Origin of the sequence: Methylobacillus glycogenes JCM 2850 (assembly GCF_000617925.1) — a bacterium.
GTDB classification, from domain to species: Bacteria; Pseudomonadota; Gammaproteobacteria; order Burkholderiales; family Methylophilaceae; genus Methylobacillus; species Methylobacillus glycogenes.
Genome location: NZ_BAMT01000002.1, coordinates 1 through 115,343, shown reverse-complemented (window position 1 = coordinate 115,343; position 115,343 = coordinate 1). Strand labels below are relative to the sequence as shown.

104 protein-coding genes and 18 pseudogenes (1 of these 122 running past the window's edge) are annotated in these 115,343 nt (G+C 54.3%); 52 read left to right on the top strand and 70 right to left on the bottom strand.

Annotated elements, in window-relative coordinates; all coding sequences use genetic code 11:
* From mtgA to JCM2850_RS04380, 3 genes are all read right to left on the bottom strand, one after another.
* Positions 1-288: the beginning of a monofunctional biosynthetic peptidoglycan transglycosylase gene (gene mtgA, locus JCM2850_RS04390; RefSeq protein ID WP_025870026.1), read on the bottom strand. 405 nt of this gene lie to the left of the window's left edge; the window shows 288 of its 693 coding nt (coding positions 1-288); its start codon is at positions 286-288; the stop codon falls past the left edge of the window.
* Positions 285-1,112 (bottom strand): shikimate dehydrogenase, encoded by an 828-nt coding sequence (aroE, locus tag JCM2850_RS04385; RefSeq protein ID WP_025870025.1) that lies wholly within the window; start codon positions 1,110-1,112, stop codon positions 285-287. Before aroE ends, mtgA begins: the two co-directional genes overlap by 4 nt.
* Positions 1,113-1,222: 110 nt before the next feature.
* Positions 1,223-1,678: a rhodanese-like domain-containing protein gene (locus JCM2850_RS04380; RefSeq protein WP_025870023.1), complete on the bottom strand. Its 456-nt coding sequence runs from the start codon at positions 1,676-1,678 to the stop codon at positions 1,223-1,225.
* Between the two features lie 284 nt (positions 1,679-1,962).
* Between JCM2850_RS04380 and glnA the strand changes: the two genes are divergently transcribed.
* The 4 genes and pseudogenes from glnA to ntrC all read left to right on the top strand — a co-directional run bounded on the left by glnA (position 1,963) and on the right by ntrC (position 6,580).
* A complete protein-coding gene (gene glnA / locus JCM2850_RS04375; RefSeq protein ID WP_025870021.1) occupies positions 1,963-3,372 on the top strand; it encodes a type I glutamate--ammonia ligase in 1,410 nt (469 codons plus the stop codon).
* A gap of 126 nt (positions 3,373-3,498) precedes the next feature.
* Positions 3,499-4,008 (top strand): DUF4124 domain-containing protein, encoded by a 510-nt coding sequence (locus tag JCM2850_RS04370; protein ID WP_051525261.1) that lies wholly within the window; start codon positions 3,499-3,501, stop codon positions 4,006-4,008.
* Positions 4,009-4,047: 39 nt separating this feature from the next.
* Complete coding sequence (glnL, locus tag JCM2850_RS04365) at positions 4,048-5,145, top strand: nitrogen regulation protein NR(II) (RefSeq protein ID WP_025870018.1); 1,098 nt, start codon at positions 4,048-4,050, stop codon at positions 5,143-5,145.
* Positions 5,146-5,194: 49 nt separating this feature from the next.
* Positions 5,195-6,580 (top strand): annotated as a pseudogene (gene ntrC / locus JCM2850_RS17050) (nitrogen regulation protein NR(I)).
* 145 nt (positions 6,581-6,725) lie between these two features.
* On the opposite strand, the gene JCM2850_RS04355 reads toward ntrC, so the two are convergent.
* The 9 genes and pseudogenes from JCM2850_RS04355 to JCM2850_RS17040 form a co-directional block, all read right to left on the bottom strand.
* Positions 6,726-7,934 carry a porin gene (locus JCM2850_RS04355; RefSeq protein WP_025870017.1) on the bottom strand — a complete coding sequence of 403 codons (1,209 nt, stop codon included), beginning with the start codon at positions 7,932-7,934 and terminating at the stop codon, positions 6,726-6,728.
* Between the two features lie 246 nt (positions 7,935-8,180).
* A pseudogene (locus tag JCM2850_RS17045) lies at positions 8,181-9,307 on the bottom strand (deoxyguanosinetriphosphate triphosphohydrolase).
* Positions 9,210-10,382 carry a 3-dehydroquinate synthase gene (gene aroB, locus JCM2850_RS04345; protein ID WP_025870015.1) on the bottom strand — a complete coding sequence of 391 codons (1,173 nt, stop codon included), beginning with the start codon at positions 10,380-10,382 and terminating at the stop codon, positions 9,210-9,212. Before aroB ends, JCM2850_RS17045 begins: the two are co-directional and overlap by 98 nt.
* Before the next feature lie 4 nt (positions 10,383-10,386).
* Entirely contained in the window at positions 10,387-10,899 is a 513-nt protein-coding gene (locus JCM2850_RS04340) for a shikimate kinase (RefSeq protein ID WP_025870013.1), read from the bottom strand.
* Between the two features lie 64 nt (positions 10,900-10,963).
* On the bottom strand, positions 10,964-13,147 hold the full coding sequence (locus JCM2850_RS04335) for a type IV pilus secretin PilQ (protein ID WP_051525292.1): 2,184 nt from the start codon (positions 13,145-13,147) through the stop codon (positions 10,964-10,966).
* A gap of 44 nt (positions 13,148-13,191) precedes the next feature.
* Positions 13,192-13,707, bottom strand: coding sequence for a pilus assembly protein PilP (locus JCM2850_RS04330; RefSeq protein ID WP_025870010.1), 516 nt, complete (start codon positions 13,705-13,707; stop codon positions 13,192-13,194).
* Between the two features lie 32 nt (positions 13,708-13,739).
* On the bottom strand, positions 13,740-14,375 hold the full coding sequence (locus JCM2850_RS04325) for a type IV pilus inner membrane component PilO (RefSeq protein ID WP_025870008.1): 636 nt from the start codon (positions 14,373-14,375) through the stop codon (positions 13,740-13,742).
* Positions 14,375-14,962 carry a PilN domain-containing protein gene (locus JCM2850_RS04320; protein WP_025870006.1) on the bottom strand — a complete coding sequence of 196 codons (588 nt, stop codon included), beginning with the start codon at positions 14,960-14,962 and terminating at the stop codon, positions 14,375-14,377. Before JCM2850_RS04320 ends, JCM2850_RS04325 begins: the two co-directional genes overlap by 1 nt.
* Position 14,963: 1 nt before the next feature.
* Positions 14,964-16,033 (bottom strand): annotated as a pseudogene (locus tag JCM2850_RS17040) (pilus assembly protein PilM).
* 164 nt (positions 16,034-16,197) lie between these two features.
* On the opposite strand from JCM2850_RS17040, the pseudogene JCM2850_RS17035 reads away from it, so the two are divergent.
* Positions 16,198-18,556: pseudogene (locus JCM2850_RS17035) on the top strand (penicillin-binding protein 1A).
* A 105-nt stretch (positions 18,557-18,661) separates the two neighbouring features.
* Complete coding sequence (locus tag JCM2850_RS17030) at positions 18,662-19,159, top strand: hypothetical protein (RefSeq protein ID WP_369384823.1); 498 nt, start codon at positions 18,662-18,664, stop codon at positions 19,157-19,159.
* A 121-nt stretch (positions 19,160-19,280) separates the two neighbouring features.
* Here JCM2850_RS17030 and hemB read toward each other — a convergent pair whose 3' ends face one another.
* From hemB to rpe, 8 genes and pseudogenes are all read right to left on the bottom strand, one after another.
* Positions 19,281-20,291 carry a porphobilinogen synthase gene (hemB, locus tag JCM2850_RS04300; RefSeq protein ID WP_025870004.1) on the bottom strand — a complete coding sequence of 337 codons (1,011 nt, stop codon included), beginning with the start codon at positions 20,289-20,291 and terminating at the stop codon, positions 19,281-19,283.
* An 11-nt stretch (positions 20,292-20,302) separates the two neighbouring features.
* On the bottom strand, positions 20,303-21,091 hold the full coding sequence (gene trpC / locus JCM2850_RS04295; protein WP_025870003.1) for an indole-3-glycerol phosphate synthase TrpC: 789 nt from the start codon (positions 21,089-21,091) through the stop codon (positions 20,303-20,305).
* 128 nt (positions 21,092-21,219) lie between these two features.
* Complete coding sequence (locus JCM2850_RS04290; protein WP_025870001.1) at positions 21,220-21,537, bottom strand: DUF3465 domain-containing protein; 318 nt, start codon at positions 21,535-21,537, stop codon at positions 21,220-21,222.
* 145 nt (positions 21,538-21,682) lie between these two features.
* Positions 21,683-22,708: an anthranilate phosphoribosyltransferase gene (gene trpD, locus JCM2850_RS04285; RefSeq protein WP_025869999.1), complete on the bottom strand. Its 1,026-nt coding sequence runs from the start codon at positions 22,706-22,708 to the stop codon at positions 21,683-21,685.
* A complete protein-coding gene (locus tag JCM2850_RS04280; RefSeq protein ID WP_025869997.1) occupies positions 22,708-23,274 on the bottom strand; it encodes an anthranilate synthase component II in 567 nt (188 codons plus the stop codon). The genes trpD and JCM2850_RS04280 overlap by 1 nt, the downstream gene beginning before the upstream one ends.
* A 66-nt stretch (positions 23,275-23,340) precedes the next feature.
* Positions 23,341-25,892 (bottom strand): annotated as a pseudogene (locus JCM2850_RS23320) (putative bifunctional diguanylate cyclase/phosphodiesterase).
* Between the two features lie 25 nt (positions 25,893-25,917).
* A pseudogene (gene trpE, locus JCM2850_RS17015) lies at positions 25,918-27,401 on the bottom strand (anthranilate synthase component I).
* Between the two features lie 125 nt (positions 27,402-27,526).
* A complete protein-coding gene (gene rpe, locus JCM2850_RS04265) occupies positions 27,527-28,225 on the bottom strand; it encodes a ribulose-phosphate 3-epimerase (protein WP_025869995.1) in 699 nt (232 codons plus the stop codon).
* A 324-nt stretch (positions 28,226-28,549) separates the two neighbouring features.
* On the opposite strand from rpe, the gene hemA reads away from it, so the two are divergent.
* The 4 genes and pseudogenes from hemA (at position 28,550) to prmC (ending at position 32,291) form a co-directional block, all read left to right on the top strand.
* A complete protein-coding gene (gene hemA, locus JCM2850_RS04260; protein WP_025869993.1) occupies positions 28,550-29,794 on the top strand; it encodes a glutamyl-tRNA reductase in 1,245 nt (414 codons plus the stop codon).
* Between the two features lie 106 nt (positions 29,795-29,900).
* A pseudogene (prfA, locus tag JCM2850_RS17010) lies at positions 29,901-30,981 on the top strand (peptide chain release factor 1).
* 2 nt (positions 30,982-30,983) lie between these two features.
* A complete protein-coding gene (locus JCM2850_RS17005; RefSeq protein WP_036265548.1) occupies positions 30,984-31,412 on the top strand; it encodes a DUF2127 domain-containing protein in 429 nt (142 codons plus the stop codon).
* Positions 31,413-31,418: 6 nt separating this feature from the next.
* Positions 31,419-32,291, top strand: a complete 873-nt coding sequence (prmC, locus tag JCM2850_RS04245; protein ID WP_025869991.1) for a peptide chain release factor N(5)-glutamine methyltransferase — start codon at positions 31,419-31,421, stop codon at positions 32,289-32,291.
* A 12-nt stretch (positions 32,292-32,303) separates the two neighbouring features.
* Here prmC and JCM2850_RS22415 read toward each other — a convergent pair whose 3' ends face one another.
* The 3 genes from JCM2850_RS22415 to JCM2850_RS04235 form a co-directional block, all read right to left on the bottom strand.
* Positions 32,304-32,819 carry a DMT family transporter gene (locus tag JCM2850_RS22415; RefSeq protein WP_234406091.1) on the bottom strand — a complete coding sequence of 172 codons (516 nt, stop codon included), beginning with the start codon at positions 32,817-32,819 and terminating at the stop codon, positions 32,304-32,306.
* Positions 32,801-33,208 (bottom strand): EamA family transporter, encoded by a 408-nt coding sequence (locus JCM2850_RS22410; RefSeq protein WP_234406090.1) that lies wholly within the window; start codon positions 33,206-33,208, stop codon positions 32,801-32,803. The genes JCM2850_RS22415 and JCM2850_RS22410 overlap by 19 nt, the downstream gene beginning before the upstream one ends.
* A gap of 105 nt (positions 33,209-33,313) precedes the next feature.
* Positions 33,314-33,889, bottom strand: coding sequence for a gamma carbonic anhydrase family protein (locus JCM2850_RS04235; protein WP_051525257.1), 576 nt, complete (start codon positions 33,887-33,889; stop codon positions 33,314-33,316).
* 22 nt (positions 33,890-33,911) lie between these two features.
* On the opposite strand from JCM2850_RS04235, the gene metX reads away from it, so the two are divergent.
* On the top strand, positions 33,912-35,051 hold the full coding sequence (gene metX / locus JCM2850_RS04230) for a homoserine O-succinyltransferase MetX (RefSeq protein ID WP_025869988.1): 1,140 nt from the start codon (positions 33,912-33,914) through the stop codon (positions 35,049-35,051).
* A complete protein-coding gene (metW, locus tag JCM2850_RS04225) occupies positions 35,048-35,674 on the top strand; it encodes a methionine biosynthesis protein MetW (RefSeq protein ID WP_025869986.1) in 627 nt (208 codons plus the stop codon). Before metX ends, metW begins: the two co-directional genes overlap by 4 nt.
* Before the next feature lie 75 nt (positions 35,675-35,749).
* On the opposite strand, the gene JCM2850_RS22405 is transcribed toward metW, so the two are convergent.
* The 6 genes and pseudogenes from JCM2850_RS22405 to JCM2850_RS16980 form a co-directional block, all read right to left on the bottom strand.
* Positions 35,750-35,929 carry a hypothetical protein gene (locus JCM2850_RS22405; RefSeq protein ID WP_234406089.1) on the bottom strand — a complete coding sequence of 60 codons (180 nt, stop codon included), beginning with the start codon at positions 35,927-35,929 and terminating at the stop codon, positions 35,750-35,752.
* Positions 35,930-35,943: 14 nt separating this feature from the next.
* Positions 35,944-36,954 carry an LLM class flavin-dependent oxidoreductase gene (locus tag JCM2850_RS16995; protein ID WP_234406088.1) on the bottom strand — a complete coding sequence of 337 codons (1,011 nt, stop codon included), beginning with the start codon at positions 36,952-36,954 and terminating at the stop codon, positions 35,944-35,946.
* A gap of 178 nt (positions 36,955-37,132) precedes the next feature.
* Positions 37,133-37,731 (bottom strand): annotated as a pseudogene (locus tag JCM2850_RS16990) (sulfite exporter TauE/SafE family protein).
* Between the two features lie 58 nt (positions 37,732-37,789).
* Positions 37,790-38,761 (bottom strand): AmpG family muropeptide MFS transporter, encoded by a 972-nt coding sequence (locus tag JCM2850_RS16985; protein WP_234406087.1) that lies wholly within the window; start codon positions 38,759-38,761, stop codon positions 37,790-37,792.
* A gap of 88 nt (positions 38,762-38,849) precedes the next feature.
* Positions 38,850-39,023, bottom strand: coding sequence for a hypothetical protein (locus tag JCM2850_RS22400; protein ID WP_234406086.1), 174 nt, complete (start codon positions 39,021-39,023; stop codon positions 38,850-38,852).
* A gap of 63 nt (positions 39,024-39,086) precedes the next feature.
* Positions 39,087-39,864: pseudogene (locus JCM2850_RS16980) on the bottom strand (exodeoxyribonuclease III).
* Between the two features lie 25 nt (positions 39,865-39,889).
* On the opposite strand from JCM2850_RS16980, the gene pyrE reads away from it, so the two are divergent.
* The 3 genes from pyrE to JCM2850_RS04190 all read left to right on the top strand — a co-directional run bounded on the left by pyrE (position 39,890) and on the right by JCM2850_RS04190 (position 41,941).
* Positions 39,890-40,537, top strand: coding sequence for an orotate phosphoribosyltransferase (pyrE, locus tag JCM2850_RS04200; RefSeq protein WP_025869984.1), 648 nt, complete (start codon positions 39,890-39,892; stop codon positions 40,535-40,537).
* 29 nt (positions 40,538-40,566) lie between these two features.
* On the top strand, positions 40,567-41,079 hold the full coding sequence (locus tag JCM2850_RS04195) for a DNA-deoxyinosine glycosylase (RefSeq protein ID WP_025869982.1): 513 nt from the start codon (positions 40,567-40,569) through the stop codon (positions 41,077-41,079).
* 193 nt (positions 41,080-41,272) lie between these two features.
* Positions 41,273-41,941, top strand: a complete 669-nt coding sequence (locus JCM2850_RS04190; protein WP_159105121.1) for a DUF4124 domain-containing protein — start codon at positions 41,273-41,275, stop codon at positions 41,939-41,941.
* Positions 41,942-42,033: 92 nt separating this feature from the next.
* On the opposite strand, the gene JCM2850_RS20245 is transcribed toward JCM2850_RS04190, so the two are convergent.
* Entirely contained in the window at positions 42,034-42,639 is a 606-nt protein-coding gene (locus tag JCM2850_RS20245; RefSeq protein WP_148301192.1) for a TetR/AcrR family transcriptional regulator, read from the bottom strand.
* Positions 42,640-42,730: 91 nt separating this feature from the next.
* On the opposite strand from JCM2850_RS20245, the gene JCM2850_RS16970 reads away from it, so the two are divergent.
* The 9 genes from JCM2850_RS16970 to azu all read left to right on the top strand — a co-directional run bounded on the left by JCM2850_RS16970 (position 42,731) and on the right by azu (position 47,611).
* Positions 42,731-43,408, top strand: a complete 678-nt coding sequence (locus JCM2850_RS16970; protein WP_234406085.1) for a quinoprotein dehydrogenase-associated SoxYZ-like carrier — start codon at positions 42,731-42,733, stop codon at positions 43,406-43,408.
* A gap of 20 nt (positions 43,409-43,428) precedes the next feature.
* A complete protein-coding gene (locus tag JCM2850_RS22395; RefSeq protein WP_234406084.1) occupies positions 43,429-43,581 on the top strand; it encodes a thiosulfate oxidation carrier complex protein SoxZ in 153 nt (50 codons plus the stop codon).
* A 57-nt stretch (positions 43,582-43,638) separates the two neighbouring features.
* Positions 43,639-43,977 carry a carboxymuconolactone decarboxylase family protein gene (locus tag JCM2850_RS04175; protein ID WP_025869977.1) on the top strand — a complete coding sequence of 113 codons (339 nt, stop codon included), beginning with the start codon at positions 43,639-43,641 and terminating at the stop codon, positions 43,975-43,977.
* Positions 43,978-44,047: 70 nt separating this feature from the next.
* On the top strand, positions 44,048-44,578 hold the full coding sequence (locus tag JCM2850_RS04170) for a GNAT family N-acetyltransferase (RefSeq protein WP_025869975.1): 531 nt from the start codon (positions 44,048-44,050) through the stop codon (positions 44,576-44,578).
* A 145-nt stretch (positions 44,579-44,723) separates the two neighbouring features.
* A complete protein-coding gene (locus JCM2850_RS04165; protein ID WP_025869973.1) occupies positions 44,724-45,104 on the top strand; it encodes a VOC family protein in 381 nt (126 codons plus the stop codon).
* A 481-nt stretch (positions 45,105-45,585) separates the two neighbouring features.
* The gene (locus JCM2850_RS04160; protein ID WP_025869971.1) at positions 45,586-46,236 is read left to right on the top strand and encodes a PEP-CTERM sorting domain-containing protein; all 651 of its coding nucleotides are present in this window, start codon (positions 45,586-45,588) and stop codon (positions 46,234-46,236) included.
* 156 nt (positions 46,237-46,392) lie between these two features.
* The gene (locus tag JCM2850_RS04155; RefSeq protein WP_025869969.1) at positions 46,393-46,641 is read left to right on the top strand and encodes a type II toxin-antitoxin system Phd/YefM family antitoxin; all 249 of its coding nucleotides are present in this window, start codon (positions 46,393-46,395) and stop codon (positions 46,639-46,641) included.
* Positions 46,631-46,912: a type II toxin-antitoxin system RelE family toxin gene (locus JCM2850_RS04150; RefSeq protein WP_025869967.1), complete on the top strand. Its 282-nt coding sequence runs from the start codon at positions 46,631-46,633 to the stop codon at positions 46,910-46,912. The genes JCM2850_RS04155 and JCM2850_RS04150 overlap by 11 nt, the downstream gene beginning before the upstream one ends.
* Positions 46,913-47,167: 255 nt before the next feature.
* On the top strand, positions 47,168-47,611 hold the full coding sequence (gene azu / locus JCM2850_RS04145) for an azurin (RefSeq protein ID WP_051525255.1): 444 nt from the start codon (positions 47,168-47,170) through the stop codon (positions 47,609-47,611).
* Between the two features lie 202 nt (positions 47,612-47,813).
* Here the strand turns inward: azu and napH are convergent, their stop codons facing one another.
* The 10 genes from napH to JCM2850_RS04095 form a co-directional block, all read right to left on the bottom strand.
* Entirely contained in the window at positions 47,814-48,608 is a 795-nt protein-coding gene (gene napH, locus JCM2850_RS16965; RefSeq protein WP_234406083.1) for a quinol dehydrogenase ferredoxin subunit NapH, read from the bottom strand.
* A 2-nt stretch (positions 48,609-48,610) separates the two neighbouring features.
* Entirely contained in the window at positions 48,611-49,312 is a 702-nt protein-coding gene (napG, locus tag JCM2850_RS04135) for a ferredoxin-type protein NapG (protein WP_025869963.1), read from the bottom strand.
* A gap of 50 nt (positions 49,313-49,362) precedes the next feature.
* On the bottom strand, positions 49,363-49,899 hold the full coding sequence (locus JCM2850_RS16960) for a cupredoxin domain-containing protein (protein ID WP_025869962.1): 537 nt from the start codon (positions 49,897-49,899) through the stop codon (positions 49,363-49,365).
* A 4-nt stretch (positions 49,900-49,903) separates the two neighbouring features.
* Positions 49,904-50,920: a tryptophan tryptophylquinone biosynthesis enzyme MauG gene (gene mauG / locus JCM2850_RS04125; RefSeq protein WP_081774969.1), complete on the bottom strand. Its 1,017-nt coding sequence runs from the start codon at positions 50,918-50,920 to the stop codon at positions 49,904-49,906.
* Positions 50,921-50,985: 65 nt separating this feature from the next.
* Positions 50,986-51,546, bottom strand: coding sequence for a methylamine dehydrogenase (amicyanin) small subunit (gene mauA / locus JCM2850_RS04120; RefSeq protein WP_025869958.1), 561 nt, complete (start codon positions 51,544-51,546; stop codon positions 50,986-50,988).
* Between the two features lie 32 nt (positions 51,547-51,578).
* Positions 51,579-52,193, bottom strand: a complete 615-nt coding sequence (mauD, locus tag JCM2850_RS04115; protein WP_025869956.1) for a methylamine dehydrogenase accessory protein MauD — start codon at positions 52,191-52,193, stop codon at positions 51,579-51,581.
* Positions 52,186-52,758, bottom strand: a complete 573-nt coding sequence (locus tag JCM2850_RS04110) for a MauE/DoxX family redox-associated membrane protein (RefSeq protein ID WP_234406082.1) — start codon at positions 52,756-52,758, stop codon at positions 52,186-52,188. The genes mauD and JCM2850_RS04110 overlap by 8 nt, the downstream gene beginning before the upstream one ends.
* A gap of 4 nt (positions 52,759-52,762) precedes the next feature.
* Entirely contained in the window at positions 52,763-53,908 is a 1,146-nt protein-coding gene (gene mauB / locus JCM2850_RS04105) for a methylamine dehydrogenase (amicyanin) large subunit (RefSeq protein WP_234406081.1), read from the bottom strand.
* Between the two features lie 128 nt (positions 53,909-54,036).
* Positions 54,037-54,828: a methylamine utilization protein MauF gene (locus JCM2850_RS04100; protein ID WP_305079954.1), complete on the bottom strand. Its 792-nt coding sequence runs from the start codon at positions 54,826-54,828 to the stop codon at positions 54,037-54,039.
* Positions 54,829-55,266: 438 nt separating this feature from the next.
* Positions 55,267-56,058 (bottom strand): TorF family putative porin, encoded by a 792-nt coding sequence (locus tag JCM2850_RS04095; protein WP_051525254.1) that lies wholly within the window; start codon positions 56,056-56,058, stop codon positions 55,267-55,269.
* Between the two features lie 553 nt (positions 56,059-56,611).
* On the opposite strand from JCM2850_RS04095, the gene JCM2850_RS04090 reads away from it, so the two are divergent.
* Positions 56,612-57,646, top strand: coding sequence for a helix-turn-helix domain-containing protein (locus JCM2850_RS04090; RefSeq protein ID WP_025869947.1), 1,035 nt, complete (start codon positions 56,612-56,614; stop codon positions 57,644-57,646).
* A gap of 45 nt (positions 57,647-57,691) precedes the next feature.
* Here the strand turns inward: JCM2850_RS04090 and tatC are convergent, their stop codons facing one another.
* Genes tatC through tatA form a run of 4 tightly spaced genes read right to left on the bottom strand, consistent with a single transcriptional unit; the run spans position 57,692 to position 59,062 of the window.
* Positions 57,692-58,267 carry a twin-arginine translocase subunit TatC gene (gene tatC / locus JCM2850_RS16955; protein WP_439645845.1) on the bottom strand — a complete coding sequence of 192 codons (576 nt, stop codon included), beginning with the start codon at positions 58,265-58,267 and terminating at the stop codon, positions 57,692-57,694.
* Complete coding sequence (locus tag JCM2850_RS24235) at positions 58,264-58,431, bottom strand: hypothetical protein (RefSeq protein ID WP_439645844.1); 168 nt, start codon at positions 58,429-58,431, stop codon at positions 58,264-58,266. Before JCM2850_RS24235 ends, tatC begins: the two co-directional genes overlap by 4 nt.
* On the bottom strand, positions 58,413-58,832 hold the full coding sequence (gene tatB / locus JCM2850_RS16950) for a Sec-independent protein translocase protein TatB (protein WP_025869946.1): 420 nt from the start codon (positions 58,830-58,832) through the stop codon (positions 58,413-58,415). Before tatB ends, JCM2850_RS24235 begins: the two co-directional genes overlap by 19 nt.
* A gap of 23 nt (positions 58,833-58,855) precedes the next feature.
* Positions 58,856-59,062 carry a Sec-independent protein translocase subunit TatA gene (tatA, locus tag JCM2850_RS04075; RefSeq protein WP_234406080.1) on the bottom strand — a complete coding sequence of 69 codons (207 nt, stop codon included), beginning with the start codon at positions 59,060-59,062 and terminating at the stop codon, positions 58,856-58,858.
* 468 nt (positions 59,063-59,530) lie between these two features.
* On the opposite strand from tatA, the gene JCM2850_RS04070 reads away from it, so the two are divergent.
* On the top strand, positions 59,531-60,556 hold the full coding sequence (locus JCM2850_RS04070) for a helix-turn-helix domain-containing protein (RefSeq protein WP_025869943.1): 1,026 nt from the start codon (positions 59,531-59,533) through the stop codon (positions 60,554-60,556).
* Between the two features lie 106 nt (positions 60,557-60,662).
* Here JCM2850_RS04070 and gatB read toward each other — a convergent pair.
* The 3 genes and pseudogenes from gatB to gatC all read right to left on the bottom strand — a co-directional run bounded on the left by gatB (position 60,663) and on the right by gatC (position 63,855).
* Positions 60,663-62,095 (bottom strand): annotated as a pseudogene (gene gatB, locus JCM2850_RS16945) (Asp-tRNA(Asn)/Glu-tRNA(Gln) amidotransferase subunit GatB).
* A pseudogene (gene gatA / locus JCM2850_RS16940) lies at positions 62,095-63,559 on the bottom strand (Asp-tRNA(Asn)/Glu-tRNA(Gln) amidotransferase subunit GatA). Before gatA ends, gatB begins: the two co-directional pseudogenes overlap by 1 nt.
* 8 nt (positions 63,560-63,567) lie before the next feature.
* Positions 63,568-63,855 (bottom strand): Asp-tRNA(Asn)/Glu-tRNA(Gln) amidotransferase subunit GatC, encoded by a 288-nt coding sequence (gene gatC, locus JCM2850_RS04055; RefSeq protein WP_025869941.1) that lies wholly within the window; start codon positions 63,853-63,855, stop codon positions 63,568-63,570.
* A 132-nt stretch (positions 63,856-63,987) separates the two neighbouring features.
* Between gatC and JCM2850_RS16935 the strand changes: the two are divergent.
* The 18 genes and pseudogenes from JCM2850_RS16935 (at position 63,988) to JCM2850_RS16910 (ending at position 79,787) form a co-directional block, all read left to right on the top strand.
* Positions 63,988-65,030 (top strand): annotated as a pseudogene (locus JCM2850_RS16935) (rod shape-determining protein).
* Between the two features lie 136 nt (positions 65,031-65,166).
* Positions 65,167-66,099, top strand: a complete 933-nt coding sequence (mreC, locus tag JCM2850_RS04045; RefSeq protein ID WP_025869939.1) for a rod shape-determining protein MreC — start codon at positions 65,167-65,169, stop codon at positions 66,097-66,099.
* Positions 66,086-66,565, top strand: coding sequence for a rod shape-determining protein MreD (gene mreD, locus JCM2850_RS04040; RefSeq protein WP_025869937.1), 480 nt, complete (start codon positions 66,086-66,088; stop codon positions 66,563-66,565). Before mreC ends, mreD begins: the two co-directional genes overlap by 14 nt.
* 61 nt (positions 66,566-66,626) lie before the next feature.
* Positions 66,627-68,515, top strand: a pseudogene (mrdA, locus tag JCM2850_RS16930) (penicillin-binding protein 2).
* The gene (gene rodA, locus JCM2850_RS04030) at positions 68,505-69,599 is read left to right on the top strand and encodes a rod shape-determining protein RodA (RefSeq protein WP_025869935.1); all 1,095 of its coding nucleotides are present in this window, start codon (positions 68,505-68,507) and stop codon (positions 69,597-69,599) included. The pseudogene mrdA and the gene rodA overlap by 11 nt, the downstream one beginning before the upstream one ends.
* Positions 69,600-69,640: 41 nt before the next feature.
* Complete coding sequence (locus tag JCM2850_RS04025) at positions 69,641-70,675, top strand: septal ring lytic transglycosylase RlpA family protein (RefSeq protein ID WP_025869934.1); 1,035 nt, start codon at positions 69,641-69,643, stop codon at positions 70,673-70,675.
* A gap of 89 nt (positions 70,676-70,764) precedes the next feature.
* Positions 70,765-71,924 (top strand): annotated as a pseudogene (locus JCM2850_RS16925) (D-alanyl-D-alanine carboxypeptidase family protein).
* A gap of 16 nt (positions 71,925-71,940) precedes the next feature.
* Positions 71,941-72,807: a D-amino acid aminotransferase gene (locus tag JCM2850_RS04015; protein WP_025869932.1), complete on the top strand. Its 867-nt coding sequence runs from the start codon at positions 71,941-71,943 to the stop codon at positions 72,805-72,807.
* Between the two features lie 19 nt (positions 72,808-72,826).
* Positions 72,827-73,129 (top strand): HP0495 family protein, encoded by a 303-nt coding sequence (locus tag JCM2850_RS04010; protein ID WP_439645847.1) that lies wholly within the window; start codon positions 72,827-72,829, stop codon positions 73,127-73,129.
* Positions 73,130-73,172: 43 nt separating this feature from the next.
* Entirely contained in the window at positions 73,173-73,847 is a 675-nt protein-coding gene (gene lipB / locus JCM2850_RS04005) for a lipoyl(octanoyl) transferase LipB (protein WP_025869928.1), read from the top strand.
* Positions 73,844-74,848: a lipoyl synthase gene (lipA, locus tag JCM2850_RS04000; protein ID WP_025869926.1), complete on the top strand. Its 1,005-nt coding sequence runs from the start codon at positions 73,844-73,846 to the stop codon at positions 74,846-74,848. Before lipB ends, lipA begins: the two co-directional genes overlap by 4 nt.
* Positions 74,849-74,866: 18 nt before the next feature.
* A pseudogene (locus JCM2850_RS22390) lies at positions 74,867-75,417 on the top strand (CNNM domain-containing protein); the annotation flags it as partial.
* A gap of 114 nt (positions 75,418-75,531) precedes the next feature.
* Positions 75,532-76,176 (top strand): transporter associated domain-containing protein, encoded by a 645-nt coding sequence (locus JCM2850_RS16920; protein WP_369384838.1) that lies wholly within the window; start codon positions 75,532-75,534, stop codon positions 76,174-76,176.
* Positions 76,176-76,367 carry an NAD(P)-binding protein gene (locus tag JCM2850_RS21760; RefSeq protein WP_199898248.1) on the top strand — a complete coding sequence of 64 codons (192 nt, stop codon included), beginning with the start codon at positions 76,176-76,178 and terminating at the stop codon, positions 76,365-76,367. Before JCM2850_RS16920 ends, JCM2850_RS21760 begins: the two co-directional genes overlap by 1 nt.
* Complete coding sequence (locus JCM2850_RS16915; RefSeq protein ID WP_199898247.1) at positions 76,352-77,401, top strand: FAD-dependent monooxygenase; 1,050 nt, start codon at positions 76,352-76,354, stop codon at positions 77,399-77,401. The genes JCM2850_RS21760 and JCM2850_RS16915 overlap by 16 nt, the downstream gene beginning before the upstream one ends.
* 437 nt (positions 77,402-77,838) lie before the next feature.
* On the top strand, positions 77,839-78,495 hold the full coding sequence (locus JCM2850_RS03985) for a pyridoxamine 5'-phosphate oxidase family protein (protein WP_025869925.1): 657 nt from the start codon (positions 77,839-77,841) through the stop codon (positions 78,493-78,495).
* 118 nt (positions 78,496-78,613) lie between these two features.
* Positions 78,614-79,162 carry an NADPH-dependent FMN reductase gene (locus JCM2850_RS03980; protein WP_025869923.1) on the top strand — a complete coding sequence of 183 codons (549 nt, stop codon included), beginning with the start codon at positions 78,614-78,616 and terminating at the stop codon, positions 79,160-79,162.
* A 161-nt stretch (positions 79,163-79,323) separates the two neighbouring features.
* Positions 79,324-79,787: pseudogene (locus JCM2850_RS16910) on the top strand (HIT family protein).
* A gap of 44 nt (positions 79,788-79,831) precedes the next feature.
* On the opposite strand, the gene JCM2850_RS03970 reads toward JCM2850_RS16910, so the two are convergent.
* The 8 genes and pseudogenes from JCM2850_RS03970 to JCM2850_RS03940 form a co-directional block, all read right to left on the bottom strand.
* A complete protein-coding gene (locus JCM2850_RS03970) occupies positions 79,832-80,146 on the bottom strand; it encodes a (2Fe-2S) ferredoxin domain-containing protein (RefSeq protein ID WP_025869921.1) in 315 nt (104 codons plus the stop codon).
* Positions 80,143-80,424 carry an energy transducer TonB gene (locus JCM2850_RS23790; protein WP_369384822.1) on the bottom strand — a complete coding sequence of 94 codons (282 nt, stop codon included), beginning with the start codon at positions 80,422-80,424 and terminating at the stop codon, positions 80,143-80,145. Before JCM2850_RS23790 ends, JCM2850_RS03970 begins: the two co-directional genes overlap by 4 nt.
* On the bottom strand, positions 80,412-81,068 hold the full coding sequence (locus JCM2850_RS16905; RefSeq protein WP_369384821.1) for a hypothetical protein: 657 nt from the start codon (positions 81,066-81,068) through the stop codon (positions 80,412-80,414). The genes JCM2850_RS23790 and JCM2850_RS16905 overlap by 13 nt, the downstream gene beginning before the upstream one ends.
* A gap of 53 nt (positions 81,069-81,121) precedes the next feature.
* The gene (gene mpl, locus JCM2850_RS03960; protein WP_025869919.1) at positions 81,122-82,507 is read right to left on the bottom strand and encodes a UDP-N-acetylmuramate:L-alanyl-gamma-D-glutamyl-meso-diaminopimelate ligase; all 1,386 of its coding nucleotides are present in this window, start codon (positions 82,505-82,507) and stop codon (positions 81,122-81,124) included.
* Positions 82,508-82,592: 85 nt separating this feature from the next.
* Positions 82,593-86,378, bottom strand: a complete 3,786-nt coding sequence (gene metH, locus JCM2850_RS03955) for a methionine synthase (protein ID WP_025869917.1) — start codon at positions 86,376-86,378, stop codon at positions 82,593-82,595.
* Positions 86,379-86,567: 189 nt separating this feature from the next.
* Positions 86,568-87,647, bottom strand: a complete 1,080-nt coding sequence (locus JCM2850_RS16900) for a VIT1/CCC1 transporter family protein (RefSeq protein ID WP_036265546.1) — start codon at positions 87,645-87,647, stop codon at positions 86,568-86,570.
* Between the two features lie 127 nt (positions 87,648-87,774).
* Positions 87,775-89,264 (bottom strand): annotated as a pseudogene (locus tag JCM2850_RS16895) (YifB family Mg chelatase-like AAA ATPase).
* 1 nt (position 89,265) lies between these two features.
* Positions 89,266-89,508 carry an accessory factor UbiK family protein gene (locus JCM2850_RS03940; protein WP_025869916.1) on the bottom strand — a complete coding sequence of 81 codons (243 nt, stop codon included), beginning with the start codon at positions 89,506-89,508 and terminating at the stop codon, positions 89,266-89,268.
* A gap of 252 nt (positions 89,509-89,760) precedes the next feature.
* Here JCM2850_RS03940 and JCM2850_RS03935 point away from each other — a divergent pair, with 252 nt between their 5' ends.
* The 5 genes and pseudogenes from JCM2850_RS03935 (at position 89,761) to gshB (ending at position 95,139) form a co-directional block, all read left to right on the top strand.
* On the top strand, positions 89,761-90,561 hold the full coding sequence (locus JCM2850_RS03935) for a TorF family putative porin (RefSeq protein WP_025869915.1): 801 nt from the start codon (positions 89,761-89,763) through the stop codon (positions 90,559-90,561).
* A 66-nt stretch (positions 90,562-90,627) separates the two neighbouring features.
* Positions 90,628-90,966, top strand: a complete 339-nt coding sequence (glnK, locus tag JCM2850_RS03930) for a P-II family nitrogen regulator (RefSeq protein ID WP_025869913.1) — start codon at positions 90,628-90,630, stop codon at positions 90,964-90,966.
* Positions 90,967-90,976: 10 nt separating this feature from the next.
* Positions 90,977-92,369 (top strand): annotated as a pseudogene (locus JCM2850_RS16890) (ammonium transporter).
* 522 nt (positions 92,370-92,891) lie between these two features.
* A complete protein-coding gene (gshA, locus tag JCM2850_RS03920; RefSeq protein WP_025869912.1) occupies positions 92,892-94,169 on the top strand; it encodes a glutamate--cysteine ligase in 1,278 nt (425 codons plus the stop codon).
* Positions 94,170-94,206: 37 nt separating this feature from the next.
* Complete coding sequence (gshB, locus tag JCM2850_RS03915; RefSeq protein ID WP_025869910.1) at positions 94,207-95,139, top strand: glutathione synthase; 933 nt, start codon at positions 94,207-94,209, stop codon at positions 95,137-95,139.
* A gap of 74 nt (positions 95,140-95,213) precedes the next feature.
* Here gshB and JCM2850_RS03910 read toward each other — a convergent pair whose 3' ends face one another.
* Genes JCM2850_RS03910 through JCM2850_RS23315 form a run of 7 tightly spaced genes read right to left on the bottom strand, consistent with a single transcriptional unit; the run spans position 95,214 to position 102,111 of the window.
* Positions 95,214-98,990, bottom strand: a complete 3,777-nt coding sequence (locus JCM2850_RS03910) for a pilus assembly protein (RefSeq protein ID WP_025869909.1) — start codon at positions 98,988-98,990, stop codon at positions 95,214-95,216.
* A 42-nt stretch (positions 98,991-99,032) separates the two neighbouring features.
* Entirely contained in the window at positions 99,033-99,182 is a 150-nt protein-coding gene (locus JCM2850_RS21560; protein ID WP_159105119.1) for a hypothetical protein, read from the bottom strand.
* Positions 99,179-99,649, bottom strand: coding sequence for a pilus assembly PilX family protein (locus tag JCM2850_RS03900; RefSeq protein WP_025869907.1), 471 nt, complete (start codon positions 99,647-99,649; stop codon positions 99,179-99,181). The genes JCM2850_RS21560 and JCM2850_RS03900 overlap by 4 nt, the downstream gene beginning before the upstream one ends.
* Positions 99,631-100,647: a PilW family protein gene (locus tag JCM2850_RS03895; protein ID WP_025869905.1), complete on the bottom strand. Its 1,017-nt coding sequence runs from the start codon at positions 100,645-100,647 to the stop codon at positions 99,631-99,633. The genes JCM2850_RS03900 and JCM2850_RS03895 overlap by 19 nt, the downstream gene beginning before the upstream one ends.
* An 11-nt stretch (positions 100,648-100,658) precedes the next feature.
* Positions 100,659-101,096 carry a type IV pilus modification PilV family protein gene (locus JCM2850_RS03890; RefSeq protein WP_025869903.1) on the bottom strand — a complete coding sequence of 146 codons (438 nt, stop codon included), beginning with the start codon at positions 101,094-101,096 and terminating at the stop codon, positions 100,659-100,661.
* On the bottom strand, positions 101,087-101,632 hold the full coding sequence (locus JCM2850_RS03885; RefSeq protein ID WP_025869901.1) for a GspH/FimT family pseudopilin: 546 nt from the start codon (positions 101,630-101,632) through the stop codon (positions 101,087-101,089). The genes JCM2850_RS03890 and JCM2850_RS03885 overlap by 10 nt, the downstream gene beginning before the upstream one ends.
* Complete coding sequence (locus JCM2850_RS23315) at positions 101,632-102,111, bottom strand: type IV pilin protein (protein WP_081774949.1); 480 nt, start codon at positions 102,109-102,111, stop codon at positions 101,632-101,634. The genes JCM2850_RS03885 and JCM2850_RS23315 overlap by 1 nt, the downstream gene beginning before the upstream one ends.
* Positions 102,112-102,270: 159 nt before the next feature.
* Between JCM2850_RS23315 and lptM the strand changes: the two genes are divergently transcribed.
* From lptM to JCM2850_RS03865, 3 genes are read left to right on the top strand one after another with little or no spacing between them, the layout of a single operon-like run.
* On the top strand, positions 102,271-102,462 hold the full coding sequence (gene lptM, locus JCM2850_RS03875) for an LPS translocon maturation chaperone LptM (protein ID WP_025869898.1): 192 nt from the start codon (positions 102,271-102,273) through the stop codon (positions 102,460-102,462).
* Positions 102,463-102,472: 10 nt separating this feature from the next.
* A complete protein-coding gene (gene lysA, locus JCM2850_RS03870; protein WP_025869896.1) occupies positions 102,473-103,720 on the top strand; it encodes a diaminopimelate decarboxylase in 1,248 nt (415 codons plus the stop codon).
* 35 nt (positions 103,721-103,755) lie between these two features.
* On the top strand, positions 103,756-103,944 hold the full coding sequence (locus JCM2850_RS03865; RefSeq protein WP_025869894.1) for a YqaE/Pmp3 family membrane protein: 189 nt from the start codon (positions 103,756-103,758) through the stop codon (positions 103,942-103,944).
* A gap of 128 nt (positions 103,945-104,072) precedes the next feature.
* On the opposite strand, the gene JCM2850_RS03860 is transcribed toward JCM2850_RS03865, so the two are convergent.
* From JCM2850_RS03860 to JCM2850_RS03825, 8 genes are all read right to left on the bottom strand, one after another.
* Positions 104,073-105,791, bottom strand: a complete 1,719-nt coding sequence (locus JCM2850_RS03860) for a peptidase domain-containing ABC transporter (RefSeq protein ID WP_025869893.1) — start codon at positions 105,789-105,791, stop codon at positions 104,073-104,075.
* Complete coding sequence (locus JCM2850_RS23605; RefSeq protein ID WP_025869891.1) at positions 105,791-108,013, bottom strand: calcium-binding protein; 2,223 nt, start codon at positions 108,011-108,013, stop codon at positions 105,791-105,793. Before JCM2850_RS23605 ends, JCM2850_RS03860 begins: the two co-directional genes overlap by 1 nt.
* Positions 108,014-108,018: 5 nt before the next feature.
* Positions 108,019-108,282, bottom strand: coding sequence for a hypothetical protein (locus tag JCM2850_RS22355; protein ID WP_234406117.1), 264 nt, complete (start codon positions 108,280-108,282; stop codon positions 108,019-108,021).
* Positions 108,279-109,946 carry a calcium-binding protein gene (locus JCM2850_RS03845; protein ID WP_025869887.1) on the bottom strand — a complete coding sequence of 556 codons (1,668 nt, stop codon included), beginning with the start codon at positions 109,944-109,946 and terminating at the stop codon, positions 108,279-108,281. Before JCM2850_RS03845 ends, JCM2850_RS22355 begins: the two co-directional genes overlap by 4 nt.
* Before the next feature lie 87 nt (positions 109,947-110,033).
* Positions 110,034-111,377: a hypothetical protein gene (locus tag JCM2850_RS03840; protein WP_025869885.1), complete on the bottom strand. Its 1,344-nt coding sequence runs from the start codon at positions 111,375-111,377 to the stop codon at positions 110,034-110,036.
* A 62-nt stretch (positions 111,378-111,439) separates the two neighbouring features.
* Positions 111,440-112,720, bottom strand: coding sequence for an HlyD family type I secretion periplasmic adaptor subunit (locus tag JCM2850_RS03835; RefSeq protein WP_025869883.1), 1,281 nt, complete (start codon positions 112,718-112,720; stop codon positions 111,440-111,442).
* A gap of 5 nt (positions 112,721-112,725) precedes the next feature.
* Positions 112,726-113,529 carry a hypothetical protein gene (locus JCM2850_RS03830; protein ID WP_025869881.1) on the bottom strand — a complete coding sequence of 268 codons (804 nt, stop codon included), beginning with the start codon at positions 113,527-113,529 and terminating at the stop codon, positions 112,726-112,728.
* Positions 113,530-113,553: 24 nt separating this feature from the next.
* On the bottom strand, positions 113,554-115,343 hold a 1,790-nt coding region (locus tag JCM2850_RS03825), incomplete at its 5' end, for a TolC family protein (protein ID WP_025869879.1).

The window sequence follows — 115,343 nt, the reverse complement described above, 5'->3', positions numbered from 1 at the left end:
TTGTATGCCGTCCCAGTCAAAGCCTTCGTGGTCTATAAACTTGCCATCCTCAGAGGCCACCACGGCGCGTTTGAGATTGCTGGAGATTTTGCGGTATTCCACCCATTGATGCTGCAACTTGGCATTAGGCTTGGTTTGCTCCAGCGTAGAGAGGCTGTTGCGCATAAAGGCCGTGCTGTCCGGGTTGTGATCTACCCACCAGCAGATATGCAGAAAAATCCAAAGCTGATAAACCGTCACCAGCACCAGCAACAGCAGCAACAGTTGCAATATCACTCTGCGCATCATGCTGCGCGCATCGCTTGCATAACAGGTGCAGTCTCAGGTCGTACTCCACGCCAGATAAAGAAGGCTTCGGCCGCCTGCTCTACCAACATGCCCAGCCCATCGGCAATCAGGCTGGCAGATTCCTGCCGCGCATAGTGCATGAAAGGCGTTTCACGCCCATACATCATGTCGTAAGCCAGGGCATGATCCGCAAATAAATCTGGCGGCAAGGGTAAGGCCTCATTGCTGAGACCACTGGAGGTGGCATTGATGACAATGTCGTACTGCTTGCCAGCAAGATCAGCAAAGCTACACGCCTCAAGCTCCACCGTATTATTGGCTTGGGCATTGGGCTTGGCCCTGCTGACCATGGCAACCGCTTTGTCTAAAGTACGATTAGCGATATGCACACACGTGGGCTGGGTTTGCAATATCGGCCCCAACACTCCTTCCGATGCACCACCCGCACCAAGCAACAGCACGCGCTTGCCCTGCAAGGGCAGATTGAGGTTGTGCAGAATATCGCGTACCAGCCCTGCCCCATCGGTGTTATCGCCAACGATACCTTGTGCGCTAAAACTGAGCGTATTCACAGCGCCCGCTTTTAGTGCACGCTCGCTGAGCTGATCCGCACATTCATAAGCATCAAACTTGAAGGGCACGGTGACATTCACCCCTTGATAGCCCTGATCAATCAACTCACGCACGGTACTGGCAAAGCCATCCAGAGGTGCAAGCACGCGGCCATATTCCAGGGCTTGATTGGTCTGCTGCGCAAATGCAGCATGGATAAGCGGAGATTTGCTGTGCGCTACCGGGTTGCCTATGACGGCGTATTTATCCATCTTGATTCATTCACTACGAGTTAGAGGCAAAACCTCAAAGTCAGCCAGCATGCTACAAGCTAGTTTATTTTGAACCTGCTGCTGAAAAACGCTCAGCCATTGCTCACTGTTTAAGCATTGGTCCAGGGTAGGCCAGCGGCTTTCCAGCCATTGATCTGGCCACGCTGCTTGGTGTCTACAGTCGATTCGCCCTCAAAGCCTTCAAGCACGTTATACGCCTCTGCATACCCAGCCTGGCTCGCCAGCACCGCCGCATTGTGCGAACGTCCGCCAGTACGGCAGAGAAACATGACCAAAACTTCATGATCCACCTGCTTATCCAGCTGGGCCAGAAAGTCGGGGTTGGCCACCATCCCGGGATAAAACGCCCATTCGATATGGGTGGCATTGGGCACCCGGCCTACCAGTTCAAGTTCCGCACGCGTGCGTACATCCACCAATTGCGCAGCTGGTGCCAGGGTCAAGACTTGCTGAGCTTCTTGCGGGGTCAATGCTCCGGCATAGGGCAAGCCATGTTGCTCCGCACGCTGTCTTGCGTTTTGTAAAATTGTGCTTAAGGATTCCATGACCATTTCCTTGTTGGCGTAAGTAAGGGAGTATAGCGCCAAAACTAGTACAAGTTCATGCAGGGCAACGCCTGTCGGTCATGCACCAAAGCTAACGCACCAACACTGTGCACAATAATGACACAACGCATCATTTCGGTGCATTGCGAGGGAGTTCTCTTTTATAACCTTATGTGTGAAAATGAGAATCTGCATTTTTTCAATGGCACAGTTCATGCTTCACTGTTGTGTCAAGCATAGTGCTTTAACAACCTTCTTAATTCAAAAAGAGCTAGGAGAATCAAATGGCGGTGGCCGACGTATTAAAATTGGTTAAGGAAAATGACATCAAGTTTGTCGATTTTCGCTTCACCGACACCAAGGGCAAGGAACAGCACGTAACCGTGCCTGTGTCCCACTTCGACGAAGACAAATTCACTGAAGGCCACGCTTTCGATGGTTCCTCCATTGCTGGCTGGAAGGGCATTCAGGCTTCCGACATGCAATTGATGCCTGATCCGGACACTGCCAACATCGATCCATTCATGGACGAGCCTACTCTGATCCTCACCTGTGACGTGATTGATCCTACCGATGGCAAGGGTTACGACCGTTGCCCACGTAGCGTAGCCAAGCGTGCTGAAGCCTACTTGAAGTCCAGTGGTATCGGCGATACCGCTTTCTTCGGCCCAGAACCAGAATTCTTCATTTTCGACTCCATCAACTGGAACGTCGATATGAGCGGCAGCTCGGTCAAGATCAACTCCGAAGAAGGTGCTTGGGCTTCCGGCGAGAAGTTTGAAGGTGGCAATACTGGTCACCGTCCAGGCGTTAAGGGTGGTTATTTCCCCGTTCCTCCTGTTGATTCCCTGCACGACATCCGCTCCGCCATGGTAATTGCCCTGGAAGAACTGGGCGTACCTGTTGAAGTACATCACCACGAAGTGGCAACTGCTGGTCAATGTGAAATCGGCACCAAGTTCAGCACCCTGGTACAGCGCGCTGACTGGACTCAATTGCTCAAGTATGTGGTACTGAACACTGCACACGCTTACGGCAAGACTGCTACTTTCATGCCTAAGCCCATGTTTGGTGACAATGGTTCCGGCATGCACGTGCACCAGTCTGTATGGAAAGATGGCAAGAACCTGTTCGCAGGCAATGGCTATGCAGGCCTGAGCGATTTCGCTCTGTACTACATCGGCGGCATCATCAAGCACGCACGCGCACTGAACGCCATCACCAACCCAGGCACCAACTCCTACAAGCGTCTGGTACCTGGTTTTGAGGCTCCAGTGAAGCTGGCTTACTCCGCCAAGAACCGCTCTGCCTCCATCCGCGTTCCTTTCGTTCACTCCGATAAGGCTCGCCGTATTGAGGCTCGCTTCCCTGATCCTACTGCCAACCCATACCTGGCATTCAGCGCACTGCTGATGGCAGGCCTGGACGGCGTGCAGAACAAGATTCATCCTGGCGAGCCAGCCACCAAGGATCTTTACCATCTACCACCAGAAGAAGATGCAGCCATCCCAACCGTGGCCTCTTCCCTGGAACAAGCACTGGAAGCTTTGGACAAGGACCGCGAGTTCCTGACCCGTGGCGGTGTGTTCTCCGAAGACTGGATCAACAGCTACATTGACTTGAAGATGGAAGAAGTCACCAAGCTGCGCCAGACACCACACCCAATCGAGTTCAGCATGTACTACAGCATTTAATTGCGACTCTGATCAAAAAAAGCGGGGCAACCCGCTTTTTTTACGTCTGTATTTCCCCTGTTACCCAAGCCTGACCTGGCATTGCCTGCAACTGGCTTCTGCCTTAAACTGAATCACATGAAGAACATGTCGCCATCACTCCTCCATTCATCCTTGCTCACCCTATTTGGCTGTATCAGTCTTGTGAGCTTAAGCCTGGTGAATATGAGTGCCCATGCCGAGATTTACAAAAGCGTTGATGAAAATGGACATGTCACCTACTCCAACGTACCCAGCAAGGGAGCAAGCAAGCTGGAGCTTGATCCAGCACCACCTGCCAGCCCTGCTGCCAAACCCAAGGCCCAGCCTACGCCTAGCAACTTTCCCAAGGTAGACGGACAAACGCAGAAAAAGCGTGATGACCAGCGCAAAAAAATTCTTCAAGAAGAACTGGAAGCCGAGCAAGCCGCCCTTACCGAAGCCAAGCAGGCTTATGCCGAGGGTGAATCCAAGCCCGAGGTATATCGCGGGGCTGGCGGCAAGACCTTTCGCAATGTGGTGAAATTCGAGGAAAAAATGCAGCGTTTGCAGGCCGATGTGGATGCGCACGAGCGGAATGTACAGCTTTTGCAAAAGGAATTGGACGCTTTTAAATAAGCGCATCCCAGCTGGCCTGGCTTTTGCTTAACATGAGCCATGGAACATACAATCCCCCCTTCATTTGCTGGGCTTGAACATTTAGCCACGGCAGTTATCCTGCTCGATCATTCACGTCATGTCGTTTATGCCAACCCAGGCGCTGAAGTGCTGTTTGCCATCAGTGCCAAGCAGATTGCTGGCTTGCCCATTTCGCAGGTTTTTCCTGGCTGTGAAATTCTTGATCTCGCTGTGGAACATGCCATCAAGCATCACAGCCCCTTCCGTGAACATGAGTTTCCGATTACCACGCTGCGCCAACAGTCATTTGCGGTGACTTGTACGGTAACGCCGGTTGAACTGACTCCAGCCTGCCTGGTACTGGAATTCCAGCATATGGATCAGCAATTACGCATTGCGCGTGAAGAACGCATGCTGATTCAACAGCAAGCCAATGCCGAACTGCTGCGTAACCTGGCTCATGAAATCCGTAACCCACTGGGCGGCTTGCGCGGCGCAGCGCAATTGCTCGAACATGAATTGCCACAGGTGAGCCTGCGTGAATATACCCAGGTCATCATCAAGGAAGCAGACCGCCTACAGTTATTGATGGATAGGTTGCTGGTACCGCACCGCGTACCCAAATACGAACCCACCAATATTCATGAGGTGCTAGAGCGTGTACGCAGCCTGCTATTGGCAGAATCGCCACGCGGTATCAACATACGCCGCGACTATGACACCAGCTTGCCTGAGCTGATAGGCGACCGCGAAAAGCTCATTCAAGCGGTGCTCAATATCGCCAGAAACGCCGTGCAAGCCATGCAGAACAACCCCGGCAATGCCAGCCCTGAAATTGTCTTGCGCACGCGTGCTGCGCGCCAGGTAACGCTGGCCAAGCAACGCTATCGCGTGGCAATCAAACTACAGATCATAGATAACGGCCCTGGGATCACCCCAGAAATCCGCGAACGTATCTTCTACCCCCTGGTTTCTGGCCGCGAAGGCGGCACGGGCCTGGGGCTAACGCTGGCGCAAACTTTTATCACCCAGCACCACGGCATGATTGAGTGCGAAAGCGAACCAGGCAAGACTTGTTTCACCATACTGCTGCCAATCGAGAGTACTGCCATGAAGGCGTATATACCGCGGCAGTAAATTAATCAGTATCCCCCCTCAATAATAAAAGACGACACAGGTAACCATCATGAAACCGATCTGGATCATAGACGACGATAAATCGATACGCTGGGTGTTTGAAAAAGCTCTGGCCCGTACCGACATGGATTTCAAGACCTTTGCCTCGGTACCTGAAGCCTGAATGCTCTTGCTAGAGAGGAGCCACAAGTTGTTGTCAGCGATATCCGCATGCCGAATGGCTCTGGCCTGGATTTTCTGCAAGAGATCAAGCAACGCCACCCGGATATCCCTGTCATTATCATGACAGCGTATTCCGACCTGGAAAGCGCTGTAGCGGCCTTCCAGGCGGTGCTTTTGAATACCTGGCCAAGCCTTTCGATGTGGATCAGGCCATAGAAATTATCCGTCGTGCCGTTGAGGAAAGCATGCGGCAGGCGACTGAAATTGTGGCCCAGGAAGAAACGCCTGAGATCATAGGCCAAGCACCTGCCATGCAAGAGGTGTTTCGTGCCATAGGCCGTCTAAGCCGCTCTCACTCTACGGTATTGATTAATGGTGAGTCCGGCACCGGCAAGGAACTGGTTGCCAGCGCCCTGCATAGACACAGCCCACGCGTGGATAAGCCTTTTATCGCCATCAATACAGCAGCGATACCTAAAGACCTGCTGGAGTCCGAGCTATTCGGTCATGAACGTGGCGCATTTACTGGCGCACAAGCGCCAGGCGCGGCCGTTTTGAGCAGGCTGATGGTGGCACCCTGTTCCTCGATGAAATTGGCGATATGCCTTCAGACCTGCAGACACGCCTGCTGCGCGTATTGTGCGACGGTCAGTTCTATCGCGTAGGCGGTCATCAACCCGTCAAAGTCAATGTACGCATCATCGCCGCCACGCATCAGGATCTAGAAGAACGCGTCAAGCTGGGGCTGTTCCGTGAAGACTTGTTCCACAGACTCAACGTCATCCGCCTGCGCCTGCCACCACTACGCGAACGCCGCGAGGATATTCCCTTACTGGTGAAGCATTTCTTGCAGCACAGCGCGCGCGAACTAGGCGTAGAAGCCAAGCAACCTTCTGCTGCGGCCTTACGCTACCTCAGCACACTAACCTGGAGTGGCAACGTGCGCCAACTGGAGAACGTCTGCCATTGGCTCACAGTGATGGCTCCAGGGCAGAATATCGATGTGGCTGACCTGCCGCCAGAACTCAAGGAAGACGCTGCCAAACCTTCTGGCGCCACCTCCTGGCAGGAGGCCTTAGGCTCGGAAGTCACCGATGCATTGAATCGTGGCGAACATGAGATACTCGAAATCCGCACCCAGGAGTTTGAGCGTATCCTGATTACCAAGGCCTTGCAGCATACTGGTGGCCGCCGTATAGAAGCTGCCACGCAGTTAGGCATGGGGCGTAACACCCTGACGCGCAAGATACAGGAACTGGGTATAGACGAGTAGCACTGAAAGCCCTTGTTGAAATAAAAATGCCGGGACATCCCGGCATTTTTATTGGCTGTTGCCTAGCTTAACCGACAATAAAAAACGGCACCCTGAGGTGCCGTTTTTACGATTGCTTTCTAAGCTAAATCTTGCGATTTAAATCCTAGAAGAACAGAATCGCGCCCAGGCTGATTGTCTTAGCCTTGCCATCTACGTTAGCTGCTGGACCATTTGCTTCAACCTTTTGGTTGGAGTATTCAGCAACCAAGTTCAGGCTCTTGGTCAGAGGGTGGTAAGCACCAACGATCCAGGACTTGTTCTCGAAGTCAACACCAGGGTTAACGGCTGCACCGTTGCTGTTGTCAGACTTGGAGATACCGTAGGACAGGCCCAGCTTGGTACCAACGCCTGGCAGCTTGTATGTACCTTGTACATAGCCACCCTTGTCGTCGGACTTGTTGCCACCCAGGAATTGCAGACCGCCCAGTTGTTGGCCAGTTTGCAGGTCAAGACCGCGACCATCGTAGTAGTAACCAACCAGACCGAAGTCAGCAATGTTCAACTTAGCACCAACATCGTAACCGCTGGAGGTGTAGTCACCAGTTGTAGCGTTGTTATGCTTTTGGTTGATGTAACCAAGCCAAACCTTACCGGAAACGTCACCAGTCCACTCGTAGCTAACCTTACCATCAAAGCCCAGACGGGTCTTTTCGTCAGCACCGATGTTGTCCAGTTGGTTACGCAGGCCTTCACGAGCAGCTACAGCGAAGCTGAAACCGTTCCAGTTAGGGGAAGCGTATTGAATTTGACCGATCCAGTCAGCGTATACATAACCGGAACCGATACGACCCAGTGTCGAGTTACCAGGACCGCCTGCACCAACACCAACGCCCAACAGGGTCATGTCGGAGAGGATAGCGTCAGAACCGAACAGACCGAGGTCACGACCAGCCTTGATAGTACCCCAGGAAGCATCACCAAAGGTCAAGTAAGCTTGACGAATGTTGATGGAGTTACCATCACCAGCACGGCTAGCGCCACCGTTCAGTGGAGTTGCGCCAGTTGTACCGAAACCGCTTTCGCTGTTAGCGCCAACGAAGAATGTGAACTGGAAAGCAATGTCCAGGTCGTTTTGACGTGTCTTACCGCCGATACCCAGTGCGGAAGGCAACAGACCTGTAGAAACGGAATTCTTGCGGCCGATACCATCAAAAGCATCACCGGAGAACTTGGTGTTTGTGTAGTAAGTATTAACGTTACCACCGATATCAATCGTCCAGTCACCTGCTGGAATGATGATAGCTGCGTTTGCAGCGGAAGCACCGAAAGCCAATACTGCGCCGGCAACTGCCAAGCCTAGTTTCTTGTTCATGTATATCTCCTAATGCGTTTTAGTGTGCTCTCGCGCAGTTTGTATCAACCACTTCGAGAGTATTTCGCGGACTTCTATTGAAAGAAGTTAGGGGCAGTATGCCAAAGGCTGTTTGACCACTGCAAGCAAAGATGTGGTTTTTTAATGCTGAGGCGGAAAATGTGTTGCAAATCTGCAACAGAATGTAAATATCGCTTTAACTGGCAAAGCAAATATATTGCTTTGCCATAGGCTTAGACGCGGATGCTAAAGTTCGCGCTCAGATATTGAGAACAGGCGTTGATGCTCACGGATGGCGTATCTATCCGTCATGCCAGCGATATAGTCGGCAATAGCGCGTGGCTGATTGCCGCCAGCGGGGCGCTGGTAGTCGCTAGGCAACAAGCTGGATCGCTGTGAAATGCAGCAAACAAGTCATTGATAATTCGCTTGGCCTTGGAGGTCATGCGGTTTACGCGGTAATGCCGATAAAGATTGATGCGCAGGAAACGTTTGAGCTCTTGCTGTTGCTGTTCTATGGCCGGACTGAAGGCTATCAAGGCTGGCAGGTTGCGCACTTCTTCCAGACTTTGCGGGGCATGCTCAGCAATATTGCGCTGGCTTTGCTCGCACAGGTCAGTCACCAGCACATGAATCATGCGTCGCACGGTTTCGTGGATCAGACGCCGACCGCTCACATCAGGGTATTGCAGCCTGACCTTGGCCAGTTGCTCGGCAAACATCTGCACCTCGGCCAGTTGCTCCATGCTGAGCAAGCCTGAGCGCAAGCCGTCATCGACATCATGATTGTTATAGGCAATTTCGTCTGCCAGATTGGCGACCTGGGCTTCGAGTGAAGGTTGTTGCTTATTAAGAAAGCGCTCGCCAAGTTCACCCAGCAGGCGGGCGTTGGGTAAGGAACAATGCTTGAGCACACCTTCGCGCACTTCATAACTCAGATTGAGCCCGTCAAAGGCAGCGTAACGCTGTTCCAGATGATCTACTACCCGTAGCGATTGCAGATTGTGTTCAAAACCACCATGCTCGCGCATGCATTCATTGAGCGCATCCTGCCCGGCATGACCAAAAGGTGTATGGCCGAGATCATGCGCCAGCGCCACGCCTTCTATGAGGTCTTCATGCAATCTCAGGTTGCGCGCGATCGCTCTGCCTATCTGCGCCACTTCTAGGCTATGCGTCAACCGGGTGCGGAATAAATCACCTTCGTGATTGATAAACACCTGAGTCTTGTATTCCAGTCGGCGAAAAGCACCCGAGTGAATAATGCGGTCTCTATCACGCTGAAAGTGATTGCGCGTGGCAGGAGGTGACTCGGGGTGCAAACGGCCGCGCGTGCGCGCGGGGTCTGCTGCATAAGGCGCTAACTCGTTCATGCGGCGATAGCAAGGTCTCTTTCAGCAGGGCAGGGTCATATTCGCTACTGACCACGGACTGACCTATGCCTTGTTGCAAGACCAGGCGGATATGACCATCCACGACTTTTTTGTCCAAACCCATGAGGTCAAGATAGCGATCAACGCCTAAAGCCGGGGCATCCACAGGGAGTTTTGCTGCCTTGAAGATGGCCAGCATACGCTCAATATCCACCGCGCTAAGCCAGCCCAAGCGACGAGATAAATCCGCCGCCAGCATGGTGCCTGCCGCAACCGCCTCACCATGCAGCCAGACGCCATAGCCCATGGCATTTTCAATGGCATGACCAAAGGTGTGGCCCAGATTGAGCAAAGCCCGTTCACCAGACTCACGCTCATCACGGCCCACCACTTCTGCCTTGTTTTCACAGGAGCGATAAATGGCGTAGCTCATGGCCGCGGTTTCCAGCGCCAGCAATTGCGGCATATTGATTTCCTGCCAGTCAAAGAAGGCGCGATCACGGATCAGGCCATATTTAATGACTTCGGCCAGCCCGGCGGAAAGTTCACGTTGGGGCAATGTAGACAAAGTATCAATATCGGCCAGCACCACTTGCGGCTGGTAAAACGCGCCTATCATATTCTTGCCCAGCGGGTGGTTAATCCCGGTCTTGCCACCCACTGAAGAATCCACCTGTGACAACAAGGTGGTCGGTACTTGAATGAAAGGCACACCACGTAGGAAGGTAGCGGCAGCATAGCCCGCCAGGTCTCCTATTACGCCGCCACCGAGTGCGATGACTGTGGTATTACGTTCGCAGCGGTTTTCCAGCAAGGCATCGTAGATCAGATTAAGCGTGGCTGAATTTTTATAAGCTTCACCATCGGGCAAGATGATGGGGATCACGCTGACGCCAGCTTCTTTAAGTGGCGCAGCAATTTTTTCCAGATACAAGGGTGCCACAGTGGTGTTGGTGACTATCGCCACCTGCTTGCGCTTGAGGTGGGGCAGGATCAATTCCGGCTTGCTCAACAGGCCGCGTCCAATATGAATGGGGTAGGAACGTTCAGCCAGGTCTACATGTAAAGTCTGCATAGCGTTATAAGGATTCCAGTTTCTGCTCAATTTGATGCACGATGGCGCTGACCGGTTGACCACCGGTATCTACAATAATGTTGGCCACATCGCGATAAAGCGGGTCGCGCTGGGCAAACAATTGCTCCAGCTTTTTGCGCGGGTTTTCATTCTGCAACAGCGGGCGGTTCTTGTCATTGCGCGTACGCAGCCAAAGCTCATGTACATTCGCGCGCAGGTAGATCACCGTGCCATTATCCTTGAGATGTTGGCGATTTTCCGGCAATAACACCGCACCGCCACCTGTGGCCAGCACTAGGTCCTGCATCTGGCTCAGCTCTTCTATCACCGCTGCTTCGCGCTTGCGGAAACCGTCCTCTTTTTCCAGCTCGAAGATGACAGGAATGCTCACCCCGGTACGGCGCTCCACCTCATGATCGGTATCGTAAAAAGTCTTGTTCAGATGCTTGGCTATGATGCGGCCTATGGTGGTCTTGCCCGCGCCCATCAAGCCAACGAAGAAAATATTTGCTGCCATAAAAAATGCCCGCGATTCGCATAGCGGGCATTTTAAGTGAATCTCGCTTTGCTGTCAGATATGCCTAGCGCACTGAGAGATTTTCATCCATGACCTTAGGTGTAATGAAGATCAGCAACTCGGTCTTGTCATTCTGCTTGATACGACGTTTGAAAACATTACCAATGAAGGGCAGGTCACCGAAGAATGGCACCTTATCCACATCATTACGTTCCGTTTGCTCGTAAATACCGCCCAGCACCGCAGTTTCGCCGTTGGACACCAGCACTTGCGTCTGCACGCGCTGGGTATCAATCGAAGGTACATTGGCAAACACCTGACCAACGCGGTCTTTCTTCACTTCCAGATCCATGATGATTTTCTCATCTGGCGTGATCTGTGGCGTGACTTCCAGGCTCAGTGAGGCGTTCTTGAATTGAACCGCTGTCGCACCACTGCTGGTCGCTTGCTGGAACGGAATCTGTGTACCCTGCTCGATAATGGCTTTCTGCTGGTTGGCAGTAGTCACACGCGGGCTGGAGACGATCTTGCCGCGCTGATCGGTTTCCAAAGCAGACAATTCAAGATTCAGCAGGAAGCCTGCAGGCAGGCGGAACAAGCTGAAAGCAAAGTTACCAAAGGCATTGGCTACCGGCAGGTTGACGTTAAGATCCTGCGCACCATCGGCACTCACCCCTACGCCTACAGTGCCCGGTATCGAGGTAGTGGCCAAGGTAGACGAACCCACACGATTGGCAATGGTTTCAGTGATCGTACCTGTGGTGGGATCTATGGTGCGCTGGGTGATGGTATTACCCAGGGTACCACTGGAGCCGTAGCGCGTATCGCCACTGGTTTGCTGCTTCTGCACACCAAAACGCGCACCCAGGCTGCGACCAAATTTTTCATCCGCAATCACCAGGCGTGATTCAATCATCACCTGTTTCACCGGAATATCAATCTTGTTGATGATGTTCTGGATTTCTTCCAGGTGCTTGACGGTATCCTGAATAAATACGGTATTGGTACGCACATCCACTACTGCACTGCCACGTTTGGATAAGATCTTCTGCTTGGCATCGCTGATGATGTTTCTGAACACTTCAGCTTTTTGATAGCGCAGTGTGAATACCTCGGTACGCATAGGTTCCAGGTCTTCGATCTGCGCACTAGCCTCCAGCATGAGTTTTTCCTTGGCCGCCACTTCATCAGTTGGCGCCACCCAGATCACATTGCCGGTCTTGCGCTGGGTCAGACCCTTGCTCGACATGATGATGTCCAATGCCTGATCCCAAGGCACATCTTTCAGACGCAAGGTCAGGTTGCCCGTCACCGTGTCACTGGTGACAATATTAAGGCCAGTAAAATCAGCGATTACCTGCAGCACCGATCTCACATCAATATTCTGGAAATTCAGCGACAGCTTCTCGCCAGCATAGCCGGGCTTGGAACCCTGCACCAATTTATTCGGGTCTTCCTGCACCGGGCGTATATCAATGATGAAGCGCTTGTCCGCCTGATAGGCCGACTGCTCCCACATGCCTTGCGGTTCAATAATCATGCGGGTGTTGTTGCCCTGCTTGATAGTATCGACATAGAGCACAGGCGTATTGAAATTCACCACATTCAGGCGACGCTGCAACTTGCTGGGCAAATCGGTATTGATGAAATCCACCACCACGGTTTTGCCTTGTTGCCGGATATCAATACCCGCAGTCGGGTCAGACAAATCGACCATGATGCGGCCTTCGCCATTCTTGCCGCGTACAAAATCAATATTATTCAGGGTGTGCAGCTTCTCACCTGCCTTGGCTTCGGCGAAACGGGAAACAATGGTGGCACCAGCGCCAGTCGCACTGGTCTCCCCTGCTTGCAGAATAATGGTGGTTTCGCGACCCTGAGTCGTTGCGTTGTAAGCCACCATTTTGGAGAGATTGAGCACCAGGCGAGTTTTATCCCTGGCTTGCGCCACGTTGACACCCTTGAGCACGCCTTGACCCGCTTGTAAGCTATTTTTACCCAAGCCATTACCTACTGCAGGGAAATCCAGTGCAATCCGGGAAGGATTATTTAATGTAAAGCCAGCAGGCGGATTAGTCAGTGCTGCAGTAGTCTGAATCTGAATCGCCACCCGCCCACCTGACATGGCAACAAAATCCAGCTTTTCAATTTTGTTGGCAAATTCACCCGGCCTATTAGCATCTGCGGCTGGCTCCTCGGCATATGCAATACCTAGTGAACCTATGCCCGCCATGGCCGTTACCAGCATGACAAGACTTGCAGCCTGTTTGATGATCTTCATATTTTTTACCTTTATTCCTGCAATTCAATGCTGGAAGTCCGCTCTGTCCAGTCACCCGTCAATTCATCCTGGATGATTTCCTTGAGCGTCAATCCCGTCTCGGTAATGCTGGTGACAATCCCAAAGTTTTCACCCATATAACTGCCCAACTTCACTTGCTGCACCATATTGTCCGGGGTCTGTATCAAGGCGTAGCGCAGCTTTTCTTTGGAAAGTGAACCGACAAATTTCAGACTTTCCAGCGGGAAAGCCTCCAAAGGTTCGCGCGGACGATTCATATTCGGTTGCAGGCTACTGCTGCGAGCATTAACTATTTTCTTTGGCCTGAAGGGGTCACCGAGCAAACCATCCTCGTTATAAGTCGCTGCCACATAGGGCAAAACTTCAGGCAAAGGCTCAATCCGTGCTTGCATATCATTGCCCGCATCGCGAATGAATTGATCCAGATCATCGCCCTGCTCATTACTGCAAGCGACCAGCAGCAAAGCCAACGAGACAAGTACAGCGCCACCCCAACGGCTGGGCATGGAATTAAAGCTAGGCTTCAAGTTCAAGATACTCATTGCTTGGCCGCCTTCTTCTCTGCCTGCTTCTTGCTGGCAATTTCATTGGCATCCAGATAACGATAGGTACGCGCCACAGCTTCAATCACCAGGCGACCATCCTTACTGTCTTTGCCTGGCGAGCTGATGACAATGTCATTGAGAGTAACAATACGCGGCAGGCGGGCAATATCTCCGGCAAAAGCCCCCAGGTCGTGATAATTGCCAGTGACTTTGATCGAGATGGGCATTTCGGCGTAGAAATCTGCAATCACCTCCTGGCCAGGCTTGAACAGTTCAAACTCCAGACCGCGCTCCAAGCCCACCTGATTGATGTCAGTGAGCAAGCCATCCATCTGCGATCTATCCGGCAGCTGCTTTACCAATGCGCCAAAAGTGCGTTCAATCTCCACCATCTGTTGTTTATAGGCTTCAAGATTGATGGCCTGGCGCTTCTTGCTGAGGAAAGTATCGCGTAACTCGGTTTCCTTGGCGCGTGCCTGATCCAGTTCTTCCATGGCCGGGCTCCAGAAAAACCAGTAACCTGCAAACACCAACATGGCCAATATCACCGCCAGCATGCCAGCCTTGACCGGCAAAGGCAGACTACCCGCGTTGTTAAAATCAATATTATTGAGTTCTTGCAGGTTCACTATGGCCTGCCTTTCTTGCCTGCCGGGATGTCATCCTCGGGCGGGGTTGGTGCCTTGAGTTGTACCGACAGCGTGAAATTGTTCTGCTTGACGCCATTGGTATTAACCGTCTTGATTTCAAGCAAATTGGGCGCCTGCAACCAATCCGATCCCGACAAATTGCGTACCAGCGTAGCCACACGGGCATTGGTATCCGCCACCCCTTCGAGCAAGATGCCGCTGCCTTGCTGCTTGAGTGCACGCAAATACATACCCTCTGGCATCTGGCGTGAAATTTCATCTAGCATCATCACCGACTGGCTACGATTGACTTGCAGGTTTTCAACAATCTGCTTGCGTTCCAGCACATTGCGGATCTGATTACGCAATTCCTTGATCTCGCTAATCTGCTTTTCCAGATTGGCACTGGCAGCTTCCAGGCGGGCATTACGCTCTTGCTGCGCACTGAGCTTGCTGTCGAGTATGGTGGTGCCTAGAAACACGATGGCCGCACCTGCCACCGCAGTCAGGGCTAACATCAGATTGAACTGACGCTGGCGCTCCGCCCGGCGTATCTGCCGATGCGGTAATAAGTTGATTCTGACCATCTTAGTCGAACCTCCTCAAGGCCAGCCCACAGGCAATCATGAGCGCAGGGGCATCTGCAGCAATCTGTAATTGCTTGAGTCTGGGGTTGACCGACATCTGGGTGAAGGGATTAGCGACGATGGTATTGACCTGGGTCTTCTCCTGCACCAGCGCAGCAGCACTTGGGATTGCCGCACAACCTCCGGCTAGCAGGATGTGATCTACCTTATTGTATTGCGTAGAATTTGTAAAGAATTGCAGACTGCGCGCCACTTCCTGAACCAGACTCTGCAAGAAGGGCTGCAAAATTTCACTTTCGTAACTTTCAGGCAAACCGCCATTACGCTTGGCAATCTCGGCCTCTTCCACCGTCACGCCAAACCGCCGCTGAATTTCCTGAGTGAGGTGACCACCGCCAAAGGATTGCTCGCGGCTATGTACCATTTGCCCCTCATGGAACACATGTACATGGGTCATGACCGCGCCTATGTCCACCATCATGACCGTCTGCCCCTTGCCCGCCTTGGGCAATTCGGTCACTGCCAGCGCAAAGGCGGCTTCCGTCGCGTATGACTCTACATCCATGATCAAGACCTTAAGCCCTGCGCCCTCGGCCGCAGCCACTCTGTCTTCTATTTTTTCCTTGCGCGAGGCGGCAATCAGCACCTCGACTTCTTCAGGATTATTGCCGGAGGGCCCCAGCTCCTGAAAATCCAGATTGACTTCATCCAGCGAAAACGGGATGTATTGATTGGCCTCGGTTTCCACTTGGAATTCCATATCGGATTCCCGCATCCCCGCAGGCATGATGACTTTTTTGGTAATGACCGCAGTAGCAGGCAGGGCCAGCACCACGCGCTTTTCGCGTGTGGCCAGCAGCTTCCAGGCGCGCTTGACCGCATCAGCCACCAGATCAAGGCCGACAATATTGCCGTCCACCACTGCATCCTTGGCGATGGGTGCAATGGCGTAGCTTGAAGGTGATAAGCCCCCTTGGTCCCCTGTGTGAGCTCAACCATCTTGACCGCGCTGGAACTGATGTCCACACCGATCAAAGGTGGTGTACGCTCAGAAAAGAAGTCGAATTTCAAACGAAATTCCCTTTCTAATGCGGTTATTTACGAACACTTCTAATAATTTACTTTAGATGCTAGCAACAAGTCTTGGTTAAGTCAAAGTAGATTAATCATTTTTAAAAACCGCGCATGCAACTTATAATATCGATCGTCTGTTACCAAATACTGAACCCAAATCAATGCTCCCGAAAAAATGGTGGCAGTTCCTCATCCTGGCTGGCCTGATTCTTGGATTGGTGACAACTGCTCTAGTCGGCCTCGCGGCCACCCTGATTTATCCTGAACTCCCCTCGCTAGAAGCCCTCACCGATTACAAACCCAAGGTGCCAATGCGCGTCTATTCTGAAGACGGGCACTTGATCGGGGAATTTGGCGAGGAACGCCGCGCGTTCATCACCATAGAAAATACGCCCAAGTCACTCAAGCAAGCCATTCTGGCGGCTGAGGATGAACGCTTCTATCAGCATGGCGGTGTTGATACTCTGGGCATACTGCGTGCCGCGATCTCCAACGTCACTCACGGCAGCTTCAAGGAGGGTGCTTCCACCATCACCATGCAGGTGGCGCGCAACTTCTTCCTTTCCAGCGAAAAAACTGCCACACGCAAACTCAGTGAAGCCTTGCTTTCGATCAAGATTGAACACAACCTGAGCAAAGATCAGATACTGGAGCTGTATATCAACCAGATTTACCTAGGTCAGCGCTCGTATGGTTTCGCTGCAGCGTCCCAGGTTTATTACGGCAAACCGTTGGATCAACTCAGCATAGGCGAAGTGGCCATGCTGGCAGGCCTGCCCAAAGCCCCTTCGCGCTTCAACCCGCTGGCCAACCCCAAACGTGCTGAAGCCCGTCAGCATTATGTGTTGCGTCGCATGAAGGAGCTGCGCTACATCGATGCCAAGCAATATGAAGCAGCACTGAAAGAGCCACACCGCTACCGCAAATCCCGCACCCAGCGCGATCTCTCGGCTGATTACGTTGCCGAGATCGTGCGCCAGGCCATGTATGAGCGCTACAAGGACGAGATCTACTCCAGCGGCCTCAAGGTCTACACCACCATACGCAAGAGCAATCAGGAAGCCGCCAACCGCGCGGTATTGCAAGGCATCATTGATTACGACCGCAGACATGGCTATCGCGGGCCGGAAAGAACCGTCAGCACAGGTGCGAGCGACTGGATAGAAAACGCTTTGGCCGACAGTGAAACCTTCCAGGGCATGGTGCCCGCGGTAGTGACAGCGGCTAACGCCAAGTCGGTTAGTGCTTATATCAAGGATGGCAGCAACATCACGATTAGTGGCGATGGCCTCAGCTTTGTGCAAAAAGCCCTGGCAGAAAAAGATGCCAGCAAGCGCACGCTCAAGCCCGGCGCTGTGATCCGTGTACTGCACCAAGCGGATAAATGGCATATCGTGCAACTGCCACAAGTGGAGTCTGGCTTGGTGGCGGTTGACCCACAAAACGGCGCAGTGCGTGCACTGGTTGGCGGTTTTGACTTCAACCGCAACAAGTTCAACCATGTGACCCAGGCCTGGCGTCAACCTGGCTCCAGCTTCAAGCCTTTTATTTACTCGGCCTCACTGGAAAAAGGCTTTACTCCGGCCAGCATGATAGAAGATGAACCCATCTCCATCTCGGCGCGTGAAACTGGCAGCGGTAGCGCTGGGAGCCCAAGAACTACGACCGCAAGTACGAAGGCCCGATGCGCATGCGTACCGCGCTCACCAAGTCCAAGAACATGGTTTCCATCCGTATTCTGGAAGGCATAGGCGTTAACTACGCCCAGGACTACATCACACGCTTTGGCTTCTCGCCCAAGGATCACCCACCCTATCTGGCCATGGCTCTGGGTTCAGGCTCGGTCACCGCCTGGCAGATGGCGGGTGCGTATTCCGTATTTGCCAATGGGGGTTACCGCGTCAAGCCATACATTATCGCCAAGATTGTCGACAGCCGCGGCAAGACCCTGGAGCAATCCAAGCCGCAACTGGCGGGAGAAGGTGCCCCGCGCGTGATTGATGGTCGCAATGCCTTCATCATGACGTCCATGCTGCAGGATGTGGTGCGTATAGGTACAGCCACCAAGCTAAACAACTGGGTCGCGCCGATCTGGCAGGCAAGACAGGCACCACCAACAATCAGATCGATGCCTGGTTTGCAGGCTTCAACCCCAAGCAGGTGGCCATAGCCTGGATGGGCTACGACAAGCCTAAATCCCTGGGTGGCCTGGAAACTGGCGGTAAAGCCGCCTTGCCGATCTGGATAGACTATATGAGCTCTGCGCTGCAAGGCGTGCCGGACAATGCTCTGGAAGTACCGACTGGTGTGTCGGCCATCCGCATAGACCCGACAACTGGCTTGCGCGCCAAAGATGATCACGACGGTGTCACGGAGTACTTCTACCATGAGTTCCCACCACCTGAGCCTGAAGAATCTTCGTTCTCGCTGATCCCTGGCTTCTTGTTCCCTGGCCATGGTTCGTCCACGCCGACAGAAAAGCAGGACACAGCGCCGCAGCGCCCAGATCAGTTGTTCTAGTGGCTGCACCATGTGCGCGACAGTGAACCTTGTGGCTTGCTGTCGCTCTCAACAGCAAGCAGCACCGCAAGATTGATATGCATTGGTAATGAGGAGGCGTTTGCCATGGCAAAAGACAGCAGCAATCGCCACCAGTTGCGCCAACTGATTGCGCAACAGGCAGCCCGCCTCATGGCGGATGAAGGCATCTCGGATTACGCCTACGCCAAGCGCAAGGCAGGCAGACAGCTTGGCGTCACGGACAGTCAGTCCATGCCCGCCAATAGCGAGATTGAAGATGAAATCCGCATCTACAACGAAATCTACAACAGCGACGAACAACCCGAAGCCCTGCTGCAATTACGCAAGGATGCCTTGTTGGTGATGGAACTGCTGGCGCGCTTCAACCCCCACCTGACCGGGGCAGTCCTGGATGGCACGGCAGGCAAATATGCCGAAACCCATTTGCATTTATTTGCTGACAGCCTCAAGGAAGTGGAGATTTTTCTGCTCAACCAGCAAGTGCCTTACAGCAGTGACGAGAAATCCTATCGCGTCAGCGAACGTCGCGGTAACGACCGCCTGAAAGTCCCGGTATTAACACTGGAAGGGCCGCATGGCTGATACGCCTGAGCGTGTTTGAAGTAGATGGCATGCGCGTGCCCACCAAAAGCCCGGTAGGTGGGCATAACGCGCAGCGCGTCAACGCCGAAGCCTTGCAGGCACTCATCAACGCCAGCGAGGCTTAGGCTGACGGTTTAAGCCAGCGGGCAATATCCATGGCGTAGTATGTCAGGATGCCATCCGCACCCGCGCGTTTGAAACCTAGCATGGCTTCCAGCACGACCGCCCGTTCATCCAGCCAGCCATTTTGCACCGCCGCCTTGATCATGGCGTACTCGCCACTGACATGATAGGCATAGGTAGGCACGCCAAACTCCTGCTTCACGCGCCGCACAATATCCAGATAAGGCATGCCGGGCTTGACCATCACCATATCCGCGCCTTCTTCCAAATCCAGCGCGACTTCACGCAAGGCCTCGTCAGAATTGGCGGGATCCATCTGGTAATTGTACTTATTGCTCTTGCCCAAATTGGCAGAAGAACCTACCGCATCGCGGAATGGCCCGTAGAAGGCAGAAGCATATTTGGCGGAATAGGCTAGTATGCGCGTGTAGATATAGCCAGCTTGCTCCAGCGCATCGCGAATCGCGCCTATGCGGCCATCCATCATGTCTGAAGGTGCTACCACATCAGCACCAGCTTCAGCATGGCATAGCGCCTGCTTCACCAGAATGGCGACGGTTTCGTCATTCAACACATAGCCAGTGTCATCAATCACACCATCCTGACCATGTACGGTATAAGGGTCCAAAGCCACATCGGTAATGATGCCTAGCTCGGGGTAGGCCGCCTTGAGCGCCCTCACTGCGCGCGGCACCAGACCCTGCGGGTTCCAGGCTTCTTCTGCCTGCAAGCTCTTGTATTCCTGGCTTACCACCGGGAATAGCGCCAGCGCCGGAATACCCAGCGCCACACATTCGCCAGCGGTATTCAGCAACAGGTCGATACTCTGTCTCCGCACGCCAGGCATGGAGCTGACTTCTTCTTCACGGCCTTCATCTTCCAGCACAAACACCGGGTAAATCAGGTCATTGCTGGTGAGCACATGTTCTTGCATTAAGCGGCGCGAAAAAGCATCGCGGCGCATGCGGCGTGGACGGATGGCGAGTAACTGTCGGCTATCTTGATTCATGATGATTCATCTCAGGCAAACACTTGGGACAGGGCCAGGCCAGGGTCAGGCTGGCGCATAAAGGCCTCGCCCACCAGGAAGGTATGCACCGCATTGCTGCGCATCAATGCCACATCTTCTGCGGTGAAAATACCAGACTCGGTGACGATGATCTTGCCTGCCGGAATGCGCGACAATAGACCCAGCGTGGTGTCCAGCGTCACCTCAAAGGTACGCAGGTTACGGTTGTTAATGCCCAGCAGCGGTGTTTGCAATTGCAGGGCCAGTTCCAACTCTTCCGCGTTATGCACCTCCACTAGCACCCCCATGCCTAGCTCATGCGCCAGGGCTTCAAGTTGCTGCATGGTTTCCAGACTCAAGGCTGCGGCGATCAGCAAGATGCAGTCTGCGCCCATGGCGCGGGCTTCATAGACTTGATAGGCATCTATCATGAAATCCTTGCGCAGCACCGGGATATCACAAGCCGCACGTGCTGCCTGCAAATAGGCTGCACTGCCCTGGAAAAACTGCTCATCGGTCAATACCGAGAGACAGGCGGCCCCATGCTGGGCATAACTAGCGGCAATTTCAGCAGGGCGAAAATCTGCACGTATCACGCCTTTGGATGGGCTGGCTTTCTTGATCTCGGCAATGACCGCGGCCTTACCTGCGGCGATTTTATCCTGCAGGGCTTTGACGAAGCCCCGTGGCTGGGGCTGGGCACGCGCTGCGGCCTGCACTTCAGCCAGTGAGCGCACGGCTTTGGCCGCGGCAATCTCTGTGCGTTTAACTTCAAGTATCTTGTCGAGAATATCGGACATTGCTGTTGAGTCACCTAGTGTTGCCCGACCATGGTCTGGGCCGGACTTGATTAATGAGTAATTGAGGCTGATGAATTAAGGCTATTGCATCAAAGCTGCCTGAATAAATTTACGCGCAGAGTAATACGCTATTGATAGCTGCTGCCTTTGTAACGCAGCCACCCCGCTTTATGTTGACCGCGTGGGTCATGATGCGTCCAGTGCACCACCCCACCCTTGGCATTCCATTCATAGATGCCACTGAAAGCCACTTCGTCACCAGACTGCAACCCTGCCAGTCTGGGCGCAAGGTCAATATTATGCGCCAGCAACAATGTCATGTCCTGATCCAGACGTAAGATAAAACGCTGGTGCCTGGAGCCATCATTGTCATCGGGCAACACCTTGATTACGCGCCCCTGGCCCTGCACTGCCACGCCACTTTCACGCGCGCGAAAAGCCTGCAATATTCTGTCATGATCAGCATCGCGCGTATGCTCATGCTCTGCTGGCGCTGTCGTCAGCGCAGATACATCTGCCGCTATCGCTGCGCCGACGAGAAATGCCAGACGGTGTAAGTCAGCGCAATGGCGATGACCAGCAACAAGCGCATCATGCTTGCTGACTCAAGCGCCTCAATAGCTCCAGCTTGGCCAGTGCCGCTCCGCTATCCAGAGAGTTTGCAGCCTGGGCAATCCCCGCAGGCAGATTGGCTACCAGGCCAGATACATAAATCGCCGCACCCGCGTTAAGCAGCACAATATCGCGTGCCGGGCCAGGCTCACCCGCCAGCACCGAGAGCAGAATTTCACTGGATTGCTGGGCATTCTCTACCCGTATGCTATCTATATCGTGCAACACCATGCCGAACTGGCGTGGGTTGAGGGTGTATTCACGGACTGCGCCATCCTTGAGCTCAGCCACATAGGTATCGGCGGCAAAGGAAATTTCATCCATCTCATCGGCACTGTGCACCACCATGACATGCTCGCTACCCAATTGCTTGAGCGTATGCGCAAGCAAGCTCACCAAATCACGGTGGAACACACCCATGACTTGACGCTTGGCCCCTGCCGGGTTGGTCATGGGGCCCAATAGATTGAACATGGTGCGTACACCCAGCTCGCGCCGGACCGGAGCGGCATATTTCATGGCACTGTGGTGGTTGGGCGCAAACATAAAGCCTATGCCTGCTTCATTGACGCAGCGGGCTACTTGCTCTGGTGTCAACGCAATATTGACACCCAAAGCCTCCAGCACATCGGCAGAACCACTCTTGGACGAAGCCGCGCGGCCGCCATGTTTGGCGATACGTGCGCCAGCGCCTGCGGCAACAAAGGCAGAGGCCGTGGATACATTAAACGCCTTGTTGGCGGCACCACCAGTACCACAGGTATCAATCAAATGGCGGTTATCGGCTATCTCAACTTTACTGGATAGCTCGCGCATCACCTGCGCCGCGGCTGCAATCTCGGTCACGGTTTCACCCTTGACGCGCAAGCCCGCGAGGAAACCCGCAATCTGAATGGCGGTAAACTCGCCACCCATGATCTGCTGCATCACGGCCAGCATTTCCTCATGCGTGAAATCCTCATGATCGATGAGTTTCTGCAGAGCGATTTTAGGGCTGATACTCATCAATAAGCTTTCAGGAAGTTATTCAGCAACTCATGGCCGTACTGGGTCAAGATGGACTCAGGGTGGAACTGCACCCCTTCCACCGCCAGGGTCTTGTGGCGCACGCCCATGATCTCGCCATCTTCAGTCCAGGCGGTAATTTCCAGGCAATCAGGGATGCTTTCGCGCTCTATCACCAGCGAGTGGTAACGCGTGGCGATATAAGGGTTGGGCAGGCCCTGGAACACGCCCTTATCGGCATGGTGTATCTCTGAAGTCTTGCCGTGCATCAATTGCTTGGCATGCACAATCTTGCCGCCAAAGGCCTGGCCTATGCTCTGGTGACCCAGGCACACGCCGAGAATGGGAATCTTGCCCGCAAACTCATGGATCAAGGGCACGGAAATCCCGGCTTCATTCGGTGTACAGGGGCCGGGAGAAATGACGATATGGCGCGGCTTGAGCGCGGCCACCGTGGCCAGGTCTATCTCGTCATTGCGGTGCACCTGCACGTCCTGACCCAGTTCACCCAGATATTGCACCAGGTTATAGGTAAAGGAATCGTAGTTATCTAGCATCAGCAACATAGTGTTTTCCTTGTCTGTTTCCTGCACTTGCTTAGCGCTGCATCCCTCAAGAATGGGGATGCAAGCTCATAATAAAAAGTCGTGATCCTTGAGCAATCGCTCGAATTCATCAATTTGCAGCGGCTTGGAGAACAAATAGCCCTGGAAGAAGCGGCAACCGTAACTCTGCAATAGCTGGAACTGCGCCTCGGTTTCCACCCCTTCGGCAATCACCTTGAGTCCCAGGGTATTACTCATCGCCAATATGGCCTGCACAATCGCAGCATCACTGGCATCCTCGGCAATATCGCGCACAAAGGAGCGGTCTATCTTCACCTGCGTCAGCGGCAGGCGCTTGAGATAAGCCAGCGAGGAGTAACCAGTGCCGAAATCATCCATGGAGAAGCGCACACCTAGTTCACGCAGCGCATTCATCTTGGCCACTGCATCGGCCAGATTATCCAGCACCACGCTTTCGGTCAGCTCCAACTTGAGCAGGCTGGGATCAGCCCCGTGGTCTGCAATATCTTCAGCACTTCATCAACAAAATCACTGTGGCGGAACTGGCGTGCACTGACGTTGACTGCCAACTGCATGCTGTCCAAACCCGGCCTGCCTTCCCAGGATTTCAATTGCAAGCAGGCGTTGTAAAGCACCCAGCGCCCTATAGAGACAATCAGTCCGCTATCTTCAGCAATTGAGACAAACTCCTTGGGAGACAACAGACCATGTTCAGGGTGCTGCCAGCGTAACAACACTTCGGCGCCAAATACCCGGCGCTCATCATCCACCTGTACCTGACAGTACAAGCGCAACTGCTCTTGCACCAAGGCCAGACGTAACTGCAATTCCATATCCACGCGCTTTTCCAGCGCCGCCTGCATGGCCGGGTCAAAGAAGCGCAAGGTGTTGCGCCCAGCGGCCTTGGCTTCATACATGGCAGTATCAGAACGCTTGAGCAGTTCATCTATGCTGACGAAGTTACCATTGAACAGCACGATACCTATGCTGGAAGAGTTATGGTGCTCAATCTCGCCCAACTGATAGGTTGATTCACAGTTTCCAGCACCTTCTGCGCTACCAGCTTGGTCTGCGCCAGGGCCTGCTCCAGATTCAAGCTCATGTCTTCCAGCACAATGACAAATTCGTCACCGCCCAGACGCGCCACGGTATCTTCATTGCGCACACACTGGCGCAAGCGTTTGGACACTTCCACCAGCAACAGGTCACCCACATCATGCCCGCGCGAATCATTCAGCGCTTTGAAGTCATCCAGGTCTATAAACAGCACCGCGCCGTGTTTTTCGTGGCGCACACTGGCGGCGATAGCCTGGTTTAGCCTATCCATCAACAAGCGTCGATTCGGCAGGCCAGTCAAGGCATCAAAGAACGCCAGATTGCGTATTTCGCTTTCTACCTTGCGCCGCTCGGTTAAGTCGCGGAAGAAACCAGTCAGCAGCGGTAGGCCTTGCTCCTTGAGCGAGGTAATCGTCAGCTCAACGGGGAACTCTGTGCCATCGGCACGCAACGCCTGAATCTCCAGGCGGCGGTTGAGAATATCGGTGCTGCCAGTCTGCAAATACTTGTGATGCCCACGTATATGCGCCTCGCGCATATTGGGTGGAATCAAGGTCTCAACCAAGAGCTTACCCAGCACTTCTTCACGCTTGTAGCCAAACATGCGCTCAGCCGCATGGTTGAATTCCACCAGCTTACCTTGATCATCAATGCTGACTATGCCGTCCTGCGCATGGTCAACCACGGCCCTGAGCTTGTTCTCACTGTTACGCAAGGCTTTTTCGGTCAACTCACGCGAGGCCTGCAAGGCCGTGATGAGCAGAGATACCAAGGACAGTGTGCTGATAAATACCCACAAGGCCCAGCTAGATTGCTCGCCCTGTTCACCAACGCTCAACAGGGCAACCAAGGAAAGCAGCAAGACCATGATGGCAGAGCCAATCACGCCCAGGCGCATGGCAAGCACCACCACAAACGGCAGCACAAAGAAGGCCAGCACGATGTATTGCTCGGCATATCCAGGCACAAACTGGAATATCGCCACTTCCATGGCAGTGACCAGCAGTGCCAACAGCAGGTAACGCTTGCGCTCTAGCCAGAGCTGGCTCAAGGCCTTGAGGGATATATTCAGCAGCAAGGGCAACAGCAGTAGCACATCGACCACATTGGCAATCCAGAACTGCAGCACAAAGTTTTCCAAGGCATGCTGCGGAATCAGCTGGGCATAAAACAGCATGGCGGCGGCCCCACTGGCAGCGGCAAACATGCCCACTGCCACGCCAAACACCATCAGTGGAATATCGCGTATACGTTGTAGCGCAGGCTGCATGCCCAGCACGCGTAAGATCCAGGCGCTGAGCAGCGGAGCCACGGTGTGGACAAAGGCGAGAATAATGATGGCAGGCAGGCTGAGACCGCCCTGCTGCAAGATAGGCAAGCCTGCAAGCAAGGCACCCAGCAGAATGCCTGGCCAATAATGCATGCCCCAGCGCATCAAGGCTGCTACGGCAATGCCTGATGGTAGCCAGACCAGGCTCAAGGACGGCATCAATACAGGCAACAGACTACCCAGCATGCCAACAGCGCAATAGCCTAAAGCCAGAATAAGAAGCCGGAACCATAACCGGCTGTTTGCTGCCGCCATGCTTACCTCTCGCTATCTAGCCCTGCCTGCACCATCTCCGCGGCACGCAACACGGCGCGTGCCTTATTCTGGGTTTCTATCCATTCGTTATCAGGCACAGAATCGGCGACTATGCCTGCCCCGGCCTGGGAATACAACATGCCATCCTTGAGCACTCCGGTACGGATGGCGATGGCGAGATCCATATCGCCATTAAAGCCAGGTAGCCCACTGCACCACCGTAGATACCACGTTTGCTGGGTTCCAGCTCGTCTATGATTTCCATGGCGCGCACCTTGGGTGCGCCACTCAAGGTACCAGCAGGGAAAGCCGCTTTCAGCACATCCATGGCCTGCATACCGGGCTTGAGCTTACCCTCAACGTTGGAGACGATATGCATGACGTGAGAATAGCGCTCTATCATCATATTGTCGGTCACACGTACGCTACCAATCTGCGCCACACGGCCCACATCGTTACGGCCCAGGTCCATCAGCTGTACATGTTCGGCAATTTCCTTGGGGTCAGCCAGCAATTCTTCCGCCAGCGCCAGGTCTTCTTCGCGCGTCTTGCCACGTGGGCGAGTACCAGCAATAGGCCGTGAGGTGACGGTATCGTCCTCCAAGCGCACCAGGATTTCTGGCGAAGCACCCACCACATGATGATCGCCCATATCGTAATAGAACATATAAGGCGATGGGTTTAGGCTGCGCAAAGCACGGTATAGCGACAAAGGCTCAGCCGTGAATGGCTGCGCCATGCGCTGCGAAAGCACCACCTGCATGATGTCGCCATCAAAGATATAACGCTTGGACTTATCTACCGCCTGCTTGAACGCGGCCTCACCGAATTCAGATGCCGCTTGGGTAACAGCCAAGGCAGGGGCTTGGGGCACAGTCACGGGCTGGCGCAAGTGCGCTACCAGCTCATGCAAGCGGCTGATCCCCTGCGCATAGGCATCAGGCTGTGACGGGTCGGCATAAACGATGAAGTAGAGCTTGCCGGAGAGGTTATCCACCACAGCCAGTTCTTCCGTCAGCATCAGCAGAATATCCGGCACACCTATGGTGTCCTGCTTCACCGTCGCGGCCAGCCTGCGTTCTATATAACGTATGGTGTCATAGCCGAAGTAACCAGCCAGGCCGCCGATAAAGCGCGGCAAGCCCTCATGCGGCGGAATGCGGAAACGTGCCTGGTAAGACTGTATGAAATCCAGCGGATTGGTATCGTCGACGGTCTCTATGGTTTGACCATCTTTGATCACCACAATCGCTTGCCCACGCACCTCAATGCGGGTATGCGCAGGCAGACCTATCATGGAGTAGCGGCCAAAGCGTTCACCGCCTTGTACCGACTCTAATAAATAGGAGAATGGCTGATTCGCCAGCTTGATATACAGCGACAGCGGGGTATCGAGATCAGCAAAGGTCTCGAGGACTAATGGAATACGGTTATAACCCTGGCTAGCCAGGGCATTGAATTCCTGTTGACTAATGGTTTGCAGCATAACAACTCCCAGATCCTGAACAAAGGTAAGGTGACTCCGCCGCACACGGCGGGAACAAAGTGGCTAGTTCAGCGCCACCATCGCCAGGTGTTACGGTTCAGGATCAGGGTATGTGCTTGCATGGCTTAGACTTTAGCCAGTTCAGCGCGCAGCGCAGCAATCACGGTGTCATAGCGGTTAGGATCAGTGTCCTTGCCAGCGCCGAACACAGCAGAGCCTGCCACAAAGGTATCAGCACCAGCGCGGGCAATCTCGGCGATATTGGATGGGTTTACGCCACCGTCAATTTCCAGCCAGATTTCACGGCCAGTCTTTTCAGTGTAGGCATCAATACGCGCACGCGCTTCACGCAGCTTGTCCAGCGTGCCAGGGATAAACTTCTGGCCACCAAAGCCAGGGTTAACCGACATCAGCAACACCATATCAACCTTGTCCATGACGTAGTCGAGGTAGGACAAAGGAGTGGCTGGGTTGAACACCAGACCGGACTTACAGCCCTGGTCACGGATCAGCGACAGACTGCGGTCAATATGATCAGACGCTTCTGGGTGGAAAGTAATGATGTTGGCACCAGCCTTGGCAAAGTCAGGAATGATGCGGTCCACAGGCTTGACCATCAAATGCACATCAATGATGGCATCGGTCACAGGACGGATGGCTTCACAGATCAGCGGGCCTATGGTCAGGTTGGGAACATAATGGTTGTCCATCACGTCAAAGTGGACAATGTCCGCGCCAGAAGTAATCACATCCGTGATTTCCTGGCCAAGCTTGGCAAAGTTGGCGGAAAGAATACTAGGGGCAATTCTGAATGGTTTGGCCATGGTCTCTAAGTCGGTCTCTAAGTCGTTGGAGTGCGTAAAAATAAATATTTTAACCGAAAAATGCTGCAAAACGCTTGCCAGTCGCTGTGCATATGCAAAATCCACACTGGAATTGCGTTTATACCCAACTCACAGTGGGTTTGGCAACATCTCGCCAGAACGCCTGCCAGTGACTACAGATGCAGGCTGAACTGGTTTAACTGTCTAGGCTATGCTGATTTGGTTGAAAAGTGGAGTATGATGTCGGCCTGCCACGCACGATACGACAAGCCTTAATTGCTTGAAATTGTTGCCCAAGTTGCCGGGTTACGGGAAAATCGCAGGATGCATTTATTTACAGTCGGCGTCAATCACACGACCGCACCAGTTTCAATACGTGAGAACGTCGCCTTCCAGAACGAGCATCTCGGTCTCGCCTTGCGCGACCTCAACTCCCATGGCATCCACGAAGCTGCCATCCTCTCTACCTGCAACCGCACCGAACTCTATTGCAATACCGATAATCCGCAAAAAGCCCTGGAATGGCTGGCGCATTACCATCAGCTGCAACCCCAGGCCATAGAACCCTATATGTACACCCTGCCGCAGCAGGACGCGGTCAAGCATGCCTTCCGCGTGGCTTCCGGCCTGGATTCCATGGTGCTGGGTGAAGCGCAGATACTGGGGCAGATGAAGCAGGCAGTCCGCATTGCCGAACATGCTGGCACCCTGGGCACACTGTTGCATAAGCTGTTCCAGCGCACCTTCTCGGTTGCCAAGGAAGTACGCACCAACACCAATATAGGTGCCAACTCCGTCTCGCTGGCAGCAGCCTCGGTACGGCTGGCGCAGCGCATCTTTGGCGCTTTGCACCAGCAACACGTGTTATTCATAGGCGCGGGCGAAATGATAGAGCTCTGTGCCGAGCACTTTGCCGCGCAGCGTCCTTTATCTTTGACCGTGGCCAACCGCACGCTGGAACGTGGCCAGGAACTTGCCGCTGACATAGGCGGCCAGGCCATGCTGCTGGCCGATTTGCCTGAACGCCTGGCCGAATTCGACATTGTGATTACCTCTACCGCCAGCCAGTTGCCCATTGTCGGCTTAGGCATGGTGGAACGTGCAATACGCAGCCGCAAGCACAAGCCCATGTTTATGGTCGATCTTGCTGTACCACGCGACATCGAGGCGGAAGCAGGTGACCTTGATGATGTTTTCCTCTACACCGTGGATGATCTGGCGCAAGTAGTGCAAGAAGGCATGGAAAACCGCCAGGAAGCCGCTGCCGAGGCGGAAGCCATTATTGATATGCGCGTAGAAAACTTTATGCACTGGCTGAAAACCCGCAGCGCAGTGCCTACCATCCGCGCCCTGCGTGAGCAGGCGGAGCAACACAGACTGAGCGAGCTGGAAAAAGCCCAACGCCTGCTGGCACGCGGGGATGATCCGGCCCAGGTGCTGGAAGCCTTGAGCAGCGCGCTCACCAATAAACTCATGCATGGCCCCAGCCACGCCCTCAATACCGCCAACAGCGAAGACCGCGACCAGCTGGAAGCGATGCTGCGTCAGCTCTACCAGATTCACCTCTAGCTGCGCTCACCTGCAGTGCCAGGCACAGAGCCATGGCTGCCATGAATGGCCTACACTCTGTGCAATACTTATATTTAAGCCAATCCTAGCCCCTGAAAACACCGTCATGAAACCATCAATGATCAAAAAACTCGCCACTTTGAGCGAGCGTCTGGATGAACTGAACCGCTTACTCTCCAGCGAAGATGCCACCAGCGATATGGATCAATATCGCAAGATCACGCGCGAGCACGCCGAGATCACCCCCATCGTTGAGCAATACCGCGCCTACGAGCAAGCGGGTGCCGATATCAAGGAAGCGCAAGCTATGCTGGCTGATCCAGAAATGAAGGAATTTGCCCAGGATGAGATCGACAACGGCAAACAAAAACTGGAAACCATAGCCGCAGATTTGCAGAAACTGCTGCTGCCTAAAGACCCCAACGACGAGCGCAATATTTTCCTGGAAATCCGTGCTGGTACTGGCGGTGATGAATCCGCGCTGTTTGCAGGTGACTTGTTCCGTATGTATTCACGCTATGCCGAGCGTCAGCGCTGGAAGGTGGAAGTGGTGTCCGCCAATGAATCCGAAGTCGGCGGCTACAAGGAAATCATCGCCAAAATTGATGGCTTTGGTGCTTACTCCAAGCTCAAGTTTGAGTCTGGCGGCCACCGCGTACAACGCGTGCCAGAAACCGAAACCCAGGGCCGCATCCACACTTCAGCCTGCACGGTAGCCATCCTGCCCGAAGTAGATGAAGTCAGCGATGTGGTCATCAACCCGGCGGATATCCGCTGGATACCTTCCGCGCCTCGGGTGCGGGTGGTCAGCACATCAATAAAACTGACTCTGCCGTGCGTATCACCCACTTCCCTACAGGCATCGTCGTTGAATGCCAGGATGGCCGTAGCCAGCACTCCAACAAGGCACAGGCCATGCAGGTGCTGGCGGCGCGCATCAAGGCCAAGCAAGTGATGAACAGCAAAGCAAGATCGCCAGCGAGCGCCGCAGCCTGATAGGCTCGGGCGACAGATCGGAGCGCATACGCACCTATAACTACCCGCAAGGCCGGATTACCGATCACCGCATCAACCTGACGCTGTACAAGATAGACGCCATCACCGAAGGTGATATGGACGAGCTGATCAACACCCTGGCCTCGGAATACCAGGCCGATCAGTTGGCAGCATTGGGCGAGGACAACTAAACATGGCAGCAAGCCTGCGCACCATTGCCGTGTTTGAGGCCAGCAAGGGCCTGCTGGTACTCGCGGCCTCCGTGGCCTTGTTCCGTCATATAGATAATGCCTGGCAGACGCGTGCGGAAATGCTGATTCAACACCTACACCTCAACCCTGCCAGCCATGCGCCGCGCATACTGCTGGACTTAAGCGCCAATATCACCGAGCCGCGTTTGCTGGCGCTGGCGTTTGGTGCGCTGTTTTATGCCGCCATACGGCTGCTGGAAGGCTATGGTCTCTGGCAGGGCAAGCATTGGGCGACCGTGCTGGGGCTGGCCAGTGCGGGTTTGTATCTGCCCTTCGAGATACTCTCCCTGCTCTCGCACTTCAGTTGGCTGGGCGCAGGTGTGTTCGCCTCCAACTTGCTGATCATCGCCATACTCTGGCGCTACCGTTAGCCCCTGATGGCCAAGTTACGCAACCTGGCGGCCTGCGGCTGCAATCGACTGCAAGAGGCCAGCGAGCTGGATGAGCAGGAAGCGCGCATAGACACGCGCCTATTGCTGCAAGCAGCACTTGGCGATGTCAGCCATGCCTGGCTGATTGCCCATGGCGATGACAGCGTGCAGGATGAGGTGCGTGAACGTTTTGAAGCCTTGCTGGCAGAGCGCATCGCCGGACGGCCTATCGCGCATATTCTGGGCAAACGCGAATTCTTTGGCCGTGAGTTTCAGGTCAGCCCCGCCACCCTGATCCCAAGACCAGATACCGAATTGCTGGTGGAAGCGGCGCTGGAACGTATGCCATTGAATGAGCGCTTGCAGGTGCTTGATCTGGGCACAGGCACGGGCGCGATTGCAATTACATTGGGGCTGGAACGCCCGCAGAGCGAAATTCTGGCGCTGGACTTTTCAGAGGCTGCGCTGGCTATCGCCGAGGCCAATGTCCAGCAGCTACAGGCTCGCAATGTCAGCCTGCAACACAGCCACTGGTATCAGGCGCTGCTGGCATCTACCCCGGCTCAGCAGTTTGACGTCATCGTCAGCAACCCGCCTTATATAGAATCTGCCGATGCGCACCTGCAACGCGGCGATTTGCGCTTTGAGCCGCTGAGCGCGCTGGCATCTGGTATTGATGGCCTGGAAGATATACGGCTGATTGCCGCAGGGGCGGCAGCGTTTCTCAAACCCTCAGGCTGGCTGTTGCTGGAACACGGCTACCAGCAAGGCCCTGCGGTACAAGCCATCTTAGAGCAGCATGGTTTGCAGCAGATCAGCACCCTGCATGATCTGGCAGGGCATCCACGCGTGACCTTAGGCCAACTCTCGGCCAGCTAGCTGCGACTTAATTCAAGCCGCAGGCCTCGCCTTGCGCAGGCTGATCATCAGCACCCCGGTCAACACCAGCAGCGACCCCAAAAACTGCACCAGCGACAGCGATTCGCCGAGGAAGATATACGCCAGGTAGATGGTCGCCACTGGCCCCAGCGCACCTATCATGGATGTTTGCATGGAGCCTATGCGCCGCATGGCGGCGGCCAGCGCAAACGCGGGCATGACGGTGGAAAACAGCGCCATGCCCACGGTCAAACCATAGACTCGGGCAGGCTGCTGCAAATCACTCAAGGGATTGAGGACGAGAAACTGCAAGATGCAGGCGATGCAGGCCACCGTCATGACATAAGCGGTAAAGCGCATGGAACCCAGGCGCTCTATGATATGCCCCGCCCCTATCAGGTAAACCGCATAGGCCAGAGCACTGGCAAATACCAGCGCGCTGCCCAGCCACAAGCCATCCCCGCTCAGGCTGAAATCATGCACAAACACCAGCGCAATCCCGGCGTAACTCAGCACCAGAGCCAGCATATGCTGCGCGTGATGGGCTTTTTGAATACAAGCGCGCTGATGATGACCACCATGGTGGGGTAAAGAAACAGAATCAAGCGCTCCAGGCCTGCGCTGATATATTGCAGGCCAAGAAAATCCAGCATGCTGGCGAGGTAATAACCCAACAGACCCAATAGCAGCACCCCCAGCCAGTCGCGGCCATGCAAAGCCGCAGCACCCTGCTTTTGCCAGAAAATAGCCACCACAAAGAAAGGCACGGACATGATCATTCGCAATGCCAGCAAAGTGGTAGCGTCTATTTGATCAACGTAAGCGAGCTTGACGAAGATGGCTTTGGCCGAAAAGCCTATGGCTGAGACCAATGCAAACAGCAGGCCTAGCGTATGTTTGCTAAAAATGGATGGCAAAAACGACGGCATAAATTCTTAATCAATAAGGGAAATATTTCAGGGTGAACACACACTCACCTGCAGTACTGGTGAGTCATTATTGAGGTAATAAAAGCCCGGGAATCAGGGGTGCAGATAGCGCTGTTTCAAGCGCATATAGTGCTGGGCGGAATAGGCAAAGTGCGCCAGCTCTCCCTCAGTCAGCGGCCGCACCTTGCGCGCCGGGCTGCCAAGATAGAGATAGCCGCTTTCCAGCACCTTACCCTCGGGCACCAGGCTACCAGCCCCCAGCAGCACATGTTTTTGCACCACTACATGATCCATGACGATGCTGCCCATGCCGATCAGGCATTCATCTTCCAGAGTGCAGCCATGCAAAATCACCTTGTGCCCGACAGTGACATTCTGGCCTATCAGTAGTGGCGAGCCCTCGGGCTCCCAGCTGGATTTATGGCTGACATGCAGCACGGAGGCATCTTGAATATTGCTGCCTGCGCCTATGCGAATATGATTAACGTCACCACGAATCACCACGCCAGGCCACACCGACACATTGTCTGCCAACTCCACGTCACCTATCACCACCGCGGTGTGGTGCAGATAGACATCCTGCCCCAGGCGCGGCGTCACCCCCTGGTAGGGAGCCAGTACGCCTGCTTGCAGCAGTTCTGTGTAGTGAGAAGCATGATGGGCTTGCATAAGCCATAGTATAATCGCAACCATGCAAGATTCTTCATCTGTGGGCCTGGTCGCCCCGAAAACCGCACATTTCTCCCAAGCGCTGACTCTGAAGAGTGGCGAGGTGCTGCCTGCGTTTGAGCTGGTGTATGAAACCTATGGCGAGCTGGACGCGCAAAAATCCAATGCCGTGTTGATTTGCCACGCGCTGTCGGGCAATCACCATGCCGCAGGCAAGCATAGCGAGGACGACAAGCACCCGGGTTGGTGGGACAACCTCATAGGCCCGGGCAAGCCGCTGGACACCAATAAATTCTTTGTTATTGCGCTGAATAACCTGGGTGGCTGCCACGGCAGCACAGGCCCAGCCAGCATCAACCCGGCCAGCGGCAAACCCTGGGGCTCCAGCTTCCCGGTGGTGACGGTGGAAGATTGGGTAGCCTCGCAAGCGCTGCTGCTGGACCAGCTAGGCATAGACACCCTGGCCGCAGTTGTCGGTGGCAGTCTGGGCGGCATGCAGGCCATGCAGTGGACCTTGGATTTCCCTGACCGTGTGCGCCATGCCTTGGTGATTGCCTCCGCCCCCAATCTGACGGCGCAGAATGTTGCCTTCAACGAAGTGGCGCGTCAGGCCATCATGACCGACCCTGAGTTTTACGAGGGTGATTACTACGAACACAACACCGTGCCCAGGCGCGGCCTGCGCATAGCGCGCATGCTGGGCCATATCACCTATTTGTCCGATGACGCCATGGGTGCCAAGTTTGGCCGTAAGCTGCGTGATGGTAGCCTCAAGTACAACTTTGAGGTTGAATTCGAGATGGAGTCTTATCTGCGCTATCAGGGCGACAAGTTTGCTACCGCTTTTGACGCCAACAGCTATCTTCGCATGACCAAGGTGCTGGATTACTTTGACCCGGCTTATCAGCATCATGGCGATCTGAGCCAGGCTTTATCCAAAGCCAAGGCCAAGTTCCTGGTGGTTTCCTTTACCAGCGACTGGCGCTTCTCGCCTGCGCGTTCGCGCGAGATCGTCAAGGCGCTGCTGGATAATGAGTTATCGGTGAGCTATGCCGAAGTCACGGCCGCACACGGCCACGATGCCTTCCTGATGCCTGACCCACATTATCACGCCATCCTGCGGGCTTACCTCGCCAACATCCAGACAGGAGCGGGCGCATGAGCCAGGACCTGATTCAAACCGCCGCCAACCGTCACGACTTTGCGCTGATCGCCAACTGGATACAGCCCAACTCCAAGGTGCTGGATCTGGGTTGCGGCGATGGCTCGCTGCTGGCATTTTTGCGCGATAAATTAGCCGTCAAGGGCTATGGCGTGGATAAGGACGATGCCAACCTGCTGGCCTGTATCAGCCACGGCATCAGCGTAATTCAGGCTGATCTGGAAGCGGGCCTGGCAGGCTTTGACTCACTGTCTTTTGATTATGTGATTCTGTCGCAAACCCTGCAGGCCATGGTCAATACCGAGGGTGTGCTGCGCGAGATGTTGCGCGTGGGCAAGCAGGGCATTATCACCTTCCCCAACTTTGGTTACTGGCGTCACCGCATACAGCTGATGGCGGGCCATATGCCAGTTTCAGACAATCTGCCGCACCAGTGGTACAACACGCCCAACCTGCACCTGTGCACCATAGATGACTTTGAGAGCCTGTGCGCCAAGATGAATATCCGCATCACTGACCGCATTGTGATCAACGAAGGCGATACCGTGACCTTTATGCCCAATCTGCTGGGCAGCCTGGCTATTTACCGCTTTGAGCAAGCGGCCTGGCCAGTCACCTACTAAATCCTATCAGTACCAAAAAACAAGCCAGGGCATATCTACCCTGGCTTGTTTTTTAAGTCTTCTCAGCTTTCTGTCTTAACCGTTAGCCGCTGCCAGTGGCTGAGTGGTCTCCAGCTGTACATTCACACCCGCCTGATCACGGAAATGCGGCAGAATATATTCGCCTATGCGGTAAGACTCTTCCAGATGCGGGTAACCCGCCAAGAAGAACAGGGAAATCCCGATCTCGTTGTATTCGCGGATACGCGCAACCACATTCTCGTAACTACCTACCAGTGCGCAACCTGGCGGAATACCGATATAGCCCAGCCCGCCCCAGACATGGGGATAGACAAAGAAATCCTCGTACTTGGGTGCGCGGTGTCAGCCTTGGCAGAGAATTCGTTTTCATGGCTCAACTTGCGGGCGGAACGTAAACCCGCATGCGCGGCCACTGCCTTATCTGCTCCGGCAGCAATCCCAGCATCAAAGAAGCGACGGGCTTCGGTATGCGCCAGCTCATCAGTTTCACGCGTGATCACGTCTACGGATAAACCAAAACGTATTTCATCCGCGCGGCCCCAACGTGCGGCCCTGGCCCTGACGTCAGCAATCAACTTGGCGATTTCTTCTGGGCGCTCAGCGCGCATCAGATAGTAATCTGCATGTCGGGCACCAAACTCACGCGCCGCCTCGGAAGAACCAGCAGTGCAGATCAGCGGCAATTCGGCCTTGCTCAGTGGGCCACGCAAGCCACCTTTTTCGGCCTGGTAATACTTGCCGGAGAAGCTGAAGTTATCCGAATGCCAATAGCCTTTGACCACCTGCATAAATTCATCGGCACGTTCATAGCGCTCATCATGCGGCACAAAATCGCCCACCTGACGCTGCACAAACTCAGAACCGCCATTGATGATGTTCCACACCAGACGATTGCCTGTGGCGCGCTGATAAGTAGCTGCCATCTGCACCGCATTCCAGGGTGAGAAATGGTAGGGCTGGAAGGCGGTAATAAACTTCAGGCGCTTAGTTTCACGCGCCAAGAGTGAGCTCACCAGCCAGGGCTCTTCACCGGAAGGCGCATTGACCAGCAGCACCCCCTCAAAGCCATTGATTTCTGTAGCGCGGGCAATCTGCGAGAGGTAATCGATATAGCCAAAGGTATCGCCGACCTCGAAATTAGAGACAGCCCCCGTGCCCTGGCCTTGCGCCTGGTTCCAGTCACCACGGTTACGGCTGTCGCCGGGCAGGTATTTGGTTTCGCCATGCAGAGGCAAGCGGGAATAAAACTTGATGGACATGATGGTTCTCGGGCATTGGACAATACCTCAACCTTGGCAATTTATATTCCAGCTAGCGACAACCGCCAACATAAAATAAGCCATTGAATTTATTAACTTAGCTAGCCTAAGCAGATTGAATATTTGTCGCTAGCGCAACAGCAGCGCTGCCTAGGCAACAACAGCTGCTGCGCAAGCATCAAGTAATTAACTTGGCCAAGCCCATCACGCCAAACATAATTACCAGACCCCCGCTGATGCGTCTGACCCAAAGCTGTTGCAACCTGGCCTTGAATTGAACTGCGGCCATGCCCATCAGCATTAGCGCAGGTAAAGTACCCAGGCCAAACATCAACATCAGCAAACCGCCCTGCACTGGGTTAGCGCTTGCCAACGCGGTAATCAGCACGCTGTAAACCAGGCCGCAAGGCAGCCAACCCCATAAGCTGCCTAGCATGGCGGCCTGACCAATATGGCGTACTGGCAAGTAGCGTTTGCCCAGTGGTTGCAGCCTGCGCCATAAGTGAGCGCCAACCTTTTCAAGATACACTACCCCATGCCACAGCCCTGCCAGATATAAACCCAGCACAATAAGCATGACATTGGCAAAGGCATACAGCAGCTTGCCTGCAGGAATGCTGTGCTCAAGAAAAAACGCGGTAGAGCCACTGCCCCTGCAATCACCCCCGCCAGGGTGTAGCTAGCGATACGCCCGAGGTTATAGGCCAGCAACAAACGCCATGAAGGCTTGTTACCCGGCATGCTAAAACTTACTGCGGTGATGATGCCACCACACATGCCCGCACAATGCCCGCCGCCGAGCAGCCCCACCAGCAAAGCGGCGAGCAGGCTGAGTTCAGGCATGCGCATCCCAGTGACGGAAGCGCCGTATCATGAGCAGACCGGGAATCGCCAGCACGGTGCAGCCCACAAAGAACAGCGTCCAGCCTATTTCCCCTGCTATCCAGCCCGTAGGCGTAGAAAGAATCACACGCGGCACGCCCATCAGGCTGGAGAGCAAGGCATATTGCGTGGCAGTGAAGCGCCTGTCTGTCATTGCCCCCATAAAGCCGACAAAGGCGGCAGTGCCCAGACCGCCAGTAAAGTTCTCTACGGCGATAACCCCTGTGAGCATGGGCAGGCTATGCCCGGTTTGTGCCAGCAGCACAAAGCCAAAGGTGGAGGCCATCTGCAAAAAACCAAACGCCCATAAGGAGCGATACAAACCTATGCGCAAAATCCAGATGCCGCCCAGGGTACCGCCTATCAAGGTGGCCCAGAAGCCGAAGAGCTTGGCGATAGCGCCTATCTCACCCTTGCTGAAACCCAGATCAAGATAGAACGGCACATTGATCGCCGAGGCCAGGGTATCACCCAGCTTGTAGAGCAGAATAAACGCGAGGACGGTGATGGCTTCTGGCCGCTTGAAAAACTCCAGAAATGGCTCAATCACCGCTTGCTGCAAAGTGCGTGGGCTGCCTGCCACCAGCTTGGGTTCTGGTGCCCACAGGGTGACGCTCACACAAGCACCTACAAACAGTGCCATCAACTGATACATCTGCGGGAAAGACAGCCATTCGGCGAGTATCAAGCCACCGCCCCCGGCCAGCAGCATGCCCACACGATACCCATTGACGAACATGGCCGCGCCCAGACCCAGTTCGTCATCACTCAGGCTTTCCCGGCGGTAGGCATCAATCACAATATCCTGCGAGGCGGAAAACAGTGTCACCAACAACGCAGCAATGGCCACCCCCCAGAGATTGCTTGCCGGGTTGCTGGCGCTCAGCGCCAGCAAGGCCAGGGCCACCGCCAGCTGGCTCAGCACCAGCCATCCGCGACGCGTCCCAGCACAGGCAGTGTGTAGCGATCAAACAAAGGTGCCCAGAGAAACTTCAGGGTATAGGGCAACCCTATCAAGCGGCTGCCCCTATCAATGCCAAGTCAGCGCCGGAATCCTTGAGCCAGGCTTGCAGGGTAGAACCTGTGAGCAATAGCGGCAAGCCGGAAGAAAAGCCCATCATGAGGGCAACCAGCATACGCCCGCTGGCAACGGCTTTAAGGGTATCTATCCAACCCGGCTTGATCATGCGAGATTCCTGCAAGAGTGCATTAGTTTTAACAGCCTGAAGTGAGATGGCATGAGCTGAAGGTTAAACCTTGGCCAGATAATCCACGGTCAAGGGAGCATGATCACTAAAGCGTTCATCCTTGTAGATGGTGGCAGCGCTGGCCTTGGCGGCAAAACCTGGGGTGGCAATCTGGTAATCGATGCGCCAGCCCACGTTCTTGGCCCAGGCCTGACCGCGATTGCTCCACCAGGTGTAGCAGGCATCGGTGGTATCCGGGTGCAGCTTGCGGTAGACATCCACCCAGCCGACACGGCCAAACAAATCGGTGAGCCAGGCACGTTCTTCGGGCAGGAAGCCTGAGTTCTTGCGATTGCCCTTGAAGTTTTTCAGATCGGCTTCCTGATGGGCGATATTCCAATCACCGCAGATTACTACTTCGCGCCCAGCCAGAATCAAGGATTCCAGATGCGGCATAAAGCGCGCCATGACGCTGAACTTGAAGCTCTGACGCTCCTCACCCGAGGAGCCCGAGTAGATAGAGCGAGACTACGCTGAGATTGCCGTAGCGTGCTTCCAGATAGCGGCCTTCGCTATCGATATCCGCAATGCCTAGCCCCACAATCACCGCATCGGCTTTTTCTCGTGAGTAAATCCCCACGCCGCTATAGCCTTTCTTTTCTGCATAGTGAAAATAGCCATAGTAGCCTTCAGGTTGCAGCATTTCTGCTGACATGTCGCCTTCTTGTGCCTTTAACTCCTGCATACAGACGATATCAGCCTGCTGCTGTTGCATCCAGGGATAGAAGCCCTTGTTGGCCGCTGAGCGGATGCCATTCAGATTCACGGATATAATACGCACTAACTACAACCTTTCTATTCTCGCCATGTCAGATTCCACCCAAGATTTTATCCAATTCGCCATTCAAAAGCAGGTTTTGCGGTTTGGTGAGTTCAAAACCAAGGCTGGTCGCCTTAGTCCCTACTTCTTCAACGCTGGCCTGTTCAATGATGGCGAAAGCCTGCTGCGCATAGGCGAATTCTACGCTGCCGCCATTCTACGCTCTGGCGTGCAGTTCGATATGTTGTTTGGGCCGGCCTATAAAGGCATTACCTTGGCCGCCAGCATTGTCATCGCACTGGCACGTCAGGGCCACAATATTCCTTACGCCTTCAACCGCAAGGAAGCCAAGGACCATGGCGAGGGCGGCACCATTGTCGGTGCACCCCTGCAAGGCCGGGTGTTGATCGTTGATGATGTTATCTCCGCAGGCACTTCGGTGCGGGAATCGGTCAACATTATTTCCAGCAGCGGTGCCACACCCGCTGGGGTGGTGATTGCGCTGGATAGACAAGAGCGCGGCCTGGGTGCACTGTCCGCAGTGCAAGAGGTTGAGCAGCAACATGGCTTGCCTGTCATCAGCATCGCCAACCTGCAAGCGCTGATCGCTTATCTGGATCAAAGCGAGGCGCTGGCTAGCCACCGCCCTGCCATCGCCGCCTATCGCGCCAGCTATGGCGTAGAGAGCAATTAAACTTGCAGACTCGCGGCGACTGAGACCCCATGCAGGTCAATTGCTTTGCACCCGTCGTCGCGGCGGATTGTCGTTTGCTGATCCTGGGCTCCATGCCCGGGCAGCGCTCTTTAGACGCACAAGCCTATTACGCTCATCCGCAAAACCGCTTCTGGCCCATGATGGAAACCCTGTTTGGTGTGGCTGCCAGCCTGCCCTACGAAACGCGTTTGCAGCAACTCCAGGCCCAGGGAGTGGGCATCTGGGATGTGCTTAATCAATGCTTCCGCATAGGCAGCCTGGATAGCGAGATTGAAGAAGACTCCATCATCGTCAACGACTTTGCCAGCCTGCTACATGCCCACCCCCACATACGCCACATCTGCTTCAATGGCGCCAAGGCAGAACAGACCTACCAGCGCTATGTGGCTGGCAAAGCCCAACTACCCTATCAACCGCAATATCATCGATTGCCCTCCACCAGCCCGGCCAATGCCTCCATACCCTGGGCCAACAAAGTGGCAGCCTGGCAATTATTGCCCGCACTGCTTAAGCTGAATTGAAGGTAACGGGCTTGCAGGCATACGCCCTATGCCGCAGAATCCCGTTAGCGATTACTAGAGTATCTTTACTGGCCACCTATAGTGACCAATACTCATCATCACACATCATAAAATGACCACTCGCGGCAACGGGCAAGGTCATGCAGCCGGGAGCAGCCATGTACCCTTATTGCGCTTAGCCAGCATCACGGTTTTGCTCATACTCACCTCCACCGTTCATGCCGCAGGCGAAAGCAAGCCCAGCGGCAAGATATTGAAGTGGGTGGACGAAAAAGGGGTGACCCATTATGGCGATACCATTCCGCCGCAATATTCTGGCAAAAGTAACATCACCATCAGCCCCCAAGGCATTCCCCATGCCGATACCAAGCTCAAGCCTGCCGAAAATGGCAGCAGCAAGGAAAGCGAACAAAGCCGCCGTGACCGTACCCTGCAATCGGTTTATAGCTCAGAGCAGGAGATAGACCTGGCGCGTGACCGCAACCTGCAAATGGATGAAGCCATGCTGGAAGGCTTGGAGCAGCGCAAGCTGGGCGCAGCCGCGCGCCTGCAAAGCCTGAGACAAAATGAAAGCAGCATCAAAACCCGCAACAAGGCCGTGCCTGACGAGCTGAAAAAAGATATCAAGGATGCCAATCTGGAACTAGGCAAAATTGACGAGCAAATTGTCGAACGCAAGCAACATATGGATACCACACGCCAGCGCTTTGAAAACGACAAGCGGCGCTTTACCGAGCTGAAAAATGGCACTGAGGCCAGTACTGAAATAGCCAAACCAGACTTAGCCAAACCAGAAACTGCTAAAAACCCCGCACCTCCAGCCTCTCAGGCGGCACCAGCCAGCTCAACTCCCAAGCGCTAAACAGCGTGGCTTTATAGATATCTGCGTTAGCATCTCTGCAGAAATCTCTAGCAATGCCTGCTTTAGCAATGCCTACACTAGCAATTGCCTGCTCAAGCCATTGCCTGCAAATAAAGCTGCTTGTATAAACTCAATGCCCGCTTCACTGCCTTGGGGTCATGGCTGGATTTCGCCAACACCAACACCCCTTCCAGCGTAGAAATAAACATATCGGTCCAAGCCAGGGCATCCAGCTCTTTCCCCGCATGCTTGGCTGCGCGATCAAACATTTTCACCAAATGGGTACGCCAGGTATTGAAGTGATTAGCTGCCGCCTGAAACAGCACCTCACTGCTTTCCGCCAGCTCAATCGTAAAAATCGCCAACATGCAGCCCTTTTGCAATTCAGGTTGCTGATAGGCTTCAATCGCGTAATCCAGATACCCCAGCAATGCCTGCACCGGGTTTTCAAGCTGGTTAAACCCTGCTTCGGCCTCACGCGCATTGGCATCGCTCCAGAACTTATCAAGTGCTGCCAAACCCAGCTCATCCTTGCTGGCAAAGTGATGGAAAAACCCGCCCTTGGTAATGCCCGCCAAATTGCACACCGCATCCACCGTCATCGCAGAAAAGCCACGCGCCAGTATCAACTCACGCGCCCCGTCCAGTATGCGCTCACGCGACATGGCGGCCTTGGCTTGTTTGGTGCTCACTTCCACAATGAATTCCTTGCTTTCAATAAAACGGGTTGACAAATATTACCACACGCATAAACATACCAACCAGATGGTATGTTAAAGGATATGCATCATGAGTCTACGCTATAAATCCCTAATGCAATGGTTTGCAATTACCCGGCCCGTGCAGGTCACGGTCGCTTTTCTAGGTCTGATATCGCTTTCTGGCCTGACTCATGCCGAAGCAGACGCCAGTTACTGGCAGGCGATGCAAAAAGACTTCTTCCCCAACAAAACCTTGCCGCAGAGCGCAGAGATCGAGATCACAGCGCCCAAGCGCGCCGAAAGCGGTGCCCAGGTACCGTTTGCGTTCAGCATAGCCTCGCCCATGACAGCGGCCAGCTATATCAAGTCGGTTTCTGTGATTGCCGATGCCAACCCCGTGCCGCTAGTCGCGGTGTATCACTTCAACCCCAGCTCGGGCAAAGCCGAGGTTTCCACGCGCATCAGGCTAGAGGTGGATTCACTGGTGCATGTAGTGGCTGAAACCAGTGATGGCAAGTTTCTGGTTAATCAAGTTGCCATCCGCGCATCAGGTGGCTGTGGCGGCACCATAGGTAGTGATGAAGACGCGGCAAGACAGACTGCAGGCAAGATGAAACTACAGGTGAAACCACAGCCCGCCGAGGCTGAATCCCCCAACAACACCCTCAAGCAGGCCCACCTGCTGATCAAGCATCCCATGAATACAGGCTTGCAGCGTGACTTGGTTTCTCAGGCTACCGTCCGGCTTTTTACATCAGCAAGGTGACCGCCAGGTTTAATGATCAAGTGGTCTTTGACGCAGACACATACATAGGCGTCAGCGAAGACCCCAGCATTCAGTTCCCTTTCAAGGCAGAGCAATCTGGCCAACTGACTTTGCTGATCGAAGATAACGAGGGCAAACAGTTCAGCACCAGTACCGAAGTGATGGTCAACTGAGCGCTAATTTATTGCTCACCGCTCTAAACCTTTTTTAACACCATAGGAGACACGGCAATGCTGGATTGGAATCAATACCGCGATGAATTGATGGGACGTGTGGGTGACCTTGCCAAGCTCACGCCAGATACGGTCAAGGGTTATCAGATCGCCAGTGGCGCTGGCGCTAAAACTCAGCAACTGGATGCAAAAACGCGTGAGCTGATCTCCCTGGCGGTGGCGGTGACCACCCGTTGTGATGGCTGCATTACCGTGCATGCAAAAGAAGCGGTCAAGCAAGGTGCCACCGAGGCTGAAATAGCCGAAGCCTTAGGGGTAGCCGTTGCCATGAATGCGGGTGCCGCCTTGGTATACTCAGCCCGCGCGCTGGATGCGGTAAAAAGCGTACATATTTGATCAGCCTTGAAAGCATATGCTTGCCAATAGGCTGGCTCAGCGCATAAGCCGCGTTGTTGGGGATGACTAAATGAATATCACGTTGATAGAGTGTGATGAACAGCAGCATGCTGCTGAGATACTCTCCATCTTCAATGAGGTCATCCTCAATTCCACTGCATTATATGAATATGCGCCCAGAACCCCCGCCGTGATGCAGGACTGGTTTGCCAACAAACGCGAGGCGGGTTTTCCCATCATAGGGGCCGTGGATGAAACTGGCCGTTTGCTCGGCTTTGCCAGTTGGGGCAGCTTTCGTCCCTTCCCGGCTTACCAGCACACGGTAGAACACAGCATCTACCTGCATAGTGCCCACCGCAGGAAAGGCGTGGGGCGCTTACTGTTACAGGCACTGATTAAGCGCGCCCAGGCTGCAGGACACCATATGCTGGTGGCTTGTATAGATACCAGCAACCAGCCCAGTCAACATCTGCACCTGAGCTGCGGTTTTCAGCAGGCGGGTACGCTAAAGGAAGTGGGCTACAAGTTTGATCGATGGCTAGACGTCACTTTCTACCAACTCAAATTATCCAGCCTGAAAGCAAACGAGCCAGCAGATTGAGTCCCCCAGGCACTATGCGGGATTATTGCTTTGAACTCAGATGTGGCAAACGCAACGGGCCTGGTGCAACGTCTTCAGGGCATAAAATGCTAGAGTGCCAATCTTTTACACTATTACACCTCTCAAGCCACTATCCCTAATACTCATGCCTGCCACCCTAGACACCATCATCATTTACGCGCGCAACCCCATAGCCACGGCAACATTCTATTGTCGTTATTTTGACTACCACAGCAGCGGCATCATGGAAGAAGGCCTGATCACGCTCAGCCCCACAAGCTCGGGCACTACGCTATTAATCCATCAGGCCGCCAAGAGCATCAAGCTAGGGCACGCAGGTTTAAAACTAATGTTCACTGTGGAAGACGTGGAAGCTTACAAAGCAAAATCTGCGGCGCTAGGCCTGGAGTTTGGCAGCACACACCAAGCGCAGGGCTACTGCTTTTCCAATGTAAAAGACCCGGATGGCAACTCGATCAGCATTTCGAGCAGAGCGTTTCGCGCTGCACCAGAAAGCCTGACTTAATACTCCCGATTTAATGCGGATACCCCAGTCCTGATCCCGCTTGTCACTGCGCTGTTACAGCGCTGTCACCCTGCGGTCATACTCGCTGGCTAAACTGCATTTTCTCCTGTGTCCTCCTCCTCGACACATTAGTTCACTACAGCCCGGCGTCCCTTAAGCGCCGGGCATTTTTTTATCCTGAGCAAGCCTAATCCTGTCTTAACCTTGAGTACTCAACATCCCGCTACAGCGAAAGTAGTTGTAGTTCCCACACATCCCTTAGTCTTACCCCCTACGCCCACTTACATCCGTGCTAGCAGATCAGCACCAGCCAAATCGAGCAAGATATGTACGATCAAAGTGCATATAGAAATACCGCTATAGACAACCAGAACATAAAATAGTTGACATTACAAATGATAGGCATTATCGTTTGCATTCGTAATTAACTAAAGGCGGAAGCGCTCATAGCAACCGCTTTAAACTATTTAGGGGATTTACCATGTTCAAAACAATCATGAGCACAGCCGTGCTTGCTGCCAGCGTCTTCTCTGCCTCCGCTTACGCGAACACCACTGCAGCTCCTTTTGTTGATGTCATCGACTCCGCAGAATTCAACGGCTGGAACAAGCTGGTTTCACCTTTGACTGCCGCACAACTGGCTGCTGGTTACACTGCTAACGTGGCAGATTCCAGCGATGCCGTATTGACGCGTATTGCAGGTAGCGCCTACCCAGCGGGTGGTGGCCTTTACCAATGGCAAGGCACTGAATCTACCTTCACGCTGACTGACACCACCATTGCTTCCGGTCTGTCTTCTGTCGTGTTCCAGAGCCACAGCGCTCCAGGCGGCACAGGCACTGGCGTTTACGGTGTTTCACTGACTTACACCATTGGTGGTCTTGATTATGTAGCTGCCCTAGTAGACAGCAATGATGCCAGCGCTGAATACAAGTATTTCTCCTGGGATCTGAGCAGCCTGACTGGCATCGAAGCCATCTCTGTACAGTTCTCCACAGAAGTGCATGCTAACTCCTTCGCTTTCCAGCTTGACCAGGTGGTAGCGGCTGTACCAGAGCCTTCTGAGTACGCACTGTTGCTGGGCGGTCTGGCACTGGTAGGCTTTGCAGCACGTCGCAAGCAACAAGCTTAAGCACTAGAAATTACCCCCCAGAAAAACCGACCGCCCAAAAGGCTGGTCGGTTTTTTTATGACTAGCATAGGCATACAGCGCTGCATTTGTCATGGCATTGAAAAGACCAGTTTAAGGTACTATTATTGGCACTCATAAACAGACTCCAGGCTGATCATGTCACATTTGATTCTCGCAGAAACTACCGCCAGCGTTTCTGAACTCAAGAAAAACCCTATGGGCACAGTCGCGGCTGGCGAAGGTTTCCCGGTTGCCATTCTGAATCGAAATGCCCCTGCCTTTTATTGCATCCCTGCAAAAACCTATGAAGCGATGATGGAAAGACTTGAGGATCTTGAGTTGAATGCAGTTGCCGATGCGCGTGCAGGACAGCCTGTGGTCAAGGTCAAGCTAGATGAGCTATGAGCTGGGTTTTGTGCAAGATGCGCTGAAAGAATGGCGTAAACTCGATGCGCATATCCGTGAGCACTTCAAGGCCAAGCTGGCACAACGCTTACAGAACCCACGTGTACCTTCTGCCAAACTAAGCGGCCACAAAGATCGCTATAAAATCAAACTCCGCAGCATAGGCTATAGGCTAGTGTATGAAGTACGAGACCAGGAGTTGCTGGTGCTGGTAATTGCCGTAGGTAAGCGTGAACGCAACGCGATATATCAGCTTGCTGACAAGCGCTAATCATTCACAGGCCAAGCGCCCCCGCCCCGTCCTCAACTTTGGCATGCATTAAGACCGTAATGTCTACGTTCACTGCATGTCCTTATCACTAGCAATCACGCTTTGCATGGGTGGGTTTTCACCCTATCCGCCTTCCTTGATCCAGAGATTTCGTAATAATGGCCAGCACATGCATGTCATGCCACTTTTTACCATCATCCCCACCGCAATATCCCTAGAATTGGCAGTCCAATAATTCTCGATACAGGATTCATCATGCGTTCTCTAATTCTGCTGGCACTGGCTTTTGCACCCGCAATCGCTTCTGCCGCTTCATGCGAAACCACGGTCACCAGCGGTGACACCATGACTTACAGCACACGTTCCATCAGCGTGCCAGCCAGCTGCGCGGAATTCACCGTCAACTTTGAGCACAAGGGTCATATGCCCAAGACCGGCATGGGCCACAACTGGGTCTTGGCCAAGAGTGCAGATGTGGGTGATGTAGCCAAGGAAGGCGCTCATGCTGGTGCAGACAACAACTTTGTCACCCCTGGCGATAAGCGCGTGATTGCCTTCACCCCTATCATTGGTGGCGGTGAAAAGACTTCGGTGAAATTCAAGGTCAGCGCTTTGAGCAAGGATGAGGCTTATACCTACTTCTGCTCTTACCCCGGTCACTTCTCCATGATGCGCGGTACGCTGAAACTGGAAGAGTAATCCCTGCATAAAGGCGGCATGACTACTTCCCTCCATGCCGTCTTTATTTTTGCTCTAAGGCCTGCTCATTTTTCTGCATGAGCATCAAGACCTAAGCACTGTCTTATCACTGCCAATTTCCCACTGCATTTTTCTTTCAGATTATTTTTTACCACGATAGGAATACCCCGCAGATTGCCAGGCTTGAGGTCTAGCGTCATGTTCAATGCACCAGTGTACATTGATCCAGGCAGGCACCGCAGCGCGTGCAATCACCATGGGTGACGGCACTGGCATTTTTTGAGACTACAGGGGCCAATACATGCGGCTCCGGGCAAACCTTGATGCAGGAGCCACAGCCCGAGCAACTGCCTGCTGTGGTGGCGGTTACCCGCACGCGGCCATAGCGCCCGAGGTAGGCGTAAAACGCACCCACCGGGCATAAATGCCCGCACCAGCCACGGCGACTCACCAGCAGATCAAACAGGAACAGGCCCATGAGTATGGTGGCGCCTGCAGCTGAACCCCAGAGCAGTTCGCGTTGGAACAGGGTAATGGGGTTGATACTTTCCCAGGCCAGGGTGCCGGTAATCAGGCAAAGCACCAGTGACAACAGCAAGATGCCAGCGCGCAACTCTCTGGACATAGTCATATTGGCCTTGATATTGAATTTCTGGCGCAAGCAATAGGCCAGATCGGTCACCAGATTGATAGGGCACACCCAACTACAGTAAATCCTGCCGCCAAACAGCGCGTAAAACGCCCCCACCAGCAAGGCCCCGGCTACCGCAGGCAAAAACATAGGCCCACCTGCCAGCCAGGATTGCAGCATGACATAAGGGTCGGTCAGCCCTACGCCAAACCAGGTGCTGGAAGAAAGGTTACCATCGGCGATACGGCCTATGCCGGGCAGAGTGAGAAAGGAGAGCAGGATGATGACCTGCACTATGCGGCGGCTATACAACCAGCGCTTGCGGTAGAGAAAATCCTGGGCACTGGAGATGCTGGGCATGCGCATGATCAGCGCCTGCCTACGGCATGGGTGCCGGATATGCCCAGCCCCAGGTTACGCGGCAATACCCGGATGGCGGCTTCTTCCAGCACACAGTGTTTTTCGCAGGTGCCGCAGCCTGTGCATTTGCTGCTATCCACGGTGGGAATCTGCAACACACCTAGCTCATTGCTCATGGGCTTGAGGCTGATGGCCTCGCCGCGTATTGGGCACACGCGTACGCAGATGCTGCAGGTCAGCCCTTTGTAGTTGAGGCAGGTTTCGTGATCTACCAGCACCGCCACACCCATATCGGCTTTTTTGATATCCACCAGCAGCGGATTCAACGCCCCGGTGGGGCAGGCCTTAACGCAGGGGATGTCATAACACATGCGGCAGGGTTCATTGCGCGCGGTGAAATAAGGGGTGCCTAGCGGTGCGGGGTCGGTCCAGCTAGCCAGATGCAGGATATCAAACGGGCAATCTTCCACGCACAGGCCACAGCGTATACAGGCCGCATCAAACTCCTTCTCCGGCAGCGCCCCGGGCGGACGCAAGGCTAAAGCTGCGGGGGCAGGCTTGGCGCTGATCATGGCGCGGCCCAGCATGGTGACTACCACGGCCGCCCCTAGCTTTTTGAATACTTTCTTGAAGGCTTTGCGGCGCTCTGGCTCTGCTATCTCAGGCTGGCCCTGCTCTTGTTCGGGACGGCTTTGCTCTTGATCGCTCATGATGTGCTCCTTCCCGCTGCTTGCTAGAAAATGGCCAGTGACTTATGGCATTAGTGGGTTTTATGCAGTGCTGCCGAGTCTGGTTTCTGGGCTACGCTTTTTGTTTCAGCTGGGGTTAGTGTCTGTGCTGCATCCGTTTTCTTGGCTATGCCTTGCACCTGCAGCGTGGCGCGGATGATGGGGTGTATCCAGCACTGAATCAGGTAATCCCCGGCACCATCACGCGGGATGCGCCAATACACGGTACGTCCGGGTAATTGCACGCCCAGATTGACCACCTGACCTGCGGGTGAGGTGATGTAGAGGCTATGGGCAATATCTGACTGGTTGGTGATGGAAATCTGCTCGCCAGGCTTGGCGACAAAATCCCAGGCCATGAACTCATGGTGGTTCAAGGCCAGTTGGTGATCTGGTGTTGGCGGCACACTGGCGCAACCAGCCAGATGAAACGCGACAAAAAGCACTAGGCACCAGCTAAGCAAATGCATTCTTGCGGCCAGACGCCAGCGTTGCGTTTCACTGATGGCCTGCGCAGCAGGCTGCTGGCGACGGGGATTGGTGTAGCGATTGTGATACTGATGATTCATGGCTTTATTCCGGCATTACAGGGGGTTCTATGGCCAAAGGGCCACCATCCAGGGTCTTGATGAATTCCACCAGATAGCCGACTTCAGTTTCGCTTAACTGAAATTTCTTCATCTCGTTCGACAGGCTTTTACGCTTGATGCCGCCGTCTACATAGTGCTGGATGACTTGTTGCAGACTGTGCATGGAGCCGTCGTGCATATATGGGCCATTAATCGGCAGATCACGCAGGCTGGGGGTTTTGAAGGCGTATTGCATCAGGGTCACTTCAGGCGGCACTTTGCTGCCGCGTCCCAGGTCTGCGGTCTTGAGGCCGATATCGTGGAAGCTGTCATCGGTAAACCGCCAGGAGCTATGGCAGGCCACACAATTGGCCTTGCCTGTAAACAGCGCCATGCCCTGCTTGGCTTCTTCGCTGATGGCGAGGTCATCGCCCGCCACCCAGCGGTCAAACGCGGCTTCTCTCGAAACCAGGGTACGCTGGAAGCTGGCAAGCGATTGCGTTACGCGTGTAGGGGTAATCTCGCTATCGCCAAACGCTTGCTGAAACAGGGGCTGATAACCGGGGATTTCATGCAGGCGCTGCACCAGCGCTGCCATGTCAAAATTCATTTCGTGTGCGGTGGTAATCGGCAACACTGCCTGGTTTTCCAGGGAACTGGCGCGGCCATCCCACATCAGGGCAGCCAGCCAGGCGCTATTGAGCACAGTGGGGGTGCGGCGCGCATTGGCAATGCCATCGGCACGCAGGGGCAATATACGGGCATCACTCCAGTGCTTGTCTGGCGCATGACAGGTAGCACAGGCCATGCCCTTGTCGCGGGAAAGACGCGCATCGAAAAACAAGGTCTTGCCTAGCGCAATCTTTTCCGCGGTCAAGGGATTGGACTGGGGCGATGGAATGTCTGCAGGACGCCGAAATTTTTCCCGCGGAGGAAGCTCGGCTGCCCAGCTGACACCCATCACCGACAACATACCCAATACAAGAAGCAGATGCTTGCTGCTCACTTTCGTTAACTTCATGGTCAGCTTCATGCGGCTAACGACGGGTTTACATCTCGCTATCATCTGCTTCTTGCCCAGGTGATTTAGCTCGCCTTACCAACAACAGGCGAGATGGTGCAGTGGTAAGTCATGGCATCGTTATCAGCACCGAAGCACCATACGATGTCATTCGAGAACTCAGGACGGTAGATAGGCAGTTCGCCCTGGGTGTTAACGCAGCTGCAACGACCGCAAGTTTGCTTGCCGCAGCAATCGCGGTAGGCAATCAGATAGGTCTGCTGATCGCCCGGGTTGTAGCAACTTGCCACCCAGGAGCTGGGTGAGAGGCTGGAGCCGGGTGGGCAGGAGGTCAAGGTACCACCGCAACAATCACAAAGATTGCCGTCAATGGAACAATGACGCCAGTAGTCACACGCCTTGGGATCTTTGTCCTGTGGCTTGAAACCGCTGCGTGTCAGGTTGCCGGTAGTGGCAGCCTGAGCTTCATTGAGGCGGCCACGACGGTCCACCGGCAGCAGCGGCAGCAAGGCCGAACCCACCAGGAAACCACCGAGCTTGCCGATGAAACCGCGGCGGCCGGTCTTGCTGGCGGTGACACGTGCCAGCTTTTCTATTTTTGAATCAAACCCTGAATTATTTTTCATTTCCGTATCTTCTCCGTAAGTTCAAACGGTCATTAGTGCACGTGCTTGTGCGCAGTGCTGTCATCCTTGAGGAAGTTCTGCAGGGATGCATGACCAAGACGCTTGGTTTCGAACAGGCTTTCCACATGCTCGCGTGTATTGCACAGACCCTTGGCCAGAATCACGCCATCTGCATCCAGCAACACACCGTAAGGCACCTTGGAAACCTGGTAGCGCATGCCCACTTCAGCCGATACCACATACAGCTCGTCTTCCAATGGGTGGTTGCGCAGGAACTCGCGGTGTTCTGCCTGGGTACCATCACTGATCAGAATCACGTCAGCCGCTTCTACACCCGCTACCGAGCGGATGATAGGCAGCAACTTCTGGCAGATGGGGCACGATGGGCCTGTAAACATCAGCAGGCTGGCGCGGCCTGGCTTGACGGCACGACCAACGGTCACCGGGGTGCCGTCTATCGTCGTCAAGGCAAAGGTCGGCGAGCGTTCACCGATATCCGGGCCGTGATCTATCATCATGGCGCCCAGGGGAGCCGAACGTTCGTGCAACAGGCCAATCTGGCGTATCACACCCAGCATCAGCGCTGCCAGAGCCAGAAAAGCGCCCCACAGCAGCACATTCGAGCCAATCAGAATTCCACTAGTCATTTGAGTTTCCTTTTAAATCGAGGTTGTTTTTGGTTTCTGGAAAGCCAACAAGCATGTCAGCCCCCAAGTAAAGCAATGCGAGCATCGCAGCGGTTGCGAGGCCCAAGACGCCGGATTCCAGCGAAATCCTGGTGTATTCCACATGCATGGCAGCAGCGAACAGACTCACGCCAGCCAGCGCCAGAGCACGCATGACATGGAACATGCCTATGCGACTCATGCTGGTTGGGCGGCGTACGCAACCGCAATCGATATGGGTGCGTCCACGCCCGACGTTGATCGCAATCGCTACGGCAAACATGATGAATAGCGCTGCCGCAACACAAGCAGCGATTTCACGTGTGACGGGGATCACGAGCGCCACGGCGCAGATCACTTCCACCAGGGGCAAAAGTTTTGCAAACGGTGCGACCAGGAAGTTGGGCAGCAAACGATAGTTGGCTACCACACCCTGAAACTCATCCGGATGGTAAAACTTGGGGATTGCTGCCGCCGCCAGTACCAGCGCCACAAACAGTGACGCAAATACGGCTGCGGTAGGGTCATTGACTATCCAGTCCATCATCAACTCACTTATCTGCCACAAAGACCATGGAAGGAGCGCGGCCCAACTCATCCAGCGTACCTAGCTGCTTGCCAGACACTGCATCGAATGTGAACAGGGACTTCGCTTCTGCCGATACGGCATAGAGGTAAGGGCTACCATCCTGGCTCACCGCAATCGAATCAATCTCATGCTTGAGTTCCAGCTTGCGCAGGCGCTTGCCACTGGTGGCATCGACCACAAAGACAAAGCGGCTAGGCAACTTGTGCGTCCACTTCTCGCGTTGGTCAGCCAGCAGGTAAAGCTCATTGCGGCCCTTGTGGTAGGCAATCGTCATCCAGCCACCTGGACGCCATTTGTCTGCCTTCTCTTTGTCGGTGAAGACTTCGATAGGCTTCAAGAACTCAGCGCCAGACTCGGACAACTTGGCCTGGAATACCTTGCCTTCATAAGTTGGCCAGGCCAGACGGTTGATGGAGTTGGAGTAGAAGGGATTGTTGAGCAGATACTCGTTCTCGGCGTGGAACACCTTGGTCGGCTTCTGCTTGGTATTACCCTTGTTGTCGTAACTCACTTGCAGTAGCGAACCATCACGGCAATGCATGAAGAAGTTCTGCTTGGCTGTGGGGAAGATGTGGTAACAGTCGGGCACATCCATCACCTTGACGAAGGATTTGGACTCCAGATCAACCAGACCTACCCCTGGAGATGGCGCAAATTGCTGGAACAGCAGATGCTTATCATCAACACTCAGGGCTGCCAGACGCTCTAACACACCGGTCAAGAAACGACCTTCAGGAATGTCGATATCAGCCTTGATTTCCAGGGTCTGTGGATCAACGATTTCCAGATAGTCATCACGCTTGCCACGTGCCACGCGTGAATACATGGTGCTGGCAACCGCCAGGAACTTGCCATCACCTGCCACCATCACATGTGGCAGCTTGCCAGCATCCACCATGCCCAAGAGCTTGGTGTTTTTGCCATCAATGGTGTAGACCGTGGATGTCATCTGGAAATGACCAGGATCCATCACATAGACACGCTTGGAATCGCTAGGTGGTGCTTTTTGTATCGATGTCTCTTCCTGCAACTTGGCAGTGCCCAGGGCACCCAGCTGTCCAGGCACTTCAGCTTGCGCCGAGAATGCCGAGACCAGCAGGGCTGCCATTGCCAAGCGTCCTGCTAGACGCGCTCCGCGTCCGGAATGACCAATCATCGAGGGATGATCAAAATTAGTCATATCTCCTCCAAATATTATTAAAAGTTGTGATTAAAGCGTTCAAGAAAGCATCACTCTTACAGGGCCAGCATGGTCAAAGCCGCTGCACCCAGGGACAACAAGAGGAAACCATCCACTTCTACTGCACTTTCTTGCCAGCGGGCCAACCAAGCCTGTACGGACTGGTCTTTCACGGGAAGGAAGTTGACAGCTACCGGCAGGCAACGCCCAATATTGAACAGGGCAATCACTGCGATAGCGGTTTTGATATCACCCACAAACAGCGCCACACCGGTAACGATGTAGAGCATTGGCGTTTGCACATAGGTGAGGTAATTCATGCCTAGCGAGAAGCCGTACAACAGGCCAATCACGGATGAACGGAAACGGAAACGTGCGTCATGTGGCACTTGCGCGCGGCGTTGCGGATAAGGCATGCGCAGGAAACCCAGCTGGTGTGCGCCATAACCCAGGCCCAGCACCGCCAGAATGCCTACCGAGTACTGCAGTGGCACATTTCTGAACAACAGCCAGCCTGCTGCACCCAACATGCCGCCGAGTACCACCGCCCCTACCGCGTAACCAACGGCATGAGTGAAGAAGGTAGGCGCCCAACGCAGTACAGAGCGTGCGGAATACTTGCCAGCCGGCCTCAATAAACTAAGGCTGGAGTAACCGCATGGAGACCAAGTAGAAAGAAAACCACCGACGAGAGCAATGATAAGAAACATGCCAGTAAAAGCATCTTGAGCAGGAACAGCATGCTGTAACACCCCCCCTCCCACGACACCGATAATGAGCGCAGACACCATCAGCAAGAACCTTGCCCTGGGTGATTGCGATTCAGAGAAGCTGTATGCATCGGGCACACAGGCAACCCCTGCAGCTTGTTGAGCCGACTGGTGATAAGTCCCCATGTCGTAATCCTCCTTGACCTTGCGGTCATCTGTTATAAGAAGAAATCCAAAAATAAAATTGTTAATACAATGTAAATGGTAGCGATCTAGGTGGCAGAACCTTAGTAAGAATCGGCATGACCATGTCCGTTTAATGAAGTCATGCGATTCTTACTATTCATATAATCTCGGCAATAACCCTGTTTTTAAATCACAAAATCATGGGCTTGCTACAAAAATCAACTTCACAAATTCACCTGAAATTCAACCCAAATAAATCTTGTCAAAAAGCGCCAGAATCACCCTGGAAACCACAAACGAACACGTGATGGTCATGAGGTAATTCTGGCTGTGCCTAAACGGGATTTCCTGATGCGATTAACCAGAAATTGAGTGCATCAAGGGCAGAATTTAGAAAGTACGTTTGACGTAGCCAAAGAATTTATTGTCGCCAAACTTATAGCCTTCACTACTGACATACCAATGATCATTGGTATCGGTCATGACATAGCTCAAACCTGCATTCCAGCCATGACTATCCGCAATGGAGAAATCCTTGGTCAGGCCGATGGCATAATCGCTGTAACTGGCAACCGAGTAATTTTTGATCGCCGTGTGGCCTACATGCAGATAAAGATTAAGCCCAGCAAAAGGTAGCGGCTTGTTGTAATTCAACTCGGTATAAGTACTACCCTTGGAGTCACCCGTGCCTGTGGTATGGCTGCCGTACTGCGTATTACCTACCGATTTGGTATTGGCACCAAACCAGTCGGTCAGGGAATAGGAAAGCTTGAAGTTGAGATGGTGATAATCCAGCGCAAAATTCAGTTCCGTGACATTGGAAGACTGCCCCGCCACCTTTTCATTATCTGGATAATAAAACTGCAGAAAACCTACGGTGCCCACCAAATCATCAAACAACGCATGGGTATAGCCGCCATAGAGATCAATCTCCAGGGTGTTGCCATTGATGGCGTCCCTATGCACATTGGTGGCACCCAAACCTAGAAACAGCCCGCTGACATGGGAGTAATCGACAAAGCCCTGGATAGCCCCTCTACCCCTGGCCAGGGATAAGCCACGGAATAAATAATCGCTGTACAAACCCACATTGGTGGTGACGTGATGGGGGGAATCACTATCTTGTTTGACCTGCTCAGCCTGGTTCAAGCCTTGGTCTGCCCATGCTGTATGAGCCAGCATTAAACAGCTCACTGAAGCGCACACTGACACGCGCTTAGAAATACTGAGAGAAAAACCCATACCAACACCCTGCGCAATCGCCCGCATATATACCTCCTCGTATACATTTGTAATTTTATGTAAGTAATTACTGGCTTTATTTTGCGGATGGAGTGGCGCCCAGCTTCGGGCAACCGTGCGCTTGACCTTATATACACAGTGCTTGGCACCTGCATCCCTGGCATCAGGGCAGTGCATGCAGGCGCTACCCTCTGTTGATCATTCGCGCATAAATCCAGCTCACAAATGCTTTCAAGTCAGCCTTGCCAATAGCGCTAATACATTGAAAGTACGGTGAACAATATCTGCTGAGGGGGCAAAATCGTAGTAATAACTGGCATGACTTTTCCGTGATCTATGCTTTATGCCAGTTCTTACTACTGCACTTGGAATAAGTCGTTCTAAAGTAGCGGACTCATAAAAAAACACCGTCTGAAACAGCCACTTGAGCTGCAGGCAATGAGGAAAGAGGCTGAACAATGCCAATAAAATAATATACGGAGGAGTATATTGAATGGAAAACGATGCGCTGACCGCAGCCACCGCTGCGGCTATTGCTGAGCTGAGCGCCACGCCAGCCAAATTAGATTTACACTTGGTCAGGCGTTCCACTGTGGATGTACTGGAACAAGCCCTGGCACTCCCCTTCTGGCAACAGGATTACACCCAACTAAGCAAAGGCAGTTTTTCTGGCTCGGTACTAAGCGTCACCTGCGAAGGTTTGCAGATTTTCACTGAATCCATGACCCAGGCTGTAGACCAGATTGCCAGCGCCCCGCAGGATTGTTATGTCATCGGCCTGCCCACCGTCATAGAGGGTGATGCCACCTGGGGACTGTTGCCCATCAACAAGCACTCCCTGATTACCCTGGGCAAAAACGCTGAGCTCTACTTCAAGACCGCCAATGTTTCTGAGATTACTGCAGCAGTGATTCCCAGCAAACGCCTGGAAGAATATGCCGCCAATATTGAATGGATAGACTTGGTGGATTCCATACGCACCATCAAACCTGTAGAGCCACTGAACCCTGGCGTGGCCAATCAACTACTAGCCACTTTAGGCAAGGGGCTGAAGTTTCATCTGGAAAAGCACGAGGAGATTTATTTTCCTGAAATGTGGAAAAGTTATGAAGACGACCTGCTTTCTACCTGCTTGTTTGCACTGCTGCATGTCAAAGGCAATACCTCTGCCCAGAGTGATCAAAGAATTCCAAGATATCTGGTGAACAAGGTCAGGGAAGAAACCTTGATGAACCCAGGCGTACCGTTAACCATTGATGATTTATGTTTGATATTAAGAGTCAAAAGAAGAACACTTAACCATGCATTTGCACGCGTATTAGGCATTACCCCTATCACCTATATGCGCAATGTGAAATTGCACAGAATTCGTGATGAAATTCTCAATGCCCCTAATGAAATTATCAGCATCTCGCAACTCGCCACCAAATGGGGATTTTGGCATATGAGTTTATTTTCCCGATACTACCGGGAATTATTTGGCGAAGTGCCTATAGATACTTTGCAACGATCACGCAGATTACGCTGATTTATTCTCGCCAATTATTGGCTCAATCAGCAATCATATTTTCAATTATGATGCTTCGCTATTCGCTGCCAGCTTACGTGAATTAAATAACACATTCGCCACCACTATTCCCAGTTCATATAACAGCCAAAGTGGAATTGCCAGCATGAACTGGGAAATGATATCGGGCGGCGTAAAAATCGCCCCTATCACAAACGCACCCACCACCACATAACCACGAATTTGCCTTAACTGCGTCACATCCACTATCCCCATGGCAACGATGGCAACTACCAGAATAGGCATCTGGAATGAAATACCAAACGCCAGCAGGATGGAAATCAGGAAGTTGAGATAGCTCTCTATCTCGGTCATCACCGCCACCCCCTCCGGGGCAGTACCGACAATAAAGTGCAGCACCACAGGAATGACAAACTTGAAGGCAAATGTTGCGCCCATAATAAACAGCAACACGCTGGAGACCAGCCCCAGTCCAGCAATCAGTTTTTCATGCTGGTACAAGCCGGGTTTAAAGAATTTCCAGATTTGATACAAGGTATGCGGCAGGCTGATCATAACTGCTACATATAAGGCCACCTTGATAGGCGTTATAAATGGTGACACCACGGAAGTGGCTATCATCTGCCACCCGCAGGCAGCTCACGCATCAAGGGCGCAATAAAGAAACTGTGCAATTCATTGGCAAAAGGAATCAGCGCCAGCATGGGCGCAAGTATGCCCGCCAGAATCCAGATAAAGCGGGTTCTTAATTCGCGGAAATGACTGATCAGGCTTTCTTTTTCCATAACACTTCATCTTCCTTGACGCTGGTTTCTGTCAAAACGGCAGGGCTGGGCACAAGTTCAGGTATTGTCTGCGCAACATGCTCATGGTGCAGGCTGTCTGCATCCATCACGTTTTCTCCACCCTCCTGCGCCCGCGCAGCCAGTTCTGGGATTTCACCACTCAGCACCTTGACTTGAGATTGCAGCTCCAGCAGTTTTTGCTGCGCTTCTGCCGTGGCCTTGCGCATATTATCCAGCGCCACTTCACGCTCTATATCTGCCTTGAAGCCCGACATATAGCGCTGCATGCTGCCGTAGAACTTGCCCACCGTACGCGCGATCTTGGGCAGTTTTTCCGGCCCCAGCACCACCAGCGCCACAATGGCAATGACCATCATCTCGGAGAATCCAACGTCAAACATGCGCAGTCTTTTCGCTTTTGTGTTTAATGCTTGTCGTCCAGCGGCCGCGCAGATTCATTGCTGGGCTCCTGGCTTGCTTCCTTGAAGCTCTTGAGCGCACCGCCCAGATCTCCTCCCAGATTGCGCAAGCGCTTGGTGCCGAATACCATGGTCACCACCGCCAGTACAATCAGCCAATGCCAAATGCTGAAGCTACCCATCTCGAATTCCTCGTCGCGCAAAAATCCCATAATCCCTGATTTGGCCTGAAGCCGATATCAAGAAACGGCATAACTTTTAGCCAGGGTAAATTTTGCCGCGCTGTCACACTCGTCATTTCTGCTTTGTACTCAAGCGCGCCTTTGCCGATTTTTGATATTGTCATGAGCCAATATTTGTTAGCAAATGTAAGCAAAAAGTGCGTCTATTTATACATGCAAGTCATAAACTGGACTCTTTAAAACTATAAATAATTCAATATCTTACATTTCATCAAAGCCAAGGATTCAGAGTCATGCCAGTTTTTACTATTCAAGTGCATGACTGAGGGCTACAGTTGCTCATACCGTTCAGTCTGCTGTCTGTGCCCGCTCAATTGGCTGTACAAACCTGGGCATAGCGATAGTGAAATAACAATAAGCTCTCAAGAGCAATGAAGTTTTTTGGCGCTGCTGATTTTTGCCAAAAGCACGACTGCAATATACAGAGGAGTTTGTATCATGGGCTATAGAGATGAATTCACCGCTGCTGCGCCAGCCAGTCTGGACCTGCATATCGTCAATCGATCTACCTCAGATGTACTGGAGCAAGCCGATGCCTTGCCCTTCTGGTCACAGGATTACACCCAACTAAGCAAAGGTAATTTCAGCGGCGCGGTCACCAGCGTCACCTGCCAGGATTTGCAGATATTCACCGAATCCATGAGCAAGGCGGTAGACCAGATCGCCAGCGCACCTGAAGACTGTTACGTGGTGGGGCTGGCCACCCAGGTTGAGGGTGATTCCACCTGGGGCATGCTGCCAGTGAGCACAAATTCCTTAATCTCACTCAAACACAATGCCGAGTTGTTTTTCCGCACCTCAAATAACTCCGAAATCACCGCGGCGGCGATTCCCGCCCAGCGCTTTGAAGAATACGCACTGGAAGTGGAGTGGCTAGACCTCAAGAACATCTTTTCCGGGTTGAAGCCAGTGGAGGCGCTTGCGCAGAATGTCAGCGCGCAATTGCTGATTGCCATGAAAGAAGGCATGGATTTCCATCTGGAAAACAAGGATGCCATCAACTTTCCCACCATGTGGCGCAGTTTTGAGGATGACCTCATGGCCACCTGCCTGCATGCCATCACCAGCACGCGCGGTAACACCCATTCCCAGTATGACCACCGCATTCCACGCTACCTGGTCAACCGCGTGCGCGAATGTACGCTGACCAATGCCGATATGCCCTTGACCATAGGGGAGCTATGCACCTCGCTGCGCGTGAGCCGCAGAACGCTTAATCATGCCTTTATCCGCGTACTCGGCATTACGCCAGTGACCTATATGCGCAATGTGCGCCTGCACCGGGTCAGGCATGAGCTGGCGAGTTCACCTTTCGATATTCTCAGCATTGCCCATGTGGCAACCAAATGGGGTTTCTGGCATCTCAGCCTGTTCTCGCGTTATTACCGGGAGTTGTTTGGCGAATGCCCTACCGATACCCTGCAAAGATCTAAAACTGAGCACAGCCTGAATCTGACTTACTAACGCCAGGCGGTGTGAGAACCAGTTAATGCCGCTTTAGCGCATCACAAAGTAAAAAGGCGTACCTGAGGTACGCCTTTTTGTTTAGACCACCGCTAGGGATAAATAACTAGCTGGTCAGTTTGCGCTTGAGAATTTCATTGACCTGGGCAGGGTTGGCCTTGCCCTTGGATGCCTTCATCGCCTGACCAACCAGGGCGTTGAATGCTTTCTCCTTGCCCGCGCGGAACTCTTCCACCATCGCGGCATTGGCAGCCAGCACTTCATCCACAATGGCTTCAATTGCACCGCTATCGGTCACCTGCTTCAGGCCTTTACGCTCAATCACGCCGTCAGCATCGCCTTCGCCTGCCCACATTGCCTCGAATACTTCCTTGGCAATTTTGCTGGAGATGGTGTTATCCGCAATACGCTTGAGCAGGCCAGCCAACAACACAGGCGAAACCGGGGCATCTGCCAGCGGCCTGTCTTCTTCGTTGAGTTTGGCACTGACACTGCCCATGACCCAGTTGGCTGCCAGCTTGGCTTCACCACCAAAGGCGGCCAGGGTGGCGGTAAAGTAATCCGCCAAGGCGCGCGATCCAGTCAGTGCGCCAGCATCGTAGGCAGATAGCTGATACTCCTGCTCAAAGCGTGCCTTCATATCGGCAGGCAGTTCTGGCAGTTCAGCGCGTATTGCGGCTATCTCTTCCTCGGTGATGCTCAAGGGTAAGAGGTCAGGGTCTGGGAAGTAACGGTAATCGTTGGCTTCTTCCTTGCTGCGCATGGCGCGGGTTTCGCCAGTGTCGGGGTTGAACAGCACGGTGGCTTGTTCTATCTTGCCGCCATCTTCCAGCGTCTCTATCTGCCAGCGGGTTTCATACTCAATCGCCTGCTGCATAAAGCGGAAGGAGTTGAGGTTTTTGATCTCGCGGCGGGTGCCCAATTTGCTATCGCCCTTGCGGCGCACGGAAACGTTAACGTCGCAGCGGAAGCTGCCCTCCTGCATATTGCCATCGCAGATATTGATCCACTGCACCAGCTCATGCAGTTTGCGTGCATAAGCGACCGCCTCAGCGGCTGAGCGCATATCAGGCTCGGTAACAATCTCCAGCAATGGCGTACCAGCGCGGTTAAGGTCTATGCCGGATTGGCCAGGCTAGCGCCATGCACAGACTTGCCTGCATCTTCTTCCAGATGGGCACGGGTAATGCGTATGGTTTTTTCCTCGCCGCCCACTTCTATGGTCAGCGCACCCTTGCCTACCACGGGCAGTTCATACTGGCTGATCTGGTAGCCCTTGGGCAGATCGGGGTAGAAGTAATTCTTGCGCGCAAATACCGAGCGCGGCGCAATTTCGGCACCCACGGCCAGGCCAAAGCGGATGGCGCACTGCACGGCTTCATGGTTAAGCACAGGCAACACGCCTGGCAGGGCAATATCCACCACATTGGCCTGGGTGTTAGGCTCGGCACCAAAGGCAATGCTGCTACCAGAGAAAATCTTGGATTTGGTATTGAGCTGGGTATGCGTTTCCAGCCCGATGACGACTTCCCATTCCATTATGCAATTCCTTCAGGCATGCGTTGATGCCAATCTGTAACCTGTTGATAGGCATGCCCGGCATTGAGCATGCGCGCTTCATCAAAATAATTGCCTATGATCTGCAGGCCCACTGGCAGCGCTAAGCCATCGGTCTGGGCAAAGCCAGCGGGGATACTCATACCGGGCAAGCCCGCCAGATTGACGGCAATGGTGTAGATATCCTGTAGATACATGGAGACCGGATCATCGGCTTTTTCACCTGCCTTGAAGGCGGTGGAAGGCGCGGTGGGGCCAAGAATAAGATCGCACTGCTCAAAGGCACGCTCGAAATCCTGCGCAATCAGGCGGCGTATCTGCTGCGCCTTGAGGTAATAGGCATCGTAATAACCCGCGCTCAGTACATAAGTACCAATCAGAATACGGCGCTTGACCTCGGCACCAAAGCTTCTGCCCTGCTCTTGCAGTACATGTCCATGAGGTCGTCATATTCGGCCGCGCGGTGGCCAAAGCGCACACCGTCATAGCGCGAGAGGTTGCTTGAAGCTTCAGCGGGTGCCAGCACGTAGTAAACCGGGATGGACAGCATGGTGTTGGGCAGGCTGATATCGACAATTTCAGCGCCCAGCTTGCGGTATTCGTCCACAGCGGCTTCTACGACCTTGGCAACGCCTGCGTCTAGACCTTCGGCAAAGTACTCCTTGGGCAGGCCTATTCTTAGGCCAGCCAGAGGCTGACCGAGTTGGCGTGTGTAGTCTTCCTTGTCGCGATTGAGGCTGGTGGAATCACGCTCATCAAAGCCAGTCATGACATTCATCATCAGCGCCATGTCCTCGCAGGAGTGCGCCATGGGCCCGGCCTGATCCAGGCTGGAGGCAAAGGCAATCATGCCGTAACGTGAAGCCAAGCCATAGGTAGGCTTGAGGCCGGACAAACCACAAAGCGAAGCAGGCTGACGGATGGAACCGCCAGTATCGGTACCGGTAGCTGCCGCACAGAGGCGAGCCGCCACCGCCGCCGCACTGCCGCCCGAGCTGCCGCCAGGCACACGACTGCGATCCCAGGGATTTTGCACCTTGCCGTAATAAGAGGTTTCATTGGAGGAGCCCATGGCGAACTCGTCCATATTGGTCTTGCCCAGGTTGACCGCCCCTGCGGCATTGAAACGCTCTATCACTGCCGCATCATAAGGCGCAATAAAGCTTTCCAGCATCTTGGAACCACAGGTGGTCTTCCAGCCTTGGCACAGAAGATATCCTTCTGCGCAATGGGAATGCCAGTCAGTGCCGTGGCCTTGCCACTGGCCAGCAACTGGTCGGCCGCTTTGGCTTGTGCCAGGCTCAAGTCAGGGTTGACGGTGATATAGGCATTAATTTCGGGGTTGAGTCTATCTATGCGATTGAGGTATTCCTGCGTGAGTTCGACGCTGGAAATCTCCTTGCCAGCCAGCATGCTGGCCAGTTGTTTCAGGCTTTTATTAATCATGATGCCGCTTATTCGATGACTTTGGGGACGAGGTAGAGGCCGTTTTCCACGGCAGGGGCGATGGATTGCAGCAGTTCGCGCTGATTGCTTTCGGTAACCACATCAGGGCGCAGGCGCTGGCTGACATCCTGCGAGTGCGACATAGGGGCTACCCCGGTGGTATCCACCGCCTGCATTTGTTCTATGAGGCCGAGTATCCCGGTGAGTTTGTCCAGGGTTGCGCCTACTTCTTCATCGCTGACCGCGATACGCGCAAGGTGCGCGATGCGTTTGACGTCGGTATTGCTCAGTGACATTTCTCAATCCAAATCTTAAATTTCTAGGCGATATCGGTTATTATAACTTGATTTTACGCACATCTTCAGCCGCAGAATAAAGCCTGTAACAGCCTTATAGCCTGCGGTGGCTCGCTCAGGATACACACACAAATGTTCGGTCTTCTTAACAGCTATTTCTCCAATGACCTCGCCATTGACCTTGGCACCGCCAATACCCTCATCTATGTGCGCGGCAAAGGTATCGTTCTTGACGAACCCTCCGTGGTGGCAATACGCCAGGAAGGCGGCCCCACCGGTAAAAAAACCCTGTTGGCCGTAGGCTGGAAGCCAAGCGCATGCTGGGCCGAGCGCCTGCCAACATCACGGCGATACGCCCGATGAAAGATGGTGTGATTGCCGATTTCACCATCACCGAGCAAATGCTCAAGTACTTCATCCGCAAGATTCACGAATCCCGCTTGTTCAGCCCCAATCCCCGCATCATCATCTGTGTGCCCGTTGGTTCCACGCAAGTTGAACGCCGCGCCATCAAGGAATCTGCCGAAATGGCGGGTGCGCGTCAGGTTTACCTGATTGAAGAACCCATGGCAGCGGCCATAGGCGCCAATATGCCAGTGGCTGAAGCCACAGGCTCCATGGTGGTGGATATCGGCGGCGGCACCACAGAAGTGGGCGTGATCTCGCTGGGCGGTATTGTTTACGCCAAGTCCGAGCGCGTCGGTGGTGACAAGTTTGACCAGGCCATCATTGATTACATACGCCGTAACTACGGCATGCAGATTTCCGAGCCCACTGCTGAACTGATCAAGAAGCAGATTGGCTCTGCCTTCCCTGGCTCTGAAGTGCTCGAACTGGAAGTCACTGGCCGCAATCTGGCTGAAGGCCTGCCACGCAAGTTCACCATTTCCAGCAACGAGATTCTGGAAGCGCTGACCGAGCCATTGAATGCCATCGTCGGCGCGGTGAAGTCTGCGCTGGAACAAACCCCACCAGAACTGGGTGCCGATATTGCTGAAAAAGGCATGGTGCTGACTGGCGGCGGCGCATTGCTGCGTGACCTTGACCGCCTGCTGCTGGAAGAAACTGGCCTGCCCGTGATTGTGGCGGAAGACCCATTAAGCTGTGTGGCACGTGGTTGTGGCCGCGCACTGGAAGAAATGGACAAGCTGGGCAATGTATTTGCCTACGAATAAGCGATATCCCGCTGCATTAGAAACAGGCCATGCCAGCATGGCCTGTTTTTTATATGCCGGGTTTTACCTAATCTGCTTTTGCCTAGCCTGGCTTTACCCCCGATAACCGACGCAAGCGCCATCAGAAACTAGTCCCATGCCCCGCGCCCTAGAACACCAACATCACACTGGATTCTTTGTCCGCGGCCCCAGCCCGACCACCCGGCTGTTTATCACCGCCCTGCTATCGCTGATTCTGATTGCCACCGATGCCAGACTGCATTACCTGGTTGAAGTACGTCAGGGCTTTATTGCCCTGTTGCATCCGCTGCAAGTGTTGGCCAATGCCCCGCTGGAACTGGTTGAGGACACTGGCGAATACCTGCATACCCAAACCACACTGGTGCACGACAATCTGCAACTACGCGACCAGGCCCTGGTGCATGCAGCCGAGCTGCAACGCGCCAATGCACTGGAAGCGGAGAACGAGCGCCTGCGCAAGCTGCTGGGCGCTGCCCGCGTTTCGCACCAGCCTGCCCGCCTGGCGGAAATTCTACATATGGGCCGCGACCCTTTCAGTCACAAGGTAGTGGTGAATCTGGGCTCACGTCAGGATATCTCGCCAGGCCAGGCGGTCATCGATGAAGTGGGCGTTATCGGCCAGGTTACCCGCGTGTTTCCCTACAGCAGCGAGGTCACACTGGTGACGGATAAGGATCTCTCGGTGCCAGTACAGGTTGAACGCAATGGCCTGCGCGCCATTGCCTTTGGCCGCGGGCGTGAAGCCACCATAGAACTGCCTTCGCTACCTGCCAATGTCGATGTGCTGGTAGGGGATAGGCTGGTGACCTCTGGCATTGATGGGGTTTACCCCACAGGCTTGGCAGTAGCCGAGGTGGTGCAAGTGGATACCAACCCCAACTCGCCGTTTGCGCATATCATCTGCAAACCGTTGGCAGGCATAGAAAACCACAAGCAATTATTGCTGGTGAGCATCCCCAAAACCGAGACCCCGGCGGACACCAATACCCTGAGCACGCCACCCCGCAACAAGAAATTCACCGTGCCTAAACGTCATGCAAACCACTAGCTTCAAGCCCGTTTATCTGTCGCTGCTGCTGGCATTGCTGCTACAGCTATTGCCCTGGTCTGGCAGCATGCTGCTGATACGCCCTGAGTTTATCCTGCTGACCGTGCTGTACTGGAACCTGCGCGCGCCGCATCTATGCAATATAGGCACCGCCTGGTTTGCTGGCTTGGTCATGGATCTCATCACTGGCGGATTGTTTGGTCAGTATGCGCTCGCCTACGCTTTAACCGCTTTCTTCGCCGTGACCTATCAGCGCCGTCTGGCCTTGTTCAATCAATGGCAGCAGGCGGGTTATGTGTTTCTGTTGCTGGTGTTCACGCAGATCACCATGTTGGTGCTTAAATTATTCTCCGGCGGTGAAGTGCCGGGCTGGTGGTACTTCCTCTCTTGCGTCAGCAGCATCCTGCTTTGGTTATGCGTGATTTTCTCGCGTATCCGCATCGATTCTCGCTCCAACGGAGCCTGAGCGCGTGAAGAGATCACGCTCAGAACTGAAGAATTACAAAAAGGAGCAGTACGACTTCCGTATGCGCCTGGCTGTCGGCGCCCTCTTGGTGCTGATCTGCTTTGGCATTCTGATCAGTCGCTTCGTTTTTCTGCAGTTCTCGCGCTACGATTATTTCCAGACCATGGCGGAAAACAACCGCATCTCGCTGGTGCCCATAGTGCCCAATCGCGGCCTGATTCTGGATAGAAACGGTGAAGTGCTGGCGCAGAATTCCTTTGTCTACACCCTGGAAATCACCCCTGCCAAGGTCGAGCACAGCGTGGATGAAACCATAGAGGCGCTGGCAACCCTGATTGAGGTCAGCAGCAATGACCGCAAACGCTTCAAGAAACTGCGCGCGCAAACGCATAGTTTTGAAAGCGTGCCCATACGTACTCACCTTAATGAAGAAGAAGCCGCCAAGATTGCGGTCAATCGCTTCCGTCTGCCTGGCGTGGAGATACGCTCACGCCTGTTCCGCCAGTATCCGCAGGAAAAGCTGGGTTCGCACATGATGGGCTATATAGGCCGCATCAATGATAAAGACCTTAACAACCTCAGGGAGTCTGGCGATCTCTCCAATTACAAGGGTTCAGACCATATAGGCAAGAGCGGACTGGAACAGTATTACGAAAGCCAGTTGCACGGCATTACCGGGTTCCAGCAGGTTGAGATAGACGCTGGCGGCCATGCGGTACGCGTGCTATCCAGCACGCCACCCGTACCTGGCAACAATCTGATTCTTTCCATGGACGTCAAGTTGCAGCGTATTGCCGAGGAAGCCTTTGGCAATTATCGCGGTGCATTGGTGGCGATAGAACCCAGTACTGGGGAAGTGCTGGCTTATGTCAGCCAGCCAGGCTTTGACCCCAATTTATTTGTAGACGGCATAGACAGTGAAAGCTGGAAAGAACTCAATGAATCACTGGACAAGCCGCTGATCAACCGCCCCTTGCGTGGCATCTACCACCGGGTTCCACCTTCAAGCCCTTTGTCGCCTTGGCTGGCCTTGAGGCGGGCAAGCGCGCACCGCCTTTCTCTATCAGCGACCCTGGCTTCTTTACCTTGCCGGGTAGCAGCCACCGTTATCGTGACTGGAAACCCAGCGGTCACGGCGTGGTGGATGTGCGCAAGGCGATTGCCGTTTCCTGCGATACCTTCTTCTATGGCCTGGCCATGGAGCTGGGCATAGAACGTCTGGCCAGCTTTGTCAGCCATTTTGGCTTTGGCAAACCCTCAGGCATAGACATCAAGGGCGAGATGGGCGGCCTGCTGCCCACGCCGGAATGGAAGGCGCGCCGCTTCAAGCAGAAGTGGTATCCGGGTGAAACCGTAATTGTAGGCATAGGCCAGGGTTATACCTTGGTGACGCCTATGCAATTGGCACAGGCCACGGCCATACTCGCCAACAACGGCAAGGCCATGAAGCCGCATCTGGTGACCGGAATTCAGGAAAACAAGACGGGCAAAGTCCATCAGGTACAGCCTGTGGTGGTCGATCAGGTGGCGCTTAACCCCAAGAATATCGAACTGGTGAAACAGGGCATGATGGATGTGACGCTGCCTGGCGGTACTGCTGCCCGCTTAGGGGCAGATAGTGAATATCTCATGGCCTCCAAAACCGGGACGGCCCAGGTCATAGGTATCAAGCAGAACGAGAAATACAACGAAAGCAAGCTGGCTGAGCGGCATCTGGATCATGCGCTGTTCATCACCTACGCCCCGGCAGAAAACCCCAAGATCGCGGTTGCCATTATTGTTGAAAACGGCAAGCACGGCGGCTCCACTGCCGGGCCGATTGCGCGCCGCGTGATGGATTACTACCTGCTGGGCAAGGAGCCGCCAACGGCCAAGCCTGCGATTGATGAAGCGGCGATTAGCGCCCCAACCCCAGCCGAGCCTGCAGAGGAACACGCCCATGATGAGTAAATTGCTGAAGCGGCTGGTGAGGCATATAGATGGCTTCCTCATGGGGAGCCTGATTGTCACCATGATAGTGGCGCTGTGCGTGCTCTATAGTGCCTCTGGCCAGAACATGGGCCGCATCGCCACGCAGATGGTGAATATCAGCGTAGCCATGAGCCTGATGTGGATCGCTGCCAATATCTCGCCCCAGCATCTGGAACGTATTGCATTACCCGCTTATGTCATAGGCGTGCTGTTGCTATTGGGTGTGTTCTTTTTTGGTGAAATCAGCCATGGCGCCAGGCGCTGGTTGCATATAGGCGTAGCCAAGATTCAACCTTCCGAGCTGATGAAGATTGCCGTGCCCATGCTGCTGGCCTGGTATTTCTCGCGGCGCGAGGCTGCAGCCAGCCTCAAGGATCACGCCATAGGGGCCGTGCTGCTGGCTATCCCCGTGGGCCTGATCATGAAACAGCCGGATCTGGGCACCTCGCTCCTGATCGCTTCTTCCGGCTTTTATGTGCTTTTCCTCGCGGGCTTGAGCTGGCGCTTACTGATAGGCGCAGCAGTCAGCATAGGGGTGATGGCCCCCATACTCTGGACCATGTTGCATGACTACCAGCGCAAGCGCATTGAGATTCTGTTTGACCCCTATCAGGACCCTCTGGGTGCGGGTTATCACACCATACAGGCCAGCATAGCGCTGGGTTCTGGCGGCATTGCGGGCAAGGGCTGGCTTAATGGCACGCAGTCCCAGCTCGATTTCCTGCCTGAGCGCACTACAGACTTTATCTTTGCGGTATTTGGTGAAGAATTTGGCCTGCTGGGCAATGTGCTGCTGCTATTGCTGTTTACCCTGATCATAGGCCGTGGCCTCATGATTGCGGCCCAGGCGCAAAACACCTTCAGCCGCCTGCTAGCTGGCAGTATCACGCTGACTTTCTTTACCTATGTCTTCGTCAACATTGGCATGGTCAGCGGCATCCTGCCTGTGGTGGGCGTACCCCTGCCCTTGATCAGCTACGGTGGCACTTCACTGGTGACCTTGCTGCTGGGCTTTGGCATACTCATGAGCATCCAAACGCACAAGAAGCTCGTTACATCCTGACAGAAAAGGAGTAAAGCAGGCATGCGCTGCCTGCAAAACCCATGAATGTATTGAAACCCCTGATTCCCGCCCTGCTCGCTCTCACTTTAGTTGCCTGTGGCGGCGGCACTGCCGTCAAGCCGAGCACCAGTCCGGACAGCAAGCCCAGTACACAGAAAGCCCCAACCAAAAAAGGCGGCTACTACCTTGATGATGGCCCAGGTGACAATCCACCTGCCGATATAGACAGCATTCCTGATGCCGTGCCGCGCGCCGAAACCCCGCTGCCACGCTCCAACCGCCCTTATAGCGCGCTGGGCCGCCGTTACACCCCCATGACCGAACATACGCCCTACAAGCAGCGCGGCGTTGCCTCCTGGTATGGCAAGCGCTATCACGGTCAGAAAACCTCCAGCGGCGAGACCTATGATATGTATTCCATGACGGGCGCGCACACCACCCTGGCGCTACCCAGCTATGTGCGGGTAACCAACCCAGAGAATGGCCGCTCAGTTGTTGTACGTATCAATGACCGTGGCCCCTTCCATGATGACAGACTGATAGACCTCTCCTATGCCGCCGCCTATAAGCTGCGCCTGATAGAAAAAGGCAGTGGCATCGTTGATGTAGAAGCACTGGATGAAAAAGGCAAAGCCATTCCATTCCCTAACGGCAAGCAGCCCGCTCCTCCGCCCTTAGCCGAGAGCAGTGCGACCAAGCCCCTGGCAGCACCCGCTGGCGATACACCTATCAGCGGCAAACCCCTGCCAGCGCCTGTTGCCAAGCCTTTGCCAACTCCAGCCGCAGAACCTGCCCCTACGGTCACGACCAATACCATGAACGAACCCACCATCACCCAACCTGTGAGTGGTGATTACGTGCAAGTGGGTGCCTTCTCACTCAAGGCCAATGGCGATCGCCTGGTGGAAACCCTGCAGCAGCAGAAACTCGCGGATAACGTGCAGATAGAGAATTGGTATAATGCCGGAACTTATCGCGTCAGGCTGGGGCCTTATGGCAGCCGCCAACAGGCAGAAGCCGCTGCAGCCAAGATCAAGCAGATGCTCAATACCAATGCCATCGTGATCCGGCAGTGAGTCACTCCCACCTGTGAGCAAGCAACGCCAGCCATTAACACTGAACCCAGTTTGATCCGGGTTCAAGAAAGTCCGAGTTCAAGAAAACTATGTTTACGCTATTCCATCTTTACCGCAAACACCTGACCGCGCTTGTCGCTGTCACAGGGCTCAGCATCACCAGCCTGGCCCAGGCAGTGGATATTCCCCAGCCACCAGCACTGGCAGTGAAATCCTACCAACTGTATGACTTCAACAGTGACCGTGTCATTGCCCAGCAAGATGGCGGCTCACGTGTGGAGCCTGCCTCGCTGACCAAGATCATGACTGCCTATCTTGCTTTCAAGGCGGTCAAGAATGGCCACCTGAGCCTGACCCAAACCCTGCCAGTCAGCGTCAAGGCCTGGAAGGTTGAAGGCTCCAAGATGTTTATTGAGCCGAATAAACCAGTGACCGTAGATGAGCTTATGCACGGCATGATTATTCAGTCTGGCAACGATGCTTCCATCACCCTGGCGGAAGGCATTGCCGGTTCGGAGGAAGCTTTGCCGAACTCATGAACAAGGAAGCCGCACGCCTGGGCATGAAGGACACGCATTACGTCAACGCCACTGGCCTGCCTGACCCACAACACTACACCACCGCCCACGATCTGGCGCTGCTGGCGGTAGCACTGATCCGTGATTACCCAGACCAGTACAAGCGTTTGTATTCGGTTAAGGAATACACCTATAACAAGATCAGCCAACCCAACCGCAACCGCTTGCTGTGGCTGGACCCGTATGTTGATGGCATGAAGACTGGTCACACCAAGAGCGCAGGGTATTGCCTGGTGACTTCTGCCAAGCGTGGCGATACGCGCCTGGTTTCTGTGGTGCTGGGTGCGCCTTCTGATTCTGCCCGTGCTACCGAAAGCCAGAAGCTGCTTAACTATGGCTTCCAGTTCTATGAATCCAAGCAGGTATACAAGCGCGGCACCGTGGTCAGCAACCTCAAGGTTTGGAAGGGTGCAGAAAACACGGTAGTCGCCACTGTCGCCAAGGATGTGGCGATTACGCTGCCCAAGGGTGAGTATGCCCGCGTCAAGGCCAAGATCGTCAGCCAGCAACCCCTGGTGGCCCCGGTCAGCGCAGGCCAACAAATCGGCAAGATAGAGTTTATTCTGGATGATAAGGTGATTGCCGAGCACAAGCTGGTTGCCGCCAAGAATGTGGAAACCGCTGGTATCTTTGGCCGCATGCTGGACAGTATCAAGCTCTTGTTTGAATAATCAGACCACACAATCCATGGGTGACACCGTTTACCTGAACGGTGCCTTCCTGCCCCTGGCACAAGCCACGATCCCAGTACTGGATCGTGGCTTTATGTTTGGTGATGGCGTCTATGAAGTCATCCCGGTCTACAACGGCCAGGCTTTTCGTCTCGATGAACATATACAACGCCTGCAAGCCAGCCTGGCGGCGGTGCGTATACGTAACCCGCTGACAACTGTTGCCTGGCGCGCCATGTTGCTGCAATTAATTGCCGAGAATAAAGCGCTGCAGGATCAGTCTTTATATCTGCAAGTTACCAGAGGCGTAGCCCCACGCGATCAGGCTTTTCCACCAGCGAGCGTAGCGCCCACCGTATTTGCCATGAGCATGACCTTGCAGACCCCAAGCACAGCTCTGGTGCAGTCCGGCGTGGCGGCGATCACCGCGCTTGATATTCGCTGGGATAGATGCAATATAAAAGCCATCTCCTTGCTCGCCAATGTTTTGCTACGGCAGCAGGCGGTGGATGAAGCCGTGGCAGAAACCATCATGCTGCGTGAAGGCTGGCTGACCGAAGGCAGCAGCACCAATGTGTTTGTGGTGGCGCAGGACAAATTGCTGGCGCCACCCAAGAGTCAGCATATGCTGACTGGGGTGACCTACGATGTGATACTGGAGCTGGCAGCTTCGCATGGCATTGCCCACCTGGTTGCCCCGGTGAGCGAAGCGCAGCTACGCAGCGCCGACGAAATATGGATTACGTCATCGACCAAGGAAATACTCGCCATCATCAGCCTGGATGGCCAGAGTGTAGGTCAGGGTCAGCCCGGCCCCTTATTCCAGCGCATGTATGCGCTGTACCAGGATTTCAAGAACCAATATATGCGTCATACGAGGTAAAACCATCATGGCCCAAGATATGAATGACAATATCAAAGACATCAGCACTTTAAGCAGCTCGGAAGAAGAAACCCTGCTGGAATTCCCCTGTGATTTCCCGATCAAGGTCATGGGTGAATCGCATGAAGAATTCGCTAACCTGGTCATGGGTCTGATTCAGCAACATGAGCCCAGCTTTGATGCCAGCCGCATAGAAATGCGTGCCAGCACAGGTGGTAAATATGTCAGCCTGACCTGCACGGTGAGTGTGGAATCCAAGCCCCAGCTGGACGATATCTATCGTGCGCTGACCTCGCACCCCAAAGTGAAATACGTGCTTTGATACCACAACCGTCACTTGCGCTACCAGTAGCTATCCTTCAAGCATGAGTACTGCATTAACGCAGGCTGGGGCGCCACTTGCGCCTGGCCTCATCATCCGCACGCTCGGCCTGACTGACTATGCAGCCACCTGGCAGGCCATGCAGGCTTATACCAGCACCCGTGATGACGATAGCCCGGATGAACTATGGCTGACCGAGCATGCGCCGATTTATACCCTGGGCTTGAATCGCCGCGATGTGCGACCGCCCAGCCGCAGCGATATCCCGCTGCTGGAGGTGGATAGAGGCGGCAAGATTACCTATCATGGCCCCGGTCAGGTAGTGATCTATGTGCTGATAGACCTCAAGCGCCGTGGCTTGACTGTACGCCAATTGGTCAGTGCCATGGAAAACGCCATCATCAGTCTGCTGGCAAGTCATGGCATCGCGGCAGAAGCACGTGCAGATGCCCCCGGCGTCTATGTGCAAGGCGCCAAGATTGCCTCCCTGGGCTTGCGCCTCAAACAGCAACGCAGTTATCACGGACTGGCTCTCAATATTGACATGGATCTCGCCCCCTTTCTGGCGATAGACCCTTGCGGCTACCAAGGCTTGCAAGTGACGCAGACGCGAGACCTGGGCCTGACACTGACACCACAGGCGGCTGCCCAGCAGCTGCTTCATAATTTGACCGAGGCTTTAGGCTATACTGAATGCCTCACCGAGAAGACCCTATGACAGAAATAAGCGAAGGCATAGAACGCGTCGCACGCACCTCAGCTATTGATGCCCCACCGCGCAAGGTAGCGGGCGTCAAGGAAACCAGCGCCGAAAAGATGGCGCGTATCCCGATCAAGATCATTCCCGTGCCTGCCATGCGCAAGCCGGAATGGATACGCATGAAAGTGCCAGACAGTGCGCGCTTCCAGGAAATCAAACAAGTCCTGCGCGAGAATAACCTGCACACCGTGTGCGAAGAAGCCTCTTGCCCCAATATAGGCGAATGTTTCAGTGGTGGCACCGCCACATTCATGATCCTCGGCGACATCTGCACCCGGCGCTGCCCGTTCTGCGATGTTTCTCACGGCAAGCCGCTGCCGCCTGACGTCAAGGAACCAGAAAATCTGGGCCGCACCATTGCGCAGATGCGCCTGAAATATGTTGTGATCACCAGCGTGGACAGGGACGACTTGCGCGATGGCGGTGCCCAGCATTTTGTTGATTGCATAGCCTCGGTGCGCGCGCACTCGCCACAGATCAAGGTGGAGATTCTGGTGCCTGACTTCCGTGGACGTCTAGACCGCGCCATAGAGATACTCAAGGCAGCACCGCCCGATGTCATGAATCACAATCTGGAAACCGTGCCCAGGCTTTATCGTGAAGCGCGCCCAGGCTCTGATTATCAAAACTCGCTGGACCTGCTCAAGGAATTTGGCCGCTTGCATCCTGAAGTACCCACCAAATCTGGCCTGATGTTGGGCCTGGGTGAGACCGACGAGGAAATTCTTGAAGTGATGCGTGACCTGCGTGCGCACAATGTCACCATGCTGACTCTGGGCCAATACTTGCAACCCAGCCCGCACCATTTACCCGTCAAACGCTTTGTCACACCACAGCGTTTTGCTGAATTTGAGCAACAGGCGCTGGCCATGGGCTTCACCCAGGCGGCCTGCGGCCCCATGGTGCGCTCGTCCTACCATGCAGATCACCAGGCGCAAAACGCCGGAGTCAGCTTCTAGGCCACCATACCCGTCATTATGCAAAGCAACCTACTTCTTATCCTGCTGGCCTTGTTCCTGGTACTGCTCAACGGCTTTTTCGTGGCCGCTGAGTTTGGCCTGGTCAAGCTCAGGCAAACCCGCGTGCGCGCGATTGCCAAGACCCAGGGTTGGCGCGGGCAGATACTTGCCAAGGTACACGGGCAGCTGGATGCCTACTTGTCCGCCTGTCAGCTAGGTATCACCCTGGCCTCTCTGGGTTTGGGCTGGGTGGGCGAGCCTGCCTTTGCCGAGTTGCTGGAGCCGCTATTGCATCAGGCTGGGGTGGATAGCCCGGAAATCATCCACGGCATTTCCTTTGTCATTGCCTTTTTCACAATTTCCTACCTGCATATCGTACTGGGCGAGCTGGCACCAAAATCTATGCTATACGCCAGGCTGAACAGGTGGGCCTGTGGACTGCCGCACCGCTGTATGCCTTTTATTGGCTGATGTACCCCGCCATCTGGGTGCTGAATAAAAGCTCCAACTGGATATTGCACAAGGTAGGCCTGAGCACGGGTCACGCCAGTGATGCACACTACTCTGCCGATGAACTGAAACTGATACTGCGCAGCAGCCGTGCTTCAGAGGAACTGACCAAGGACGAGTGGAATATCCTCGCCCATACCCTGGATTTCAGCGATCTGGAAGTCGCTGACCTGATGCGTCCATTCAATGAGGCCATCTCGCTCTCTGCCGAAAACACGCTGGAACAGAATCTGGAAATTATCTCGCAGCACCGTTACAGCCGTTATCCCTTTGTTGAACTGGACGGCAAGGTCAAGGGCGTGATCCACCTCAAGAGCCTGTTCCTTGCCAAGTTTGAAGCAGAAGAACTGCAAGACCTGGGGCGGTATATTCATCCCGCGCCGTTTGTCGCACCTGACATGCCCGCCATTGAACTGTTCCGCCGCTTCCGTGAAGGCAAGGCCAGTCATTTCGCCATTGTTGGCCGCAAAGGCCAGGAGCCTTTGGGCTTTATTACCCTGGACAATATGCTGGGCGCACTGGTGGGTGAAATTCGTGATGAATTCCGTCAGAGCCAGAACGACTGGACCAAGCTGGATGATGGCACGCTGATAGGTAAGGGCAGCCTGCCCATCTTTACGCTGGAGCGTGCGCTGGGCGTAGAAATAGACAACGATGATGAAGTTGATTCAGTGGGCGGCCTGGTGTTGTCCAAGCTGGAAGATATCCCCAAGGAGGGCGACAGCATTTCCTTCGGCGCCTTTGATATTGTCATCAAGAAAATGAACGGCCCGCGCATCATTCTGGTACGCATACATCCACGCCAGGTCAGCGAATAATGCAAACGGTCGATATCTTTATCGTCGGTGGCGGCATGGTAGGTAGCGTGCTGGCGGCTAAATTGGCCCCCAGCGGTATGCGCATTGCGCTGCTGGAAACCTATGCGCCTGCCGAGTTTGACCCAAACAGCCCGCCAGACCTGCGTGTATCGGCCTTAAGCCTGCCTCCATCAACTTGTTGGCAGAAATAGGTGCCTGGGACAAAATTCTCGCCATGCGCAGCGCGCCTTTCCAGCGTATGCAGGTGTGGGAGCAACGCCAGGATCAGGGCACACTATTTGACGCTGCCGAGATTGATGCACCTTTCCTCGGCCATATCGTCGAAAATCGCCTGGTACAACTGGCCTGCCTGCAGACACTGGCAGCCTATGACAATGTCAGCGTATTTTGCCCCGATAAAATTGCACGTATTGATTACGCGGCTGCGGGCAGCACCATTACGCTTGCAAGTGGGCAACAATTTCACACTGCCTTATTGATAGGTGCGGATGGCGCGCAATCGCGCGTGCGTAGCGCCGCTGGGATTGCGCTCAACAGTCTGCAATATTCCATGCAAGCCCTGGTTGCCACTGTCAGCATCCAGGGTGGCCCACGTGATATCACCTGGCAACGTTTTACCCGCTTTGGCCCGCAATCCTTGTTGCCACTGCCCGGCGATTACGCCTCTCTGGTCTGGTATCAACAGCCGCAGGAAGTCAGACGTTTGTTGGCACTGGACGATGACGCCCTGCTGGATGCCTTCCGCCAGCAGTTTCCCCGCGCCCTGCCCGAAATTACGGGCTTGCTGCAACGTGGCAGCTTCAGCCTGACACGCAATCATGCCCAGCAATATGTACGCCAGGGTGTGGCACTGGTTGGCGATGCAGCCCACACCATACATCCGCTTGCAGGCCAGGGCGTTAACCTGGGTTTCCAGGATGTAGACGTACTTGCCAACGTTTTGCTGACGGCCTGGCAACGCGGAGAAAATATCAACAATGTAGCCTTGCTGCAGGGCTACGAACGTCAGCGTCTGTGGCCTAATCATGTGATGCAGCGCAGCATGGATGCCTTTAGCTACGGCTTCAGCAACGATATTGCCCCACTCAAGGTACTGCGTAATATCGGCCTCAGACTTGCCAACCATCCCGGCCCGCTCAAACGCGAGGTCATGCGTTATGCACTAGGTCAGCCGCCCAAGCTGCCCCCACCGTTGCAGACATTGCGTGATTGGCTCAAACCCTGATGCTCTGATCACTTCAGGGAATTGCAGCAGTACCCTTGGAGTTTTTACCTCTTAGCTACTGCCATTTCTAGCCATTTGCTAGTTCAATAGACAAAAAAAAGCCGCGAAGGACAGGGGTTATCGTTCGCGGCTGTAAAAACGGTCATACGACTGAGCGATGACCTTGCGCTATCTCCGCCCATCCTATGCATGAGAGAGACACCGCCTTGGCACACGCTAGGCAAGCGCATCACCAAGAACCGCAGTTTACAATTGACTAAAAAATAAAACAATAAGCAATATAAAATTATTTTATTGTTATTTTTTATTTTCTTTTGCCTTTAGCTTTTTCTCTTCACAAAGCAGGTTGACGCTAGTGATCTGTTGTCACTAACATGTAGCTATACCGAGCAGTAAACCCCATCACAAAATCAAGATAGAGTCCTGAGGAGAACATAATGAGCAAGCTTTACGGTGCGCAACATCGCGCATGGCAGGAGCATTTTGACGGGGTCGCCATGGCAGACCGTGTGGAGGAATTAATTGTTACGCCGACCATACCGCCAGAACATGCGGGCTTTATTGCCAGCCGTGATTTCTTCTTCCTCTCGACCATAGATCACAACGGCTTCCCCACCTGCTCGCACAAAGGCGGCGCGCCTGGTTTTGTGCGGATTCTGGATGAAACCACGCTGGCTTTCCCCAGCCTGGATGGCAACAGCATGTATCTTTCCATGGGCAATCTCACGCTCAACCCCAAAATCGGCATGCTGTTCATTGATTTTGAAACACCGCATCGCGTGCGTGTGCATGGCACTGCCAGCATAGATCCGCAGGACCCATTACTGGCGGAATACCAGGAGGCTGAGCTGGTGGTACGGGTCAAGCTGGAGAATATCTTCGTCAACTGCCCGCGTTACATCCATAAACACCAGCGCGTGCAGGCATCACCTTATGTGCCACAGCCACACTGTGAAACCCCACCACCGCAATGGAAGCGACTTGATGTGGTGCAAGATGTACTGCATGACGCTGAGCGTGAAAAAGTGGCAGCCCTGGGCGGCATCATTGATTTCGATCAATACATGAGCAAGGTGGCAGAAGGTAAAGGCTAAGCACTCGGCCAGAATGCTGATGCCAACTAAAACGTGACCTTAGAAAACTAAAACAGCCCGGGGCCATCAAACCAACTCTGCAACCGCTAGCAATTCATCAGCACAACCAGGAGACCCCATGGTCAAATTACTCGGCATTTCCGGCAGTTTACGCAAGCAGTCTCTCAATACCGCCTTGCTTCATGCAGGGCAAGCACTAGAGTTGCCTGGAGTGGAGTTGAGCGTTGCTACGCTGCATGGTATTCCGCTTTATGATGGCGACCTGGAACAAGCCAGCGGCATCCCTGCCGAAGTCACAGCGCTCAAGCAAAAGATTCTGGCCAGCGATGGCGTCATCCTCGCCACGCCCGAGTACAACCATGGCATTCCCGGGGTATTCAAGAATGCCATAGACTGGCTATCGCGGCCGCCAGCAGAGATGGCAGCGTTATTCCAGAACCGTCCTTTTGCCTTAATCGGCGCCACGCCTTCCGGCTTTGGTACTGCCTTATCGCAAGATGCCTGGCTCAGCGTGCTACATGCCTTGGGCACCCGCACCTGGGCTGGGGGCAGCTTGCTGTTATCGCGTGCGCCGCAGGCATTTGATGATCAAGGTCGCTTAACAGATGAACCGCGGCAGAATCTGCAGAAATTTCTGCAAGGATTTGCAAAATTTGCTCAATCTTAAGGCTTGGATAGTCGCTTGGCATCCCCACCGACTGTCCTAATTTCGCGATAGCTCATGTACTTGCCTGGCTTCATTTTTAGCATTTCTTTATAATTCCTGACATAAGCACAACAGCTGTATGGAACATACGCTCCATACCCGTCAGGAATCCCCCCCGCACCATGAGCAGAAAACTTTTCTATAACAACACCTGTGAACTCTGTACCACCGCTGGCGGGGAGCTGCTGTGGCAGGATAGCCTGTGCCGCGTGGTGCGGGTGGAAGATCAGGACTATCCAGCTTTTGCCGTGTCATCCTCAATCGCCATATCAAGGAAATGACTGACCTGCCGACTGGGGAGCGTGAGCACTTGATGCTGGTGGTATTTGCCGTAGAGGAAGCGGTGCGTGAAGTATTGCGGCCAGAAAAGATCAATCTCGCCAGCCTGGGCAATATGACGCCCCATGTGCATTGGCATGTGATTCCACGCTTCAAGCGCGACCGCCACTTTCCTAATCCCATTTGGGGCAGCAGCAAGCGTGAATCTTTGCCGCATGGGCTGGACCCTAAGCTGGCGCAATCCTTGAAACTCGCGATCGCCAGCCGTCTGGATCTAGGTAATCAAGTGGTGGATATGGGGCTTTGATCTGGCTAGCGCCAGTGCCATGATTCCGCGAAAAAGCTTGCGCCTTACTCGACTTGCAGGCGCGTGACGATACGCCCCTGCTGGATATGCGTGTCTATGATCTCGTCTATATCTGCGGGCGTATCGAAGTGGTACCACACCGCTGCCGGGTAAATCACCAGCAAAGGGCCATCACTGCAACGATCCAGGCAACCAGCACGGTTGACGCGCACCTTGCCACGTCCATTGAGCTTGAGTGCCTTGATGCGAGATTTCATATGATCAAAGGCCGCTTCTGCCCCCTGATTACCGCAGCAACTACGGCCATCCTCACGTTGATTGAGGCAGAAAAATACGTGGTGTTCGAAGTGAGCGCTCATTGGGTAGCCAGGCTATCTTCCTTGGTGAAGGTCCAGGTACGGGTAATGCCTATGATATCGAAATCCTTGCGGATATCTTCGGGGAACGCCGCATATGGCGCTGCCAGTTCAACAATTCGCTTGGCGGCATCATCCAGTACTTTGTGGCCGGAACTGCGTGTAATGCGGATTTTTTCTATGCTGCCATCGGCGCGGATATCCACCGAAAGCTCCAACTTGCCATAGAGCTTTTGCTCCTTGGCAGCTTCGGGGTAGTTGAGATTACCTATCTTCTCCACTTTCTGCCGCCAGGCATCGACATAGGTGGCAAACCTATATTCCTGGGTACGCCCCCCCAGCTCCTTGCGCTTGGGGCGCTTTTGATACTCATCCTGCTGCTTGGCAATCTGCGCTCCATGCGCGCAATATCCATGCTGCTGGCTACCAGATCATGAGCATTGAAATTACGCGGCGCATCAGGCTGCTGGCCCTGGTCAGGCGTGGCCGTGGCTGCGCTCTGCGCGGGCGCAGACTCAAGCCTTTTCTGCGCATTGAGCTGCGTCATCAATTCCTGCGCCTGGCGCTCCAGTTCCGCGACTTTGTCCTGTTGCCGCTGCTCATCAGATTGCTGACCAGGGCGTGAAGCGGCTGCCGCTTCGGCTGCCTGCTTGGGCGAGATATCAGATTTTTTCTTGCTGGGCGGCGGCAGCGCTGTTTTCATCTGCCTATCCAGATCAGTATTGCCGCCTCTATCCAGATTGGCCTGGGCCAAGGCATCGGCTTTCTTGGGTTTGGACTCGGTCTTGGCATTCACCAGCACCACATCCATCATAGTGATCTGGTCTTTGATGAACTTGAGATCAGGCGCATCGAAATTGATCGCCAAAATCAGAATCACATGCACAATCGCCGACAGCAGCAAGGCCCAGCCCAGCACGCTCATCGCTTTTAGCCTGGAGACTAGGCCTCCTGGCCCCGACCATGCATGGCTCAAGCTCACTGCGCCAGCCTCTGCAGCAGTTTCTGATGTATACCGCAAAAACCACCGTTGCTCATCACCAGAATATGATCTCCGGGTCTGGCTTCCGCGACAATGGCTTCTACCAGTACCGCCAGCTCATCAAACACCGCTGATTTGTGTTGTATGGGCTGCAAGGCCTCGGCGGCATCCCAACCCAGGTTGGCACCATAACAAAACACTTGGTCAGCATCGCGCAGGCTGGCTGGCAGGGCTTGCTTCATCACGCCCAGTTTCATGGTGTTGGAGCGTGGCTCCAGCACCGCGAGGATACGCGCGCTGCCTACCTTGTCGCGCAGACCTGCCACCGTGGTAGTAATCGCGGTGGGGTGGTGGGCAAAATCGTCATAGACAGTGATGTCATTCACTACGCCGCGAATTTCCATGCGACGCTTGACGTTCTGGAAAGCGGACAATGCCTCTATACCTGTGCTGACCGCGACCCCGGCATGCCGTGCTGCTGCCAGCGCCGCCAGCGCATTCATGCGGTTGTGTTCACCGAGCAGGCTCCAGTTGACCCTGCCCTGCCCCTGATTTTGCAGGCTGACGCTGAAGCTGCCATCTGCCGCCACATCTTCAGCCTGCCAGTCACTGCCAAAGTAAGCCACTTCACTCCAGCAACCACGTTTAATCACGCGCTGCAGGCTTTCTTCACGACCATTGGCGACGACCAGGCCATTCTGCGGCACAGTGCGCACCAGATGATGGAACTGGGTTTCAATCGCGGCCAGGTCAGCAAAGATATCCGCGTGATCAAACTCAAGATTGTTCAGAATGGCGGTACGCGGCCTGTAATGCACAAACTTGGACCGCTTGTCGAAGAAGGCCGTGTCATATTCATCGGCTTCAATCACAAAGAAGGGTGAAACGCTGTTGGCATCTTGCGTGGGCACGCCAGGCAGACGGGCGGAAATACCGAAATTATGTGGTACGCCGCCAATCAGGAAACCTGGGGCCAGCCCGGCATATTCCAGTATCCAGGCCAGCATGGAGCTGGTAGTGGTCTTGCCGTGAGTGCCCGCTACCGCAAGTACCCACTTCGCTTCCCGGCCAGGCCCAGCGTAGAGCAGGTTCTCTGCCAGCCATTGCGGGCCTGAGATATAAGGCAGGCCACGGTTGAGAATTTCTTCCATCAGCGGGTTGCCGCGCGAGACCACATTGCCGATGACATAAATATCAGGATTGAGCGAAACCTGTTCGGGGCCAAAGCCCTCGATCAGCTCTATGCCCTGAGACTCCAGCTGAGTGCTCATGGGCGGGTAGACATTGGCATCGCAGCCGGTGACTCGATGGCCAGCGGCTTTGGCCAGCACGGCAATGCCACCCATAAAGGTGCCGCAAATGCCTAGGATGTGTATATGCATAAAGCGCAATCTCTTGAATTGGGGTTATTCTAGCAGCGGCTTGTGCTGGCAGTGGGCTAATTCCGCCAGGCACATCAACAACGCTTTATAGATTGGGGGCCAGCCAGCGCTCCAGATATTCTTTGGGTAAATCACGGCGCTGTGCCATATCCAGCAATTGATCCTCACCTATCTTGTCCACGCTGAAATAGCGCGATTCCCTATGCGCAAAATAGAAGCCTGACACTGCGGCCCCAGGCATCATGGCAAACGAATCCGTCAGCGTAATGCCCACCTCTTCGCACTTCATCACATTGAACATATCCGGCTTGACTGTGTGATCCGGGCAGGCTGGATATCCTGGTGCAGGACGTATGCCCAGGTATTCTTCCTTAATCAAGGCCTCATTGCTCAAGGCTTCATCGGCGGCATAACCCCAGAGATCGGTACGCACGCGCTCGTGCAAATACTCAGCAAAGCCTTCAGCCAAACGATCAGCCAGCGATTTCAACATGATGCTGCTGTAGTCGTCATGCTCGGCCTCAAAACGCTGTTCGTATTTCTCTATACCCAGGCCGCCAGTGACAGCAAACATGCCAATATAGTCAGCGATGCCAGAAGCCTTGGGCGCAATAAAATCGGCCAGACACTGGTTGGGACGCTGCTCACCCTTGACCACGGGCTTCTGGGTTTGCTGGCGCATGCCGTAGTAGGTGAAAGCCACCTCGTTGCGGCTATCATCCGTGTAAATCTCGATATCGTCCTCATTGACGCTATTGGCGGGCAGCAGTGCCACTACGCCACTGGCACTGAGCCAGCGCCCTTCAATGATTTTCTTCAGCATGGCTTGCCCTTCGGCAAATAGCTTGGTCGCTGCTTCGCCCACCACTTCATCCTTGAGGATGGCAGGATAAGGCCCGGCCAAATCCCAGGTCTGGAAGAACGGGCCCCAGTCTATATAGCGGGCGATGGTTGCCAGATCAACATTCTTGAACACGCGACGGCCTATGAATTTGGGCTTCACAGGCGCATATTCGCCGCTGAATTCCAGCTTGGTCTTGTTGGCGCGTGCTTCCGCAATGCTAAGCATGGGCACGCCCTTTTTATTGGCGTGCTGCACCCTGACCCGCTCGTAATCGGCGTTGATATCGGCGATATAGGCATCACGCTGCTCAGGCGTCAGCAGAGACTGCATTACCGATACCGAACGTGAGGCATCCGGCACATAAATCACCGGGCCATCGTAATGCGGGGCAATCTTCACCGCGGTATGCGCGCGTGAAGTGGTGGCACCGCCTATCAGCAAGGGCATGCGTATGCCATGGAAGTAAGGGTCGCGCTGCATTTCACGCGCTACATGTGCCATTTCTTCCAGCGAGGGCGTAATCAGGCCAGACAAGCCTATGATGTCCGCGCCCGTGGCCTTGGCCTGTTCCAGAATCTCGGAGCAGGGCACCATCACGCCCATGTTCACCACCTCGAAGTTATTGCACTGCAACACCACCGAGACGATATTCTTGCCTATGTCATGCACATCGCCCTTGACCGTGGCAATCACCATCTTGCCCTTGGGCTTGGCAACGATGCCGGTACGTTCTTCTTCGGCGCGCTTTTCTTCCTCAATGAACGGAATCAAATGCGCCACAGCTTGCTTCATGACGCGCGCGGATTTCACCACCTGTGGCAGGAACATCTTGCCCTGCCCAAACAAATCACCGACCACGTTCATGCCATCCATCAGCGGGCCTTCGATGACATGAATAGGACGGCCGCCCTCGGCCATCACGGCCTGTCTGGCTTCTTCGGTATCTTCTACGATGAATTCGGTGATGCCGTGCACCATGGCATGCGCCAGGCGCTTTTGTACGGTGACCGGGTTATCCGCAGTGCCGCGCCAGTTGAGGTTGGCTTCCTGTTTTTTGCCGCCTGCCACTAAGGTGGCGGCAATTTCTATCATGCGTTCGGTGGCATCGGGGCGGCGGTTCAGCACCACATCCTCAACGCGCTCGCGTAATTCCGCGTCCAGATCGTCATACACGCCTATCATGCCAGCGTTGACGATGCCCATGGTCATGCCTGCCTGTATGGCGTGATAGAGGAACACGGTATGAATTGCCTCACGCGCTGCTTCATTGCCACGGAAGCTGAAGCTGACGTTGGAAACCCCGCCGGAGATACGCGCATGCGGCAGGTTTTCCTTGATCCATCGCGTGGCATTGATAAAGTCCACCGCGTAATTATTGTGCTCGTCTATGCCTGTGGCCACGGCAAAGATATTCGGGTCAAAGATAATGTCTTCAGGCGGGTAATCCAGCTTTTCCACCAGCAAATCATAGGCACGCTTGCAAATCTCAATCTTGCGCTCAAAGGTATCCGCCTGCCCGGTCTCGTCAAAAGCCATGACAATGACAGCAGCGCCATAGCGACGGCATAGCGCCGCCTGACGCAGAAACTCAGGCTCGCCCTCTTTCAGCGAGATGGAGTTGACGATGGATTTGCCCTGCACGCACTTGAGACCAGCCTCAATCACGGTCCATTTTGAAGAGTCAATCATAATGGGCACACGGGCGATATCCGGCTCGGATGCCACCAGATTAAGGAAATGCGTCATGGCATGGATGGCATCCAGCATGCCTTCATCCATATTGATATCGATCACCTGCGCGCCGTTTTCCACCTGCTGCCGCGCGACCACGAGGGCTTCCTCATATTGCTCATTGAGGATCATGCGCGCAAACGCCTTGGAGCCCGTGACATTGGTACGCTCGCCTACATTCACATAGAGCGAATCTTCATCAATCGTGAACGGCTCCAGGCCTGCCAGGCGAGTCGCCACCGGAATCTCGGGAATCTGACGCGGGGCAATCTCGCGCACAGTCTCTGCAATCGCCGCGATATGCGGTGGTGTGGTGCCGCAGCAGCCGCCAGCGATATTGACGAAACCACTCTCGGCAAACTCCTTGAGCAAGGCCGAGGTATCGGCGGGCTTTTCGTCAAAGCCGGTATCCGACATGGGGTTGGGCAAACCAGCGTTGGGGTAGATGCAGACAAAGGTTTCAGCAATCTTGCTGAGTTCTTCGGCATAAGGCCGCATGAGGGCCGCACCCAGTGCGCAATTCAGGCCTATGGTCAGCGGCCGCGCATGGCGTACGGAATTCCAGAACGCAGTGACCGTCTGGCCTGAGAGTATGCGGCCAGAGGCATCGGTCACTGTGCCCGAGATCATGATGGGCAGACGTTTACCAGTCTCTTCAAAATACTGGTCTATCGCAAATAAGGCGGCTTTGCAGTTGAGGGTATCGAAGATGGTTTCCACCATCAAAATATCCGCACCACCATCCACCAGGCCACGGGTCTGCTCGTGATAAGAGGCCACCAGCTGGTCAAAGCTGATATTGCGCGCCGCCGGGTCATTGACATCAGGCGAAATGGATGCGGTCTTGGGCGTGGGGCCGAGTGCGCCAGCGACAAAACGCGGCTTGTCTGGCGTGGAGTATTTATCGCAGGCGGCACGCGCCAGCTTGGCAGCCTCCACGTTCATCTCATAGGCCAGGTCGGACATGAAGTAATCGTCCTGCGCCACACTGGTGGCACCAAAGGTGTTGGTCTCTATGATATCGGCACCTGCGGCCAGGTATTTCTCGTGGATTTCCTGAATGATGGCAGGCTGGGTAAAGGTCAAGAGCTCGTTATTACCTTTGACAAACAGCTCACGCTCGCCCTCGGGCGCGGCAAAATCGGCAAAGCGCCCTTTGGGGCCGCCGCGATAATCTTCCTCGCTCAGCTTGTACTGCTGGATCATGGTGCCCATGGCGCCATCAAGAATCATGATGCGTTGGGCCAGAATCTCGCGCAGCAGGGTTTCAGTCGGGGAAATTGTGTGTCGTGTCATGCAGAGCCTTATCGCTGGCGATTGCTTTGCCGCCAGGCAGTGGATATTCAGGGCGTGATTATAAAACAGCTGGGGCGCTAAGCCTATGCGTAGACTCAGGGTTTACCGAATTCATCGCCCTGCTGAGCTTGCAGCAAGGGTAAGTCTCACTATGTTTAAGCAAGGAAAAGCCCTAGCTTGGTGCCGTATTCAGATGGCAAATAACACGCCTATGAAATAGGTGGCAGCGCCAGCCGCAGCGCCTATGCTCAGCATGCGCGCACCGCCATACAGCAGGGAACGGCCGCTGAACAAGGCCAATGCTGCGCCAACCGCAAACAGGGTCACCCCGGTCAAGGCTATCGCCAGCCACAAGGCTTGCAACTGCCAGCCCACATAATCACCGATTGCCTGTATTTGCTGCTCCAGTAGCCAGGGTAGCAATGGCACCAGCCCGCCCAGCATAAATGCCGCAAATGATGTACCCGCTGCCCACCACGGTGAGCCCAGCTCATCCGGATTGAGGCCCAATTCCTCCCGCGCCAGCACATCCAAGCCCAGTACTGGGTTCGCTACCATTTTTGCCGCCAGACGTTGTGCTTCTGCCGCATCCAGGCCACGCGCCTGGTAGATCAGCGCCAATTCTGCGGCTTCTTGTTCCGGGTATTGCGCCAGTTCGGCGCGCTCTAGTGCTATTTGGTATTCAAACAATTCGCGTTGCGAACGCATGGAGACATATTCTCCTGCTGCCATCGAAAATGCCCCGGCCAGTAAACCCGCTACGCCAGTTAGCAAAATCATAGACGCGCCCGCATTGGCACCTGCCACCCCCAGCACCAGACAGGCGATGGAAACCAGGCCATCATTGACGCCAAACACTGCCGCGCGCAAACCGCCGTTATTGCCCAAAGTGCGATGGCGTCCACCAACTTCCGCCACATTGCTGGGCATGGCATGTTCTGCCAGCTCATGCCCTGCCACGGAATGGGTATACACCGAAAGTCCACGCACTTTGCTGGCGGCCAACAAGCCATGCAATTTCCTAGGCTGCCATAGCCGCAACATGGCAGTCAGCAAACGGGTTCTGCCATCCGGCGTATACGCAGGCGTTACACCACCCTCGCTTTCTATCAGTTGCTGCCAGGTGAGCGCTTGGCTGGCACTGGCATCCGCCAGCTCGGCAAACATGCTGGCAATCCGCGCATCTGGCTCACGTACTGCCAGTTGGCGGTAGAGATATTCCGAGCGCTGCTCTTCGCGCCAGTGTTGCAGGGCATCGCTTTGGGGCATCTCAGGCTAAGCCTTTCTTTCTATAGTGAGGGTATTGCTGATGATAGACAGATATGATGGCAGGCTGTCCTTATGACGATCTTCGCTATTTTGCTGCAAAGTACTAGACGAGGTACATCCTATAAGATCACAAGCCCATGCGACGGTATTGTACGGCCTCGGCAATGTGGGTGCTGTTGATGGCAGGTGCCGCGGCCAGATCGGCGATAGTACGGGCAACACGCAAGATGCGTTGGTAAGCGCGGGCGGAAAGGTCGAGGCGGCTGATGGCCTGCCTGAGTAAAGCACGCCCGGCTTCGTCAGGCTGGCATAGGCTTTCGACTTGATCACTGCCCAGCGCATGATTGGCGCAGCCCTGCCGCTGCACCTGAATATCGCGTGCCGCCTGTACACGGGTGCGTATAATGGCACTGGGCTCGCCTTGTGCGGCAGCCAGTAACTCATCCTCGCTCAGGGCAGGCACTTCCACATGTAAATCTATACGATCCAGCAGCGGGCCAGAGATACGGCCACGATAACGCTGCAATTGATCTGGCGTACAGCGGCAACGGCCATTGTAGTGGCCCAGATAACCACAAGGGCAAGGTTCATGGCGGCCACCAACTGGAAGCGCGCTGGATAATCAGCCTGACGTGCGGCACGCGAGATACTGATATGCCCGCTTTCCAGCGGTTCGCGCAGGACTTCCAAGACCTTGCGATCAAACTCGGGCAATTCATCCAGAAACAATACGCCATGATGCGCCAGGGAGATTTCTCCGGGCTTGGGATTGGCACCACCACCCACCAGCGCCACACCAGAGGCAGTATGGTGCGGTGCTCTATAAGGGCGCCTGCCCCATTCTTCTGCGGCAAAATCCCGCGTCAGTGATTGCAGCGCAGCGGATTCCAGCGCTTCTTCTTCTGTCATCTCGGGCAACAGGCCAATCAGTCGTGCCGCCAGCATGGATTTGCCTGTCCCTGGCGGCCCGGACAGCAGCACACTGTGCCCACCAGCGGCCGCAATTTCCAGCACGCGCTTGGCCTGGCGCTGCCCTTTGACTTCGGCAAGGTCGGCATAAGCCATGAGCCTGGTCGGAATGGCAGCTTCCAGCGCGGGTAGCGACTCTTGCCCCGCCAGATGTGCACATACCTGCAGTAATGAGCTTGCAGGTAGCACGCTGGCACCTTTGACCAAAGCAGCTTCTTGCGCACTATCTTGGGGCAGAATAAATGCCCGACCGCTTTCCCTGGCTTGCAACATCATGGCCAGGCTGCCACGCACACCGCGCAAAGCCCCAGTCAGCGCAAGTTCCCCGGCAATTTCATAGCGATCTAGATGTTTTGTGGGTATCTGACCTGAGGCGGCCAGTATGCCCAGGGCGATAGGCAGGTCATAGCGCCCGCTCTCCTTGGGCAGGTCTGCCGGAGCCAGATTGACGGTAATACGTCTGGCGGGAAATTCAAATTGGGCGGTCTGCAAGGCGGCACGCACCCTGTCCTTGCTTTCCTTGACCTCGGCTTCGGGCAAACCAACGATGGTAAAACTGGGCAAGCCATTGGCGAGATGCACTTCCACAGCGACTTCCGGGGCATCCATGCCCGCCAGTGCCCTGCTGTGCAACACCGCCAGCGCCATATCAGTGCTTAATCCCTGCCTTGGCTTCCAACTCAGTCACTTCCAATTGCAGCTTTTCAAGCTGGGCGCGGGTCTTGCGCAGTATTTCTGCCTGCACCTCAAACTCCTCACGCGAAACAAGCTCCAGTTTGGTGAATGCGCCCTGTAACAGTGCGTTTAAATTGCGCTCTATGCCCTCCGCTGGCACAGAAGAATACATCTCTTTGATTTTATTTGATAAATCTTCAATTATTTTGGCGCTCATGCGAAATTTCCTCGAAAAAACCCGGCCAGTTTAACAGGTTTCCAGCGGCATTTATTTTCACTAAATACAAGTAACTCAATCACTTACCGAGGTTTTTCTATCCTCAATGCAATAAAAAACGGTGAAAAACCTGCACAAAATTAAATAAGTATTTGATTTTATTGATTGTTGTAATTATGGCACACCTGTTGCTTATTACCCAGTGCAGAGTTTTCGTTGCCGTTTTATTTTTAAACCTTGAAAGGGTAAATCATGCGTACTTCGCTTCTACTTGCCGCCATCCTTGGCACTTTTGCAGCACCTGCCGCTGTCATGGCCGAAGAAGCTGCTCCAGCTGCAGAACCAACCTCACCACATACTGTGACCTACAACATTGGTCTGACCAGCAACTACATCTTCCGTGGTACCAGCCAATCCGGTGACCGTCCTGCGGTACAAGGTGGCGTGGACTACTCGCACTCCAGCGGCTTCTACGCTGGTACCTGGGCTTCCAGCATCAGCTGGCTGGCCGATACCGGTGCTGATGGCGCTGGCGGTGACCGTGCTTACAACAGCTCCAGCATGGAATGGGACGTTTACGGTGGTTACACCGCTGAAATCGGCGAAACTGGCATTTCCTATGATGTAGGTGTACTGCAATACATCTATCCTGGTCGTCGCAACTCCTACAGTGGTAGCTACAACGCTGACACTACTGAAATCTACGGTGGCCTGTCCTACAAGTGGGTTTCCGCTAAGTACTCCTGGTCCCCAAGCAAGTCTGCTTTCGGTTTCCAAGGTCGTGGTGCTAGCTATATCGATCTGACTGCAGAAATCCCATTGGGTGACACTGGCCTGAGCGCTATTGCCCACGTGGGTCGTCAGGAATTCGGTAATGGCCCTAGCGTTTTTGATTATACTGACTGGAAGCTCGGCTTGAGCAAGGCTTGGGACAACGGCGTAGTGGTCGGTGGTTACTACACTGACACCGATGCAGATCGTGGTGCCTTTACTTATGGCCCGGTCTTCTCCGGTAAGGAAAACTGGACTTTCTTCGTTCAAAAGACTTTCTAAGAAAACAGGTTTGACCGAAGGCAGGGCGTTGGCCTTGCCTTCTTGTTTTAACATGAGGAGGCAACTATGAAATTTGTATCCGCGATAATCAAGCCCTTCAAGCTTGACGAGGTACGCGAGGCTCTGTCCGCGATTGGGGTTCAAGGCATCACCGTTACCGAAGTCAAGGGGTTCGGACGCCAGAAAGGTCACACCGAGTTATACCGGGGTGCCGAATATGTGGTGGATTTCCTGCCCAAGGTAAAACTAGAAGTCGCCATCAAAGACGAATTGCTCGACCAGGTCGTCGAAGTCATTGAAAAGTCCGCCACCACCGGCAAAATTGGTGACGGCAAGATTTTCGTCTTCAACCTGGAGCAGGTCTACCGCATCCGCACCGGTGAAACCGGCGCCGACGCGCTTTAAGGGGTATGTCATGAAAAAAATTCTCTCCACGCTTGCTTTGCTGGGTGTACTGGGTTTCAACGGCCTGGCCTGGCAGAAGAAGAAGTTGTTGTCGTTACTGATGCACCTGTTGCTGCCGAAGTGGCACCTGCTGAGGCCGCACCTGCAGAAGCAGCCCCCGCTGCAGAACCTGCCGCTGTGTTGAGCGCAGGTGATACGGCCTGGACTATTGTGGCCACCGTGCTGGTGCTGGCGATGATCATCCCTGGCGTTGCATTGTTCTACGGCGGTCTGGTACGTACCAAGAATATGGTGTCTGTGCTGACGCAGGTCTTTGTGACCACCGCGCTGATGTCTGTCATCTGGGTGGTCTATGGCTATAGCCTGGCCTTTACCGATGGCGGCAGCCTCAACAGCTACATCGGTGGCTTCAGCAAGGCTCTGCTGAAGGGCATTACGCCTGACACCCTGCTGGATGGCGGCACGATTCCTGAATATGTGTTCATCACCTTCCAGCTGACTTTTGCTGCGATTACCCCGGCGCTGATCGTCGGTGGCTTTGCTGAGCGCATGAAATTCTCCGCTGTGCTGGCTTTCCTGGCACTGTGGGTCACCTTCATCTATATCCCGATTGCGCACATGGTATGGGGCGGTGGTTTCCTCGGCGAGTTGGGTGCTGCTGACTTTGCTGGCGGTACTGTAGTTCACCTCAATGCTGGTATTGCTGCGCTGGTGGGTGCGATTGTAGTTGGCAAGCGCCTGGGTTATGGCAAGGAAGCCATGCCTCCGCACAGCATCACGCTGACCATGATTGGTGCTTCCATGCTGTGGGTAGGCTGGTTCGGTTTCAACGTAGGCTCTGAACTTGCTGCTGATGGTGTTGCTGGCCTGGCTTGATCAACACTCAGGCTGCCACTGCGGCGGCGGTGCTGGGCTGGTTGTTTGCTGAATGGCTGTTCAAGGGTAAGCCTTCCTTGCTGGGTGCGGTTTCCGGTGCGGTTGCTGGCCTGGTTGCCATCACTCCGGCTTGCGGCTTCTTAGGCCCTGTTGGTTCCCTCGTCCTTGGTTTTGTTGCCAGTGTGATTGCCTTCTGGGCAGTGACCAGCCTCAAGGCCAAGCTGGGCTACGATGACTCCCTGGATGTGTTCGGCATTCACGGTGTGGCTGGCCTGATCGGTGCAATTGGTACAGGCATACTCATGAGTGCAGACTTCGGTGGCGTAGGCTACGAAGAAGGCACCACCATGGGTAGCCAACTGTACGCACAAGCGGTGGCTGTTGGTGTAACCATCGTCTGGGGCGGTATCGGTAGCTACATCCTGTTCAAGATTGTGGATCTGGTGATTGGTCTGCGTGTCAGCGAAGAAGCTGAACGTGAGGGCCTGGATACTGCAGAACATGGTGAGCGCGCTTACCACTACTAAGCGAGACGCGATCAGGCCACCAGCCTGATCAGCAGAGATCTCAAAAGCAGAGATCTCAAAGTAGAAACCTCAAAAAAACGGGCGCACAAGCGCCCGTTTTTATTTGTCCTGCTAGCCTTTGAGGCTGCGTCAAAAGCAAAGACTGCCATGCTTTAGCTGCGTTTCTTTAGCTACGCTGCTATGCCTTGTCTGAAGCATTACTCTCTCATGAATGCCATCTGTCTCAGGCTCAACAGAGCCATGCACCCAAAAGGGGCAGCGCTGCACCATACGCTGACATCAAAAGCCTATGCCAGCCAAAAAACCGCGCCTAATCCCCCTAAAAAGTTGGCACGGCTATTGCTAATACTTAAGCAAGCGTAATGTGCTCGTAAGTCGCAAGACCCCTGAACATCTTATGCCTAGTTTTATGCATTATCTCCTCCTCCTCAGGGCGCGAATAGCGCCCTTTTTTTCGCCCTTTGTTTGCCGTTAGGCTAAAATTATCGGCTACTCTTATGGCTCAAGGTTTTACTCCTTATGATGGTTCCCCACCTCACCACGGCCTTGAACGGCCCCTTGCTCACGCTGGAACAACGCCTGCTGGAAAGCATGCCCAAGATTGAGCACTGGTTCCGCAGTCAATGGCTGGAATACGGCGCACCGTTTTATGCTTCGGTGGATTTGCGCAATGCTGGTTTCAAGCTGGCACCTGTTGATACCAATCTGTTCCCCGGCGGTTTCAACAACCTCAACCCTGACTTCCTGCCGCTGTGTATCCAAGCGGCCATGGTGGCAGTGGAAAAAATCTGCCCAGATGCGCGCCGTCTGTTGGTGATTCCGGAAAACCATACCCGCAACACCTTTTATCTGCGCAATGTCTATGCCCTGACCCATATCCTGCGCCAGGCTGGGCTGGAAGTGCGCATAGGCAGCATCTCGCCCGATATTACCGAGCCCACCTTCCTGGAAACCCACGATGGTCATAGCATCTTGCTGGAGCCAGTGCAGCGCAAGGGCAACCGCCTGGTGCTGGATAATTTTGATAGTTGCGCCATTCTGCTCAACAACGATTTATCCGGCGGCATTCCCGAGATTCTGCAAAACCTGGAACAATCGCTGATTCCACCCCTGCATGCAGGCTGGGCAACGCGACGCAAGTCACAGCATTTTGCAGCCTATGACCGCGTGATTGCCGAGTTTGCCAAGCTGATTGATATAGACCCCTGGTTGCTCAACCCGTATTTTGATACCTGCACCGAGCTTGATTTCCATGCCCGCGTGGGCGAGGACAGGCTGGCAGCCAAGGTGGAAACACTGTTGGCACGAATACGCAGCAAATATGAGGAATATGGCGTAACGCAAGAGCCTTTTGTGATCGTTAAGGCTGATGCTGGCACTTATGGCATGGGCATCATGACCGTGAAAAGCCCGGAAGATGTGCTGGACCTTAACCGCAAACAGCGCAACAAGATGTCGGTAATCAAGGAAGGCCTCAAGGTCAGCGAAGTGATTTTGCAGGAAGGGGTGTATACCTTCGAGCACCTGAATGAAGCCGTGGCCGAACCTGTGGTGTATATGATGGATCACTTTGTGGTGGGTGGTTTCTACCGCGTGCACACCTCGCGCGGCGTGGACGAAAACCTCAATGCACCAGGCATGCACTTTGAACCGCTGGCCTTCGAGACCCCATGCTCAACGCCAGACTGTGCCGGAGCACCGGATGCAGTGCCTAATCGCTTCTATGCTTATGGCGTAGTCGCACGCCTGGCCTTGCTGGCGGCCGCGATTGAGCTACAGGAAACTGACCCTGATCAATGATCAGGTAATCACTCCCGGAAAAACATCAGGAAACCGCATGCGCCTAGTCTTTATTCTCGACCCATTGGATCAGCTCAAGCCCTATAAGGACACCAGCCTGGCCATCATGCGGGAGGCCGCCAGGCGCGGTCATGCCTTGTATGTATCCATGCAGCATGACCTGTTTCTGCGGCATGATCAGCCACGCATCCTGGTGCAAGGCATACAGCTGCATGCCGATGGCAGCCATACGCTAAGCGCAAAGGAAGAACACGCGCCTAATGCCTTTGATGCCATCATCATGCGCAAGGATCCGCCCTTTGATAATGAATACCTCTACAGCACCTACTTGCTGGAGCAGGCAGTCAAGGCCGGGGCCAAGGTCTATAACAATCCTTCATCTATACGTGATTGGAACGAGAAACTGGCAGTACTTAACTTCCCGCAGTTTGTCCCCACTTTCATGGTAACCAGCGATCAAGCGCTGATCCGCCAATTTCTTGCAGAGCAGGAAGATATTGTGGTGAAACCGCTGGATGGCATGGGCGGTAGCGGCGTGTTCCGCCTGCGTACAGGCGACCCTAACCTTGGCGCTATCTTAGAAACTGTAACCCGCTATGGCGCCCAGACCATTATGGCGCAACGCTATCTCCCGGCTATCACTGAGGGCGACAAACGCATTATCGTGATTGATGGTGAGCCTTTACCTTATGCGCTGGCACGCATTCCGCAACAGGGGGAAACCCGTGGCAATCTGGCTGCGGGTGGCAAAGGTGTTGCCCAGCCGCTCAGCGAGCGCGATCTAGAGATTGCCAGCACCGTGGGCAAGGTACTCAAGGCTAAGGGCTTGTTCTTGGTGGGTCTGGATGTGATAGGTGAACACCTGACCGAGATCAATGTGACCAGCCCGACTGGGATGGTGGAGATTGCGGCGCAGACTGATTGCCAGCCTGCGGCGGTATTTATGGATAGGCTGGAACAGCACTCCTAGAAGCACCATACACATATCGGTGCAGTAATAAAAAAGCCAGGGCTCACCCTGGCTTTTTTATCTTGAGCTAGGCGTTATCTCGTCAATTCACGCCAGCCAGTACGACGCGATACCCCATCCGAAGCCGAGGTCTGTACCCCTATGGTAGTTTTCTGGCCGCGGGCATCCGTAACCACAGCCTTCAGTTGCCCATTGGGCAGGCGGAATATGACAGCCCCCACACTGACCCCAGTCTGCATTTTCTGACCTAGGGTAGTGGAGCCCGGGATCATCGTACCGGTCCTGAAATCAAACTGATATACCCAGCTGCTACCACCAATGGCACAACCATTATCCGCAGCGTTTACGTTATCGATTTGCGGGGTATTACTGATGACCAGCAACGTTCCCAATGCCAGTTGCGGATCAATACTCACGCGCTCTCTTGATTCGGGCAGATCGGCATACCAGCCACCATTACCCCAATCCAGACTGGTTCCGGTCGAGGAAGCGGAGGTGCCAGACTGCGAAATCGTCCTTGGCGTCAGATTACGTCCGGTATATACCGTACCATTATCGCGGATGGCATAAACAGTCTGCCTTTGCGTATCGGTAATATCGCTCAGACCCAGATAGCGCCCTGTTGCCATAAAGATTATGGGTTCGGTTACGGAAGGTACTTTTCCCACTTCAGGCTTGGTGGTCAGTGGTTGTCCCACACCCGAGGGATCAGTCAGGTAAGCCATGCGCGCCACCGCTGGCACCCTCGCGGTCAGGTCGACCTTCCAGAGATTACCCACCAGATCGCCGCCATAAACGGCGCTGGCACTGGCATCAATATCGGCATTGACATTGATGCCAGAGCTGGTTGCCAGCTTAGCAAAACCGCTAGGGCTTGCAGCGCTGCCCACACCCGTACCCAGCTTCTGGATCACGGCACCGGTAATGGCATCAACGATAAAAAGATAGCCCTGACCATTGCCGGGTGAGACATTGTTATAGCCGGATGTGAACATCACCACCCAGCGCCCGGCATTGGCATTACCTGTAGGCAGTTTGGCTATCACCGGGTTGCCATAGGTATATCCAAGGTCTGCATCCCAGAGTCGGCAATGCGCGCTAGTGTGGCAGAACTCCCAAAGCACACTGGGATTGTTTTCATCTGTGACATCCAGTGCTACATAACCGCGTCCGCCTGCGTTGAGGCCAGTTACCAGTACGGTACGCCAGGCGCTGGTAGTGGCATCATAAACATCCATGGTCTGGGGAGAGCCGTCAACCATGTATTGATGGCTCTCGCCATAATTCTTGTCTGCCAACTTGTAGAGATTAGGCATGACAGACTGTGGAATATAGGACCAGCGCGTAGCACCAGTCTCGGCATTGATGGCATGCAGCATGCCGTCATTGGCCCCTAGGTACAAAGTGCCCTGGCGCGTGGATTGATTCCCCTTGAAGGTCTGGTAATTCGGCGAGACACTATCAACAAAGTTGAACCTGGGTTGCTTGATGTAGGCAGGCGCAGAGTTGACGGTATCGCCCAACAGGTTGGCACGTAAGCGATACGCCTTGTCCGTCTGCACCGCTTCGCCACTGTTGATAGACTGCCCGCGCAGATAAGCGACCATGTTCTCTCCAAGATTGGCTTTAGCCTTGGCCGTGCTGGTCAGATTGCGGCATTGCGACAGAGAGTCGCACTTATTGCTGAAATACAGCCGTTCGGCATCACTGAGGTTGGCCCAGAGGAAAGGCTCAATCAACGGTGTCCTACCGTCATCATTCTTGAAAATACGGCGACCATCGGCCTGGCCATTCACCTGCGCCTGCGCACTCCAGGCAATCGCATCACTAACAACGCCATCGGCAGGGTTGATCACCTGGGCGACAATTTCGCCATCCCAATACACGCTACGGTAGGTCGAGCTAAAGATACGGTTGTCAGTCTGGGTGATATTGGGGCTACTGGTAGCTGAAGCTGATGCTGCACCCGTACGGTCAGACACCCCGGCCAGCGCACTGCGCAGACCTGAGATCAACTCCTTGGGTTGCTTGGCGCTGAAGTAGAGGCCACGGCCATTGACGGCGGCATGCCATAGGTCATCCAGGGCACTGGGCGCGTTTTGCGCAGGTACAGGCCAATTGCGTAACCCCTGCTTGATCTCGGCAAAAGCGCCCTCACTCGCCAGCTCATAATCGGCACGGTAATCCAGTTCACCATCCAGCCCTAAGCCCAAGGTAAATGTATTCATATGTTGCGCGGTTATCTTGTCCTTGGTTGTGGTAGGTACTTTGTCCTCCATATTCGGGCGCAGATCATTCTTGTAGTAATACATGGCGACATCGGCCAAGGTACCACTGGCCGGAATAGCCTCGCCTCGTGCAGTGAAACCACCAATGCTGGGGCCACCATCATAAGCACCGTCTGAACGTTTGGAATAATCTTCATCCGCTGCATCCTCATTCTCAATTGCTCTGCCGGCAAGATTCTGCCCGCCATTATTATTCCAGTAACCATCTGTGGTCAGGATGGCAAAATTCTGCTGGCAGGCAAACTGAATCGGGTCGTCGGGCATGCCGTTGTTGATACCGCCGGTAACCCCGGCATAATGCCGACCTACTCGTGACAAGGCTTCACGCAAAGGGGTGTTACCAGTACCTCCTGAAGCATAGAACTTTTGGTACCAGGCTTTTTTGTGCGCAGGTTCAAAGTCGTCAATTTTCAGATACCTGTCGGCACGGACTGATCCAGAACCAGGGTTGATGGTGATAAAGCCCACGCGGTAGTTATTGTCTATGGTAGAGAAGGCCTGACCTGCGGCACTTTTCATGGTCATCATGCGCGTACGGTAATAGGCATACCAGTTGGCGAAATTGGTCATTTCCTCCGCGTATGAGCAGGTAGTGCCCGCACAATCCAGCCGGTCAGCCGTCTTGGCAAAGGTGTTATCAGGTAGTATATCGATACGACGGAACTTGCCATAACGCGCAAAGACAAACACTGGGACTTGGGCAGAATACTTGGCACGGCACCCTCCCCCGCTAACCACGCCGACTCGATCCGCATTATTGCTACTATTGCAATAGCGTATATACGCCGGCACGTTGTAGGCACTGTCTCTTGTAGCCCTACAGTTAAACAAGGTAGCGTCTGTGCAGAACTCCAGCGGATCAATAATGTAGTAATGCGGATTACTATTCATGGTACGGGGATTAATGTAATCCTTAGTACCTACTCTAAACGGCCAATCATAATCGCCATCGCCATTATCATAGGTGCCACCACTAGCCTCACGTTTGTCATAGCCATTGCGTTTGCACTCACTTCTGCTGCTAGTCCCGTCGCAATAAATTAGTTCTGGATAATTAGACAGAATATTGGTTGTGACTGATGTCTGCGCACAAGTGCCAGCATCAATTTGATGTCCACTCACCCTAACCGCTGTCCAGCCCCCACTATTGCTCCCATTCATGCTGGGCAGCGTCTGTGAAATATCGCAAGGATTCACTGGCGGCGTATACAGCACGTTAGGGTTGTAATAAACGGAATTCATCTGATAATTGAATACCGGAGGTGCTCCACCCTGAGTAAGTGCATTGTTGTCAGTATTTATACCAAGAGTTTCGCAACTCCCCTGAGTACGACCACTAATACCAGTGCGGCATTTATTGGTGGAGTTCACGTAATCCGGCATGTAATTCCAGTTCATACTGCCAGAGTCATCCAGCAGGAACATCACATTAGGCCGCACCACCGTACCAGAGGCAGTGGAGAGTGGGTTATTGGAGATATCGGTCACGGCAGCCTGTGCCTGGCTAACCAACAGCAACAGCCAGCCCAGGCATAGCAGGGACAACTTTCTGCTGAGCATCATTGAATTCATCTTGTTGTTTCTCCCCTTTAGCATGTCAGGTGCCTAGACAGGCACCATGACGGTAGCCTGCACAATGCTGATTGTGTTGCGCGGCCCCTGCACACGTGTGGTAATGCGGTAATAAACCGATGGATTGGTCTGGTAAACCGAAGCCCCGATTTGCAGGCTGCTGCCTACAGTGGCATTGGTCACCGGCTCTTGGACAAGGAGGTGGAGCAGGTGTTGTTGACGCCAGTCCCATCCTGACCGTTATAAGGACCAGTTGTCCGGCACAAGCGATGTATCAGGTATTGCACCCGGTTACCGGCGGCATCGGTACCTACATCCACGGCATTGCTCCAGACACTGGTGCCATACCAGTCCGGGTCGGTGGTAAGCGTATTGGCGGTGTAGCCCTGGGCCAGATTATTGTCGCCCAGTGCATTGCGATTGCCATCCAGCCAGACCAGAGCGGCCTGCAACCCACGGTCGGCAGACATCAGCGTGGATTCCTTGAATGCCAGATTTCCGGCGATGACATTGGTGGCATCGACAGAGCGCCACAAGGCCAGACCAGCCAAGGTCATGGCAATCAGCACGATTAATGCAATCAGCAGCACCACACCGCGTTGACGCTGTGCAGGGGCTGATATGGACGGGATCAGGTGGGTGGTTTCCATAACATGTTCCGTAACACCACTGTGGTTTCAAAGACCTGGTAGCGGTAATGCTGCCAGTCGCTCAAATTGCCAACATTGCTAAAGGTGCCACCAGTCCAGGTGGGCAAGTTGCTGGTAACTATTTCGGCTTCCCGTTTGCCGCTACGACTAACCAGGCCAACCCGTACCGCCATGACTTTTTCCCATTCATCCCACGAGATGATGCCATCGCCATTGAGATCAGGCGTGGTGCTGTAGCCATCGATGGTATTGCCGACATCACCGTCGGAGTTGAGACCATAGTCTGCCTGCAGGTCAATCACCCCATCTGCAATCAGCATGGCCTCGCCGGTCAATTCAGAAAACATCTGCAAGCCACCATCGACAATGGAATAACGATTGCTCACCGGATTGCGCCCCATATTGAACACCTGAGCACTGGAGGGATAAATCAGGCTGCCATGGTAACGGGCTGTAGAAGCATGGGTGATGTTGTTCTGATACGGTGTCCCTGGCGTCGCTGTAATCTGCGTCAGATCACAGGTCATGCCAGCGGCAGCCGTCACCAGCACATCTCCAACCGTATAACCAAAGCGATTACTGACCACATAATCAGAATCAGCAGTGACCATGTTTTGCAATAGCGCAGAAGGGCTAGTGATCATATTGGCATTGCTATAGGTCAGTTGAATCACATCTGGTGCAGTATCCAAACCTTGCGTAATACGACTAGGCACAAACAAGAAACTGACGGCACGCCCATTGCTGGTATCAGTACCAGAAACCTGGCATCCCAGCACTTGTGAGACATTCATGCCATAACCAGATTGACGAATATCGCGTTCTATGGCCAGCAGCGCCAATGCGCCATTCTGCTGTGAATCACTACCTGCGGCCGTGGTACGGTTACTGTCCTGCGAGATGGACAATACCTGGCCTATCACCAGCATACCCAGCAGGCCAATGACGATGCCTACCATCATTTCGACCAGGCTGAATCCGCGTTGATGACGATACATAATGGCCGTCCTCATGGTGTGGGATTCATATGGATATAAGCCACGGTGGTATGGCTATGTGCCTCACGTTCCGATGGTGGCTGCCAGAACACTGTGACAGTGGCGGTATAGCCAGTGGTGGCATCACCGTTGATGACTACGGTAGGCGCGTGCGTATCCACGCCAGGCAGGCGATTACTGACATCGGCCAGCCATCTGGCCAGATCGGGAGAGCTGCCACCCGGCAAGCCATAGTTCTCAATGCCACTGCTACCCGCGGTCCAGAGGCTGGATACCAGGCGATTGGCCAGATATGCCGCCTCCAGCCTATATTGCGCATCCGATACTGTTTTCATGGCCGAAGCCTGCAAGCCTATGATGGCCAGCACCCCCATGGAAAACACCAGAATGGCAATCAAGCCCTCGAGCAGAATAGAACCTTGCTGGAACTGGGCAGAGTTTAGGCGCATGCTCTTGGGTCTCCTACGGTCGTGACAGCGGGGTCACAAAAATGCACGCTGCCTCCGCGAATCAGGATACGTAAATTGCGGCTGCCGCCTCCAGTAGAAGTGAAATCCAGCTGTCGCACAGGGTTGCTGCCATCATTGTTGTAAGTGACGCGCCCCATACCATTGAAGGTGATGCGGCCTGTGCCTGCCGGAGTCACCTCTACCGCGATGTTGGCCGCGCCCTCATTGCTGCTCTTGTTCTGTATCACCTCAGGGCAATCCTCCACACCATCGGCATCAACATCCACCACCACAATCTGGCACCCTACTGACCAGGCGGGATACTCACCCAGGGTGAATACCACATTGGTATTGCGGCGTATTGCCTCGGCTCGTGCCAATTGCAAGCCGGTATTGATATTTTGGGCCGCTGCACGGATTTTCATATTGCCCAACATATCGCTGAAGCTGGGAATCGCAACACTGAGCAAGATGATGGAAATAGCCAGTGTCACCATCATCTCGACCAGTGTGAACCCCTGCTGCCGCGAGCTCATCAGCAACTTCCACCGGGTTTGGTCAGCCAGCAGCTGGCAGGCACCGTCGCATCTGGGAATCCAGTGGTGATGCGCTGGTTATCCTGATTAATAGTGTAGCTATAACCACTCAGGCCCTGAGCGGCAACACCAGTGGCGGTGATGAGAAAAGTCTGATTGCCACTGGGATTGCTGCAGGCATAAGTGAAAAATTGCACAGCAGGCGAGGCGGGCATGGTCACATTGGCACAGTCATAACGCCTATGATCCTGGTAACTGCGCTCCATGCGGTTGCGTACATCCGAAAGCTGGGAAATCGCTTCCGCCACTTTGGCTCGAACTACGTATCGGTTATATGAAGGAATAGCAACCGCTGCCAAAATGCCCACGATAACGACGACGATCATGAGCTCTATCAAGGTAAATCCCAGCTGTGCCGCTTTAATGTCTTGTGCAGACTTCCCGGGCTGAACTGGATTTAACTGTTGGACTGCTTTCATCGCCACTCTCCTTTCATGTTGGCATCATGCAATAAAGAAGTACACACCTGCCAGTTTTACCGATAAACGGTGACATGTCACTGACAAACGGTCAGCCAGCCCCGCTTTGCAGTAGTGCCAGGCACTTATGTTAAAATCAACTCTTTGCATTCAAACACCATGCGTCCCTGCCTCCTGATTTTGCTTAGTTGCCTGATACTGGCCGCATGCGGCACCAAGGGTGATCTCTATATCCCGGAAAGACAGTACCCCCAGGATCAACCATCCGCTGAGTCGCAATCCAACCAATCCCAGCAAAAGCAGCCCGCTTCAAGCAGGCAAACGCCGGTTCAAACCAAACAACTCGATTGATCGTCTACCCGTGAATTCATTCCAGCTTAAAAATGGCAACCTGCATGCCGAAGATGTTTCCCTGACCCGCATTGCCGAGGAATTCGGCACCCCTTGCTACGTCTACTCCAAGGCAGCCCTTGAGTCCGCCTATACGCGCTTTGCAGCGGGGTTTGCTGGACGTGACCATCTGGTGTGCTTTGCGGTGAAATCCAACCCCAGCCTGGCTGTGCTCAATACCTTTGCGCGCCTGGGGGCAGGTTTTGATATCGTCTCTGGCGGTGAACTCGCACGCGTGCTGGCAGCAGGGGGTAACCCGGCAAAAGTGGTATTTTCCGGCGTAGGCAAGACAGCCGCCGAAATGGAGGCCGCATTACAGGCAGGCATTTTCTGCTTTAACGTCGAATCCGCCAGCGAGCTGGAGCGCCTGAATGAAGTTGCAGGCCGCCTGGGCAAGATCGCGCCAGTGTCGCTGCGCGTCAATCCCAATGTAGACGCCAAGACCCACCCTTACATCTCCACTGGCCTCAAGAACAACAAGTTTGGCGTGGCTTATGAAGATGCTTTCAGCTTATATCAGCGTGCAGCCAGCCTGGACAACATCAAGGTGCATGGCGTCGATTGCCATATAGGCTCGCAACTCACAGAGCTGTCACCCTTCCTTGACGCCTTTGATCGCGTGCTGGCCTTGGTGGATCAGCTAGAAGCCGAAGGCATTGCCATAGAACATATTGATCTGGGTGGTGGCATAGGCATCTGCTACAGCGATGAAACTCCCCCTGATTTCTCAGCCTACGCTGCGGCGGTGCTGGAAAAACTGGGTGAGCGTGCGGTCAAGCTAGTGTTCGAGCCAGGTCGTGCGTTGGTAGGCAACGCAGGCACGCTGCTAACCAAGGTTGAATACCTCAAGCACACCGAGGCCAAGAATTTCGCCATTGTTGATGCAGCCATGAACGACCTGATGCGCCCTGCGCTGTACGACGCTTACCACGACATAGTGGCCGTGAACCCGGCTACAGATACCCCGGCGCAGGTGTATGAGATTGTTGGCCCAGTATGCGAAAGTGGCGATTTCCTCGGCCATGATCGTGAACTCGCGCTCAAGCAGGGAGATTTGCTGGCAGTCTTGTCCGCAGGTGCTTACGGCATGAGCATGAGCTCAAACTACAATACCCGCCCACGCGCTGCCGAGGTCATGGTATTTGGTGACAAGTATCAACTGGTACGCCAGCGTGAAACCATCTCCCAGCTATTCGCACTTGAGCAAATTCTGGGCTAAACTTCATATTCAAATACCAATAAGCGGAGACTTAAATGCGCCTGATTCTTGCCATTTTCCTGCCATGGGTGCAGTTTTTCACCATAGGTCGGCCAATTGCCGGCATCATCTGCCTGATTCTGCAATTGACTATCATAGGCTGGTTGCCTGCGGCCATCTGGTCGGTATACGCCTTGAGCGAATACAAGACCGATCAGAAAATCCAGCGCGCCTTGCAAAAATAGCGCTGCCGCTTTTGCAGAAATAAAGCCGCAGTTTCAAGTATGAAAAAAGCCAATGTTTACACATTGGCTTTTTTATTTTCGTCGCGGGCAATAGCGACCTCAACAGCAGCCTGAATAGCGGCTTGCAGCTAGGCTGATCGCAACAGCTTTTCCTTGGGGCCATCAGCCACCATTTTGCCACCATCCAGCGCAATAATGCGCTGCACCGCACTCATCATAGCCGCACTATGGCTGATCATGATCAGGTTGCCATCACCCACCACTTGCGGCAGGCGTTGTGCCAGCAGGCTTTCGCCTTCAGGGTCCAGGCCCAGGCTGGGCTCATCCAGCAGCAAGATACGGCTGGCTTGCGCAAAAGTCCGAGCCAACGCCACCTTCTGCCGCTGCCCGCCAGAGAGGTTGCTGCCACGGTCAGCAATCGCCATGGTCAGGGTCAGCCTGCCCTGTTTCAGTTCTTCTTCCAGCCCTGAGGCCCACAGTGCCTGTTGCATGCGTTCACTGTTGGATTTGCTGCCTGCCAGCAACAGATTGGCTTCCAAGGTGCCCGCAAACAGCACCGGGTCTTGCGGCTTATAGGCCATCCAGCGCGCGCGGTCTGCGGGGGAAATGGCATGCAGTTCGTAGCCATCAATCAGCACTTCGCCTTCATCAGCGATGTTCAATCCAGCAATCAGTTTAAGCAGCGTGCTCTTGCCTGCGCCTGGTCTGCCCAGCAGGCCTATTTTTTCACCAGCAGCGATATTGAGGCTAATACTGTCCAGCGCGGCAGGCCTATCAGGGTAGCGCTTGCTCAGGCGTAGCAGGGTGATATCGCCCCTGGCCTCGGGCTTGGCTACCTTGAACGAAGCATGAGGCGCACTTTGCTCTATGTCTTCACTGACCCCTTGCGCCGCCTTGCCAGACTCCAGCAGATGATCCATGCGCCCGGCAGCACGGGCAAAATCTTCCCACTTGCCCAGCACCAGATAGAGCGAAGTCACCAGCATCATGGCGCGCGCTGCCAGCAGTGAACAGGCAATCAAGCCGCCCACCGACAATAGCCGCGCTTCTATCAGATAAGCGCCCAGAGTCAGCACCGCTACCGTGGTAAAGGTCATCATGCCTGCGGATAAAGTATTGCTGTGGCTGGCCGAGAGACGGCGTGCGGCTTCCAGCTCGCTGACCTGATCAGACTGACTGCGCCAGCCCTTGAGCAAGGCTTCCACGCCTGGCACGGTACGCACGATTTCCATGCCTTGCAGCACTTCGCCTATATAAGCCATGCGTTGGGTAGAGGTTTTCTCGGCATCGCGGTTAAGGCGCAAGGTCTGGCGTTGCAGCATATAGCCTATGCCCGCATAGAACAGGGTTAGTATCCCGACCAAAATCATGATGGGCCAGGCAATCACGCCTATCACCAGCATATAAAGCAAATAGAAAGGCAGATCGGCAATCGCCAGTAGATAGGTGGAGGAGATAAAGTTGAGCGCGTTGGTGAGGTCGCGGTAATGCGCCAGGAAAGTGGCCATGCCGCCAGTCGGCGTATCCCTGTCCGCCAGCAGCTTGTGCCACAAGCCTTCATCGGTGCGGCGTGCCATATCGGCCGCGACCTTTTCCACGGTCCAGTTACGCGTGATGCGCATGCCTACATCCAGCGCAATAAAAATCGCCATGCCTATGACCAGCGCCCACAAGGTCTCAAACACGCCGTTGCTGACGATTTTGTCGTAGACCAGCATGGAGAACAGCGGCAGTAATATCTGGCCGCTGTTGATCAACAGGCTGGCAAAACTGACCTCAAACCACTGTTGACGCAATAACTGCCATAGCGTGGCAAAACCAATGGCCGGACTCGCTTTTTGTTGCATCAAGCGGCCGTGGTCCAGTTCACTGCGGCCAGTGCCTGATTGCTGGCGTTGTAGATGGTATAAATACCTTCAGCGGTGATATTGCTGGGTGAAACCACGTTATTGCTGGCATCCCTGACCTGTTCACCGGAGTTCAGTGTGAAGGTCAATACGTCCCCGCCAGCACCACCATCGTGCACCAAACGCAGGGGTTGGCTTGAAGAGCCCAACACACTCTTGATGCTATTGGCATCCACAGAGAGTGTGGTGGTGACGTTATCCTTGATATTAATAATGTCGATATTGGTCACCTTGGCATAACCCGGCGCTTCCGAGCCTGTAGGCGCAAAGGTCGAAAGCTGATACAGCTCGTTGGGCCTGAAGCCTGTCAGAATCAAGGTATCAACCCCAGAGTCCCCATTGATGCTGGTAAAACGGTTCTGGGTGTAATTGGCAGTGCCATTGGCCAATTCATCAACCGAGGCGTAAATGGTGTCATTGCCAGCGCCGCCACTGACTGTATCGCGGCCTTGGGTGGCGTAGATAATGTCATTACCATCGCCACCTTGCATCAGGTCATTGCCAGCCCCACCATCCAGAGTGTCAGCCCCGGCACCACCGATCAAGGTGTCATTGCCATCACCGCCAAGCAGTGAGTCATTGCCATTACCGCCGTCAAGATAATCATTGCCCAAACCACCGATCAAGGTGTCATTACCATCCCCACCAAACAGGCTGTCATTCCCGGCACCACCATCAATGTAGTCATTACCCAGACCGCCTTCTATGCGGTTATTCTGACCATCGCCAACAATCGTGTCGTTAAAATCAGTGCCTATCAAGTGGCGGATATCCACCAGATAACTGGTGCCCAGCGTGCCGCCATAATTGGTGCTCACAGAAGCCGCTACTTTGGTGGTACTGAAATCAGCGGTATGGCTGACACTGATGGTGCTGGTAGTGCCAAGATTAATGTTCACGGCCGCCGAAGCGTGCAGGAAAGTGGCGGTATTTTCACCCGCGCCGCCTATCAGGGTATCGTTGCCACCCATGCCTTCCATAGTGTCATTACCACCCAGACCTTCAATCAGGTTATTGAGCTGGTCACCATAGAGGGCGTCGTTGAACCCCGAGCCACGCAGATTGTTGATATTGCTGATGACATCACCCTGCGCCTCACCACTGATGCCCTGCTGCCCTGCAGCACCCACCCCAGCCACCGCTGCAGTGGTCAGCTTGACGACTACCCCGCCTGCTGCATTTTCGTAGCTGGCAGTATCAGTACCCAGACCACCATCTATGGTGTCTGCACCAGCACCGCCTTCCAGGATATTGTCAGTATCACTGCCGATCAGCACATCTGCGCCATTGGCAGTACGCAAATTCTCGATTCCGGTCACACGGCCAGAAACACCATTCACCACGCCCGTGGCGAGGTTGGCATTCACCACATTATTCACCACGTTATAGAACAGGCTATCCACGCCGGAACCACCATCCACGGTTGAAGCGGCATTGCCGACCATGATGTAGTCATTGCCTGCACCCGAAGACACTGTGTTGATGCCACTGCCAGCATAGATGCTGTCATTGTTGGCACCCGTGGTGATATTGTTGTTGCCGTTACCTACGGAGACACGGTTAAAGCCATCACCTGCGTTGATCGTGTTATTGCCGCTGCCCGCCTCGATAACATCATTGCCTATGCCCGAGGTGATGGTGCTGTTGCCACCGCCCACACCAACATAGTTGTTACCATTGCCAGCCGCTATCGTGTGATTGCCACTGCCTGAGGCCACGATGGTGTCATTGCCGGAGCCTGCAGTAATGTTGTACACAGCCGTGCTGCTGCTGTTACCAGCAGTGATGGTGTTAATCCCATCCCGCGCATTGATGTTACTGTTGAAATTGCCTACCGTGATGGTGTCATTGCCAGTGGCTGAGCCATTGATATTCTGGATACGGATCAGCACGTCGGCACCGCTACCACCACTGATCTGCGTTTCTACTGTTGGGTCGGCAATATTGATGGCCACGCCATTCGCGCCAGCATGGAGGTAATCCACGGTATTGCTGCCTGCACCGCCATCAATCCGATTGACCGCAGCACTCGCAAAGATGGTGTCATTACCACTTCCGGTGGTGATGTTCTCTATGCTGGTCAACACATTGGCCAAGCCGTTGGCTTCACCCGTCTGCAGATTGGCGACAATGTTGGAAGTAATGCTGCTGTTGTAGATCACGGTATCTACACCCAGACCACCATTGATAGTGCCTGGATAGCGCCACTGGCAGTATCCAGGCTAGGGGCAACTGACACCCTGAAGGTGTCATTATTGTCTGTGCCCACCAGGTTTTCTATGCTGCGCAAAGTGACGTTGCCGCTGGTGCTGGTAGCTGTGCCATTGCCGCTGGCATCCAGCGTGACATCAACCGAGGCCAGCCCGGCGAAACTCGCGGTATCTACACCGTTGCCACCCTCCAGCGTATCAGCACCGCCATTACCAGTCAGAGTGTCATTGCCATCGCCGCCACGCAGCAGGTTGGCGCGTGCATTACCGCTGAAATTGTCATCGCCAGCACCACCATAGATGTGCTGGATATCATTAAAGGTATCCGTGGCAATGGTGTTGCCGCCTTGTACCACAGTGCCTGTACACTGTTGTTGACGCCTATACTGGCAGTGGCATTCTGCCCTGCGGTCATGCCTTCATAGCTCAGCGTGTTGACGCCGTCTGTGGTGCCACTGTTGGTATCACCGTAGATGGTGTTATTACCCAAGCCACCTTGTATGGTGTCGTGACCAGTACCGCCATACAGCGTGTCATTGCCATCACCACCGAGAATGGAGTCGCGCCCGGCGCCACCTTCCACCAGGTCATCGCCATTGCCAGCATCAATGATATAACCCACACCATTGGAAGGCAGAATCAGCACAGACTCACCATTCTTGGTGGCTGTGTAATCATCCACGGTCACGGCATCACGGTAGCTGAAGTAGAAATCCTTGCTCAGCTCAAAAGTCACGGCACTGACCTGGCCTTTGATCAGGGCGACGATAGTGAAATCGGAAGCGCTGCCACCTATATCAAACAGCACTTTAAGATCTATGCCGTAAGTACCATCCGGCTGCAACACCAGGGCGCTGGGGTTGATAGTCCATAGCGTACCGCCACTACCACTGACAGAAGACACACCTGAGCCGCTGAGACTGAAACCAGGCGGCAAGGCTTGACCAGGGGCTGGGGTAAATTGCAGCGTAATCTCGGTGACACCAGTAAAGCCATTGGTACTGAGGTAGAAATTCTTGTTCCATACCTGGTTAGCATCACTGGAGAACAAAGGATTCAACGTAATGTTGTCATTGCCTGCGGTGCCATTGATTCTTTCAATAGCTGCCTGGCTTGCAGCACTGCGTGCCTCGGCATTTTCTGCCGCCGTGCCACTGGGGTCACGTGCGCCTGTAGGCAAATCGTTGGTAAATGCCTGCCCGGTTTTGTATTGCGAAGCGGTATACAGCCCACCAAAAATCTCGGGCTGAGCAATATTCAAACCTTCAGGTGTTTCAACGCGGTTACCCAGACGGAACACCGCTGGCTGATCCACGCGTGGCGGAATAATCGCATCGATAAACTCGCCGCTGTTATTGCCACGGCCATTGATACTGCCGCGTTGAATCTGGTTGGCAGAGGCCGATTGCGGCAAGGATGGCGCTTGGGGCAAAGGCGCAGCTGGTGCGGCGGGCGCGGCGTTCTGGTTGTTGAAAGCCATGAACAGCGCAGCGTAATCAATTTCATCAGGCTGCAGCTCGGTCAAGCGGGTATCGATATTCTCGCTGATGATGCGCAGATTGCCAGCATCAGCAGCATCAACAGTGCCAACCTGTTTGAACAGTTCGGTCAGGTTGGTGTTGAAGCTATCGCCGAATTGCACCTTGGGTGCATCGGCTTCCAGCGCATCCAGTGCGCCGTTGGGGATGATGATGTAGCTGCCATCGGCAAAGCCCAGCACCAGGTCAACGTCAGCGACATCAACCGATTTCAGCGCACCATGGCCTTCCGTCAGTTTGATAATGCCGTCCGCATCTGCATGTACACGCGTCACATTGGTCACGTGGTTCTGCTTGGCACTGGGGCCATTGCGTTGTTCGGTCACTGCGGGTTGGGTAATTGCCATGATGCTACTCCTTGCTCTGATTTGCCGGAACCAGACCCGGCAGTCTCAAGCTGGCGGCCAGGGCCGCCGCTTTGATTAAGCTAAAACCTAGCGCTTTGCCTTTGCTTCTTCCAGCAGCGCTTCCATTACCGCGCGCTGCTCGGCAGGTGAGAACCTGTCCATCATTTCGGTGATATTGGTACGCAACTCCATGGAGTCATCTGTCATACGCGTCATCATGTCACTCATGCGCGAGAGATCACTACCCTGGCGCGTGGTGGCCTGAATCAAGCCTGTGAAATGATCATTCAACTGGCTCAACATATCGGCGTTGCCGCGCTCCATCAGGTTAAGAATGGTGCCCAGCTGACGGCCCACACGTTGCAGTTCACCACGGAATTGTGAAACCGATTCATTGTGGTCGGCCATGGCGCGCATCATTTCACTACGTTGCTTGCTGAAGTTATCCAGCTCAGCTTGCAGCGCTCTATCTTGCAAACGTGAGGATTCACTCAGGCGCTCTTCAATACGGCGCAGCACGCGGATTTCTTCAGTGGCAATTTCACGGCGGAACTTGAGTTCTGCCGGGTCCATACCCGCGGCAAAGCCAGAGCCTGTGCTGCCACCTTCCAGCACCACACCTTCAATCACGCCATCGCCAGCGACCAGAGTGCCGCCTTCGCTAACTGTCTTGGCATTGGCCACACGCGACAATGCCTGCTCAATATGTTGCGCCACTTCGGAGCCCAGGAGCGAAAGCACTTCCTGGTTACAGCGGCGTACTGCCACCATCATGAAACCGAGGATGATGGAACCCAGCAGACCGAACAGCGAGGCCGAGAAGGCAATGCCCATGGAGCGCATAGGCGCACGCATACGCGCCACCATGTCGCGGAACACTTCAACCGGGCTATCCACCGCCAGGTTGACGGTGGCAAAGCTGGAGATCAGTTGCGCAATGTCATCCAGAGTAGCCAGCAAACCGATAAAGGTACCCAACAGGCCCAGACCTACCAGCAAGCTGGTGAGGAACTGGGGCAAGGCATTGCGATTGGTCAGCCTGCGGCCTGCGCTATTGAGTTCAGCATCAATCGCCACTTGCTCCTGGTGGGCAATGCCACGGCCAGTAGATGTCGCCATCATGCGCAGCACATAGGCAATATCGCCTTCGTAGTTTTGCGCCCTGTCCTGCAACTGAGCTGGGCCTTCACCCGCCTGCACAGCGGTGGTGAAATCATCCAGCTTCTCGGCTTCCTTCAGCATGCGTCGCACGTTGAGCATGATGAGGATGCCGCCTATCAGGGTGATGGCGAAGATCGCATAATTAATCTGCGGATGAGGATTCTCAACCAGGGTCTTGATGATGGCGTTGTGGTAGATGGCGGCACCAAGCAACAGCAGCACAAATGGCAACGCCGCGTAAAAGTAATAGATTCTCAGTCGTTTCAGCATGTGGAACTTACCTTTAGCAATTGATTCTTAACTAACTTTTGAGCTAGCTTTTTAACTAACTTTTATCTTGGATCGCGGAAAACACGATCCCCAAAACGCATCATCGGTGACAGTAGATAGGACAACACTGTGCGCTTGCCCACTACAATATCCGCCGTTACCGACATCCCTGGCGAGATCGGTCCGGCCGATTTGGCCATCCTGACTTCGCTAACACTGCCTACATCTACCCGCACGCGGTAGTAATAGCCTTCACGTTCATCAAACAGCGTATCTGCGCTGACTTCGGTCACCTTGCCCGGCAAGGCACCATAAGTGGCGTAATCAAAAGCGCCTATGCGTACCCGCGCTGGCAAGCCCGAGCGCAGGTTGGCTCTGTCATCCGGCTTGGAGCGTGTTTCCACCACTATGTGTTCATCCTCTGGGGTGATTTCCAGCAGCGGTTCACCCGGCCTAATCACACCACCCACGGTAGAAAGCATCATGCGATTCACAAAACCCGCCATGGGCGCACGCACTACATTTCTATCCAATCTGTCCACACCAGTCTCAAACTCAAGACTGGAGCGCTGCAACTCTGCACGCACATCGGTCAACTGCGCGGTGGCATCGGCACGGAAGCGCGCCCATAACTCACTCACCCGCGATTCAATTTCCGATTGCGCCGCCTTCAACCTCGGCAGCGCCGCCTCGGCTTCGCGCAACTGCGATTCCAGCCTTTGCAAACGCCCTTCAACATCCAGCAGTTCCATCTTGGAGGCTGCGCCATTCTGGTTCAGCCCCTCAATCAAATGATGTTGACGCCTGGCCAACTCAATTTCATTCACCAAATTCTTGCGCCGCGTTTCGATCTCGGCAATTTCGCCACGGCGCTGTGCACTCTGGTCACGCAGCACGCGTGACTCTTCATTGACACTGGACACCCGGGCTTGCAGCGCTGCAGATTCCACCTGCATGACCTCGGCATCATTCAAATCGGCAGGAAAAGCAATCGCCGTCTTGCCTCTGGCTTCTGCCAGCAAGCGCGCCTCGCGGCCACGCAAGGCATCGCGTTTGGTACGTTCCTGCCCGAGGTCAGAGCGTGCCTTGATATCCGACAACTCAATCAGCGGCTGGCCTGCCTTTACCACTTCGCCTTCTTGCACCAGGATGGTCCGCACTATGCCGCCTTCCAGATGCTGCACTATCTGCGCCTTACCTGCCGGGACCACACGGCCGACGGTACGTACTATCAAATCCACCCTGGCCAGCGAGGCCCAGGTCAACAGGGCCGCCACCGCCAGCACGCTGATCAGCACAAAGGCCCGCGTCGGTGTCATTCTTTGCCATGCAGCACGCAGCATGCGACTCAAGGCTTGCGCGTAACTGGTACTACCGATACCAGTGAGCTATCCGAACGCGCGTTGCCATCCTGTACGGAAACATTGATACGATCAGCAGGCAGCTTCATTTCTATCAGCAAATTACGTACGGCCATGGCGCGGTAGAAGGCCAGACGACGCGCTTCGGTAAAGCCAGGCGGCACGGTCACTTCCAAGGTCACACCGCCACTGTCGACAATAGGCTGCAGCGGGCCACGTAAACCAGAGGCTTCATCGGTGGAAATCGTGATGGCGTCATCAACAAAGTCGATCACCAGACCACCCTGCGTGCCTTGTATGGTCATGTCTGGCTCATCCGCACGTATGGTGGCTATCACCACGCGGCGTGGGCTGTTGCGGCCTACGGACTTATCGAATTGACCACCAGTCTTATCCAGCTGGCCTGCGGACTTCTCACCCTGCAATGCCACTACCTGCTCGCGCAGACGGCGGGCTTCTTCGTCCTTGCCCTTGAGTGCCGCGAGTTGTTTCTGCAAGGCCTCAACCTGCTGGCGCAGGCGTGCCGCATCATCATCGGAAACATGGGAAGTAGGCTCTACTGCCTGCATATCCGAAGGTGTGAGTTGGGAAACCTGAAGCTGTTGCTCATTAGGGGGTGCCACTGGTGTTTCAGCGGTGACATGCTTGCGCCCAAGCTCCATGGCAAAGATGAACACGGCGATGGTCATGATGACGACCACAAAGAGCAGGTTCAGCACCAGATTGCTGACTGCATCTACATAGCCAGGCCAGAATATGCCCGCGTCATCCTGTTCGTTATCTATCTGCATGCAGACCTCTCGACTTATCTTGCACTATGGCGTCGGCAGCGGCGCTACCAGGCCATCATCTTGCGGTAACGGTGTCACCACTGGTTCATCCGAGCCGCTGGTATTGTTCAAAGATGCAGGGCCGAAGCCTGGGCCTTTACCTGCCACCATGGTCGCGGGCTGGGATTGACCCAGCAAACGATTGATCTGCGACAAGGCGTCGATTTCCTGTGCGTGCAGCGTCACCAGACGGGTACGTGCCTGATATTGCCTGTCATAGACATCCAGCAGATCGAGCAAGGACTGATTGCCTGCCAGCATCTTCTCGGACATGGCATTGGCAGCAGAGGTGATCGCGTTCAATTCGCGGTAACCCGCCAGCAACTGCTCACGTGAGGATTCCAGAATGGCGTACTGTGAAATCATGGCCTGGCTGATACGCCGTTGCAGGTCATCCAGACGGTAACGTGACTCTTCGATGCGTGAGATCTTTTCCTTGGTCAGGTAGTAATCACCACCACCATTGATCAGGTTCCAGTTCATCACCAGCATGAAGCGCTTGTCATCCTGCTCACCCACGCGGCCACCGGCATTGTCAGTGGTCAGGCGTGACAGCTCCAGATCCAGGCGCGGAGCATAACGGCTGCGCGCCACATTCTGGTCTATCTCGGAAGCACGCAGCTCCTGGCGCAGCGAGGCAATATCAGGGCTATTGCTCATGGCAATCTTGATGGCTTCTGAAGCCGAGGCCGGGATATTGCCCATGTCTTCGCGCTCAGGCAGGCGTATGTTCTGCGGCGCAACATTGGTCAAACGCAGAAACTCGATGCTGGCAGCGGCATGGGCAGCTTCCTGCTGGGTACGTGCAGAACGCGCAGCCAGGCTGCGAGCGCGCACACGCTCTCTATCAGCCGAGCTGGAGGCACCAGCTGTTGCGCGCTTGTCTATATAGGTGAAAAGCTCATTGAGCTGGTTTTCATAACCCAGCGACAGATCCGCCGACAAACGGCTCGTGGTCAGGCCGAGATAGGCATTGACGGTAGACAGCCAGGCATCACCCTGAACCCCACGGCGCGATTCTTCACGTGAGCTGATAACGGCTTGCCTGCGCTTCCAGTCATAAATACTGGATAAATCGACAATCGGTTGACGCAGGGTAATGGAACGATCAGTACGGGTATGTGTGGACTCGTCTAGGCGGCCACCCGTGCGCACATCAATGGCGGAGGAAGGATTGGAAATTTCCCTACCCTTGCCATAGCGCACAGAAAGATTGGGCAGCAACAAGGCTCTTGCCTGCTTGGACTGGGCTTCGGCCTGATTCACACGCTCATCGGCCACGTGCACATCGCGGCTGAACTCAAGTGCCGCATCGGTAGAGCCACGGATATCTATGGTATCTACCGTGGTCGCTGGCACCTGACCAACTCGCGTTTGCTCAGCGTATTCGCTGCTCAGGTATTCGTTATGGACTTCGTTGCCTACGGCAACTGGTATGGTGCTAACACCAAACAGGCGCGATAGCTGCAACTGGCTGACATCAGCCACGGATTGCGGCTGGTTTGAAAAATCCAGATCCAGCGGCTGCAAGCCTATGGGCGAAATATTCAATTTGGCAGCCTGCTGCGGTGCAGCTTGTGGCTGAGTCGCTTGCTTGGCCACAGGCGCTGGTGCAACCACGGCTGCAGGGGCTGCGCTCGCCGCAGGCTTGGCCAATTGCTCAGGCGTGCTGGGCGCTATCACCAGCTGAGGCTGTTTCAAGCCCTGCTCGGTCGCTCGCACCGCCTCACCCGCAGCATTGGCTGCTGCCGTGGCCGCGGTCGCTGCGGCGGTCG

Bases quoted from the DNA above. Each gene is read 5' to 3' on its own strand.
- JCM2850_RS23315 (WP_081774949.1), bottom strand. From the start codon at position 102,111: ATGAAAGCAGTCCAACAGTTAAATCCAGTTCAGCCCGGGAAGTCTGCA.
- JCM2850_RS04010 (WP_439645847.1), top strand. From the start codon at position 72,827: ATGAATGACAATATCAAAGACATCAGCACTTTAAGCAGCTCGGAAGAA.
- JCM2850_RS03910 (WP_025869909.1), bottom strand. From the start codon at position 98,990: ATGATGCTCAGCAGAAAGTTGTCCCTGCTATGCCTGGGCTGGCTGTTG.
- JCM2850_RS04355 (WP_025870017.1), bottom strand. From the start codon at position 7,934: ATGAACAAGAAACTAGGCTTGGCAGTTGCCGGCGCAGTATTGGCTTTC.
- JCM2850_RS03970 (WP_025869921.1), bottom strand. From the start codon at position 80,146: ATGAGCGCTCACTTCGAACACCACGTATTTTTCTGCCTCAATCAACGT.
- pyrE (WP_025869984.1), top strand. From the start codon at position 39,890: ATGTCAGATTCCACCCAAGATTTTATCCAATTCGCCATTCAAAAGCAG.
- JCM2850_RS03935 (WP_025869915.1), top strand. From the start codon at position 89,761: ATGCGTACTTCGCTTCTACTTGCCGCCATCCTTGGCACTTTTGCAGCA.
- JCM2850_RS03985 (WP_025869925.1), top strand. From the start codon at position 77,839: ATGAGCAAGCTTTACGGTGCGCAACATCGCGCATGGCAGGAGCATTTT.
- JCM2850_RS04015 (WP_025869932.1), top strand. From the start codon at position 71,941: ATGGGTGACACCGTTTACCTGAACGGTGCCTTCCTGCCCCTGGCACAA.
- lipA (WP_025869926.1), top strand. From the start codon at position 73,844: ATGACAGAAATAAGCGAAGGCATAGAACGCGTCGCACGCACCTCAGCT.
- JCM2850_RS04110 (WP_234406082.1), bottom strand. From the start codon at position 52,758: ATGATGGACTGGATAGTCAATGACCCTACCGCAGCCGTATTTGCGTCA.
- JCM2850_RS03900 (WP_025869907.1), bottom strand. From the start codon at position 99,649: ATGGAAACCACCCACCTGATCCCGTCCATATCAGCCCCTGCACAGCGT.
- metH (WP_025869917.1), bottom strand. From the start codon at position 86,378: ATGACACGACACACAATTTCCCCGACTGAAACCCTGCTGCGCGAGATT.
- JCM2850_RS16960 (WP_025869962.1), bottom strand. From the start codon at position 49,899: ATGAATCATCAGTATCACAATCGCTACACCAATCCCCGTCGCCAGCAG.
- JCM2850_RS04155 (WP_025869969.1), top strand. From the start codon at position 46,393: ATGTCACATTTGATTCTCGCAGAAACTACCGCCAGCGTTTCTGAACTC.
- lipB (WP_025869928.1), top strand. From the start codon at position 73,173: ATGAGTACTGCATTAACGCAGGCTGGGGCGCCACTTGCGCCTGGCCTC.
- gshA (WP_025869912.1), top strand. From the start codon at position 92,892: ATGGTTCCCCACCTCACCACGGCCTTGAACGGCCCCTTGCTCACGCTG.
- JCM2850_RS24235 (WP_439645844.1), bottom strand. From the start codon at position 58,431: ATGGAAAAAGAAAGCCTGATCAGTCATTTCCGCGAATTAAGAACCCGC.
- hemA (WP_025869993.1), top strand. From the start codon at position 28,550: ATGCATTTATTTACAGTCGGCGTCAATCACACGACCGCACCAGTTTCA.
- aroB (WP_025870015.1), bottom strand. From the start codon at position 10,382: ATGCAGACTTTACATGTAGACCTGGCTGAACGTTCCTACCCCATTCAT.
- JCM2850_RS04380 (WP_025870023.1), bottom strand. From the start codon at position 1,678: ATGGAATCCTTAAGCACAATTTTACAAAACGCAAGACAGCGTGCGGAG.
- trpD (WP_025869999.1), bottom strand. From the start codon at position 22,708: ATGAGTATCAGCCCTAAAATCGCTCTGCAGAAACTCATCGATCATGAG.
- JCM2850_RS17030 (WP_369384823.1), top strand. From the start codon at position 18,662: ATGGCAAAAGACAGCAGCAATCGCCACCAGTTGCGCCAACTGATTGCG.
- JCM2850_RS04160 (WP_025869971.1), top strand. From the start codon at position 45,586: ATGTTCAAAACAATCATGAGCACAGCCGTGCTTGCTGCCAGCGTCTTC.
- JCM2850_RS03840 (WP_025869885.1), bottom strand. From the start codon at position 111,377: ATGCTGAAACGACTGAGAATCTATTACTTTTACGCGGCGTTGCCATTT.
- JCM2850_RS16995 (WP_234406088.1), bottom strand. From the start codon at position 36,954: ATGTCCATCAAGTTTTATTCCCGCTTGCCTCTGCATGGCGAAACCAAA.
- JCM2850_RS04090 (WP_025869947.1), top strand. From the start codon at position 56,612: ATGGAAAACGATGCGCTGACCGCAGCCACCGCTGCGGCTATTGCTGAG.
- napH (WP_234406083.1), bottom strand. From the start codon at position 48,608: ATGCGCATGCCCAGCATCTCCAGTGCCCAGGATTTTCTCTACCGCAAG.
- JCM2850_RS03830 (WP_025869881.1), bottom strand. From the start codon at position 113,529: ATGCAGATAGATAACGAACAGGATGACGCGGGCATATTCTGGCCTGGC.
- trpC (WP_025870003.1), bottom strand. From the start codon at position 21,091: ATGTCCGATATTCTCGACAAGATACTTGAAGTTAAACGCACAGAGATT.
- JCM2850_RS04370 (WP_051525261.1), top strand. From the start codon at position 3,499: ATGTCGCCATCACTCCTCCATTCATCCTTGCTCACCCTATTTGGCTGT.
- prmC (WP_025869991.1), top strand. From the start codon at position 31,419: ATGGCCAAGTTACGCAACCTGGCGGCCTGCGGCTGCAATCGACTGCAA.
- aroE (WP_025870025.1), bottom strand. From the start codon at position 1,112: ATGGATAAATACGCCGTCATAGGCAACCCGGTAGCGCACAGCAAATCT.
- rpe (WP_025869995.1), bottom strand. From the start codon at position 28,225: ATGGCCAAACCATTCAGAATTGCCCCTAGTATTCTTTCCGCCAACTTT.
- JCM2850_RS17005 (WP_036265548.1), top strand. From the start codon at position 30,984: ATGGCAGCAAGCCTGCGCACCATTGCCGTGTTTGAGGCCAGCAAGGGC.
- JCM2850_RS03835 (WP_025869883.1), bottom strand. From the start codon at position 112,720: ATGCTGCGTGCTGCATGGCAAAGAATGACACCGACGCGGGCCTTTGTG.
- JCM2850_RS16970 (WP_234406085.1), top strand. From the start codon at position 42,731: ATGAGTCTACGCTATAAATCCCTAATGCAATGGTTTGCAATTACCCGG.
- JCM2850_RS04335 (WP_051525292.1), bottom strand. From the start codon at position 13,147: ATGCTGGTAACGGCCATGGCGGGCATAGGTTCACTAGGTATTGCATAT.
- gatC (WP_025869941.1), bottom strand. From the start codon at position 63,855: ATGTCACTGAGCAATACCGACGTCAAACGCATCGCGCACCTTGCGCGT.
- JCM2850_RS04150 (WP_025869967.1), top strand. From the start codon at position 46,631: ATGAGCTATGAGCTGGGTTTTGTGCAAGATGCGCTGAAAGAATGGCGT.
- metX (WP_025869988.1), top strand. From the start codon at position 33,912: ATGCAAGATTCTTCATCTGTGGGCCTGGTCGCCCCGAAAACCGCACAT.
- mreD (WP_025869937.1), top strand. From the start codon at position 66,086: ATGCAAACCACTAGCTTCAAGCCCGTTTATCTGTCGCTGCTGCTGGCA.
- JCM2850_RS03890 (WP_025869903.1), bottom strand. From the start codon at position 101,096: ATGCGCCTAAACTCTGCCCAGTTCCAGCAAGGTTCTATTCTGCTCGAG.
- mauA (WP_025869958.1), bottom strand. From the start codon at position 51,546: ATGAAAAATAATTCAGGGTTTGATTCAAAAATAGAAAAGCTGGCACGT.
- mauD (WP_025869956.1), bottom strand. From the start codon at position 52,193: ATGACTAGTGGAATTCTGATTGGCTCGAATGTGCTGCTGTGGGGCGCT.
- glnK (WP_025869913.1), top strand. From the start codon at position 90,628: ATGAAATTTGTATCCGCGATAATCAAGCCCTTCAAGCTTGACGAGGTA.
- JCM2850_RS04175 (WP_025869977.1), top strand. From the start codon at position 43,639: ATGCTGGATTGGAATCAATACCGCGATGAATTGATGGGACGTGTGGGT.
- JCM2850_RS03940 (WP_025869916.1), bottom strand. From the start codon at position 89,508: ATGAGCGCCAAAATAATTGAAGATTTATCAAATAAAATCAAAGAGATG.
- JCM2850_RS03865 (WP_025869894.1), top strand. From the start codon at position 103,756: ATGCGCCTGATTCTTGCCATTTTCCTGCCATGGGTGCAGTTTTTCACC.
- mauB (WP_234406081.1), bottom strand. From the start codon at position 53,908: ATGGCAGCCCTGCTGGTCTCGGCATTCTCGGCGCAAGCTGAAGTGCCT.
- glnL (WP_025870018.1), top strand. From the start codon at position 4,048: ATGGAACATACAATCCCCCCTTCATTTGCTGGGCTTGAACATTTAGCC.
- JCM2850_RS04280 (WP_025869997.1), bottom strand. From the start codon at position 23,274: ATGTTGCTGATGCTAGATAACTACGATTCCTTTACCTATAACCTGGTG.
- gshB (WP_025869910.1), top strand. From the start codon at position 94,207: ATGCGCCTAGTCTTTATTCTCGACCCATTGGATCAGCTCAAGCCCTAT.
- hemB (WP_025870004.1), bottom strand. From the start codon at position 20,291: ATGAATCAAGATAGCCGACAGTTACTCGCCATCCGTCCACGCCGCATG.
- JCM2850_RS04340 (WP_025870013.1), bottom strand. From the start codon at position 10,899: ATGGCAGCAAATATTTTCTTCGTTGGCTTGATGGGCGCGGGCAAGACC.
- mauG (WP_081774969.1), bottom strand. From the start codon at position 50,920: ATGAAGTTAACGAAAGTGAGCAGCAAGCATCTGCTTCTTGTATTGGGT.
- JCM2850_RS16920 (WP_369384838.1), top strand. From the start codon at position 75,532: ATGCGTCCATTCAATGAGGCCATCTCGCTCTCTGCCGAAAACACGCTG.
- tatC (WP_439645845.1), bottom strand. From the start codon at position 58,267: ATGATAGCCACTTCCGTGGTGTCACCATTTATAACGCCTATCAAGGTG.
- JCM2850_RS04165 (WP_025869973.1), top strand. From the start codon at position 44,724: ATGCCTGCCACCCTAGACACCATCATCATTTACGCGCGCAACCCCATA.
- JCM2850_RS04095 (WP_051525254.1), bottom strand. From the start codon at position 56,058: ATGCTGGCTCATACAGCATGGGCAGACCAAGGCTTGAACCAGGCTGAG.
- glnA (WP_025870021.1), top strand. From the start codon at position 1,963: ATGGCGGTGGCCGACGTATTAAAATTGGTTAAGGAAAATGACATCAAG.
- JCM2850_RS03895 (WP_025869905.1), bottom strand. From the start codon at position 100,647: ATGTATCGTCATCAACGCGGATTCAGCCTGGTCGAAATGATGGTAGGC.
- JCM2850_RS03885 (WP_025869901.1), bottom strand. From the start codon at position 101,632: ATGAGCTCGCGGCAGCAGGGGTTCACACTGGTCGAGATGATGGTGACA.
- JCM2850_RS04170 (WP_025869975.1), top strand. From the start codon at position 44,048: ATGAATATCACGTTGATAGAGTGTGATGAACAGCAGCATGCTGCTGAG.
- JCM2850_RS03860 (WP_025869893.1), bottom strand. From the start codon at position 105,791: ATGCAACAAAAAGCGAGTCCGGCCATTGGTTTTGCCACGCTATGGCAG.
- JCM2850_RS22400 (WP_234406086.1), bottom strand. From the start codon at position 39,023: ATGATCAAGCCGGGTTGGATAGATACCCTTAAAGCCGTTGCCAGCGGG.
- tatA (WP_234406080.1), bottom strand. From the start codon at position 59,062: ATGGGATTTTTGCGCGACGAGGAATTCGAGATGGGTAGCTTCAGCATT.
- JCM2850_RS16900 (WP_036265546.1), bottom strand. From the start codon at position 87,647: ATGCCCCAAAGCGATGCCCTGCAACACTGGCGCGAAGAGCAGCGCTCG.
- JCM2850_RS21760 (WP_199898248.1), top strand. From the start codon at position 76,176: ATGCAAACGGTCGATATCTTTATCGTCGGTGGCGGCATGGTAGGTAGC.
- JCM2850_RS04235 (WP_051525257.1), bottom strand. From the start codon at position 33,889: ATGCAAGCCCATCATGCTTCTCACTACACAGAACTGCTGCAAGCAGGC.
- JCM2850_RS04070 (WP_025869943.1), top strand. From the start codon at position 59,531: ATGGGCTATAGAGATGAATTCACCGCTGCTGCGCCAGCCAGTCTGGAC.
- JCM2850_RS04320 (WP_025870006.1), bottom strand. From the start codon at position 14,962: ATGGTCAGAATCAACTTATTACCGCATCGGCAGATACGCCGGGCGGAG.
- JCM2850_RS16905 (WP_369384821.1), bottom strand. From the start codon at position 81,068: ATGAGCGTGCTGGGCTGGGCCTTGCTGCTGTCGGCGATTGTGCATGTG.
- JCM2850_RS04025 (WP_025869934.1), top strand. From the start codon at position 69,641: ATGAATGTATTGAAACCCCTGATTCCCGCCCTGCTCGCTCTCACTTTA.
- rodA (WP_025869935.1), top strand. From the start codon at position 68,505: ATGATGAGTAAATTGCTGAAGCGGCTGGTGAGGCATATAGATGGCTTC.
- JCM2850_RS03845 (WP_025869887.1), bottom strand. From the start codon at position 109,946: ATGGCAATTACCCAACCCGCAGTGACCGAACAACGCAATGGCCCCAGT.
- tatB (WP_025869946.1), bottom strand. From the start codon at position 58,832: ATGTTTGACGTTGGATTCTCCGAGATGATGGTCATTGCCATTGTGGCG.
- JCM2850_RS04330 (WP_025870010.1), bottom strand. From the start codon at position 13,707: ATGCCCAGCCGTTGGGGTGGCGCTGTACTTGTCTCGTTGGCTTTGCTG.
- napG (WP_025869963.1), bottom strand. From the start codon at position 49,312: ATGAGCGATCAAGAGCAAAGCCGTCCCGAACAAGAGCAGGGCCAGCCT.
- JCM2850_RS04195 (WP_025869982.1), top strand. From the start codon at position 40,567: ATGCAGGTCAATTGCTTTGCACCCGTCGTCGCGGCGGATTGTCGTTTG.
- azu (WP_051525255.1), top strand. From the start codon at position 47,168: ATGCGTTCTCTAATTCTGCTGGCACTGGCTTTTGCACCCGCAATCGCT.
- metW (WP_025869986.1), top strand. From the start codon at position 35,048: ATGAGCCAGGACCTGATTCAAACCGCCGCCAACCGTCACGACTTTGCG.
- JCM2850_RS22415 (WP_234406091.1), bottom strand. From the start codon at position 32,819: ATGCTGGCTCTGGTGCTGAGTTACGCCGGGATTGCGCTGGTGTTTGTG.
- lptM (WP_025869898.1), top strand. From the start codon at position 102,271: ATGCGTCCCTGCCTCCTGATTTTGCTTAGTTGCCTGATACTGGCCGCA.
- mreC (WP_025869939.1), top strand. From the start codon at position 65,167: ATGCCCCGCGCCCTAGAACACCAACATCACACTGGATTCTTTGTCCGC.
- JCM2850_RS03980 (WP_025869923.1), top strand. From the start codon at position 78,614: ATGGTCAAATTACTCGGCATTTCCGGCAGTTTACGCAAGCAGTCTCTC.
- mpl (WP_025869919.1), bottom strand. From the start codon at position 82,507: ATGCATATACACATCCTAGGCATTTGCGGCACCTTTATGGGTGGCATT.